This window comes from Nocardia sp. NPDC051990, from assembly GCF_040680755.1.
In the GTDB taxonomy this organism is placed as follows: Bacteria; Actinomycetota; Actinomycetes; order Mycobacteriales; family Mycobacteriaceae; genus Nocardia.
Genome location: NZ_JBFAXH010000017.1, coordinates 57,672 through 156,307 on the forward strand (window position 1 = coordinate 57,672; position 98,636 = coordinate 156,307).

Here is a 98,636-nt window from a genome sequence, read left to right on the forward strand (position 1 = left end):
GATCTGATGCGAATCGGCACAACCGCGATCGCGGTGCTTGCCGGATTTGCGCTGATCGCCTCCGCCGCACCGGCATTGGCGGTGGATCCGCCGCAGGTAATCGTGGGCACGCCCGCGGATGATCCGCCCGGCCCCGAGTTGCCGACGAAACAGGACAAGGGCTGCTTGGCAACCGGTGTACTGAAGGACAGCGATCTGGCGCGCACGCCGCCGCCGGAGCTGGCGCTGGATCTACCGAAAGCCCGTGCGCTGAGCCGGGGTGCCGGGGTGACCGTCGCGGTGCTCGACACCGGTGTCACGCCCAATGACCGCCTGCCCGGTCTGGTCGGCGGCGGTGACTATGTCACGACAGGTGGCGACGGTCTGTCCGATTGCGATGCGCATGGCACCCTGATCGCCGGAATCATCGGCGCCGCATCCGATCCCACTGACGGATTCACCGGGGTCGCTCCAGACGCCAAGATCATATCCATTCGCTATCGCTCCGGCGCCTTCAGTGCCGAGCGGCCGAATAATGATGCGGCGCAAAACCTCTCGGTGGATATCCGGACACTGTCGCGGGCGATCGTGCATGCGGCGAATCTGGGTGCCGGCGTGATCACGGTGGCGCTGCCGGTCTGTGTTCCGGTGGGGCTCGCGGTGGATCAGTCGATACTGTCGGTGGCGATCGGCTACGCGGTGCACGTGCGGGGCGCGCTGATCGTCGCGGGTGCCGGCAATGCCAACGCCGGCTGTGATCAGAATCCGGATATCGATCCGACCCGGCCGAGCGACCCGAGGAACTGGCGTGATGTCAAGACCGTGTCCGCACCGGGCTGGTTCGGGGCGGACGTGCTGACGGTAGGTTTCACGACCGCCAGCGGCGCCACCATGTCCGATTCGTTGACGGGGCCGTGGGTTTCGATCGGCGCGCCGGGTACCGCGATCGAATCGCTCGGTCCCGGTGGCAGTGGCCTGATCAATGGTGTCGGTGAACCCGGCAAACTGGTGCCGGTCGGCGGCGCGTCGTTCGCGGCGGCCTATGTCAGCGGGGTTGCGGCCTTGCTGCGCTCCCGGTTCCCCAACGAAACCCCTGCTGAGATCATGGCGCGCCTGACCGCCAGCGCGCACGCACCCGCGCGGGGCATCGATAATCTGATCGGCGCGGGCGTCATCGATCCGCTCACCGCGCTCGGCTATCGCACCGCGCCCAAGCCGCCGATCGGACTGTACCGGTGGTCGGAACTGGTGCTGCCGGATCCACCGCGCGCCAAGGATGGTCGTCCGCCGTTCGCGGCCGCCGTCGTCATCGTCGCCGCGGTGCTGCTCGGGCTCGGTGCCACCTTTGCGAGCTCCGCGATCCGGAGGCGGCGGTGAGCCTTCCGAGTGTTCGGGTGGGCGGTGTCGAACGTGGTCCGTTCGCCGTCGCCGTGATCGGCGGCAGCCTGGTGGTTACCGGGCTGTGGGCGCACACCCCGATCTGGGCCAGCGCGGCGGTGGTCACCGTGCTGCTGGTGACGGTGGCGGTCAAGGTGAACGGGCGCACGACCAGCAGATGGCTGCTCGACTGGGCCGATTACCGATTCGGGCGGGCCGCCAGAGCCGAAGCGCTCGCCGGTCCGGCGGAGGTAACCGATATCGGGGTTGCCGCGGGAGTCTGCGGCATTCGTGCCGAGGGCACCGTGCTCACGGCGATGATCCAGCTCGCCCCCAACCTCGACCTGCCGACGGTCATCGCGGAAAAATCCGTCTACACCGAGGACACCGTCCCCGTCGACACCCTGCTCGATCTGCTCGATCAGTTCGGTCTGGCGGTCGATATCGATATCGTGACCACCGGTCAGCGGGTTCGTCCGACCGGCAACTACAGCATGCTCTACGACCAGCTGATCGGCTCTCATCCGGTCGTCGGCCATCGCCTCACCTGGTTGGTCGTCCGGCTGGATATGGAGCGGAACCTGGATCTGCTGCAGCGGCGTGGACTGGTCGCGATGGTCGCACCGAGAGCGTTGGCCACCGCGGCGCACCGCATCGCGGGCCGATTGCGGGAACGCGGTATCGCCGCGCACGCATTGCCCGCGGCGGCAATGCTGGAGGCCACCAGGGTGTTGCACGCCGGCGTCGAACTCGGCGATCTGCGTGAGACCTGGACCTGTATGGAGTCCTCGGCGCCGGGTCGCTGCGTGACCAGTTTCCTGATCGACTGGACGCGGCTCGACGGCGCGGGCTTGGATGATTGCTGGGCGTGGAACCGCGGCCGGACCACGCTGGTGGTCAGCCTCACCGATGTCATGGCCGGGCCGCGCGCGCTCGCGCGGTATGTCGGCCCGCCGGTCACGACCGAGCCACCGGACTATCTGCGTCGGTTGACCGGCAGGCAGGCCATCGCATTGCTGGCCACGATGCCGACCGGGACGTCGATCCGTGCCGTGCCCGTCGATGAATCGGGCCGTGATATCGCCTCCGATGAGCTACTGCCAGAACTCACGATCGCGATCGGCCCCAATGGCCAGATTCTCGGTTCCATCAGCGGTCAGCCGCGACATACCCTGGCGCTACCGCTGTTCGACCCGGCTCGCTACAACCCGCGTCGGCGCACCATCGATGTGCACGCCGACCTGCCGGTGGCACAGCAGATCGTGTTGCGCGCCATGGTGGTCGGCGCCAATGTCGAGGTCCATTCGGTGCGCCCGCACCGTTGGTGGCAGCTGGTCGCCGCGGTCGGTGATCCGGAGTCGTTGCGCCTGGCTCCGGAGGCCGGTGCCGCGAATGCCGCTGCGGGGCAAGCCAGTTCGGGACCGCCACCGTCCTCGGCGACGATCACGGTGTTCGACAATCTGCCGCCGCAGGTATCGACCGCGCACACCACGGTCACCATCAGCGAGCCCGGTGGGCCACGGCGGCGGTCGGTCGATCTGGCGATCAACCAGGTCAGCGCGACCGCGGTGGATGTCAGTATTCCGATGCGGACCGTGCGTGTCGATTTGATCGAGCCGCGCGGTGAAACCCGCTATTTCGATTCCGCCGCCGAACAACCCGCGATCACCGCGGGTGCCAATGGCACCACGCCAGGGCCGGATGTTCGGGGCATGAGCTGATCGGAGACAGGTAGTGTCTATCAGCGTGGTTGTGGACTCCCAGCCGAATGACGGCGAATTTGCGCAGGAGGATAGTGGGGAGGCACTGACACCGAGGCAGGCCGCGGTAGCGATCTTCTCGAGTCGGCTGTCGGAATTGATCGCGGAATCGGTGGTATCTACCGAGGACGGGTCGACGCGGTCGCTGACGCTCTATTCGCTTGCCCAGCATCTGGAGCAGGCGTACCCGGATGTCCCGGTCTCGCAGTCGGGTCTGTACCGGCTCATTCATGGGGACGCGGTACCCCGGCTCGATCTGATCATCGCCTTGGCGCGGGTATTCGACGTGCCGCCGGAACATTTCGTCACCGAGCAGAAGAAACGCTGATCGCGTTATTCCCTTCAGTGGGAATACGCCTGGCCGTGGTGCGGGCCGGTCTGGATACGATCCCGACCATGGCTGCCGAGGACCCGGGAGATGTATTTCTCCGGCATCGAGGCGCGGTCCTGGATGCGCTGCTCTCGGATCCCTCATTCGGAGAAAACGATCCGGCCACCGGGTCTGTGCTGAGCGGACCCCTGGTCGGCGATCCGGAACTCGGGGAACCGGATTTCGGCGGTGATCCGTTCTCCGGTGCGATGTCGGCCGGTTCGGCCCAGGGTGCTCTGCCCGAAACCGATCCGCCGCCGCGGCGATCCTCCGATGGACCCAAGGCCAGTGAGCGGATCATCGCGCTGCTGAACGGTCAGCAGTCCGATGCCGCACCGACAATGGACTTTTCAGCGGACTACTCCGATGTCTCGGCAAAGCAGCCGCCGCCCGAGGAATCCACGCGGTCCGCGTCCGGGGCGTCGAAGACGCGTGGACCCGATACCGCGGAGCAGATCGCCCAGCTGGCGAAGAAGCTGAAGAATCCCAAGATCGCGTTGGCGGTCTGCGGCGTCTTGGCCGTGCTGCTCATCATCGCGCTGGTTTCCACCGGTGGGAAGGACGATTCGCAGACGCCGGATCGCATCGCGGTTATCACGCCATCGGCGACCGCGGCGGCCCCGACGTCGAAATCGGAACCGGCTCCCTCCGGAACGATCGCCCCGAAATCCGCCACCGCCAACTGCCCGCCGGGCAGTACACCGGGCATGGATGCCTTCGGTGGCCAGCAGGGCAAGGCCTGGTCATGCGTGCGCGCATACAAAGTCGACGGGCAGGTACTGACCATCGATCTCGGCAAGATCTATCAGATAGATTCGATCGGCATCGTCCCCGGCTGGGACAGCATCGGCAGCGACGGTGTGGACCAGTGGACGAAATACCGGACAGCCAGCCGGGTCTCGTACAAATTCAATGACACGAACAAATCGGGCTACACCCAGCAGACCCTGGATCAGCGCACCCTGGTCGTTACCAAGTTCGAGGTTCCCGTGCAGGCGTCCAAGATCGTACTGACAATTCAGGAATCGAAAGGCGATCCGACGATCAATACGACCGCGATTTCCTCCATCGTGATCACCGGGCATTGAGGCCGCTGTCATGTCAGTAGCCGAGTTGGTCTGCCAGTACTGCTCACACCGCAATAGCGGTAATCCGGCGCAATGCGGGCATTGCGGTGCGCCGCTGCCCGCGGTCCATCGACCATCGGGTCCGGCCGGGCATGCGGGGCCGGCGGAGCGCGTCGTGGCGGGAGTCGAGCGGGCCGCTTCGGCCACCGAGAGTGTGGTGGCGGGTGCGGAGCATGCGGTGGGCGGTGTGGAAAAGCTTGTCGCCGGACAGTATCCGCGCTGGCAGTGGGTAGCCTCGATCGCGGGCATCGCGATCATGGTCCTCGTCCTCGGCGTCACGGTCGTTCGTTCGTGTTCGACGTCGCTGGCCTCGATGCCCGATCGGGGGGTCGAGCAGGCATTGCCCGGCCAGTTGCGCGCGGCCGTCTCCTGTCAGCGGGTCGATTCCACGGCTGAGAACTGTGTCATCCCGGCGGCCGACCCGCTGCTCTCGGGCGGGATCACCGGTGGTAAAGATCTGACCCTCTCGGTGGCATTGGATCCGCCCGAGCGCCGGGCCGATGCCGTGCGCAACTGGCGGACAGCGGGCGGAACCGTCTTGGCCGATGGTGTCGTCTTCGTCGCGATCAGTCCGACGGCAACCCTGCGGTACGCGAATACCCTTGTCGGACTTCGGTTCGAGACGGGTGCCTTCATCGGGCGTGCGGCGGCCCAGACCTTCATGGCGCGAGCCGGTCTAACTCCGTGACCGACCGGACTCCGGCCGGTCAGCGTGCTTGACCAGTGCTGATTTCCTGTACAAAGTGTTACGTACTCAACGTGCCGCTATACAACGGCACATCAAAACATGTAATGTATGGGAATTCTACGGTTACGGGCACAGATCTCGGGAAGGCACGAGTCGATGGTGGCAACGACCCAGCAGACGATTTCATTCAAACGGTTCCGCGATGATCCGACCGACTTGGAGGCGGCCTACTTCCGTTGGATCCAGCCGGGCGCCACCGCACCGACGATCACCGATCGGGCCGAACAGATCTTCCGACACCACTTGGAACTGGCGGCCATTCGGTTGCCGGGTGCGGCGATCACCCGGGTCTACCGTCCTGATGACGGCAGCGGACTCGGCGCGGCCATCCAGATCGTCAATGACGATATGCCGCTGCTGGTCGATTCGGTGACCACCGCGCTGCGCCGCCTCGGCGCCGCGGTGACCGAGGTCGTCCATCCGGTCTTCGATATCATGCGGGACCGACGCGGGCGGCTGCGGGCCATCGCCCCCAAGGAGCCCGACACCGTACCGGCGAAGGGCAGTCACACCGTCGCCGAATCGTGGATCCATGTGCAGCTGGCGCCGGGCGTCGGTGCGGCACTGCTGGATCGGATCGATCGCGAACTGCCCGCGTTGTTGCAGGTGCTGCGTAAGGTCGTCGACGATACGCTCGGCATGGCGAACGCGATGGTGGCGCTGGCTGGTCGGCTCGACCATATCGCGCAGCGGTCCGACGATCCGGAAGTGCCCGAATGCGCGAAGTTGTTGCGTTGGTTGGCCGATGGGCACTTCACGGTGCTCGGCTACGGGTACTACCGCAGTGGCCGCAGCGATGCCGGAACCGAACCGCAGCAGGTGCCGGGCACCGGCCTCGGCGTGCTCTGGAACGGCTCGAACGTCGACCTCGATGTCCCGGTGCTCGGCGGCGCCCGACCGGTCCTGCGGCTGGCCAACGGATCGGTGGATTCGCTGATCCCAGGATCGGGTGAGTTGTACTTCGTCAGCGTGGCCGATTACGGCAGTGGCACTACCGGCGTCGGCGCGGTGCAGGGCGAGCACGTCTTCGTCGGCACCTTCACCGTCACCGGCCTGCACGAGAACATCCTGGATATCCCGGTCATCTCCCGCCGCGTGCACCAGGTCATCGAATGGGCCGGCTTCGAACTGAATTCGTTCTCCGGGCAGGCGATGCTGGAGATGATGCAGTCCTTCCCACGGGTGGAGCTGTTCTCCACCGATGCCCGACGGCTGTTCGAAACCGTCTCCGCGGTCATGAATTTGGGGCTGCGCAGGCAGGTTCGGCTGTTCATCCGCCGCGACGGACGCAGCGGTGCGGTCTACTGCCTGGTCTACCTGCCCCGCGATCGGTACTCGACCGAGGTCCGGATGCGCATGGAGGAGATCCTGCGCGCCGAATTCGACGGTGAGCAGGTCGCGTACTCGGCGAGGGCGAGCGAATCCGAGCTGGCCGTAATGTATTTCACGGTGCATCGCGGTCCGGACGCGGAGCCGGCCGATATCTCCGAAACCAATCGCGAGCGCATCCAGGAGCTGCTCTTCGCGACAACCCGGAGTTGGGCGGACCGTTTGGTCGCCGCCGCGACCGGCGTGCCCGCGGTCTCGTCGAAGGTCGCCAACACCTACGCGAGCGCCTTCCCGGTCGGATACCAGCAGGAGTACGAGCCCGAGCGCGCGCTGGTCGATCTGCAGCGGCTGGATCGTCTCGCCGACGGCGCCATCGATACGAATCTGTATCGGAACGCCGAAGCTCCGTCGGGGGAGTGGCGTTTCACGCTCTATGTCGCGGGTGAGGGCGTTTCGCTGAGCCGAGTGCTCCCGGTGCTGCAAAGTCTCGGGGTGGAAGTGGTCGACGAACGGCCGCACCGCATCACGCTGCCGGACGACACTCAGAAGTGGATCTACGATTTCGGGCTGCGTGTCCCGGCGGCACTGCTGCGGACCGCGCTCGATGCCGACCTCGAGGCCGATCTCACCCGTTCGGCCGACGAGTCGCCGGTCGAAGGTGGTGTGCGGCAGCACTTCCCGGACGCTTTCGCGGCCATGTGGAACGGCAGCGCCGAGGTTGACGCGCTGAACGAACTGGTATTGCGCGCCGGACTGCACTGGCGCCAGATCTCGATACTGCGCGCCTACGGAAAATATCTGCAGCAGGCCGGATTCGCCTACACCCTGGGCAATATCGCCCGGGTGCTGCTGGCCCAGCCGACCATGGCCCGGTTGTTCACCGAATTGTTCGACGCCTACTTCGATCCCGAGGGGGTCGGGGCGGTGGCATCGGCGCGGGCCGCTGGCATCGCCGAGCGGTTGCAGGCCGAGATCGATGCGGTCGTGAGCCTCGACGCCGATCGCATCCTGCGCGCGGTACTCGGCCTGATCACCGCGACGTTGCGCACCAACTACTATCGCCGCGACAGCGACGGCAACGGGCCGGAGTACCTGTCGTTCAAGTTCGATCCGCATGCCATCGCCGAATTGCCGAGGCCACGGCCACAATTCGAGATCTTCGTCTATTCGCCGCGGGTCGAGGGTGTGCATCTGCGCTTCGGTCCGGTGGCGCGTGGCGGGTTGCGCTGGTCGGACCGGTTGGAGGATTTCCGCACCGAGGTCCTGGGTCTGGTGAAAGCGCAGGCGGTGAAGAACGCGGTCATCGTGCCGGTGGGCGCCAAGGGCGGTTTCGTGGTGAAGCAGCCGCCGACGGTCACCGGTGATCCGGCCGCGGATCGGCAGGCGCAGCTGACCGAGGGCATCGCCTGCTACCGCACCTTCATCTCCGGTCTGCTGGATGTGACGGATAACGTCGATCACGGCTCCGGCGAGGTGCTGCCACCGGAGCGGGTGGTGCGCCGCGACGGTGACGACACCTACCTGGTGGTCGCCGCCGACAAGGGCACCGCCACCTTCTCCGATATCGCCAATGATGTTGCGCGCCAGTATGGTTTCTGGCTGGGCGATGCCTTCGCCTCGGGTGGTTCGATCGGCTACGACCACAAGGCGATGGGCATTACCGCCCGGGGGGCCTGGGAGAGCGTCAAACGGCATTTCGCCGAGCGGGATATCGACACCCAGACCACCGACTTCACCGTCGCCGGTGTCGGCGATATGAGCGGCGACGTGTTCGGCAACGGCATGCTGTTGTCGGAGCACATCCGCCTGGTGGCGGCCTTTGATCACCGGCACATCTTCCTGGATCCGAATCCCGATGCGGCGACCTCGTTCCAAGAGCGGCAGCGAATGTTCGCACTGCCGCGCTCGTCCTGGGCCGACTACGACAAGTCGCTGATCAGCGCGGGCGGCGGTGTCTACGATCGGTCCGCCAAGGCTGTTCCGGTCAGTCCGCAAGTGCGTGCGGCACTGGACTTGGATCCGAGTGTGACCACCCTGTCCCCGCCGGAGATGATCCGGGCGATTCTGCTCGCACCGGTCGATCTGTTGTGGAACGGCGGTATCGGCACCTACATCAAGGCCTCCACCGAGACCAACGCCGATGCCGGTGACAAGTCCAACGATACGGTGCGTGTCGATGCGAACCAGTTGCGCGCCAAGGTTATCGGCGAGGGCGGCAACCTGGGTGTGACCGCGCTCGGCCGCGTCGAATACAGCGCCAACGGCGGCCGGATGAACACCGACGCCCTGGACAACTCGGCCGGTGTCGACTGCTCCGACCACGAGGTCAATATCAAGGTGCTGCTCGACGCGGTCATCTCCGGCGGCGAACTCGACGCCGCCGACCGCACCGAACTGCTCGCCGCGATGACCGACGAAGTCGCCGAACTCGTACTGCGCGATAATATTTCGCAGAATTTCCGGATGGGACTCTCGCGCGCGCAAGCAGTGCCGATGTCAGGTGTGCACCGCCGTTTGATCGCCGATCTCGAGTTCCGGCGCGGGGTCGATCGGCGGCTCGAGGCGCTGCCCTCGGATGCCGAGCTGACCAGGCGGGCCGCGGCCGGACGCGGGCTGACCTCGCCGGAACTGGCTAATCTGCTTGCGCACGTGAAGCTTTCGCTCAAGGACGACCTGCTGTCGGGAGATCTGCCGGACAATCCGGTCTTCGAGTCGGCGCTGCTGTCGTACTTCCCCGGGCCGCTGCGCGAACGGTTCAGCGACGCGATCAGCAAGCATCCGTTGCGCCGCCAGATCGTGGCCACCATGGTGGTCAACGATGTGGTGGACCATGGTGGCATCACCTACGCGTTCCGCCTGGCAGAGGAAGCGGGGGCGAGCACCGACGATGCGGTGCGTGCCTACACCGTCGCGGTGGAGATCTTCGATCTGCACACGCTGTGGCAGCGCATTCGGACCACGCCGATGCCGTCGGCGGCGCGTGATGAACTCGAGCGGGAGACCAGGCGCACCCTCGATCGGGTGTCCCGCTGGTTGCTGAGCAGTCGCCCGCAACCGATTGCCATCGGCGCCGATATCGCCCGCTACCGAGACGGCGTGCACAAGCTCGCGGCGCACATGCAGCCGGCCCGGCTCCCCGCGGCCCACGCCGAGGATCTGGCCACGCATGCGCGGTCCGCCGTCGAGCGGGGTGCGCCGGCGGAATTGGCGCAGGAGGTGTTCCGCCTGATCCACATGTTCCCGCTGTTGGACATTGTCGACGTGGCCGATATCGCCGAGCGGGATGTGCAGGAGGTCGCCGAGCTCTACTACGCGCTCGACGATCACTTCCAGATCGAACGGCTGCTGACCGCGGTGAGCAACCTCGCGCGCGACGACCGGTGGCGCACACTGGCCCGGCTCGCGGTCCGCGACGATCTCTACGATTCGCTGCGCTCGCTCACCCTGGACGTGCTGACCGGATCCGAACCGGATGAGAGCACCGCGGACAAGATCGCCGAATGGGAGTCGGTCAACCGCCCCCGCCTGGCACGTGCCGGCGCCTCACTCGGCGAGATCTTCGCCGCGGGCACCCACGACCTCGCGACCCTCTCGGTGGCCGCCCGCCAGGTGCGCAGCATGGTCAGCAGCGGGGAATCCGCCGCGGCAGCGCCTGTTTCGAGCTAGCCATCCGCACGCCCGTGGTCTCGGCGAAAGTCCGCCGAGACCACGGGGATGCACAAAGGGTTTGGCGAATGTTCCCGTCATCCTCGCGAACATCGGGACCCATACCTCCGCGGTGGGTCCCGATGTTCGCCGGGATGGCGGAAAACCGCTCGAGAACTCGACATCGATTGCGCGAGGGGCTATCCGAGCCCTCGACAACTCGGTAGAGCCGCTTTACCGGTAGATGATGTCCCTGCCGCCGGCGGCGATAACCAGGATCACCAGCCGATTGTTCTCTATCCGATAGATGGCACGACAGTCACCGCAGCGGAGCCGATAGAAACCGGCGTATTCGCCTGCCATCGGCCTGACCGCGTTGCTCGGGGCGTAAGGATCATCACCCAATTGGGCGAGCTTCTGAAATAGCCGGATGGCATCGGTTTTGGGAATGTTGCGGATGTCCTGTTGTGCTTCCGGGGTGAGCTCGAATCTGAACGCCAGCCGGTCATGGGTTCGGCCGACAATCTCTTTCGTTATATTCTGTGTGTCACTGTCGAATCGTCTGGAGCTTCCCTGTGTCTATGCCTCCGCCGCTGTCTTCCTATGGCGGCTGCCCGATCGCGCCCAGTTCGGTTATCGATGGTGATGGACCGCGAGTAGCTTTATATACCAAGGAATTCGCCGCGAATCCCCAGCGCGTCTACCAGGAGCTGAGAGCCCGCTACGGATCGCTGGCCCCAGTGGAGATCGCGCCGGGTGTTCCGGCCACCCTTGTGGTCGCCTACGAGACCGCGAAGCGAATCCTGCACGACCCCGAGCACTTTCCGGCTGACCCTCGGACCTGGCAGGCGAACGTGCCGCTCGACTGTCCCGTCCTGCCGATGTTGCAGTGGCGGCCGAATGCGCAGCGCAATACCGGAGCTGTACATGCTCGGCTGCGCTCGGCCAACACCTTCGCTATCAATGGAATCGACCTGCACGCCGCACAGGTGTTGGCCGAGAAGATCGCGGTGCGGCTGATCAACACCTTCTGCGCCGTCGGACGCGCCGACCTGCTCGCGCAGTTCGTGCACCCCCTCGTCTCCGAGGTTCTCAACACCCTGGTCGGCTGCTCGCCCGATATCGGGGCACGCGTCGCGCAGGGCATGGCCGCCATATTCGACACCTCCGCCGACGCCGAAGATGGCAACGCGATATTGGAATCGGCGCTGTATGAGCAAACCATGCACAAGATCGCTGAGCCTGGCAACGACATCACCACTCGAATGATCGCGCATAGCGCGAAACTGACCGAGGAGGAGGTGATTCACCAACTGGTCGTCATATACGGGGCGGGGATCGAACCGACAGTCAACCTCATAGTGAATACGTTGCGACTGATGATGACCAACGACCGGTTCGGCGGGGGGATGGTCAGCGGTAGTCTGTCGACCGGGGACGCGCTGGAGGAGTTGCTGTTCACTGATCCGCCGCTGGCGAACTTCTGCTTCAGTTATCCGCGGCAGCCGATCTTCATCGATGGTGTGTGGTTACCGGCGCATCAGCCTGTGCTGATCAGCATGTCCGCGTGCAATAACGATCCCGCAGTGCATTCCGGAGACTTCATTGCCAATCGGTCCCACCTTGCCTGGGGTACCGGCCCGCATGCCTGCCCGGCGAAGGATCTATCCTCCACCATCGCTCGCGCGGCGATAGATCAACTGCTCGATGCGCTACCTGAGATGGAGTTGGCAGTTCCCGTCGAGGATTTGCAGTGGCGACCCGGGCCCTACCATCGCTCCTTGGCGAGCTTGCCCGTTGCATTCGAACCGACTCCGCCGATGGCTGTGTGAAGTATGTCAGCGGGTTCAGTCCGGTGTGAAGTTCACGGACGGTCACATGGTCGGCCATATCTGTGGTGTACCCGACCTGGTCCACGGTCGATGATGACGTAATCCGCGCTCTCGTCGATCCGTGGGGTCCGGGTGTGTTCTGCTGCGCGCGCACGGAATCGTGAGGATATGCCGTGCGCGGGAGCATTTTGCGGCTATGTGCGGTCCTGTTCGACTTCGAGTTGGGGTTGGGTGGTGCGGGCGATCCAGGCGGTGAAGTGGGCGGCGAGGTTGGTGGGGGTGGTCGGCTGGATGGTGTGGTGTTGGTCGTGGAGTTCGGTGTAGCGGCCGTCATCGGTGATGTCGTGCCATTGGACGGCGGCGCGGGGTTTGTTCGGTTTGTCGACGGGGCCGGTGTAGAGCAGGGCGGATCCGCCGCCGTCGGCGGGACGGTGCAGGAGCCGCTGATAGCGCTCGTGCGGGGTGTCGTTGTCGGAGTGACAGCTGGTCTGTGGTTGGGTGCCGGGCTTGCAGGGCGGAAGGCAACCGGCGAGTTGTGCGGGGAGGTGGTCGGTGGGGAACAGGCGGCAGCGGATCGGGCCGTTGGTGTCGCCGAAGGTGGCTTGGGTCAGCGACATCGCGTGCTGGTCGGTGCGTGCGCCGACGATGCGGTACACGCGGACGCCGCCGTTGGGGTTTTCGTGTCGGGTTGTGCCGCCGAAGATTTGGATGCGGATCGGCGATGAGCTCAGGGTGTGCAGGGCGAGGTGGATTTCTTCGAGTTCATCGGGGGAGTAGCGCTCGCGCACGGTGACCCGGTGGGCGTCGAAGTCGTCGCGGTAGGCGAAGCGACTGGTGAAGCGGAGCGGATCGGGGAACCGGTCGTTCGCGGGGCTGAACCACAACGCTGCGAAATCATCGGGCTCCCAAGTCCATTCGGCCATCATGATATTCCGATCGATTGTGCGGGGTTTGGGTGTGCGAGCGGTTGCCGAGCCGAGTCGGATGATTGTCCCCGCGGACGCCGGGAGCGACCTTGGACTCGGCTCGGCGGACCGTCGCTGGACTGCTGTTTCTGCTGCTAACAGGCCAGCCATGCGTCGATCTGGTCCAGGCTGCCGCCGTAGACTCGATCGTCGTTTTCGGCCGACAGTTTCCAGCCGTATGGCCGATCTTCGTCGCGCGCTAGCCGGTCTCCGGCACGCTCGGCCCGATCTCGGACCGAGCGCACTTGCGCGGCAAGAGAATCCGGCTCGTGTGACATGGGTCGTCCGCGCCTTTCGCGCTGGTTCACCAGGGTTTGCCCCAGAGTCGGTGTCGGCGTGTCGAATCGGGGTGGATGCGTCCGGCCGCGACCAGCGCATCGAATGCGGCATGCTTGCGGTCGCAGTCGTGCTCGCAATGCAGTTGCATCGCGACATGGGCGTCGGCGAGAGTGAATGGCTGCTCGGGTGGGCCACAGGTCCACGCCTTCGGCCATTCGACCGGGCGTAAGCGACAGCTGCGGGTGGTGGGCCGGTCGCGGCGTGGCTGGTTGATCGGCCACACACACGCAATGCCGACCATCGCGCACCCACCGCCCCCGATGACCGCGAGGATGCTGTGCACTATGTGCCACGGCCCCACAGCCGTTCACTTCTCGATGCCGTTGCCGCGGGAGGTCGGCGGTAGCGCCAGTGCGGCGAGCCCGTCGAGCACTTGTTGCAGCGTGCGGAGTTCGGGTATGCCCTCGGGCAGGGAGCGGTCGATGGTATCGACAGGAAAGTCGATGTCGCGCAGTCGGGCACGTTCGCGCGGGCTCGACTGCGGTGGTGCGATCCGGCCGTGCCGCACGAGCGTGTAATACGCGACCCGCTTCCACGCACACCGCTCGATCCGGCACGCACGGTGTCGACGCATCTGCGCATGCGCCAACTCGACCTCGGCGAAATCGCAGATATTCGGCGGATTGAGCAGCGCGTCTTCGTACATCACGCCGCCCCCGTCCCGATGCCGGGCACGCGCCGCGTTGAGCGCACCCAAGTACCTTGCGGGCAAACGGTTTCCAGATCGAACCCCGCGTCACAGATCAACGCGGGCTGACTGTCCACATGCCCGAGATCGAAGACGACAATCACCCAGACCTCGAGCCCGGTCGCGATCCTGAGCGCGTACCCGATCGGCTCACCAACGTCGACTGGTGGCCGCACTGTGTATATGTACTGGTAGCCGAGCGTATTCGCATGCCGCTGCACGTCGAGGGCGTGGCGCGCGGCGTGCAGGCCGGATACGTCGTTACGCACGAAGCCAATGGCTTTCGGCTTATCGCCCGCAGTGATCGTCTGCGGTGGCTCGATGGATTGTGTGGGTTTCATGGTTCCCCCAGAACCTGGTCAGTGTGGTGGAGTATGCGCGTCCGGAGCATTGCCATATGCCGATGTTCTCTTGCCGTCTCGTGTCGGCTCCGGCGTCGGGCGCGCTCTCACCACACCATCGGGCCCACGGCGCCGAAGGCTTCAATTGAAATTTCACAGGAAATTCCGCGAAACGCCAGGACGGATTACAGGTTTCGAAGCTAATGTTACAAACTGAAACGCCACAGGACAGGAGTTAGGTATGGCAGAAACGGACGAACCGCTGTCCCTCCCGAAGCGCCAGCTCGGTCACTACCTCCGGCAGGCTCGCGAAGATTTGGGCATGAGCCTCGCCGAGGCTGCCAAGCACATCAGCCGTTCGGCTCCGACCCTGATGCGGATCGAGAAGGGCCTCACCAAGAAGCTCCAGCCGTTGGAGGTCGACGCGCTTTGTCAGCTCTACGGGTTCGATCAGGACAAGACCGATGCGATGAAGGGGCTTGCCCAGCAAGCCAATACGAAAAACTGGTGGAACGAGTTCGGCGATCTGATACCGGCCAATTTCGATATCTACGTCGGGTTGGAGACTGCGGCCCAGGAGATCGTCACATACCAATCCGACCTTATCCCCGGCCTCGTACAGACGTCCGACTACGCCCGCGTGCTTATGCGGAGTGCGCTTCCGCTCGATGCGACAGAGGAGATCGAGCGTCGGGTTCAGCTGAAGATGCGGCGACAACAACTAATCGCCCGCAAGGTCAACCCGGTTACCTTCGAGCTCGTCATCCATGAGGGCGCGATTCGCCGCGTAGTCGGGAGTGGCAAGGTGATGGCAGCCCAACTGCGCCATCTTGCCGATATGAGCACCCGCCCCAATGTCACGGTTCGGGTGCTTCCGTTCACGGCTGGTATCCCGCTGGGCGATCCAGTCGGGCCATTCGTCATCTTGCGGTTCGGCCAGGGCGCACGCACTGTCGTGTACGCCGAGACATTCACAGGTGATCTTTACCTCGAGAAATCCGCTAGTCTGCGGCGGTACGCTGGTGCTTACGAGGCCATTCAGCGAGCTGCGCTGGATGAGAACAGAAGCAGGAGCCTGCTCCGGCAGGTGGCGAAGGAGCATTTAGGTTGAGCATTGATCTATCCGGTGCCAGGTGGTTCAAGAGCAGTCGGAGCACGGCGACCAAGGAGTGTGTTGAGGTAGCGTTCCTCGACCAGAGCATGGTCGGTATTCGCGACTCCAAGAATCCGACCGGCTCGGCGTTGGTCTTCACGCCCGCCGAGTGGGATGCCTTCACCGCGGGCGTCACGGCAGGAGAGTTCGAACGCCACGCCTGAGCTCGGCGCAATCCCGAGCGCCACAGCGGCCCTATCCCGACATTGCCGCCGAGAGTGGTCGAATGGCGGTCGTCGGGCCGATGCTGAGGCACTATTAGACTACCGTCGGTGGCGGGAGGGGTCTTCCATCTCAACCCCGTCGAAACCCGATCTCGCACAGGGCTTCTGATTTTCGGACCGGCGTGCCATGCGGAGAGTCGATGTGTGACCCGTGTCGAAGGCGTGCGCGAACCCGGAACTTATAGTCCTGGCCAGGAAAAGATCTTGGCTTGGGCAGGTGCCTGCTGCGGCAGATTCGCTTCCAGGTCTTGGTATTTCGCCGCCTGTTCGGTATCGACACTCGTGATGCGTTCGCGGACGGTGCGGAAAAGCGTTTGGAAGTCTTCGATGACCTTGTAATGCGACTCCATCACTGCATAGACGCTGTTGTCCGAGTTCGTGGAGTTATCCAACGTCCTGGATTTGTTCCGCCAGCGTCTGACCATCGTCTTGGCGGAGATCAGATCCCGGTCGCTCTGCGGGGTGAAGCTCTCGCCGAGCCCCCATTTATCCTGCTGCGAGATCTCGGTCATTGTGCGTTGTATCTTCAGGATGACGTCCTTGAAGTATTCGCAGTCGCGGTCGATGTAGACGAACTTCTCGAGATCCATCCGAATCGTCAACCGGCCCTCACGTGCCTCGGTGATCAGATTCGCCAGCGGGCTCGCCGAAGTCGTGTCGTCGTCAGGCATGTCGATCCCTCCGAGTTCAGTTCGTGAGGCGGTGATCAGGCGGAGGCGGGCATACTCGGAACAACCTTGTCCGCCAAGCTGCGAGCCAAGTCGCACGAGTCAAGGCTTCCCGTGCTGGTCGACTTCGGGTTGTTCAGGTTGAACTCAAGACTGCCGCCCTTCATCTCCACGTCCACCGTGCATGCCTCTTTGATGAACGGGCCGTCGAACTGGCGTGTCGAGATCGCCCGCCTGCCGTTGATGGTGAACTCGGTGGCCTCGGGAAAGTTGCGGCTGCGAATGAGATCGATGGTCAGATTCGTGGTACGAATGCTGACCGAGTAGCTGCTGGATCGCACCCAGGCGCAGCCGCGCCACTTAACTCCGCCGCCCGCATCGCCATTGGCTGGATCTTTACCGTGCAGCCTCTCCGAATCCAGCACGTCTTGCGGAACGTCCTTACATGGCTCATAGGTGCGCGGAACATCGGCAGCCAGCGACGGTTGCGCGCTCGCGGAGGTGGAGGCCGGTTTCGCGTCTCCGCCAGTCGATGACCCACACCCCGACAGCAGGACAACCGCACCAACCGCCAACCCAGCGCCGAGTAGTGTATTCCCCCTGCTGATCATGCGTTCCACTCCTGATCACCGGCTCTATCGATGGTATCGATCAGGGCTGGCCCGGCTCTCGCCCCCTGTTCAGTTAGTTCGACCGTACCGGCCGGTTGATCCGCCTACAAGCCGCGGCTGTCGCGGGTTCGACACCGACATTCGAGGTCGGCGGCATTCATTCGCGTGAGCGATGGGGGACGCCAGCTTCGGGCCAGACGTTCTCGGTCGTGCCGAAGCAGATTCGTGAGGCGGCAAGTACGTCTACGAATTGACCGAATCACTGTGCATGGCATTGGATTCCGCGGCCACAGACTGGATGCGGCGGTGGCCGACGGCAGTTGGACCGGTGGCTTGGCAGCGGAGTTCGCCGATGGCTGGAGCGATGCCCGGGACGGTGGCCAGTTCACCCGCGTACCGGCAGCGATACAGCATCTCCCGCCGCGAGATGTTGTATTCAGCGCCGGTCAGCTTGTCGTTCGCCAGAACCTGGTTGTGGGACCACCGCGTTGCCAGTCGTGGGACCACCAACGGCAGGTGATCCACCGAGAGAACGTGTTACAGATCTGAAATGCGGATCCGTCATGGCGACGGCAGCCGAAGGTCCGGAAATGCCGATGAGCGTGCTATCCGGCGTGGTCGCAGATGATCCGGGGGCCGGTGCGGGTGTGCCGTGAGGACCGAGTTGTCGCCCGGTCGCACGCAACGATGAAGGAACCGATTCGGTCAGCCTCGCCGGGGCAGCGGCCGCTGCGCGGTTGACTCAACAGCACGCGCCCGCGTTCCGGGGTGAGGCTGTACGCCAGCACCGGGTCGGCGAGCAACGCGACCGGGGCGATGTGATCTGGCGTACGGGGCTGCCAATGCGCCATCGCGGCCTCGAGCGCATGCCACAGCGTCGCCGGGTCGGAGTGGTGTTGCGCGAGCGCCTTTCGTACCGCGGCGTCGAATGCTTGGTTGCCGTAGGAGAGCTGGTAGCCGGGCCGCTCTACCCGGGCCCGGTGCCCGTCGATGGCACGTTTGATCTCGCCCCCGGGGTCGTCGACGATCTGGGCAACGTCGAGCGCGGAGGCATACCAGGGTTCTTTGTATGCGTGTTGCAGGAACATGCATGGCACGAACTCGTCGGTGAACAGTGGACCGGTGAAGAATCCCTCCGGAACGGGTGCCAGCGGTAGCACACGCGAAAGGATCCGGGAGGCATCGTAGGGGGAAGAGGTGCTGAGGAACATCTGGAGCTGGGTTTGTAAGACCGTGGCGCGTGACTGGCCGAAATGCTGGGCTTTCTCCAGGGCCGCCATGGCTGTGTCGATGTCCCCGGAAAGGGCTTCGCCTCGTGCCTGTTCGGCCACCAGATCCCAGTTGTCACGGGTTTTGCCCGCCGGCTGACGTATTTGATGAAGGCTTTGGTACTCCGATTCCATGAGGGCGGTGAACGAGGGATACCGCTGCGGGAACTCCCCCCAGGAAAACACGCTGTAGGCGGCCCATTCGCCGTTCTCGTCGCGGTCGGCCGGGTCGAGGAACAGGACTCCGACGTCGGCGTGCAGCGAGATCAGTAGTCCGCGGCTGAACGGGTTACCCGGCGCGTCGACTGGTGGCTCGGTGATCAGGTCGGCCCAGGACTCCCAGGCCGGTTCGAGGTCACGCAGCCATCCCAGATTGGTGGTGTCACGCATCTTCCGCACGAATTCCCCGGCATGGCGCCATCCATCGATGGTCAGCAGGAAGCTGCGATAGGAGGGTGGCAACCGCAGGCCGAGGCGCTGCTCGACCGCGGCGACGTCGGCCTCGGTGGCCGGGGCGTACCCGAGCCAGCGCTGCTGCACCACCTCGGGATCCAACTCATCAGGATCTCTGCTGGCGATCCATTCCTCGCTCCACAGCTCCAACCACGGTCTCCAGTTCATTCCATGAACGCTACGAGAGTGAACCGGCCAGCGATCAAAGTGGCGTAGTGGTCAGCAAGGGATATCTTGTTGCGAGTTATCCGATTCGGGAGCTATGGTCTCCGCTGTCCTCGCCTAAGGCGCACTGGCTCCGGATGAATGCGCCCGTAGTTCGGAGAGGGTAGCTGCCTGTTCAAGTCAGGCCGAGTCCGAAGGGGGTCCGCATGCGAATGCGGACCCCCTTAAGCCTCAATCATCGTCGTCTGTGATGACCGCTCCGTGCCTGCCCACCAAACGTCCTGTCATGCCGCGGAGCGCGCGATCCGAATGCATGGTGGCCGCCGCCCGCTGATTGGTCGGCCACCAACGCCTACGGAACATCCGAGAGTGCCGATTACCGCCCTCGCCGCCCGGAAGTTGCCGTGATTGGGTTCCGCATCAGCTACAGCACGCTTACGTGGTTTCCGTAACGACCGTTCAGGGCGTCCGTCGCGGCTTTGGCGATAATCTGGCGGTCGTCTTGCGAGCATCGAAGCAGAAACGCCCGCACGCGAGACCCGGACCAACCTGCTGCTGCGACCGCCGGCCAGTACGGCAGGTACTTATGGTTGAGATCGCGGAAATTGGCCTCGGCGTAGTCGAGGACGTCGTCGACCGCGGTGTCGGGGAAGTTCAGTCGCAGCATCGCGACCGCGCGCAGCGCACCGTCAGCGAGAAGTTCGACATCTTGTTGCAGGCACCACACGGCAGGAGCCGGGTCATTGTCGACCTCACGACCCAAACGGACAATGGCGTCGCCAAGGGCGACGTTGACGCTGGTCGCCGAGCGAGGTTGCAGTGCCAGTCTTTTCAACAGTTCGACATCCCCGCGGCTGCCAGTCATTCCCAGAGCCATGATCAGTTGGTACTGCGTCTCCCAGGTGCGTTTGTCCAGCACTTCGCGTTCGAGCGCGGTGCGGACCTGTGCCGCTGTTGTCGGGTCTGCGAGCGCGCGCAGCCGTTTTGCGCCGCGTCGCCGCCGCGCCGAGAGCGAGTCGGTCAGTAGCGTCAATGCCTCGTTGCGTGCCAGCGTCATCCAGTTCGGCCTAACCGTGTTTCGTAGTTGTCGATCCGTCGTGGATGGTTTCACACCCCTACGACAGGGGCCGCTCCTCTTCCTCCGCGAACATCCGCACATGCCGCATACCGCGCTGATCGAACCGGTCGGAGCGGGGCAGGCGACCTGCAGGTGGCTGTATCGATTCGAGGCCGACCGAACGCACCGCGCCATGACGATGACCATGCAGCGGCCCTTGCTCGGAGACCGACTCGGCTACTCTGCGGAATTTTAGGTGCTCGATTGTGTAATGAGCCATCACCCAGGCATTTCGAGGTCGTCGGCAGTCGTCTCGTCGAGAGAACCACGTCCGGGATCCCGGCCGCCGGCTGGCCCGGACCTGTGGGTTCGGGCTGAAACCTGGGATCGGTAGGTGGCGCGCGCGGCATCTACTTGCCCCATGACATCTTCTCAACCTCCCACGAACCAACCGCAGCCCTCCGGTTTGGACAAAAAGACCAGCGCGATCCTGTCGTACGCGCTGGGGTGGCCCACCGGAATCATCTTCCTAATTCGTGGGAAAGAAAGATCCCGATGTGAAATTCCATGCCTCGCAATCGATCGTCTTCTTCGGGGCGGTCTCGGTGGTCAATATTGTTCTGAGCATCGTCGGCTCGCTCCTGGGAGTCCTGGGGATCATCTTCAGCCTCGCCGGACTCGCAGTCGCGGTCTTCGCGGTCGTCGTCTGGATCATGGCCATGGTCCAGACGAACAACACCGGCGGTGCCCGCGCGGAGCTTCCCATCGTCGGAAAATTCACTGCCCCATATGCCGATCAGTTGGCCAACTCGATCAAGTAGCGGCATATTCGAAGTCCCCAGCTGGATTCGTCATCGATGATGCTGTCGGCACCCCTGCCTGCGGGCCAGATGCGACAGTCCGAAGATCAACGGCCCGAGGCTATCTCGGGCCGTTGGCGTCCGCGTGGAACGTCCGAGAATGCCGAGTTACGCGCCTCCAGCCACGGAGCCACCGCAAAACCCGTTGGCGGACGACTGCGACCACTGCTACCGTTTCGGAGGCCGTGCCAGAGAACGAGGAGGTGGTATCCGTGAACGCAGTATCGACATGGGTGCTCCCTCCGGGGTCACGGTCGGGCGATAGGTCGTCCGGGAGCGCCGTTCAACAGCACTCCCGAAAGGCACTACCGTGCAATTCATTACCGAACAGCGTCCCGACGATGGGATCCTCGAGCGCGAATTCACCCTCGGCGAGATCCCCGGCATCCTGTGGACGCCCGGATCCGCATCCACACCGGTGCCGCTGATCCTGGTCAGCCCCCCTCCCCTCGGGCTGCGCAAGGCGTACCCGCGACTGCTGGCCAGGGCCCAACACGCCGTGGCGGAGGGCTACGCCGTGGCCACCATCGAGCTCCCCTGGAGCGGTGACCGGCCCCGTTCGGCCGCCGCCGAGCAGGCCCGCGCCGACCTGCACCGGGCGCTGGCGGCTGGCGAGCCGGTCGACGACGAGATCGTCGACCGGCTCATCCTTCCGCTGGTCGACAAGGCGGTCCCGGAATGGCGGGCCACCCTGGACGCCCTCCTCGCGCTGCCCGAGATCGGCGGCCCGGTCGGCTACTCGGGCGGGGTGATCTCCATCGGCACCCGGCTGGCGGTGGTCGAGCCGCGCATCGCGGCCGCCGTTCTGTTCGCCGGTAGTTTCGTGCCCCGCGCAATACTCGAAGAGGCCCGGCAGGTCACCATTCCGCTGCATGTCCTGCTGCAGTGGGACGACGAAGGAAACGACCGGCAGATGGCCCTGGACCTGTTCGACGCCTTCGGCTCCAAGGAGAAGACGTTGCACGCCAATATGGGCGGGCACACCGGCGTCCCGCAGCACGCCGGGGAGGAGGCGAACCGGTTCTTCACCCGGCACCTGAAGTGAGGCCGGGCCGTCAGGCCAGCTGCAGACCATAGAGCCGTCGGCCAGGAAGCCGCTATCGAGGACAGGTCCCGGCCCTCCTCGATAGCGGTGGCCGCCCTCGACGCACTGTCATGCCGCGGGGCGAGCGTCCGGGCAGTGAAGCGCACTGTTCGCCGATGCGAGTGCATCGCGGCGGATACCGACGGGCTACAACCGATTTGGTGTCGGCTACGGTCGACGTGGGACGATCTGTAGCGGTCGGTACCATGCCGACTGGAGGCAACGCCCTACCTGGCTGTGTGCGTCCCCGTCCCTCGGAAGGAACATCGATGGCTGACGTCCCACCCCCACCGTCCTTCACCAGCGCCGCTGAGGGCGCTGTCGTCGGCCAGCGACCCACCATCGCTGGCACCGGTGTTCCCGGTGCCACAGTGACGGTGCGGAACATCTCGCTGTTGGGCCTCGGCACCAGCGTCGGTACACCCGCGCACGGTATTACGTCCAATCGCCGCACGTCGAGACAACTGGTGATGCTGACCGCGGTCGCCGCTGCGATGGCCCTCGCCCCGGCACTGACCGGGCCGGCATTTGCCGCCCCTGGCCAACCCGCCGCGCCCATCACTACCGCACCGCAGCTCACCGCGGCGCCCGCACTGACGACCTCATCGAAGCCGGCAGACCCATTCGGCTCCGACGACAAATACGACACCTTCGGTTACGACCGCTCGGGTTATGACCGCTGGGGTTATGACCACTGGGGTTATGACCGCTGGGGTTACGACGACAAGGGCTATACCGAGAAGGGCTGCGCACGCAAGGGCGAAGACCGCCCAAACGCCGACCACGCCGCCTGCGAACAGCGCCGCCAGCAGCGCTCGACCGGCAGCAGCGGTTCCTGACTTCAGCATCGGGGTCGTGACCTCCGGCCGACGTTCCCGCCGCGGACCTGCTGGACGCCGCCGACCTCAGACCGGTTCCGCGCCGCTGGGACTGGCCCACTCCGGACCCGTCGCCGTTGCCGACGCACGGTTCGAGCGGACACGCTGCCGATCCAGCCGCTGGAGTAAAGCAACTCGCGCAGATCCGTTCGGGTCAAACTACCGCAGGTTCCGGGGGCCCGAGCAGATCCCACCGGTTTCCGGAAATATCGAGGAATACAGCAACCTGACCATACGGCTCAGTGCGCGGGTGGGTGACGAACGTGACTCCGGCGCAGACCATCCGGCGATACGCGGCCGCGAAGTCGGCGACTCGGAGAAAGAATCCAACTCGCCCGGCGACCTGATCTCCGATGGCGCCGCGCTGGATGTCTCCGTCTGCTTGTGCGAGCAAGATCCCGGTGGTCGCAGAGGGTGGGCGAACGACGACCCACCGTTTGGGACGTCCGTCGTTCGTGAGCGATGGCGAGTCCTCGATCAGGTTGAACCCGAGTCTCTCGACGAAGAACTCGATGGCGGAATCGTATTCCTGGACAATGATTGTTATCAGCTCCAGATGCACTTCGTGAGCCTACGGCGTTCCCAACCTGAACGTCCGCACATGCCGCATATCGGTCGTTCGGCAACGCAGCGTTAGCCAATCGGCAGCGCGATAACCTGTTCCACTTCCGTACCGCCGTCGGTGGTCCCACGACTGGCAACGTGCAGTCAGCTGTCGGCTCGGGTGCCGCAGTCTCCGCAGAACTTCGCGCCCGCGGTCAGTTCGGTTCCGCAGCCGCCGCAGTGACGTGGACGCACGGCAAGAGGTTCACCGCAGTTCGTGCAGAACCGGCCGCCCGCCGGATTGGTGGTGCGGCATCCGGTGCATACCGGCTGTGCGGTCGCGGCGGAGCGTTGCTGCCATGGATTACTCGGTGCCTGCTGTTGGATGGCGTTCAAACCCAGTGCGGCGCCGAGGAATCCGTCACCGCCGCCATGGCCGTGGGCAAAGCCATGGCCCGCGCCGAGCGCCAATTCGCCTGCGGCGTAACGCTGAAAGTCGCCGGCCAGTCGAATGTAGGTGACATCCTTGGCCAGTCGTTTGATGCGGTCCGCATCCTCGGGTGCCAGGGTGATGTCGAAGTTGCCCAGGCGCGGGATGCGCAGGCCGTATTCATAGAGCGTCAGATTGGTCTGGCGCACCACGGCCGCCTCGATCGGCTCCAACTGGCCGGACAGGCCGAGCACCGGCCAGTCGCCACGGGAAATTCCCTGTGTGACAGCGACTTTCATCGATTTGAGCAGCAGGTCCGAGGACCAGGACTCCACCGTCGCCGGGACGCTCAGGTCGGTGGTGCCGGCCAGTGAGGTGACCAGCTCGGCCGGATCCCGCACCGATAGCGCGAATTCCCCGAAGACCCGCAGTGTCACGACCTGTTCGCTAACCGGATCGGCGATATCGGCCAGACGGCCACCGAACTTGATACCGGGGAACTCGCGGGTGGAGACGAAATACAGTTCGGCGCGGTAGAAGTTGTTGCCGGTCAACGTATCCACAAGCGCGCCGAGGACCGGCAACTCGTCGGCATCGATCCGATGCCGACCGGGACCCATCGCCGCCACGACCTGCCCGGACTTGACGAACAGGGCGATCTCGTCGGCATTGACGATGGCACGGCTGTAGCGACGGATGTTGACATCCGGCCACTTGTAGATCAGTTGATTCTTGCGGTCCTCGGGGACCGCGATGAACTCCCGTTCGAACCATGCCATGCTTGCGCTCCATCAGCCGTAAACGTATCCAGCGTACCGATGTTCAACGGCACGATCAACTAACGCCGAGGTCACGGCGGGTAGAGCGACTCTGCAACGGTTTCTTGCCATTCAACTCTTGACTCACCATTGAACGTGCCGTTGAATAGCGTTACATCAAGCAGCGATATGATCGCCGTCACGTGAAAGGCATCACTATGACAACCGTTCAACCCTCCGCGGAGGTGTCGGCGCCCGCGAATGCGCTGCACGCCGAGGATGCGGGCTATCACAAGGCGTTGCGCCCGCGCCAGCTGCAGATGATCGCGATCGGCGGTGCGATCGGTACCGGACTGTTCCTTGGTGCGGGTGGTCGGTTGCACACTGCCGGGCCCGGACTGTTCCTGGTCTACGCCGTCTGCGGAATCTTCGTATTCTTCATCCTGCGGGCGCTGGGCGAGCTGGTGCTGCATCGTCCGTCCTCCGGCTCGTTCGTCTCCTATGCGCGTGAGTTCTACGGCGAGAAACTGGCTTTCGCGGTCGGGTGGATGTACTTCTTCCACTGGTGCATGACCGGCATCGTAGATATCACCGCGATCGCCACCTATGTCCATTTCTGGGGAGCCACCGAAGCGATACCGCAGTGGTTGATCGCGCTGGTGGCACTGGCCATCGTGGTCAGCATCAACCTGATCTCGGTGAAATGGTTTGGTGAGCTGGAGTTCTGGGCCGCGCTGATCAAGGTCATCGCGCTCGTCGCCTTCCTGATCATCGGCACCATCTTCCTTGCGGGCCGGTTCAAGATCGACGGTGAGACCACCGGTTTCAGTGTGATCCACGATAACGGCGGCCTGTTCCCGACCGGTCTGCTGCCACTGGTCACCGTCACCACCGGTGTCGTATTCGCCTACGCCGCAGTGGAATTGATCGGCACGGCGGCCGGTGAGGCGGAGAACCCGGAAAAGATCATGCCGCGGGCCATCAATTCGGTCATCGCCCGCATCGCGCTGTTCTACGTCGGTTCGCTGGTGCTGCTCGGACTGCTGCTGCCCTACGTCGCCTTCAAGGCCGGTGAGAGCCCGTTCGTCACCTTCTTCTCCAAGCTCGGTGTCGGCGGTGCCGGCTCGGTCATGAACCTTGTGGTGCTGACCGCGGCCTTCTCCAGCCTCAACGCGGGTCTCTACTCGACCGGCCGCATTCTTCGCTCGATGTCGATGAACGGCAGTGCTCCCAAGATCGCCTCGCGGATGTCCAGCGGTGGCGTGCCGTATGTCGGCATCCTCGCCACCGGTGCGATCGCGCTGGTCGGTGTCGGGCTCAATGCGATGGTGCCGGACAAGGCCTTCGAGATCGTGCTCAACATGTCGGCTCTGGGCACCATCGCGGCCTGGGGCGCGATCGTGGTCTGCCAACTGCAGCTGTTCCGTTGGTCGAACAAGGGTCTGGTGGAGCGTCCTTCGTTCCGGCTGCCCGGTGCGCCCTACACCAGCTACGCCACGCTGGTGTTCCTGGTCGCGGTGATCGTGCTGATGGCATGCAGCCACGAAATCGAGCAGCGCGGTGCTGTGATCGCCATGTTCGTGGTCGTGGTTCCGGCCTTCGTCGGCGGCTGGTTCCTGGCCCGCAAGCGGGTGCTGCAGGTCGCTCAGGAACGCGAGGGCATCACCGGTCAGTTCCCGGTGCTGGCCGAGCGGCCGCAGCGCAACGGTGATGCGGTCGTCGTTCTCGACAAGCCCGACGAGAACTAGATCGATTCGATCTCCGCCCCGGACAACATGTCCGGGGCGGAGCTATTCCCATAGGGGGGAATACGGCATGCGCGCGGCGGCGGTCGGCGGAAGAGAATGGGTGCCCTATTCACCGGGCTCGAAAGGTTCCCATGCCGGAACAACCCAGCGCCTCCGAGAATCCGCTGCCGCACCCGTGGGCGAATCGGCGGATGCGCGGAACCGAGGTTCCGCGACGGACGCCGCACCCCTGGGCCACCCGCGGCATGAAACACGAACCGTCGCAACGCCGCCAGCATCCATGGTCCGGGCCGAGCACCGTGGAGCGTGCTCCGGGGCAACGGGTCTTTCTGCCTCCAGCGCCCGGCGACACCATGCCGGTGAGTGATCCGGCGACGGGCGCCGAGGAAACTCTCGAACTCGACGAGCCGGACTCCGGCCGTAGCGGTCGCTCCCGGCCGAGCGTGCGGCGGCTCGGCGCGGGCCTGGTGCCGATGCCGAGGGTGGCGCCGGTCGATCCGCGTGCCGCCATTCTCGACAATCCGGAAGTGCCCGAGCTCAAACGGTTCTGCTGGAAATGTCAGGAACCGGTCGGCCGTCGCACCGCCACCGAGCCGGGTGCGGTGGCCGGCGAATGCGGCCGCTGTGGCTCGCCGTTCAACTTTCGTCCCACCTTGCAGCGCGGCGAACTCGTCGCCGATCAATACGAGGTGCAGGGCTCGCTCGCGCCCGGCGGACTCGGTTGGATTTATCTCGCGATCGACCGCAATGTCAGCGATCGCTGGGTCGCGCTGAAGGGTTTGCAGAACCCGCTGGACTTCGAGGCGCATGTGGTCGCACTCGCCGAACGGCAATTCCTGTCCGAGGTGGCCCACCCCGGCGTTGTCAAGATTTACAACTTCGTCAAACATCGTTCTGCCCGCGATATTCCGGACGGCTTCATCGTCATGGAATACGTCGGCGGACAATCGCTGAAGAAGATGCTCGATCTGCGGGGCAAGGAACGCATACCGGTCGTCGAGGCCATCGCTTACATCATGGAAATCCTGCCGGCGTTGGACTATCTACATTCCTTCGGATTGGCATACAACGATCTGAAACCCGACAACATCATGGTCAGCGAGCACGAGGTCAAACTGATCGATTTGGGTGCGGTCGCCGCCATGGACTCCTACGGCAGCATTTACGGCACGCCCGGCTATCAGGCGCCGGAGATCACCGAAACCGGGCCGACCGTGGTTTCGGATATCTATACCGTCGGCCGGACCCTGGCGGCCCTGGCCCTGGATCTGCCGCGGGACCGCGACGGGCACTTTCTAGGCGGCATACCCGAACCGGACGAGGATCCGCTGCTGGCGCGCTATCCGTGCCTGTACCGCCTGCTGCTGCGTGCCACCGATCCGGAGCCGGAGCGCCGCTTCCCGTCCGCGTATTCGATGTACTGTCAGCTCGCCGGTGCGCTGCGCATGGTGCTCGCGATCGATACCGGCCTGGAACATCCGCAGCCTTCGGTCGAATTGAGCTCCATGCGAGACGATTTCGGCATCGATACGCTCATCGGCCAGACCGACGGCATGGTCGACGGCATGGCCCGCATGCCCGTGCTCGAAGCGCGCGATGTCGTCGCGGCCCTGCCGACGCCGTTGATCGATAGCGAGGATCCCAGTGCCGAACTGCTGTCCTCCCTGTTGCACGGCGAACCGCGGCACGCGCTGGACGCGCTGCGCCGGGCGCACGAACGCATCCGGGCCGGCACGATCGTCGCCCCGGAATCCTTCGACCTGGAGGGGCCGCTGACCGCGGTCCGTGCCTACCTGGACCTCGGGGAAACCGTTCCGGCCTGCCAGTTGCTCGCCGATCTGCGCGTCGACTACAGCGCGGACTGGCGCATCGAATGGTATGTCGGCGTCGCCGCGCTCCTCGACGGCCATTACGACCGGGCCTGGCAGCATTTCGAGACCGTGCACGGGATGCTGCCCGGAGAGATCGGACCGGAACTCGCCCTGGCCGCCACCGCGGAACTAGTGCTGCAACATCTGGACGATCCGGCCGAGTCGGATCGTTGGCACCGGGCCGCGGCCGATCACTACCGCGCGGTCTGGCGGACCAACCACGGCGTGGTGAGCGCGGCCTTCGGCTTGGCCCGTCGGCTCGCCGCCGATGGCGAATTGCTCGAGGCCGTCACCGTGCTCGAACAGGTACCCGCCGCCTCCCGCCATCACAGCGTGGCGCACACGACGGGCTGTCTGCTGCTGGTCTCGCGGCCGATCGCCGATATCACCGAGGCGGATATCTGTACCGCGGCCGAGCGCCTCGAGGCGCTGCCCGACGACGCGCGAACGCTGCAATTGCAGGTCATCGTGGTCGGGGCGGCCTTGGAGTGGCTGCGGGTCGGCGGGCGGCCGCGGAATCCGAACCGGACGATCCTCGGCTTCCCGGTCACCTCGGCGGGACTGCGACAGGGACTCGAAACCAGTCTGCGCGCCCTGGCCAGAACCGCGCCGGATCGCTGGCACCGCTATCGGCTGGTCGATCTGGCGAATTCCGTTCGGCCACGCACCCGTTGGTAGATCCGTGGCGCTCGCGGACGGCAGTCGGCGAAGCTGGCGGGGGTGAACTCAGCGCAGCTGCTGCACCACGAAGGCGACGATGGTTCCGGTGCCCGCCAGCAGCCACAGCCAGTTGCCGGTGGCGACCGCCAGCACGACCGCGACGATCGAGATCACCGCGGCGATCGTCCGCAGTCGCTGCAGCGCATTGCCGGTGGGTGCGGGTGGTGCGGAGGGCGTTGTGCCGGGCAGGTCGGCGAATAATTCCGCCAATTGTCCTTTGGTGGTCGCCGCCGCCGCAACGGCGCTGCGTTCATCGAACTCGGTCAGGCTCAATCGTCCGGTACCGAGATGGTGCGACAGTTGTTCCAGCGCGCGCTCCCGTTCCGTCACGGTAATTCGAGAAGCCTGCGCCTCGGTCATATCGGAAGGATAAGCCCCGTCGCCGGTGTTTCGGCCGAACGAATTGCCAACGGCGGGAATAGTTGCGGGTGTCATCGGGGGTTGACGCAGGTCGCGAACGATAGGTGCCCAACATCACTGACGTATGCTTACCTACGAGTAAAGTTTTCTTTGTGGTTTCCTAGACATATGGCAGGGGACGTGGAGTACACGATCGATGAGCTGGCGCGCGAGGCTGGTACGACCGTGCGCAGCCTGCGGGTTTACGCCGAGCGCGGCATCCTGCCCCCGCCGCAGGTCAAGGGCCGCACCGGTTTCTACGGAGCGGATCATCTCAATCGGGTGCAGACGATCAGCCGTCTGCTGGACCGGGGGATAAAGCTGAACGGAATCAGGGAACTGCTGGAGGCCTGGGATCGCGGTGATGATCTCGGCGACATCCTCGGCGTAGTGGAGCCCGGTGCGCCGCAGCCAACCGCGCCGCCCGCTGGCGACACGATCGCGGCGACCGAACTCGAGCAGCGCTATCGCGAGGTGCCGCACGGTTTGGCCCGCGTGGTCTCGGCCGGTCTGTACGAACCGGTGGACGCCGCGACCTACCGCATCGCCGATCCACAGTTGATCCGGATCTTCGATCAGTTGCAGGGCGCCGGCATCCCGGTCGATGCGCTGCTCGGCGAATTGGAGCGGCTGCGTTCGGACTGCGACCGGATCGCTCGCCGCTTCATCGATCTGTTCCATCGTTCGGCGTGGGAGCCGTATCAGAACTCCGAGCGCACACCCGCGGATAAGGCGGTACTCGCCGACCGGGTGGCCGAGACTCGAATCCGTCCAGGGCAGGCGACCGCCGAGCTCGTGAACCGCTTTGTCGCGAAGTATCTCGAACAGGACAGCGACCTCACCGAGGCACTGCCCGACGCCTGACGCGTCGTTCGGCCCCTGCCGACACGTGCACTCTTCTTGCGCACTGCCCGACGCCTGACGCGTCCGGCTCGCCGACACATGCACACTCTTCTTGCCTGGCTTACGGCCGATCTTTCGGTGCCGCACGCCCCTGGCCAGGTCTTTCTCATTCATCGTTCCCATGGCTGGCGATACTTAGAACAACGTGCCGTTAAATAGCGTTACATTAGGCAGCGGGAACAGCACCTCCCTCGGCCCGTATCGACGTCGGCCGACGGGCGAGACAATGATGAAGGAGACGTCGATGACCAACGTCAGCCAACTGCGCGACACACCCGGACCTACGAAATGTTCCGACCAGGCGCGTAATGCCAAGGGACGAAACAAGATCCGAGCACTGTCCTTGCTTGCGGCAATCGCGGCGAGCATCGGCGTATTCGGTGTCGGCACCGAGACGCCCGCGGCCAATGCCGATATCGGCGTGCGCTGCCTGTGGGCTGGTGAAGCCGTGCCGCAGGGCGTGGTCATCTCCGCGGGCGGCTGGACATACCGGTGCCAGTCCGATTTCTTCGGCTTCGCACGCTGGTCCCGTGAGGGCTACGCCTCCGGTCGCAGCAGCGTGTACAACCCGGGTACCAACGGCAATCCCGCCGGCAAGTTCAGTCCGGGTGCGCAGCAGCCGGGCACCGACTACATGGACTACTGCGTCGGCAGTCAGCTGATCGAGGGGCGCGACGATATGTACGAGGCCGTTGCGGACGGCCGCGGCGGGCTGTATTGGCGTGCGGCTGGGCCGATTTCGGACTGGACCTTCGATATGAGCGCGAACCGGCCGGGGCCGTCGTGGCGGTCCTCGAGCCTGTGTATCGACGGTAACCTGACCTGAGTCACAAACCGCGAATCTTACTACCGCTGAAGCCCTTTCGGGCGGCGGTGCCATTCGGCACACGCCGCTCGGGAGGGCATTGGTATGCGTACACGTCTATTGGACACAATCAATTGGCCACTAGCGGAGTGCAATTGGCTACCAGGTGCAGTTGTGCTCCAGGTGGCGAACGCCGAAGCGATCCCATCGGGTACAGCGCACAAACGACTGCGACCGCCGCTCCTCTCGGAGCGACGGTCGCAGTCGTAATATGAAGAGCCGCAAGGGGAGTGGGTCAGCGGCCGCCGTCGGAAGGCACCCAGACCCAGCGTCCGCTGTCGCCGCCGCTCTCGTACGTGCCCCGGCTCGAGTTGTTGCCGGAGGCGGCGTGATCCTGATCGGCGACACGGCGACTGCCCGAGTTGCCGTTGCTGTACCCGCCGCCTCGTGCCCCGCCGCCGTTGCTGTTGCTGTGGTTACCGGGCGCCGCGATGGTCGACTGAATCGCCATGGCGGCGGGTGTGATCACGAGTGCGCCGGCGACCACACCAGCTATGACGACCTTCTTCGACTTGAGGTTCATGGTTACCGATATCTCCTTCGTCCCGCTGAGCCCGGACTTGGTCGGTAAGTGGGTGTGCCGGGGATTGCAGGTTGTCTGAGGTCTATTGTGCCGCTATTTGACGGCACAATCAATAGTGAACCGTTAGGAACCTCTGCAATTTTTCGGCGGTCTTCCCCTCCCGGGTCAGGGCTGGGAGTTCCGCGCACGGGGATGTGGATGGCATGTGCTGCGGCGTTCGGTGAAGCGCTGTTCGAATGCGGCGATGCATGCTGCCGGTATCGTGGGCGATGTCGACAGCTTGGGAACGCCGGTTCTGCCACGTAGGGAGAGTAGTGGTCGCCGCACCGGGACACTCCCCATCAATGGGGATGTGTTCAGTACTCGAGTTCGACCCAGGGGATGGCGATGGGAAACGGGAAGTCGATGGCGATGCCATCCCGGTTCTCATGGGTCCACTCGCCGACGATGCAGTCGATTCAAGCCATCCTCAACGTCGACCACGCTCAGGGCTGGCGCAGACCTTCCTTACCCGTGCGGCCAGCGCGGAATGCGCCAGCGACCGTGAGCGCGGACCATGCCAGCGCAGCATCGGCTCGCGCTGCCGGTTGTCGTCGGCCGACATATGGATCATCTGCTGTGTCCCGATCCCGTCGAGCGGGTCGACACGGCAATTCTTGTACCAGCCGAACGGAATCAGATGTACCTGCTCACCGCGCTCCTCGAGCCGCTCGGTGATCTCGGTCAGTACGTCGAGTGCCTCGGCGAATTCGGCGAGCACATCGAATCCCGCTGGGGTGCTGGCTCTTTCGTCGGGGCGAGGCAGACACGCGAAGCCCTCGACGACGATCGGTCCGGCGTCGGATTCGGTGACGATGCGCCGGACCAGCTGCACGGCGGTGCCCGCCAGGGCCCGGTCGCCGCGGTCCACCCCGATCGTCACCAGCAGGCAGTCGTGGAAGGATCTGCGTGCCCCGATCACCGACGGTTCGATATATATGGCGCACGGGCTCGCCGTCGTCACGGTGTATTCCACCGTGCGACAACGATTACTGACGATGCGCATCGGCTCCCCCTGGTCCCTTCATCCGGTCGCCTCGACGGCTCCGGCGGCATCGAGGTCGAGTACGGCCGTCGCGGTGCGCTCGATGATGCCGAGGCAGACCTCATCGGGCTGATATTTGGGTTGAATGGCGCTGCGGCCGATGGTCGAGAGCCAAATGAAGTACGGGTACAGCGCCTGCTGGCGGTAGGCCAGCCAGGCCGTATCGAAGTCGGGTGCGGGTGCTCCGCAGGCGGCCAGTCGTTCCAGGTACCCGCTCAGCAACTCGCGTTCCCAGGCTCGGCGGTCGGCCACAGCCAGACCGGATGCGACCACATATGCGAAGTCGTAGGCCCAGCTGCCGCGCAGCACGACCTGCCAGTCGGTGAAACCCATCCGGCCCGCGGCGGTGACGTAGGTATTGCCGATATGGCTGTCGCCGTGCAGGAAGGTCTGCGGTCCAGTGCTGGCGATCTCGAGCGAGCGCTCCAGAGCGCGATACAGCCGGTCATGTTGCGCCGGTAGTACGTTCGGAATTACCGAGGCCGCGCGCCGAACCCCGACCCGCGACCGCGTTGGCATGCCGATCAACCGGTCGAGATTGGCGAAATGTGCCCGCGGCGCCTTGAGCCACCGGTGCAGCCGGAGTTCTTCGTCGTCCCAGTAGCGGGCGTGCCAGGTTGCCATAGTGCTCAGCAGATCTTCGATCTGCTCGCGTCCGATCGGAGTGCCCGGCGTGCAGAAGCTGGCGCCCTTGGTGCTGACGATGTCCTCGAGCAACGAGATCGAACGCCCCGAGCGGCTGTCGACCGCGCTGTGATAGCCGCGCGGTGCCTCGATTTCGAGGTCGGGCCGCACATGTTTGAAGAAGCCGGGTTCGCCGTGCAGGATGCCGGCCAGGTCGAGGGTCAGCCGCTGGGTGAAACCCGCTGTCGTCTTCGCGAACAGGTTTTCCGGTAGACCCGCGACCCGGCCTATCTCGTTGTAGCGAACGGTGATTTTCCACCGTGTCGAGGTACCGCTGCTGTTGCCGCCGATATCGAACCCCTCGACGGCCGCGCCCGGATGGTCGTAGCACAGCACCGCGGTCAGCCAATCGGTGGTCAATTCTCGACCTGTCACCGGCACATCGGCCGCACGCAGGGCCTGTGGACGGGTGACCGCTTCCCGCGCGAGATGACTACCGATGCGAGTGATTCCGCGTATCACCGCGAGTGCGGGGTGTCGGGTAAGTGCCTCGGACTGCAACGGTTCTCCTCTGCTCGGCGGCCGATCAGACCTGCTGTATCCGGTCGGTTCGCCGGTCGCGAGCCGCCGTTAACGGACCCTATGGCAGCCGCGAAGCGGGAACATCCGTCATAGCGGGGAGGAATATCCGCATCGGGCGGTGCGATATCGCGCTGGCCGGGCGATGTGCATGCTGCACGAGGCCGTGCGGAGGGCATAGGATCTTCTGCGTGCCGGGTCGCCTTACCTCCGTATTCGTCGGTCGCGATGCCGAGGTCGAGCGTGTGGTGTCGTTGGGTCGACGCGCCGCTGCGGGGGTGGGGCAGGTGCTGCTCATCGAGGGCGAGCCGGGTATCGGCAAGACCGCGCTGCTCGATACCGCCGCTGCCGGATACCCGGCCGACGGTCTGACCGTGCGCCGTGGTGCCGCGAAGGAGTTGCAACGGCAGGTGCCGTTCGCGGCGGTGTGCTCCTGGCTGGACAGCGATCGCGGATCCGATCCGGTGCGCGCGCTGCTGCGCAGTGGAGAACGAGCCGGTGACGGTGCGGCGACGCACGAGTTCGCGATCACCGAGGCGATCCTCGATCTGGTCGATACCTGGTGTGCCGCTGGGCCGGTCGCATTGATCGTCGACGATGTGCACTGGGCGGACCGGCAGAGTTTGGCGGTGCTGAACCGGCTCTGTGGGCTGGTCGGCGATTTGCCGCTGCTGCTGGTGCTTGCGGCGCGTCCGCTGCCGAGGGATACCGGATTCGTCGCGTTGACGGCCGAACTCGTGGAACGGGGTGCGCCGATGATTCGGCTCGGTGCGCTGCCCGAACCGGCTGCGGCGGAACTGGTTCGGCATATGGTCGGTGCGGCACCGGGGCCGGGCCTGATGCGGCAGGTGGTCGGTGCGGGCGGAAATCCGCTCTACATCACGGAATTGGTGGCCTCGCTCTTACGCGACGAGGCGATCACCGTGATCGCCGATACCGCGGATCCGACCGAAATGGTCGATGGCCCCTCGGCATCGTTGGCGGGGGCGATCGCACAGCGGCTGGAATTCCTGTCCCGGTCCGCGCGGCAAGTACTGCCGATGGCCGCCGCACTCGGACCGACCGTGTACGTCGCGGAACTGGCCGCGGTACTGGACAGTCCGATCCTGGAAGTCTGGAAAGTCGTCACCGAGGCGACCGACGGTGGACTGCTCACCCATGCCGATTCCGAACTGATCTTCCGGCACGACCTGATCCGTCAGGTCCTCGCCGAGCAGCTGCCCGATTCACTGCGCGCCGGATTGCTGCGCCGGGCCGGGCAGATCCTGCTGGCCACCGACGCGCCGATCGAGCGGATCGCGTACTACCTACTGGCAGGGGAGAACGAGCTGGACAAGCCGGCCCTCGACTGGTTGGTCCCGGTGGCCGACAAGTTGATCGTGCGCGTGCCCGAGATCGCGGTACAGCTGTTGCAGCGTGCGGCGGGTACCACGGACCTCGGCATGCGTCCGGTCCTGCTGCGACTGCACGCCCAAGCGCTGCTGTGGAACGGTCGCGCGGCCGAGGCCGAAGCCCTCGTGCGCACGGCGCTGCTGAACCGACCGGGGGACGATATCGAACTGCGTTGGTTACTGATGCAGGCCTGCCATGCGCGCGGCGATCTGCGCGAAGTCGTCGCCGTTGCCGAAAAGGCCCTGGCCACAGCGAATCTCACGGATGCGGACGCGGGTCGATTCCACGGGATGAGTGGTTTGAACAATTTCTTGCTCGGCCGGTTCGACGCTGCGGAGGCGGCGGGTGCGCGGGCGCTGGCGATCGGGGATGCCACCGAGAATCCGCTGGTGACCGGATACGGACTGTTGACCGTGGGGGCCGTGCGATACACCCATGGCTACCTCGACGAGGCACTCGAACTGAGCAACCGCATCATCGCCGTCTTCGACAGCGGATTCGGTTCCGACCAGTTCGATCCCTATATTCTCTACGCACACTGCTTGATCGAGCTCGATCGGCTCGCCGACGCGGAAGCGGTGCTGCACAAGGCGATCGGACACAATCGCCGGATCCACGGTGTCTATCTCGGTGCCAACGTGGTCGCCAAGGCGCGGCTCTATCTATTGAACGGACGCTGGGACGATGCGATCGTCGAATGCGCGTCGGGCCTGTCGGTGCCCGACGCCTTCGGCTACAGCCCGTTCCTGCGCAGCCTGTCGGCACTGATCGGCATCCACCGCGGCACCTTCCTGCCCGATCCGGACGACATCCCCGCACTGAACAATCAGCTGGGCAGCAGTGGATACGGCCAGTTCTTGCCGTGGATCAAGGCCCTGATGCTCGAGACCCACGGCGATCCGCGCGGCGCACTGGATCTCCTCGTCGACGCGCACCAGCGCCTCACCGACGGTTTGACCGCGCCCACGCTGTATTACATCTTCCCGGATATCGCCCGCCTCGCCGCCGATGTCGGTGACGAGCAGGCGGCGCGTTCGGTGGTCGCGGCTTCGGCTGAGCTGGCCCGTCGCCAACCCACGGCATCCAGGACCGGTACCGCGCTGCTGTGCCGCGGCGTCGCCGAACGCGACCCCGCGATCTTGCGCATGGCCGCCGCCGATTTCCGGAAGGCGGGGCGACCGTTCTATGAAGCGCAGGCCCATGAGAACGCCGCCTTATTGTTCGCCGCGGACGGGAGCGCTGCCGATGCCCGCGGCGCCCTGGATGCCGCGGTCGAGCTCTACACCGGCCTCGGCGCTTCCTGGGATACCGCCCGCGCGGTCGCGCGCATGCGTCCGTACGGAATTCGCCGCGGTGTTCGCGGACCCCGCAATCGGCCCAAGTCTGGACGGGCCGCCTTGACAGATACCGAACGCAAGGTGGCCGCCTTGGTCGCCGATGGCTTTTCGAATTCCGATATCGCGGCGCAGATGTTCTTGTCGCGCAGGACAATTCAGTCACACGTGTCCAACATCCTAGCGAAGCTCGGCATCGGATCGCGGCGCGAGATCGCGGCGGCTTTATCCGGGAAGTAGTGCGCGCTAGATCCGGTTGATCGTCGCGAGCCAGGCCGGTGCGCCGTCGTCGTGGAATCGCGTCTCGATCCGGTCCGCTTCGATGGTGGCGATACGCCAGCCGCCGCCATCGAATGCCGTGTAGAGCTCGTTCCGGCTGACAGGGTGCGGGCCGGTATCGGGCCCCTCGTCACTGAAGCACAACACATACAGCGTGCCGCCGTGCTCGGTCACCGAGGCCAGACTCGCCACATATGCCGGTCGCTCGTCCGCGTCGAAGCTGTGGAACAGCCCAGAATCCAGCACTGTCTCGAACTTGCGACTCAACAGCTCCAGCTGCAACGCATCGGCCGCAATGAACGCTACGTCGGTGCCACGCTCGGCGGCCTTTGCCCGTGCGCGCGCCAACGCCGTCTCGGCCACATCCACGCCGAGCACCGAAAATCCCAGCGCCGCAACGTGCAGTGCATTCTCCCCGCCCCCGCACCCCGCATCGAGCACCGCCCCCGCGAACCCGCCCGCAGCTCCCAGCCGCACTATCGCCTGCTGCGGCCTGCCTACATCCCAGGGCGCGGGCCCATCCTGATACGACGCATCCCAAGACAGCCCGGTCATCCGCTCATGACTGGTCGGCTGCCGCCCCTCTAACGAATCCCCTGACAGTGTCATACCCCACATCCTCCCATCCCGGCGCATAGCTTGGTCCCAGGTCGGGGAACGGTGATGGCCGCGATCTCCGGGATTGTGGTCGGCGTGGGGACGGCGGGCACCGGAAGCCGTCGCCTGATCGCGTACAGCCGAGCCACCAGCTCGGCCACCCACGCCGGCTTCACCAGGTAGTCGTCGGCGCCACTGCGCAAGGCCCGCACCACCGATGACCAAGGTCATCATGCCCTCGACCCGAATATCAGGCTCGAAGTTGTGTCACCCACCGGTCAGTATTCGAGTTCGGTCCAGGGGATGGCGATGGGGAACGGGAAGTCGATGGCAATGCCGTCGGGGTTCTCGTGGGTCCATTCGCCGACGATGATGTAGTTGGCCGAGCGCAGCGGATGGACACCGGGCGGCAGCTGGGCGTGTCCGATCTCGAGAACGTAAGCGCGAACCATTGCGATAGCGCTGACTTCGCGGTCCAAGATGACTTCCCAATACCACGGAATACCAGCGCTTGCGTAGCGGCCCTTCTTCGCCTCGATATCAGTCTGCGTGTTGGACGGAGACAGGACCTCGCCGACCAGCAGAACATCGCTTGCACGGACGTCCTGATAAGGCATTTCGAGGCAACGGTAAACGAGGAAGTCCGGGGTCACGAAGTCCGACTTTCCGCTGGTCCCCAGGAAGACGTTGGTCTCGAAGTTGACGCGCCAGCAATGCTGTGTCTGCTCCGACATTGCCTTCCGTGCGTGATACTCGATCGAGTTCGTCAATCGACGCGTGAACTGCTGATGCTCACCGGGGCCCCGGCGCACCCACACCACCCGGCCGTTCCACAGCTCGATCTGCCCGGCGATCTCCTCGGGGAGACGTTCCAGTTCCTCCCAGGTCATGTACTCGGGGAGGTCCGGACGCTCGATACGCGGAAGGGACATGCCGCAATAGTAGTGAAGGCATCCCATTCGGTCGGGGCGAAGGCCAGGGCTGGGCTGCAGTCCGGTCATCAACGGCGTTCTCGGGAGCCGTCGATTCATGGTGCGCGCGCCTGTCGGCTAAGTAGAGGTGGTGCGTGGCTTCGGGCCGATGTTTCGCACAGTGTGTGGGCGGCGTGGGTTGTCGAAGTCCTCATAGAGCTCGATGACCGTGTCCGGGAATCGATGCAGGAATGCGGCAATGATCATGTTGTGGACTTTGTCGAATTGCGGGTGATCGATCTGCGCATTCTTGTGGTATATGAAAGCGCGGGTAAATACGCCGTCTTTCTGGCTATAGGCCATATAGCATGAAACCGCTACCCCCTCTGCCTCGAATTCGATCTCCCTGGGATAACCAAACGTTTCCCGCAGTTTATGGTGGGACATCCCCCGAGCCTCGACTGCGCGTAGCACCAGGGAATCCGGTCCGCTCGCCGCAAGAATTCCCGGCACATATCCGGACACGATTTCTCGAGATATTCCGCCCCGGGAAAACTTGATTTCTTCGACAACCATGGTGCCGGATATCTCTGGCTCCGAATCCGGTTGGTCCGCAGCGGTTCTCGAATTGCTGTCGTCGTCGCTGCCGGGAGCTGCTGCGGCTGCTGGCTTTTCGGCATCGTCGCCGGGATTGCCCTGCATCGATTGTGCGACTGGGCGATCCGCGTCCGGGACATCGATTGTCTCGGGGAGCCGCGCTGGCGCGGCGGAATCCGCCTCAGGCGCTGTGGGTGTGTGTGTTGGCGAGGACCCGATCAGGTTATCGACGAATGGCACAGCGATCGTGACGTTGTGCGGGGCGCGCCGCTGGACGGCGTCCCTGACATCGTGGATGAATGCCTGCGTCTCGGGGTGTCCCCGGCCGTGTAGGTAACGGCCGAAATCGTGCTCTCCGGCCAGCAGGTCTCCTACGGTCGATATGAATTGTCGGACTGCTCGATCCTCGCTCGACAATGCATCGGCGCTTCGGTCCGTCCGCGCTCGGAGGGCCCGGTGGAGTAGATCGGGTGCGGAATCGGATGGTGCCGCAAGCATTTCCGCCGCGATCGTCGCGAACCACTGCCCGATCCGTTCCTCGGCTGATGTCGCGTCGTCGAAACTCGCCTGTATCTCGCGGGCCGTGCCGAGCAGGTAGGGCTCGACAACGATGTTCAGGAAGTTCTCGTCGAACGTCCGGGAGGCGAGATGGTCTGCATAGAGAGTATCGGCGGCATATCGTGTGAACAGGTATAGCGGTGATTGTCGCCCGAGCGAACGGCACTGCGGGAAATGCGGTCCGAACACTCCACCGCGCGGGATCTGGTTCCAGTCCGCATACTGGGTGGACGTCAGCAGGGGCGGCGCCAGCCATTCGTGTTCCGCGGGAATCAGCGGTCTGGCCGCCACCAACATGAGGTAGGCGTATTGCGGGATCTCGTCGAGGGACAGGTCGCGGGCAATCCGGGCGATGACGTTCGACAATCCATCCGCCGTCATGGTCTGAAACTTCCAGACAGGGAAAAGCACTCCGGGCAGCTTCTGCCGATCCTGCACGATCATCAGTGCGCCCGGCTCCGAATTCGGCAGGCCGAGTTGCGCCGCTGCCTCCAGGGAGGCCGCAGTGAGCGCGCCGAGCGCGCTGAACCGAGCGCTCCGTTCTGCCAACCAGGAGAGCTCCCAGGCTCGCTGTTCCGGACTCTCGATCCAGGCCCGGCCCAGCAGCTCGCCAGGCGCGGGCCCCGGCAGATACTCGAGGTAGTCGAAGCCGTGGCGGAGCAACTCCGCTCTGAGCGCGGCAGAATCCGGTCGGTTGCCCAGGACTCCTTGCCCGGTTTCGTCCGGGGCGCTGGTGCCACTCGCGGTCGGCCCGTCGGTAGATGATCCGGGGTTCGGTTCATCCGGAATAGTCTGAGGGGGGTCGCTGACCGGGGGCGGTGTGGCGGCGTCAGGGGTTTCGGGTTGCGTGTCGGCAGCCGGCGGTTCGAGGTTCCAGAATCGGTTGTCCTCGCCGTTGTTCTGGTGGTGGAATCCGAGGAGTTGGTTATTGAGGTTTCGCCGTTTGTTCGCCGCGCCGCCGTGCGGGGTTTGGGGGAAGTGCGGGTCGACGGGGTTGGGGTCGATGTGGTGGAAGAGTTCGATCCCAGGAGGCAATGGGTTGGACGGCAGTCCACCAGCGGGGCGGCGGTCGGTCGTGCCTTCCGCGCCGGGGTTGTCTGGTTGGGTTCGGGTCTCGTCGGTTGCGTCGTCCTGATGCTGAGGTGCCGCGGTCCCGCCGAGGATGCGCTCGCGCAGCTGCTCTGCCGGTGGCAGCGCGATCCCCAGCCGTTTCGCTACTTCGCCGAGCGGGTGTCCGTCGACGAAATGGAGCATTGCGAGCTCCAATGGGCCGGAGCGTTGTCGGTTACTGGGCGCGGGCTGGTTGTCGATGGCCGCCTCGAGATCTGCCATGGCGGCTTGATGTTCTGCCAGGACGGTTTCGGCGATGGCGAGTAGTCGTTGTGCGGTGTCATGGGTTTCGGCGAGTGGTTGTTCATGGGCGGCGCGGGCGTAGACCTTTATTGCGAGGTCTCGTGCGATTCGTGGGTTGCCGAGCTCGGCCATGAGTCGGTGGTAGACCTGGCTGTCTTCCACAGGGGATGCGGGCTCGTCGGCAACGTCCGCAGGACCGGCGTTTCGCGCTACGTCATCGCGTTCCGCGATCGAGCGCCGTGCGATGTCCTGATCGTGGTGCGGATCCGGCGCGCTGTTCGGCGATTCGAATGACGGACCGGTTTGGTCGGGTGTGGTTGCATCGGCATTATTCGAGGTCCACCAGATCAGGTCTCGCACGCGGCCCGATCCGGTTGCTGGGGGGCGGTGTGCGGCGCGCTCGGCCTCTGCGGCGCGGCCGGCGGATACCAGGGCGATGTTGTTCAACGAGGTGGTCGGTACCCGAGTCGAGAGATCGGCGAAGGAGTAGTAGCCGCCATGGATCTCTTTGACGTTGAAGGAACGTCGCGGCTGCGCGCCGGTGAGTCGGACCGCGCCCCATCGTCGGCCCGCGGGGTCGGCCCCGTGGCTGAAGCCGAAATACCGCTCGTCCGATTCCTCCCCGATGTCGCCGCCGACCTTCGACACTGGATCGCGGTCGTCGGCCACTACGTACACATTTTCGGCACCGATACCGAATTCTTCGGCATGTTCCATTGGTAAGCCTGGTGAGCCGGTGATGACGATCTGGTCGATATGATCGGCGAGTTGGCCGTTCTGCCCCGCGAAGCCGAGTGTGGTGGAGCCGTAACTGTGGGCGGCCACCGTGCGCAATCGCTGTGGTGCGGCGCCGGTTAGTTCGGTCCATGCCTCGCGGGTCGCGTTGTAGGCCGCGATATCCGCGGCCACGATATGTGCGCCTTGTTCGGCGAACTCCGATGACCACAATTCCTCGAGCGAGTTCGGATGGTGGTAGCCGATATCGATAATGGTCACCGCGGTGACATCCGGTGCGTGCCGCGCCGATACTTCGAACTGGGCGATACCGGATTTCGCGCGGAGCGGCAGTTTCTGCAAGGTGGTTCCGACGCCGCCGATATTTCGGGTGACCTGCTCACCTTCGTCCGCGTCACCGATGGCCACCGTGCATCGGCCGTCGCCGTCGTATGCGGTCGCGTCGTAAGCGATCAGTTGTATTACGGGAGAACCGATATCGCGCACTTCCCGCTCGATGGCCGCGAGTTGTTGGCGAGTTCGAACCAGATTGGTGAGGTGCCGGGTCTCGGCGGGGGTCAGCACGCGGCTGCGCCCCACCTGCCGCAGCTGCGCCAGGAAGCCTTTCGGGTCATCGGGTTTGCGTTTCAGGAATTCCCCGATGTCGAGAATGATGGAACGCCGGTTCGCGACGTCGCGTTCGGCATACAAGACACCGTCGGTATTACCGATGACGTGCGGATGCACCGCGATCATCGCGGCGCGCTCGACATCGCTGAGCGCATGCCACCCGCGTGCGACTTGTTTTGCGCGCGTGGCCGATTGCTCGGGATCTACCAAGGCGGTGAGCGACGCCAGTGAGGCACCCGGCTCCAGATAGTCCAGCAGTTTGGCCAACGCGCCCTCGGCCAAGCGGATCTGTTCATCCGTGGCTTCAAGCTCGACCGGCGCGGAGCGGGTTTCGCGCTCCTGGATCTCTTGTTCGATCGCGTCGAGGTCTTCCTCGGTCGGCGCGGTCGCGGGTGACTGATCGGTGGATCCGAAAACGTTGCCGACGATGCGGGTCCACGCGGCCCGTGCGCGGTCAGCGGCTGGGCGGTGAGTCGGCGTCTCCGGTTCGGCTGTTTTCCCGGAGAGTTCCGTTGTGCTTGTCTCGGTTTCGGGTGAGGCCGGGGCAGTGCTCGGTTGCGCGCGGTGCAGTTGTTTCGGCTTGTCCCATGGCACGCGGTCACCCGGGATCTCGTCGTTGTCGATATGGCCGAGAAGTTGGTCCGGCAGGCGTCTGGCGCGGGTCGGCCCAGCGGCGCGGTGGCGCTCTGGGGCGAAGGGGTTGTGTCCGGGGTGCTGGAAGGGCATCTCGGCGGGGGGCTCGTCGATTGTGGTTCCGCCGGTCGGGGGTGCGGGATCGGGCAGTGCGGGGGCCTCGCTGGTTGGATCGACCGAGGTTTGTGTATCGGCGGCACTCTCCGGATGTCCGGTCGCCTCGAGCCACTTCTGATAACTCCGAACCGGCGCGAGCCATTCCACTGCGTAATCGGTGGAATCGCTGGCCGTAATAATTCCCAAGTTGTTTCCGGTAAGAATTGTCGACCGCAGGTGTAACGAGTACGAGTACTGGTCGAGATAACCGGAGTAACGATCATGTTCCGGCCAGGCGATTGCGCTACTGCTGCGCCTCGGATCGTCGGCCTGCAAATTGAAGAATACCCGCAATATTTCGTTTTCGGGAAGATCTCCGTACTGTTCGAGTACCGCTTCGTATCGGGCGCGCTGCTGGTCCGACATCAATTCGGTGCGCAAATTGAAAGGTGCCCATGCGGGGTCGGTCGTGCTGTTTGTAAGCACAATGACGTCGGAGTAGTTTTGACGGTCTCTCCACTCTGTCAGTGTCATTGGCCGTGTCGGTTCGAATGAAGGGTCGATGACCATTGTGACCAACTGGCCGTCTGTGTCGAGCATATCGATTGTGGCGGCTACGTGGTTTCCAAAAGAATCGTAAAAAGGATTGTGATACTCACCCGGCGCTGGAAGTGTCCACTCGTCGGTGGCCATCTGCTCGTCGGTGGTCTTCGCACTGACGACGATAACTTCTACCGGACCGATGTTCCGTCCGGCAAAGCGTGCTCCTTCGAATTCGACCATGCGGTCTTCGAGGTTTGAAATTCCGACCCCTGCCCTGAGGCGGTCTGAAAAGGAAGCCGTGATCTGTCTGTCCTTCTTCATGACTTCACCGGTGCGATATGCCAACTCCAGTCCGTCCGCCGAAAGATCCGGCACGAATGATCGTGCGATCCCCAAGGCATTCCGATCCACTCCGATTCTCAGCAATTCAGCGAGGATGGCTTCCGCCTTCTTGGTGCATGCCGTATTGATGTCGAACGGTAGGGGGAGTTGGGCGGCATGAACGGTCAGCGACCGCACTTCATCCGGACCGTAAGGCGCATGCGAAACCGGCTCCGCACCGGCCGGTGTCGGTGTGGCCGTTGTCGCATCGGTGCTATCGTCCGTGCCCATAGATGCATCGAGGTGCTCGGAATCGGCTCTGCGGTAGTCCAATTGGCCGATCAGATCCCCGCCGCGAGTAACCCCCTGCGATGCTTCTGTCGAGATGTCCGTTGGCGCTGTTCGACGCAGCGCGAGCACTGTCTGCGCGAGCAATTCGGGAAAGCGAGGGTGATCCACCAGCGAGGTAAACGCTCGGCCGCGCATCATCATCGGATCCTGGAAATCCGACTGCGGCCGCAGACCTTTGGCGACCGCGTCGCGGAGATGCGTTACCAGCTGGGCAGCATTGTGCAATGGTTGGAGATCGGGCAGGCGAGCGGCGCTCGCCGCGAAGGTATCGCTCGCTATTCGGAGTAGTTCAAAAGCGGTTGCAGCTTCGCGAGTTCGGGTCAGGTAGTAGCTCGTAACGGTGACGACATTCGGCAGGAATGATGCCGCAGCTGCGGCGAAGGCCCGGTCTGATTCCGTTCGCGTCGGATCGAAGGCGTCCGATTCCGAACGCAGTGCGCCGATTGCGCGGGCGACGTCGGCGTCGAATCCGCGGACCAGTCCCGTCCGCAGGTAGCCGTCGATATACTCGGACCAATCCGTCCCATCGTGCTCTCGTACTTCTTCAAAGTGTTTTGCCAGCCCGTTGATTGCCTTGATTGCGGCGTTGGTGGGTCCGCGGTGCTCGTCTTCCGGCCTGGTTTTCCTGGGGAACCCTCCATCCTCGGACCAGGGCATCGTTTCGACAGCGGTAGTCATGTTGTCGACCATGCGTCCGAGGTGCGACGGAAGAGAGTCCAGGAAATTCAGTTCGCTTTCCGGCTTGCTGAATGGCTTGGGTATGTCCTCGGGTGCTTTCAAGCGCAGCGCGCCGGCGAGGTCGAATACCGCGTTCGCGGCGGCCGACAAGGCTCGAACAGCCGGCAGGCGAGTCTCGAGATCCCGGGCTAGGTCGAACAGCGTCGCGTAGTCGGGGATGTTTCCCTTACGGGTACTGGCCTGGATCCGGTGGCACTGTTCCCGTATCAGGACATTGAGCAATCGCGCTGCGGCTACCGCGGCTTCGACCGACGGTGGCGCACCGTGACGGAAGGCGTCGAGATGCGCGGTGAGTTCGGCGGTCGTGTCGGCGATCAGCTGCTGCGCGTCTTCGTCGGACAAGGTCGTGGCCCAGTCGTGCAGCGTGCGATAGGCGACGAGTGTGTCCGGGTTTCGCGGGCGAGGGGAGGCCGTCGATGCCGCGGCATCAGTCGACTGATTCGGTTCCGAGCGCGTCGCATCGGCTGCGGAAGGATTGCCGCTCCAGGGCGTGGACCCGCTGGACTTGCGGGGTTCGCTGCTCCACGGTGTTTTCCGCGCCGGACGTGCCGATTCCGTTGCGCCCGCCGCCACATCGGTATCGATCGGCAACGATTCGGCGGACACGGTGTGCTGAGGTGCGACCGCCTTCGTATCCGGTTGGTCCGCAGGAGTTCTCGGTTCGGCATCGGCGGTGTTCGTGCTTGCTTGGTTATTCGGTGTCTTGTCCGAAATGTCGGGTGATATCCGAACCTCGGTCGCGGGATGCTCGGGCTCGGCGCTGTCGGTCGCGGGTCGGGCACCATCGGGTCGTGGATCAGGCAGCGCACGTTCGGGATTCGCGCGCGCTTGGCTGTCCCCGGCCGCATTGCTCGCGTTTTCCGCTGGTTGGCGGCGTGTGCGCGGCTGCCTCGGTTCGTCCCGCCCGGGGCCGTCGCCACCGAAACGGTTGATTACCCAGGGGGTGCCTTCGTCTCTGTGCCCGCCCGCCGTATCGACCGCGCCGTCGACGAAGTCGATCCCTCTGCCTTCGACGCGAGGCGGCCTGGCGCCACGGCGGGGCATCGAATCCGGTTCATCCGCACCGGTTCTCGTGGGGATCGCGCCGGTCGGAGTACTGGCCTGTGGTGCCGGTTGTGCATCGGAATTCCGTGCTACGGATGGAGCGGATGCGGCCGGCCCCGGGGCGGTCGGGGTGAGGCCGCGTCGTTCGGCCTCGGCGTCGGCTTGCGCCTTGATACTGCGGTAGACGAGCGCCTCGCCCTCGGTCGGCGTCAGGGTGTCGACCTCAGCGGCCACCACCGACTCCGCTTCCGCCTCGATCGGATCGAGAGCCCCGTCCTTCTGGCGGATGCCGTATGAGCTGAATTGCTGCGCCATCCATGGCCGCAGCACTCGGTTTTCTCTGGAGCCGTAGGCTTTCTCGACGTAATCACCGACGACGTCATACGCACCCGGCGCATCGGTGGGCAGGAGCCTGCGGACCTGATGGGCCAATTCGTGGATGGCCAGGCAGAAGTACACGCGATCGAGATCATTGCGCAGCCGTCCGGAAGCCAATTGCACTACCGCATCGGCGTGTTTTTGTGCCGGTGCGGTCACCCACAATTCGGTAAATTCGATGGTGTTATCGAGCTGTCTGCCGAACTCGTCGATGTCCCCCGGGACGAAGCTGATCTCCTTTAAGTCCTCGAGTATCGGGAACCGGGCGAACATGTGCCGTATGGCCGCAATGAACTGACCGGCGATGTCTGCGGTGATGCCCGGGTTGTCGAGACCGATGAGATCGATGCCGAGGTCGGCTCGCACCGCCGCGACCATCGCCATCTTGGCCTGTTGTTCCGCCGGTGTCACCGGCTGGTATTCGGCCGCGAGTTTCTCTCGCTCACGGTACTTTTCGGTTCGCTGCTGTGGCGCGATCTCGGTCAATAGGTTGTGCAGGACCCGCCCCCCGACCGAGGCGCTGTTCGGGTCGTTCTCCACGGCTGCGAAGGCTCCGGCCACGGCTGTGGCGGAGTCGAGTTGTCCGTTGTCGTTGAGTCCATACTTGCGAAATTCGCTGTCCCGCCAGGCATATGCTTGTTTCGGAGACCACAGAGTCGGCCCCTCATGGCTGTGCTCATGGTGGTCGATAAGCATCGACTTGGCCTTCCGCGACGCGTAAAGCCAACTCGCGTTATCAAGTGCAAAGCCGAATTCACGTCGGACCAACCCGAGTATCGGCTGGTCGACCGCCCCTACGGCGAGGCCATCCTGCACCATCGCGGCCCAATTCGCCTCCGGGGAGGTGGCGAAGATGTCGGACACAGTAACCGACCGCGTGAACGGATACCTCGTATCGGTTCCCGCGACATGGTCGCTCATGGCGAACCGTCGCCCACCCGAGATGGGCCCGATCCCGATCTGGTGTAGTTGGACGTACGGGTACTTCGTCAACAGCTGGTGTATCGCTCGGGCGAAATCACGAACGACTTCCACTGCCACACCAGGTAAGTCGAATCCGAACATGCGGACCGCGTGTCTGCGCCACATCTCCGCGGCAACCTCCGTGCCCGATGCACAGGATGCGAACGGATCCGGTATGGAACGATCGATGGCACTCGCCGACACCACGAAATCGCGGACTGCGCGCGCGAAATGCCGATGCTGTTCGTGCAGTTCCTCGGGGTAGTCGGGATCGTCGAACGGCAGTCGCTGTTCCGGGGTGGCGGTACGCCAATGGTGTTGGAGCCGCCCGTTGTGGATTCTGCTGCTGAGGTGCTCGACGAATTCGTCACTCGAGATATCGGTGCCCGAACTCATCGCGTCGAGAACGACAGGCAGTGCGATCTCGGCCAGGTGCAGGTACTCCGACAGCACGTCGTCCGGTAGCGTGTGGAAATCCGTGGTGGCCAAGGGGACTCGATCGCTGCCGGCATGGGCGGCCTGCCAGGCCTGATCGGCGGTGGTATCGAGGACGGTGTCATATCCAGCGGTTGAACTGGGTTGCTCGGCAGCTCGAACGTTGTACAGCTGAGCGGCCAGCCCGACGACAAGCGAACGCGCGGAGTGCGCGAGTGCGTCACTGTTCGACTCGACGGGATCGAACCCTGCGGCTTCGGAATCGCTTGCAGTCGAACCGGTTCCATGCTCGTGAACAGGTTCGGGGTTGGAAGAGATGGTGCCTTCTGGATTCGGCAGCGCACGTTCGGGATTTGCGCGCGCATCGTTGTCCCCGGCGGTATTGCTCGCGTTTTCCGTTGGTTCGCGGCGTGTGCGCGGCTGCCTCGGTTCGTCCCGCACGGGGCCGTCGCCACCGAAACGGTTGAGTACCCAGGGGCCGGCGCCTTCGTCTCTGTGCCCGCCCGCCGTATCGACCGCGCCGTCGACGAAGTCGATCCCTCTGCCTTCGACGCGGGGTGGCCTGGCACCACGGCGGGGCATCGAATCCGGTTTATCCGCACCGGTTCCCGCGACGCTCGCGCCGGTCGGAGTACTGGGCGGGCGTGGTGTGGGAGGGTTGCTGGTCGACGCGGGCGGGGTATTGGCCGCGGTTAGCGTCGGTGTGTGCGGCGCCGGTTCTGGCTGTGCCGGATCGGTTGTGCTGACAGGGGCGGGCGGGCGGGCCGCCGGTGCCGAGTTGACGGGCGGGGTCTCGTAGGTGGTGCCGCTCTGTTCCGGCTCGTGCCGAACCGTCGATTCTGTCGGCTGCTCCTCCCCGGTAGCCCACGGGGGGTGCCCCGAATCGTCGTAGGAGGTGAACCAGCGGATCCCGGCCGCGTCCAGCAGGTCGAAGACCCGTGGGTTCGACGGAATGCGATGGAACACGAAATAGGTGACTTCGGGAGCCGTCATACCGTTGTGAATTTGCGCATGGACGAGGGCGTAGCGGCGGAACCGCCCCGCCGCATAATCGCGATTGATGCCTTCGAGACCGAAATAGCCGTACTCGCCGTGGCCACTCGGTGTGGCTCCGAAGGACTCGGGCTGCGGATCAGTGATCGGGCTTGGTGTGACGTCGGTCAGCGTCGGGCTGCCGACACACGCTGTCGTTCGGGCGGCCACTGACGGATGAGCTACGCCGTCGACGTCGCCATACTCGGCAACGGTAGTGAGCTCGGCCTCGCTGCGCCAGTCGACCCCACGTGGGCGAATGCGTGCGTGGATCGGTCGCAGTTCCGCTGGGCGATCTCGTGTGGATCCGTAGAGCTCCGCCTCGAGCTCCGCCCTTGCCTCTACCGCAACCTGCGCCAGCAGGCTCCGCCCGGAGACTTCGAATAGGTTTTTGAATCTGCCACTCGTGAGAACTTTCTCGAGATTCTCCGAGGTGAGGCGAATGACGATGTCGCCATCGAATGCTTTGTTTTTCAGTTCTTCGGTCATCAGCACATCGAGCTGTTCCGACGTGATCCCCAATTCCGCCGCGAGCGTTTCAGCACGGCGTGCATTGCGGACATAGCGCTCGGCATAAGCACGATCGCCGTCGTTGGTGATCAGCCCCTCTGCGGACGCTCGGAGGTCCCTGCTCGGAGCACCGTTTCGCTCCGCATCGAGAATCCGCTGGAACAACTCGATTGCCTCAGCGCTCGGCTTCTCCCGGAACTTTGGAGCCCCGGTGCTGGCCGATGGCTCGGCATCGGTCGCCGCCGCCGCTGCTGTTGTCTCTTCGGAGCTGTCTGCGGCTGCGGTGGTTTCACCGCTCGCGTGCTGATCGCGATCGCCCCGTTCCCGCCCCTCCGGGGTGTCGTAGTAGAACACGGCAGGGTCGAGCCCATCGGGTCCGAACACGCCTGAGGTTCGACGGCGAGGCGTCCGGACGTGCCCATCGAGTACGGCCGGATCGAGTCCGCTGGTGTAGGACTCCACCGGCCCGGGAGGGAGGCCGGGTCCCGGACGGCCGCCCCCGGGGGGCGATCCACTGCCACCCGCCGACGGCGGTCGAGGCTTGCGTCGCCGCTTGATACGTTCGATCCACCCCTGTGTGGCATTGGGGTCGTTCAGGTTCGCCGACCCGTCGAGGAGCATGCGGCCGATCCGTTTTCCGAGACGCGCCATATCGGAATCCGTCATACCTCGGAAGGCTCCACCGATCGCATCAGATGCGATCTCGACCCCGTTCGGCGCCGAAACTCGCCAGCCTCCGTCGCCGTCGGCTTCGAACGCGACCTTGAAGGTCCATGCGGGTGTCTTGATGAAGGCAGTACTGAACTGTGCCGATTCGAGGTCCCGCAGCCGATCGACTGTCGCGTCGGTAGGTAGCACGACCTGGCGGGTCTTCAGCCGATAGGCGACCTCCGCCGGATGCGGCGCCTTGAACGAATTCGGATCGGCCGCATAGGTTCTCGCGGCGGGCTTGACGAATTCGGGTGCCAACTCGCCATTGCCTGTGAAGCATTCCGGAGGAAGCTGACGCAGCCACTCGTCGAAACCGAGACCGTTGAGGAACTCCAGGCCTTGTTTCGCGAGCAGATCCGGACGCGTGCGGTACAGGATGTACTCGCGCAACATTTCGGCCGCCGCTTCACTGTCAGTCGGGCGACGGTGTGCCCCCTCCGCGACGTCGCGTGAGATCGGTTTGTACGGAGGTGTGCCGTCTCGATGCAGCACATAGACGATTTCGTATCTGTCGTCCGACAGGACGCCGGCGAGGTCCGGATGCTCCAATTTCAGCTCACTCACGGCATCCATGTGTTGCCCCGCCGCCGCCGCGACAAACAGCAGTACCGGGCCTGATGGCTGCGGTAACTCGGCCACCCGGGGGGTGCGTCGCACGCCGTCGGGATACGCGCGCAATATCTCATCAATCACATGGCGAGCCAGTTCGGTCGCTTCCTCCTCCGACAACTCCTGCGGCGACGGGCCGTCGACAGCCGGGTGTCCGTCTTTCGCGTCAACTGCGGCAAGTTCCGGCCACGGCCGATACGTGTGGAGGTTGTCGTGGGCGTATTGTGCTACATCCCGGGCGATCTCGGCTTTCTCGAGTCCGACGCGGTCTATGTACTTGCGGACCGCGGCAACCCCGGCCTGCCGAGCAGTGGCGTTGTCCTTGCCCGCCTTTTCGGCCTTCGTGTAGGCGTCGGCGAAGACGCGCTCCATGGGGCTGACCGGTACGAAGCGACCCGCGTCGCGCAGCATCCGGAACGCCTCGATCTCCGTCACATATCGGACGCTGGCCCGCTCCCGCAGCTCCGGAGTGTCTTTGCGCTGTGACGGTGCTGGCGGTGCTTCCGCGGTGACCAACGAAAGTCCATGTGCGGCAAGCCATTCATTGTGATGGAAGGTGGCGAAGTCTTGCCCGTCGATGCGTGGCCCGAACTCGGTGAACTGCGCGTACAGCGCCCGGCGCGCCGCCTGATATGCCGCGGCGTCGTACATCGCGGCGGTGACCTGAGGATTGTTCTCGTATGTCTTTCGCGCAACTTGGAGGGCCTGCTCGAAAGCATCGAAGTAGAGTTGCCAGAACGGGTTCGCTTCGTTCGGGTTGGGTTCGGCGTTGGATTGGCGCAGTCGCTCGAACTCGAAGGCCCGCGCATAGGCCTCGGCATGTCGATCCTGCATCACCCGGACGTACTCGTCGCTCGCCATGGCGAACAGATCGAGCGGATCTCCCGCCGCCGGGCGCGCCGCGATCAGCTGGGCCTCTATGGCCAGCTTCATCGCGTTGATCTGCGGCGGCAAGCCGTAGTAGAGGACAACAGTGTTCGATGCGGCGTGATAGCCAGCGGCAGGTCCCCACTCGATCGTTCTACCCGGCGCCCACGTCATGTGGGCTGCCCACTCGGTGCTGAACTGGATGCGCACACCATGGCGCTGCAATATGTTCAGCGTTTCGCGGCCGATGTCGTTGGTTTCCAATATCTGTTTCACCTGGTCGAGAGCGGACGCCGCCGCCTCGGTGAGGGCCGTCGATGTCCACGGTGCATCCGACGGCTGCGTTGCCTTCTCCGGTCGCCGCTGATCCGCGGGCCACTCCTCCTCCCGACGCGCCTCCTTATAGGAGGTGAACAGGTCACCCGACTCGGTGATATAGACCCGCACTCGGTTGGTCTGGACGTTCGGCAGCTCCGGGCCGGCGCGGCGGGCCGCGCGTATCTGTATGTTGCGGTCGGCGTGCGTTTCCAGCACGACGATGGAGTCGCCGAGGACGGCAACGTGGTCGGTGACCCAATGGCCGCCGGTGGCAACCACTTCGGCGTCCATCATGTCGTGACCGACGATCGTGGAGATCTCCCGAGCAACCCAGTAGAACTCTTCGTGGGCGCGCGAATGCTGTGCCGTCAGATCGGCCAGCACCGTCAATTCGAACGGTGACTCCGCCCACGGGTCGTTTGGTCGATCGGACTGTCGCCGCTCGAGTTCACCTTTTTGTAGCTGCTTGAGGTTATCCTTCCGAGACCAGGCCGGATTCAGGTAGGGCACCCGGTGGCCCAGCATCTGGTACGTGTGTTGTAGGCGCTCTAGCGCTCGGTCCCAATCGTCCTCGATCCGGTGCAGCGTGCGATGGGCTGCCGCGTGCGCACGCACCAGCCGATCCACCTGCCGCGCTGACTCGGGCGACGCCGGAATATAGTCGCTCAACCCACTTGGGGGTTGTGTTTGTTGCAGTCTGTCCCAATACCGACCGCTGCCTTCACGATCGCCGTCGAACTGTTCGCTCGACAATAGCTCCGCTATACCGGCGGCCCGCCCGATCCGCCGCAACTGCTGGCCGTCGAGATCCGAATCCTGTTGTCGCGCTTGTGTCACCGCGGCGTCGTAGGCGGCCAAGTACGCCGACTCGTGCTCGCGCACGACCATGTTCTCCAGCGATACCGGCGGCAGATCGTAACCCTGCGCGGCCAATTCGCGGTGGAACTCTGCTTGTTTACCCCTCGCCGCGGCTGCGGCCCGTCGCACCGACTCGACATACTCGGTGCGGTCGCTGTCCCGAACCCAGGCCGTCTGTGACTCGAACTGGCCCGCCTCCGCCGCCGCGACCAGCGCCGCTGCCTCGACGACCGCGCTCGCCGCCGCTAGCGTGCCGCCCTGCGTGTCGATGGTGCTGTGGGCCGTGCTGGCGTTCAACGAATTGTCGTAGTTCCCACACTGGACCGAAGCGCCGACAGTACGCAGCACAGCCATGGCCTCGCGCCCGGTCTCGGTGCGCCCCAACAATTCCTCGATGGGGCCTGCGGCCGGATCCGGCGGATGGCTCAACCAAGGTTCCGGGGTGCGTACTTCTGGTTCGGCACTCGCTTCCGGTTGGTGCGACACGCCCCCCGGCGGATCAGCTGCCGGATTCCCCTCGGCCGCAGAATGATTCGGTGTGTGCGGCTCTTCGCCGTCGGGGTTGTTGTTGCCAGGCTTGCCCAGGATTGGGTGCTGTCGTTGTTCTCGGACCGGGCCGTCGATGTCCGGCTTGGGTTTGGGATGGATGCGGCCGGTGGCGTCTTTGGTGAATTCGAGGCCGAAGGCGTCCTGGATTTCGCCGAAGGCTGCGCGCATTTCGGGTAGGGATTGTTCCCATTCGGTGCGGGTTCGGATCCGTGGTGTGCGGGTGGCGCGGGGTTCTGGGCCCGGTTCGCTGGTGGCGGGTTCGGGGATGAGGGTGTCGAAGATGAGGGTTTTGCCATCGATCTTGGTGACCAGGTAGCCGTGAGCGCTGGTGCCGTTGTCGATGACGACGACGATGGAGTCGATATCGTCGTCGTTTTCGACGGTGTCGATGACATCCGCAAGGGGGTCGGGGGTGGTTGCTGAAATCGGAAGTCTGGTGAGGTGTGCGTGGAGGCTGTCTTCGAGTTGATCCCAGGTGTTGGCGTTTTCGTGGGGGATGGTCGCGTCGTCGTAGCCGACGGCCCAGGTGGCGCGCACGGTTTGGACGAGGCATTTACGGATGTGTTCGGGTATCTCAACGGGCAGCTCCGTCAGCCGCGGCGAACCCGGCTCGAGCTCGGCCATGGAAAGCCCGCGTTCGGTAGCGATGGCGGTCAGATTCGCCGTGGCAGTGTCCAGCTCGGCCCGGCGCAGAGCCGGATCCGATTCGTCGACCGGCGCGTCGGGCTCGGGGGCCGGGTTGCCACGGCTGCCCAGGTTGGCATCCTGCGTGTTCGGTGCGCTGCCGGTATCCCGCATCTCGAAGTGAACGATGGCGCCCCCGGCACGCCCGGAGTTCATGACCCTATCCGCCACCGACTCCAGCACGCGCCTGTGTTCGGCCGTCAGCCACGGCTCACTGGACTGGTCGAGACCGTGCACCGCCGCCCGCAGCGTACCGTCGTCGAGCAGGCGCCACCACACCATGGCGTGACCGTTGGCCACTGCGTCCTGCAGCGACATCTCGAGCATCCGTACAGCGTGTGCCCGCCTGGCAGGATCCGACCACTCATGACGGTCCAGATATTCCTCGAGCGCGCGCTGCTCGGTGGAGGCGGCGTCGGCCGAGCCGAGATGGTGTGCCGTGTGATACTCCACCGCCAGATAAACCGGGATCAGGTCGTAATACTGCTGCTCCGCATCGAGATCGAAGTAACCCGACAACTGCTTGGTTTGTGCGGTCTCCTCGTTGCGCTCGAGCCACCTCTCATGAACCGTGTTCGCCGGATCGTGGAACCCGGATCGCGCGACTTTCTCAGAAGCCGGGAAGCCGTTCTCGTCCACCAGATCAATCAGGTCCATCGAGTCGAGACTGGCGATGTCGGTTCCCGTACGGACCGTGTCGGCCACGGCGTCGACAGCGATTTCTGCCGTCTCGGCGCTTTCGGCCTGCCGGTCCTCGGGCAAGTCGCTGCTGGCGTACTTGACAATGTTGACCTGCCAGCCACCGTCTGCCCAGCGCACATGTCCGGGGCCGTCGAAACGGTGACGCTCCCACCATGCCTCGTTCGCTAGTTTCTTCCAACTATCCACAACAGCACTCTTGCGGCGCTTGTCCCGCCAATCCTCGTGCATCCCGGCCCCCACGTATGCGATGGCGCGGCGCCGATACTTCTCGTCATCGGACTCCAACTCGGCACCCGGTTTGTTGAGCACCCAGTGCGCGTCGATCTTGCGCCTTTTGAACAAGCGGTGATCGACCGCGGGACGCAGCTCTTGGAATGCTGCCGAATTACCCTGCTTGGCCTGCTGCAACACCGGGTCTGCATTGGTCTCCATTGCGGGGCGATCCTCAGCCAGCTGTGGCGGCTCGGACGACTGCTCCGGCGGTCGGGTTGCGGTTGTACCTTGGTTGCTGGCGGAACGTTCGGCTTCGGGGATATCGGGGGCGGATTGGGGAGCCGGTGGTGTAGCGGAATGGTTCCCGTCGACATCGGCAGGCCCGGTCGTCCCGAAGTCGAACCAAATCGTCTTGCCCCCAGCGCGTTCCAGGTTGACGCCCCATGTCTTGGCAAGCTGACCCACCATCTCCCGGAAGAAGCGGCCATGGGTACCGGGCAATAACTCGCCCAAATCGAACGCATCGGCTTCCTCGGCGGTGAATGCGTCGGTATCGCTGTCTTGTTGTGGCCGTTGTGGCCGTGGCAAATGCTGGCTGTTGTCGCCGATCTCCACCCGCCCGTTTCGCCAAGCCCGTAACTGTGCATCCGAGTCGGGCACGTGTCGAGCAACGTTCTGCACTGCGTCCGAAACCACGGAGACCACATCATCGACCTGCTCGTCCGGCAAACCGGCTTGCCGCAGCAGGGTGCGGACCGCCCGCCGCGCTTCTGCGGCACCACGCTCGACGGCACCTGGGGCGAAGGTCAAGTTGACATCCGGATCGGGCATCGCCTGCGACGGATCGTGGTCCCCCGCCGCCTCGAAGAGCTTGAACCACACCGTCTTTCCCGCACCGTGCGGCAATTCGTAGCCCGACGCCTCTGTCTTCTCGATCATCGAGTCGATGGCAGGCCACCCAGGTTCGCCGCCCTGGGAGCGAGTAGGCATGTCGCTGTTGCCGTCTGCCACCTCGACCAACGCCCACCGATTGCCCGGTTCCCCATGAACCGACGCAGACACCCGCGGATCGCGATCTCTCTCGGGATCGAAATCAGGTCGGGTGAGGGCCTGCTGGACCAATGCCGCCGCGATGGCTGCGGCGGTATCGACCTGTTCGGCATGCGGCCAATTTCGCAGCGCGGTGCGAACGGCTCGGTCGGCTGCGGCCTGCGCTTTCGACCCGGCCAGCTGCTGGGGTTGGTCGGCATCGAGAATCGGTTCGGCCGGTTCGACCGCGCCGTCATTCGGCCGACTGTGGTGCTCCGGTAGCGCACTGGCGGCGGATGTGGGTTGTGCGGCGGGATCGTTGGAAAACGTCACATCGACGATGAGGTGTTCCCCGACGGGGCCGGTCAAGTGGTTGACGGTCACCTCGGTGAACCCCATGTCACCGGCCATCTTGCCGGTGAACGTCCGGCGTGCCGCATCCTCGGGGGAAAGCCACAGATCCTGTCTGTACGCGTTGAAGGTCTCGAAATTGTCGGAGAAACTGTCGTCCACCGACCATGGCTCACGGATCGCGCGCACGTGAGATCCGATCTTGGCCATCAAGTCTCGGAACATCTGTTGGCCCGAGGGGGTGCCCTCCGCGACACAGATCTGGAATCGGAGGACACCCTCCTGATTCACCCATCCGTGGACGCCGTCGTTCTCGCCGGCGCGGTAAGTGTTCGAGTACATGGCGATTGCGACATCAGCGTGGCGAGCCAGGTATTCAGCGGGTGTTTCGGACGCGCGAACGGGTTCCTGGGGGAAGTAACGGTCGCCCCACACCTCACGTGCCTCGGCGCGGGCCGATTGTGGCGCTCCTCGCGAGTTCGACACCTCGTTGGGATACAGCTTCGCCAAGGTCGACCATTCGTTTTCGTGCAACGGTCCGTCGATGGTGTGGGGCCGATCGAAGTCCAATGCCATAGCCGCGCGGGTCGGCCGGTCGGGAATACCGTCGGGAAAGTGCTCGGGGAACCTGTCGGAGTCGTTTCGGCCGAGCAGTCTGCCCAAAGCCTGTTCCGCCTCGACCCGATCCGCCGCCTCCACCGGCGAAAACACCAGTGCACGCGTCTGCTCCGTAGCACCCGACCCTGGTACGAATTCGTGAATCATGCCGTCGTCGGTATTCGGATCGCGCACCTCGACGACTCTGCGGCCGTCGTAGACGAGCGTTCTGGCGCGGTCCACACCATCGATACGGTCCAGCACCACCGCGGTCTGACCGGGGAGTCCATCCCGCATCAGCTGCTCGGCGATCTGGTCGGCCGAACCGAGGTCGCGCAACTGGGCGCTCGGTTTGTTGAGTGCCGCGTGTGCTTCCTTGGACAGCGCGCTCAGATCCCGCGGCGGTTCGGCTCGACCGCCGCCGCCTTCGCCGCCGTAGCCGCTCGCAGAACCGGTCAATGGCCCATCCGGTCGTTCGGCGCGCGGATCCGGTGTCATCGGACGCTCTTGCGGCGCAGGGTTTTCCGGGCCGAACCGGTTGAATATCCAGGGGGCTTCGCCTGAACGCCGTTGCCTGAACCGGCCGTCGATCGCGCCAGCGGGGTCGTGGAACTGCACCACCGGGCCGGGGGGTGGTTCGCCGAGCCTCAGATCGCCGCCAGTTCTCTTGCCCGACGCGGGGGGAGGCTCGACTGCAGTCGCTGATGATTCGGAAGTCTCTGTGGCCGAATCCTGCTCCGGTGGCGTCGGGTGCCCGCTGCCCGTCGCATCACCATCGAGGAAGGGCGTAAGTTCGTACTCGATCCACACCTTTTTGCCCGGCTGTCCGAGTGGCGCCAGATCGACGCCGTATGCTGCCGCCTCGTCCATGACGAGCCGGAAGCCGCGCCCGTGCTCGCCTGTGCTGCGGTGACGCATATCCGACTGGTCGGAGCTGTCGGGTTCCGGTATGGCGATGGGGCCGGATTCCCAATCCTCCTCATCGAATGCGGCCAGGAATCGGTCCTGTTCGGCCTGGTCGATCACAGGTGACGGCGCCACCTCGTCGGCCGCATCGCTCCGGCTTTCCTGCCGCATGGTCGGCAACCCTCGAGAGGTGTCGGCCACCCCGATTCGCACCCGGCCGTTGCGCACCTCGATCGTCAGATCGGCTCCGCCCTCGTCCGCGTGCAGCGCCGCGTTGCCGAGGAATTCCGATACCGCGACTGCCGCGGCGTCGATCTGCTGCGGAGCCAGTCGAGTATGGTGCTGGAGGAATTCGACGACCTGATGTCGCGCCGCCTGTATTTGCGATTCGATCTGCCCGCGCTCGAATGCCAATGTGAAAGCTGGCTTCTTTTGTGGTGCATCGGCTTGCCCGGCGGGCGGGGCGACGTCGAACCATCGCTTCCGCTTTCCGTTTGCATCCAGCTGGTAGCCCCAGCGCTGCGACAGGTCGAGCAGTTCGCTGACCTCACCCGACTCGGTCGGCTCTGCCTCCGCCGCATCACGGACCGGCGGTTCCTGACTCCGGTCGACCACTGCGATGCGCAATCTCGTCGCACTGCGCCTTACCGAGACGGTCGCCGCACCTTCCGCGGACCGCAACAGTGCGTCGAGCATTTCTTCGGCTGCCGCGATATCCGTTTCGTCGGTGAGCAATTCGCGAATCGCACTGGAAGCCGCAGCAGCGGGTCCAGCGGGGGCTGCGGTCGGAGTGGGCTCGGCGTCGGGAGCGGGGTCTGCGGGCTCAGCGGACCGAGCGGTTGGAGTGGGCTCAGCGGCCGGAGCGACGAACGGTTCGGCTCCCAGGAATCGTGCGGCGGCGTCGACGAGATGTCGGACCTCCAATGGCGCATCCACGCGTACAGCCAGTTGCCGCAGCTCGTGAAGCGGGTCGTCGCTGGGCGCCGCGCGCCACCCGGGAGCCAGCTCCTCCTGCCCCAGATACCCGGGCAGATCTGCTTCCAACTGGCGCGTGTCGCTGTCCAACCGTGCCAACTCTTCAGCGGTGGCCCCGTCGCTCATCGCGCGCTGGGCGCGGTACTCACGGTCCAACGCTCGGCCGAGCCAGCCGGGAAGTTGCCCGGCTTGGACCAGATCCCAGTCCTCGTCGCCGAGCAGACGCAACTCCATTTGCAGCTGATCGATGACCTGCTGCACTGCTCCCCGAAGCGCCAATACTTCCGGTTCTACCCCAAGCGCTCTGGCGAGATCCGCACGTGCACGGTCACTTTCGCTGCGCTCGCTTCGACGGTTGTCCGCGCCCGTCGACTGTTGCGAGCCGAAGCGCTGCTGTTGCGGGTCGACACCGATGGGTTGATCTGGTGCGGGGGTGCCGAGCTTTCGGCGTTTCGGCTGAGCGGCTGGTGGTGGGACAGGTACCGGTGGTGTCTGTGGCTGTGGTGGCTGGGGTCGTTCCGGCGGGTTTTTCGGCTTGCCGCGTCGGCGCTTGTTGGGGTCGTCGGCCGAAGCCATCGGGACGGGGCGTGCCGCTACCACTGGTTCCGGCAGTGGGCCGGCGAGGGTGATGGGTGGGGTGCCGCCGCGGGTGGGTTGGACGGTGGGGTCGGGGATGTATTGGGTGCTGTCGCGGTTGAGTTGCGGGGCGGCGGTGGGATCTGTTGGGGCGCCGGGGGTTTCCGGATTGGGCGGCGTGGCGTAACGGGCGGGTGGGGTGAGTTCGGTGGGGCGGTCGGCGGGTGTGGCGGGCAGGTGTGGTGCGGGGGTGTTCGCGTGGCGGGGTAGGGGTGGTTCGGAGTCGTGGACGCGCGGCTTCTGCTCGTCGTCTTCGGCGGGTGCCCCGGGGACGGCAGTGTCGGGGATGGGGACTTGTGGTCGATCGGTCAGGGGGATAGCGGGGCCGGTCTTCGGCACAGCTTGGGTTGACGGGCGCGGGATGACCGGGATGGCGTTGGGGGGTGGGCCGTCCGGTGCGTCGGGTTGTCCGGGGAATTTGTAGGTGGTGCCCGGTGGTTTGGTGTATTCGTCGGGTGCGTTGTTCGGATACTCGTCTATCTGTGGTTGTACGGGGACGTAGCTGGGCATCGGGGGTGTGACGATGGTGCCGATGCGGTCGGGGAATTCCTCCGGGTCGCTGTGGGTTTGGTCGTTGTCGGTGGGCTGCCCACCGGACATCGCGGGCGGTGGGGTCGGGGAGCCTGCAGTCGTATCGGGATTCGACGGTCCACTACCGCTCGGCGGCATGGCAGCGACCAGGGCTGCCGGTGGGATCGTCTGTGCTGCAAGGTCGTTCGTGTCCACGCCGTGGGGTGGTGCGGTGGCGTGGGAGTGCTGTGGCGAGTCGGCTTGTGCGCCTTGCGGTGCGACCGTGGGGCGGGGGGCGTTGGCCTGTGTGGCCGGTCGTTCGGCGATTGGAGTTGCCGCTGCGGCGGAGTCGTCGAAAACCAGCTCGGAGGGGGCGGACGGTAGTTCGCTGGGCTCGGGGCCGGTCCCGGGTGGGACGAGTGGTTCCGCCGCAAGTTCGGTCCCGGTGGTAGTGATGCCGAGGTCGGTGGTCGTGTCGGTATCGGGGGTGCTTGTTGTGAGCACCGATTCCGGTGTGGTGTGGGGTTGGCCTTCGGCGGGGATGGTTCCCGCGAGGCCCGGCTGCTGAGTATCGGGTCGGCGGCTGTGGAATTCGGTGGTGCCGGGGCGGTTGGTCGATGACGGGCTTGCCGGTGTGGTGATGGGATCGGTCGGCGCGGGTGCGTAGGTGCCCTGGGTGAGTTGTTCCAGGGCTTCGTCCCAAGCGCTCCAGCCGTAACTGGGTTCGGGTGCGTTTCCGGGGGCGGTTGTTGGTTGCGTGACGTCCGTGAGTAATTGGGCGCCGCTGTCGTCGTCGGGGCGGCCGAGTTCGTGGAAGATGGCGCGGCCGATCTCTTCGATCTCGGCGATGGTCTCTTCATGCGGCCGCAGTGCGTGCCCGTCGCGGGTGGTGCGTTGGTCGGCCGATTCGGGTTCCGCCGGGAGCAGGAGTCCATCGAGCCAGCTGTCGTCGAGTTCGGTGGTGGTTGCCGCGAGAGGGCGGACCTGTGTGTCCGTGGTTCGGGTGGGGAGGGTGGCCGTAGCCAGGCCGCCGCCCGTCAGCATCATCTCGGCGAGGTTGCGGCCGCGTTGTTCGGTATAGGTGAGAGCGGGCATGGTGAGTGCACCACTCCCGGAGGCGCTGGCGAAGGTGATGGCCAGGTCGCGTCCGGTTGTCCGTGCCGACTGTGTGGTGACCTTCGTGCGGGCCGGTGGTGTGGCTGGTCGGCTGGGCTTTGGCTTCGGTTGCGGGGTTGGCACCGGTATCGGCGCAGGCGGTTTCGGCGTCGGCTGTCGTGCTTCGGGTGGTGGCGTGTTGGGTTTGCGTTTGCGCTTTTTGGGCTCTGCTGAGGCCGAGGCCATGGGGACCGGGCGTGCCGGCACCACCGATTGCGGTAGGGGTCCGGCGAGGGTGGTGGCTGGGGTGCCGCCGCGGGTGGGTTGGATGGTGGGGTCGGGGATGTATTGGGTGCTGTCGCGGTGCAGTTGCGGGGTGACGGTGGGATCCGTTGGTGCGCCTGGTGTTTCGGGGTCCGGTGTGGTGGCGTAGTGGGAGGGGGGATTCAGTTCGGTGGGGCGGTCGGCGGGGGTGGCGGGTAGGTGTGGTGCGGGGGTGTTCGCGTGTCGGGGCAGGGGTGGTTCGGAGTCGTGGACGCGTGGTTTCTGTCGGTCGTCTTCGGCGGGTGCGCCGGGGACGGCGTGGTCCGGGATCGGGACCTGCGGTCGGTCGGTCAGAGGTATAGCTGGGCCGGTTTCCGGCACCGCGGGGGTGGTCGGGTGCGGGACGATCTGAATCGCGTTGGGCGGTGGGCCGTCCGGTGCGTCGGGTTGTCCGGGGAATTTGTAGGTGGTGCCCGGTGGTTTGGTGTATTCGTCGGGTGCGTTGTTCGGATACTCGTCTATCTGTGGTTGTACGGGGACGTAGCTGGGCATCGGGGGTGTGACGATGGTGCCGATGCGGTCGGGGAATTCCTCCGGATCGCTGTGGGTTTGGTCGTTGTCGGCGGGCTGCCCGCCCGACATTGCGGGCGGGGATGCCGAGTGTTCTGTGGTGGTATCGGGATTCGACGGCCCATGCCCAGCCAGTGCCGCGGCTCCGGCCAGCGCTGTGGGTGGGATCGCTTGGGCTGCAAGGTTGTTTGCGGGTGCGCCGGATGTCGGTGTGCCGGTGTGCGTCTGCTGTGGTGAGTTGGCTTGTGCGCCTTGCGGGTTGGCTTGATAGTGCGGTGAATTGGCTTGTGCGGCAGGTGGTGTGGGCTGGGGTTGGGGTGTGTTGCTTTGTCCGGCGTGTGGTGTGGCTTGGGGTTGGGGTGTGTTGCTTTGTCCGGCGTGTGGTGTGGCCTGGGGCTGGGGTGTGTTGCCTTGTCCGGCTTGCGGCGTGGCCTGGGGCTGGGGTGCGTTGGCTTGTCCGGCCTGCGGGCTGGCGTGGGGTGTGTTGGCCCCAGGTGGGGGAGCGGGTGTCGCCGGTGCGCCGCCGGGGCCAGGTGTCGCACCCGCATGCGCGGTTGGGCTCTTCGCCTCCGTCGGGGTGGGTGACGGCGGCGAGCCGGACCCGCTGCCGGGCACGGGTTCGGCCGATGTGGTGGCGGCAACGTGTGGCGTCGCCGTGGGGGAGTTACCGCCCGGTTTGACCGGTTCGTTGGGAACCAGCTCGTAGTCGAAGAAGTCGAGGTCGAGGAGGATCGCCTCGTCGGAGTCGGGCGGCAGCTCGCCCGGCCCGTGCCCGGACTTGGGCGAACCTGGGCCCGGACCGCCTCCGGTCGGCGAATCTCCGTGTGCGACAGGTGGTCCCGCCATGACACCCGGCCCATTGCCGCCTCCGGCGCCGCCCAGATCTTTGGCGGAAGCGACGTGGGTGTTGGTTTCCACATGGCTGTTCGCACTCATGGTCAGCACCGATCCAGGCGTGGCGTTGGGCTGGCCCTCGGCGGCGAGGACGGTTCCGGCCAGACCCATCTGCGGAGACTCGGGTTGGCCCCTGTGGAATTGGGCGGTGCCCGGACCTCCGGTCGACGACGAGCTTCCCGGCGTGGCCACGGACTCGGTCGGCGCGGTTCCGTAGCCTCCCTCGACGAGTAGTTCCAGGCCGCGATTCCAATCCCAGGAAGGCAAGCCGTGGCCGGATTCGGATTTGCTTCCGGGGGAGGTTGGCGACGCGGGTGGAGGCTGCTTCGTGCCCGGTGGTGATGGGTCGGTGTCGGAGTGCGGTGAGGTACCGCCCTCGTCGAGCTTGCGGAATTGCTCCTCGTATAGCTCGCCGATCTCGTCGATGGTCTCCTTGTGGTGCCGAGTTGCGCTACCGTCAGCGGTTTCACGGACCGGCAGGCCGTCGCGTGAGCCGTTGTCCCGGGATCCGCCGGTCTCGGGGATGGGCTCCTCGCGTGTCCGGGGTGGGTCGGCGCTGCCGTGCGGTCTGGCTGAGTCGGGCGTGGATCGGACCGGCAGGCCCTCGTGCCGGCCGTCGTCTCGAGATCCGCCGGTCTCGGGGATGGTTTCCTCGCGTGTCCGGGGTGGGTCGGCGCTGCCGTGCGGCCTGGCCGAGTCGGCCGCGGATCGGACCGGCAGGCCGTCGTTGTGACTGCCTCGGGTTCCGCCGGTCTCGGGGACGGTCGCCTCTGGGGGCCGGGCGGCGGTCATGCCCCGGGTGGCGCGCACCGCCGCGCCGAAACCGCTGACCGCGCCACTGGTGGCGCCCATCAGCATCATCTGGGCGAGATTCAGTTTGGTGTGGGTGAGTACGGACATGGTCACCGCACCGGCGGCCCCACCCGCGGCTCCGCCGGTGGCGCTGGCGAGCACGACGGCCACGGCGCGTCCTGTCCTGCGTCCCGCCTGTGTCGCGGCGTTGGCCCCGATGCGGGTGAGTGCGGGCAGCACGGCACGGGTGGCAAGGGAGCCTGCCAGGCCACCGGCGCCACCCGCGGCCGTCGCCACCCACACCTTGCCCCAATCCATGCGGGTGCGGCGCCCGGGTTTGCCGTGGCCCTGGACGATCTGGGCATATTGCGCACCGGCGACCACGCCGCCCATGGAGACCGCGCCCATGATGGTCGCGCGAATGGCGAGCGCCATGTGGGGGTATCGCCCCGCGAACGCGGCGATGCGTTGGAACATGAAGGTGAGGGTGTCGCGGCGCGCGGCGGTGGCGGCGACATCGGCGGCGATGCGGTCGCTGGCGGCTTTCATCGGTACGGCGGCATCGATGAGCAGGTTGGCGAGCAGGACCGCCCCGATCCCGATGACGATGTACTGCTCGAGTTCGATCGAATTGGCCGAGTCGTAGAGCAGGGTGGCCATGCCGTCGGCGAATTCGATTTGATTGCGCGTGTTGGCGATCTCGGTCTTCAGCTGTCGCTGGATCGCATCGGCGGCCTCGCCCTCGATTGCCGCAGGCACGTCGCGCGCGAGTCGTTCGAGGTGCTGCAGTGTGACTTTGAGACGTTCGGCCGAGCGTGCCCACGCGTCGGCCGCGGCGCGGATGTCACCGGGTTTACCGACCGGAAAGTGGCCGATCACCCAGCGCGTCAGCCAGTCCGGGAAGTGCGGTGGGATAGTGACACTCACCGGGGCCCCGACCGACCTCTTGCCCCCTCCACCAGCAACCGATACAGCACCCGCGCCGGACCACACGCGTCCTCGCCACGCAACTCCACCTCGGCGAATGCCGCGACCAACGCCGCGTGCGGCTGGAACCGACCGTTGACGATGCTGTTGCCGCCCAACTGGTCTCGCCACCGCCGGTAGCCGCCGACGATGCGGGCCAGGGTGTCTCCGGCGTCCCACGGGCCGCTGATGCGCCGATACTCGGTGATCAGGGACCGCTGCGCCAGCCGACGGACGGGCGGACCCGCCTGCGCGGCCAAGATCCGGCCGAGGTCGGCGACGATCGTCGAATACATCGGCCGCTCCTCGGATCCGGCTACAGAGTTCCCGGATTGTATTGCGGCGTAGACTTTTTCGCTGAACTGGGCCGGATTCGCGACGACGGCGCGGTCGAGCAGGATCCACGGTCCGGTGCTCGCCGATTCCGACTCGTCATCGCTTCGATTCCCGGTTACCTGGGAGATCCGGTCGCCGAGTTGGGTGATCTCGATCCCGCCGAGGTCGACGAACGGATATTTGCCGAGAATGTCGTCGATGGCCGCGGCCAGTTGGGCGACCATCTCCGGTCCGATACCCGAGGTGTCGAAGCCGACGATCCGCAGTTCGTGCCGATCGGCGAGTTCCCTGGCCGCCGCCAGTGCCGCCGCATCGGTCGGTACTCGGATATCCGCCGCCGCGGCCGATTCGCGCTTCTTCTTGCGGGGCTTGTCGTCTCGCTTCGGCTTGGTGGGCTGCGCCGGGCCCACGCCGGTCGGCGAGGGCGCGAAGACCTGTCCCGGTGGGCGAACGCCGGTACGGGCACCCGACCAGGGGGTGCCCGACGGTATCGAAGGAAACGCCGTCCCCGGCGTTCGCGACCACGGTGTGCCCGTAGGTTTCTCGGCCACCGCGGGATCACCGGTCCGGGCCGGCGTCGCCGCGGCGGGCGATGTCGCGCCTGGCACGGCTGGGATCGAATCAGCCGCGACCGGCTGTGACGCGGCGTTTTCATTGCCCGCGGCCGAGTTTTCCGCGGTGGGCTGCTGCGCGGCGCCCGGTGGGATCGGCGGTGTGCTCGAATCCGGGTATACGGGCTGCGGACCGGCGGACATGGGTGTGCTGATCGGGTTGTAGCCGGTGGGCCCCGATTGCGGGTAGGCGCTCGGGGTGACGTTCGGCTGGTAGGTGCTCGGGGTAGCGTTCGGCTGGGCGGATGTGTTGGGGGTCGAACCGCGCGGCTGTGTCGGCGTCGCGTTCGGGTTGTTCGAGTCCGATCCGGAACCGGTTGTGGGCGAACTGGTTCGGGGTGTGTTGGTACGGGGCCACGCCGAATCCGGCACGACGGACACCGGCTGTTTCGAGCCGGTGTTGCGGATCTGTCGGCTGCCTTCCTGGTCCTGGTCGTGCAGTGCGTCGCCGACCTCGCCGACGCCCTTGCTCAACCCACGCAGATTGTCGACCAGATTCTGGTTCCCCTCGAGTCCCTTCTTCGCCTGTGGCTCATAGGTGTCGCCGACCATTCGCCCCGGCTCGTCGTCACCCCATGGCTTGCCCTCGCGGGCCAGGGCGTTCTTCAGCTCGGCCAGATCTTGGTGCGCGGATTCGGCGACTGCGGCGAGTTCGGTGATGAAGGCATGGAGACGGTCCGGATCGATATGCAACGAATGGCCCATACCCGGTCACCCTTCAACCCTCACCAGCGAAACCGAGGAGGCGATTGCCTGGCGAAGAATCTTACTGCGAACCTACCTATGCCCATCGTTGGGAATAGGTAGGACGCTATTCCTCGCGCCGTTCGACTGCGCTGGGCTCGCGCAGGCTCGGTGCGCCGAGCACCAGATCGGGCAGGTCGGGCATGGCGTGGATGGCCGCGGCGATCGGGGCCAGCATTTGCGTGGTCTGTTCCCGCACGCGACGGGCGGCCTCGCGCCCGGCCTCGGTGACCGATCGGCCCAGCTGTGCGGCGGTACTATGCGCGGCGTCCGCGGTGAACCGCACGTCGATGAGGACGCCGGACCTGTCGACCGTCACCTCCACCAGACCGTCCGCCGAGGTGGCGGTGGCCCGTGCGATGTCCAACTTCCGCTCGACCTCAGCCCGGCTGGCGTGTTGCTCGGCGAGTGCGTCGAGAATGTCTTCGACCTGATTGCGGATCCCGAAGTTGGCCGAGCGCAATCCTTCTTGCTCCCAACGGTCCATGACTACCTTCCTTCGGTCCGGATCAGCCGTGGCGTTCGGCGTATCGGCGTTCGAAGTCGGCGATGTAGCTCGGCGGATCGATGGACGACGAAGACTGCTCCAGCAGACCGTCATCGCCGAGATAGAAGATCGCCCGATCGGTCGCGACCATCCCGGCGGGCACCGGCACATGCACCATCCAGCCGACGCTGAACCGTTTGGCGACCAACTGGTCGAGCGGATATCCCGTGGTGTCCAGTACGCGCCCGGTGATGTAATCGCGCACCCGGGAGATCGCCTCCTCGGCGGGCATCGGTTCCGGCGTCGGCCGTGCCAATCCGGCCAGCGAGTATTGGTAGAGCGCGCCGTCGATGTCGAACCGGTCGTCCGCGCCGAACACCTCGACCAGTTCCTGCCGCGTGACCCGGCCGACCTCGGCCGCGGCCAGCAGCGCGGCAATCGCTTCGCGCGCACTTGGATTCGGCTCCGCGCCGAGCAGACCAGCGACGATCCCCAGCACCGTTTCCCTGGTCCAGACCCCGGGCACCGCGACGGCACAATCCTCCGCCGACGGTGAAGCCCCGCGATACCAGCGCCCGGCTTCCCACCAGTAGCAGAACGACAGCAGACCCGATGCGGCGCGCGGGTCGAGCACCGGATCGGCCACCCAATCCGGTGCGCCGGCATAGAGATCCGGCATCGGCTCGCCGCCGTTGTAGACCGCGTCCAGGGTGGGGGCATTCCACACCCCGCCCGAGAGCACCGCGCGCCCGGTCGGGAGCGCATGCAGCGTCGACCCGTCCAACGCCGCGCCTTCGAACACCCCCGTCCACGGCTCCATGCGCGGACCGTGCTCGGACCGGGCGGCGACGAACGCGGCGGCGATCGTCGCCCAGCGTGCCCACATGTGCGGGAACGGGGGAAATTCGTACTCCGCCAGCCTCGCCCACACCTGGCGGGATCGATCGCCACGCGCTTGGGCGGCGGCCTGTTGCGGAGTGCGCCGCTGGCGGTCGTCGTGGCCGATGTAGGCGCCCAACCACACCGGTATCTCGGCGCGCGGATACGCCTCGAGGTCGGCGCGGTACGCCTCAGGAGCGAACAGCTGCCCAGGTGGGAACGGCTGCTCGCCGTAGTCGTAATCGATGTCGATCGCGCCGGAGTCGGCCAGTACGACCAGCATCCGCCACCACGGTCCGCCATTGGTTCGGGCGGCGAGCGCCCGTAGCTCACGGACCAGGGCGAGGACCGACTCCGGTGGCGATAGCGGAACCACCTGGTCGCCGACGGAGTACGCGAGCTGCCCGACCTCACCCGCCACCGTGACCGCGAATACCGCGTCCGCCTGCTGCCAGCCCGTCGGTGCGAGCGCTTTCAGCGCATCGACCAGCCGCTGCTCGGCGGCTGGTTCGCGTGGTTCGTCCGCCAAACAGTCCTCCTCAGTCGAGCGCGGGGCACCTCGAGCCGGTGCCCCATTGTCGAGCCTTCCCAGAGCTGGGACGGCACTCGAGTCAGTCGGCCGAAACCTCGCTGCGATCGCCGCTCCACAGCGTGTGGTACTTGCCCGGCGCATCGATGCGCTCGTAGGTGTGCGCGCCGAAAAAGTCGCGCTGGCCCTGGGTGAGTGCGGCGGGCAGGCGTTCGGCGCGCAGAGCGTCGTAATACGAGAGCGAGGATGCGAACGCGGGCACCGGAATGCCGAGCAGGGTGGCGGTGGCGACCACGCGGCGCCAGCTGTCGATGGCCGTCTCGATCGCCTCGCGGAAGTATGGCGCGAGGATCAGGCTCGGCAGTTCCGGATTCTGTTCGTAGGCCTCCTTGATGCGGTTCAGGAACCGGGCCCGGATGATGCAGCCGCCGCGCCAGATGGTGGCGAGATCGCCGGGACGCAGGTCCCAGTTGTATTCGGCGCTGCCGGCGGCGATCTGATCGAAGCCCTGGGCGTATGCAACGATCTTCGACGCATAGAGCGCCTGGCGAATGTCCTCGGTGAATTGGGCAATGTCGGTGGGCTTTTCGCCGAGCTTGCCGGCGGCGAGACCAACCGCGGCCCGACGCTGCGCACGCGAACCCGACAGTGCCCGCGCGAAGACGGCCTCGGCGATACCGGTGACCGGGATGCCCAGATCGAGTGCGGACTTCACGGTCCAGCGCCCGGTGCCCTTCTGCTCGGCCGCGTCGACGATGACATCCACCAGCGGCTGACCCGTCTTCGCGTCGACCTGCGCGAGCACCTCGGCGGTGATCTCGACGAGGTAGCTCTCCAGTTCGCCGGAGTTCCACCGCGTGAACACATCGGCGATCTGCTCGGCGCCGAGGCCGAGCGCATCGCGGAACAGGTGGTAGGCCTCGCCGATCAACTGCATATCAGCGTATTCGATGCCGTTGTGCACCATCTTGACGAAGTGTCCGGAGCCGTCGGGGCCGATATGCGTGCAGCACGGTGTGCCGTCCACCTGCGCCGCAATGGATTCCAGCAGCGGTCCGAGGGATTCGTAGGACTCCTTGGGGCCGCCCGGCATGATCGCCGGACCGTTGAGCGCGCCCTCCTCACCACCGGAGATGCCCGCGCCGACGAAGTTCAACCCGCGCGCCTTCATGGCGGCCTCGCGGCGAATGGTGTCGGTGTAGAGCGCGTTGCCGCCGTCGATGATGATGTCGCCGGGCTCCATCGCATCGGCGAGTTCCTCGATGACGGCATCCGTCGGATCGCCCGCCTTGACCATGATCAGCACCCGGCGCGGCTTCTCCAGCGCCGCGACGAACTCCTCGATCGTTTCGGTGCGCACGAAGTTGCCGTCGCCACCGTGTTCGGCAAGCAGTGCGTCGGTCTTGGCGATACTGCGGTTGTGCAGTGCCACCGTGTAGCCGTGCTTGGCGAAGTTCCGGGCGATATTGCTACCCATGACCGCCAGGCCGGTAACCCCGATCTGTGCGGATGCTGTCGCGGACGCCATGTATCAGCTCTCTCCGTTCGGTGTCGTCACCTACCGCAAGCAGCCTACAGTCGTCGAGTACTGCACCTGCGAGCACGGCTGTCGGTCAGTGGTCGTCGCGTGACGGGCATTCCTGTAAGCGAAGCGAATGGTCGTTGGCATCGCGCGTCGAGCAGGCGTCCGGCTCCGATCGCGATTCGGCGTCAGTGTCCGGTCCAGGTGCGGACGGCGAACAGTTCCGGGAAGTAGGTGTGCTCTAGTGCGCGTTGCAGGAATGCGGCGCCGCTGGATCCGCCTGTCCCGCTTCGCCTTCCGATGACGCGCAGCACCGTGCGCAGGTGCCGGAACCGCCACAGCTGGAAGTTCTCCTCCAGGTCGACCAGCTCCTCGAATGTCTCGTATACCGACCAATGTTCTTCTGGCGCTCGGTAAATCGACTGCACCAGGGCGAGCAATTCGGCGTCGAGCGTGTGCGCCACGGTGACATCCCGTTCCAGCGTCGAGCGCGGCACAGCGAGCCCGGTGCGGGCCAGGTGATGCCAGAATGCGTCGTAGAGGGTCGGTTCGCGATAGAGCGTGGCCAGCACTTCGTGCGCCGAGGGATCGGATTCGAACACCCGAAGTACGGCCGCGTTCTTATTGCCGAGAATGAATTCGATGGCGCGGTACTGGTAGGACTGGAACCCGGAGGAGTTCCCCAGAAAATCGCGGAACTGCGCGTACTCGGTGGGCGTCAGCGTGGCGAGCACGGACCACTGCTCGGTCAGCGTCTGCTGGATATGTTTCACCCGCGCGATGCATTTGAGCGCGACGCCGAGCTCGTCGGCATCGAAAGCCGCACGTGCGGCCCGTAATTCGTGCAGCACCAGCTTCAGCCACAGCTCGGTGGTCTGGTGCTGAATGATGAACAGCAGCTCATCATGCTGCTCGGGTCGGCTGACCGGATGCTGCGCGCTCAGCAAGGTGTCGAGATCGAGGTACGCGCCGTAACTCATGCGAGAGCTGAAATCGGTGACGATATTGCGGTCGAGTTCGTCGCGTCGGCTGGTCATCACCGTTCTCCTGTGGCCCCCCGACTCACCGTATTACGTGAATGTGATGCTCGCTAGGGTTGTGTCATATGCCGATCGGGCGCGACGGCATTCGTGGTGCCGAGGCTGGCCAGCAGACGCAGGTTGTCATGGGATTCGCTACCGGGTTCGGCGGACAGGACGACAAGTTCGGTGCCGGTTTCCTCCGGCAAGGCGAAGTTTTCCTGGTGCAGGTCCAGGGTGCCGACCAGGGGATGGATGAAGGCCTTGCGGCCATGAGTTCGGCAGCGGACGTCGGCGCGCGCCCACAGCTTGCGGAAACGGTTGCTGTGCACGGCGAGTTCACCGATCAGGGCCGACAGTTTCGGATCGTCGGGATACTTGCCCGCCGCGAGGCGCAGGTGGCCGACGATATCGCGGGTGCAGACCTCCCATTCGGCGTAGAGCGAGTGCGCGCCGCCATCGTCCAAGAAGATGTGGCGGGCGATATTGAGGCCCTTCATCGGGCTGTGTCCGTAGAGCAGTTCCGCGAGCGGGTTGCCCGCCCCGGAATGGATCGCGCCGAGATCGGCTAGGGCCATGCCGATTTCGCTCGCGAAGCCGCGCTCCTAGTTGTCGAAGCGCGGCGAAGGCGCGGTGTGCGCCCTGATCGACTTTTGCGCCCTCGAAACCGTGTGTGAATCGACGGCCTGCTTCAGCTGGGGGTACTCGGTTGGGCGAATTCCTTTGCGCTTCAGTGGAATCGGATGGACTGGATGCCGCAGCCACCCAGGTAGCTCCGGGTGCGCTTGGCGATCGGGAACGGAACACCGGGCGCGCATGGGTACAGGTCCTGTTCGACGATCGCGAAGATGTCCACATTCAGATCTTGGATCCGCGCCAGCAGCGGCGGCATTTCCGGAATGCCGTGCGGCGGTTCGATCATCGCGCCGAGCTTGACGGCCTCGCCGAACGGCAGGTCCTCGGCCTCCACCTTCGCGATCACCGCCGGGTCCACCTGCTTGAGGTGCAGGTATCCGATACGATCCGGATGTGCCTGGATGATGGCGAGATTGTCACCGCCGCAATAGGCGATATGGCCGGTATCCAGGCAGAGGTTGACGTAGTCAGGGTCGGTGTCGGACAGGAACCGAAAGACTTCGTCCTGGGTGCCGACGTGGCTGTCCGCATGCGGGTGGTACTGCAGCCGCACACCGTATTCCTCGAATATGGCCTTGCCGAGCCGATCGACTTCGCTGGTCTTCTGCCGCCACGCGTCGCTGCTCAACGCGCGGTCCTCCAGCACCGCGCCGGTCGACGGATCGCGCCACATCTCCGGGATCACCACCACGTGGCGGCCCCCGACGGCGGCGGTCAGCGCCGCGACATCGGCGACCTGGTCCCAGACGGCGTTCCAGGAGTCGGGCCGATGCAGGTGTTCGAAAACCGTGCCCGCCGATAACGACAGCCCGCGGGCCCCCAGTGCGTCGCGCAACTCGTCGGGGTCGGTCGGCAGAAATCCATAGGGCCCCAGTTCGATCCACTGGTATCCGGCGGCGGCTACCTCATCGAGGAACTGGGTGGCACTGACCTGATCGGGGTCGTTCGGGAACCATACGCCCCAGGAGTCGGGTGCGGACCCGACCCGGATGACCGATGCATGCGCACCCGTTGCCTCGCCATCGCCCCTCATCGAATCGCTGCGCGATGCTGTGCTCATTCCAGATCCCTTTCGGTGTGGGTCGGTCGGGTGAACGGACGCCGGAGCTGTGTGGTCGATCGGACTCACCGTCGAGTCTCCTTCGCGCTCAGGGGAAGTCGCGGATCGATCGCCATATCCGCCCAGGTGCCGCGCACCCACGTCTGCGCCGGGTCGTCGCTGATCCGCCAGGCCCGCTCCGGTCCGGGGCCGGCCATGATGTTCAGGTAGTACATGTGATAGCCGGGGGCGGCGATGGATGGTCCGTGGTAACCGTGCGGCACCAGCACCACATCGCCGTCGCGGACCTCCTCGAGCACATCGATCGGCCGCTCGGGGGTCCCGTACACGCGGTGGTAGCCGAAGCCGGGCGAATCGTTGGCGCCACGGGTGAATTCGAAGTAGTAGATCTCCTCGAGCGGAGTCTCGGTATCGGAGAGCTCATCGTGTTTGTGCGCTGGATACGACGACCAGTTGCCGCTGGGCGTGATCACCTCGCACGCGATGATCGAATCGGCTTCGAATGTGTCCGCGGTCGCGAAATTGTGCACTTGGCGGCTGCAGTTGCCCGCACCGCGCAATTCGACGTCCACATCGGCGACGGGCACATAGCGGAACGGCAGATGCCGCTGCGCGCGGGCGCCACCGAGTGCGAATCGTCCACCGCCGGTACTGGTTACGGTGTAGGAGCTGTCCCGCCCGATATAGGCGAAATCGGTCGGACCGTCGAAAACACTTTCGCGCCCGGCCAATTCGCACGACTTCCCAGCACTGGCCACGGTGCACGAACCGGATAGCGGCACCACCACGATCTCGTCGGATCGACTGTGGGTGCGATGCGACTGACCCGGCTCGAGCTCGATGACGTGCAGGCTGGCGTGATCCCAGCCGGCCGCCTCCTGGGTGAGCGCCACCGTGTACGGCGCACGATAGGTGCGGGCGGCGGGCACGTAATGCTTGGTATGCATCGCGATCACCGCACCAGCGATACGGCCGTATCGACCGCGCCCGTGACATCGTCATCGGACGGATACAGCAGCGCGCGACCCACGATCAAGCCCCGAACACCGGGCAGCGCAAGGGCTTTCGCCCAGCGCGCGTAGGTTTCGTCCGGGCCGGTCTGTGGATCGCCGCCGAGCAACAGGATGGGCAGGGTGGTGGCGTCCATGACACGCTCCATTTCCGCGACGACAGGCAGCTTCAACCAGGTATAGGCCGAGGTGGAGCCCAATCCTTGAGCCAGATGCACGCTCTTGATGACCGCATCCGGTGACAGATCGTTGACCACCTTGGTTCCCGGCCCGTCGGGCCGGTGCGATATGAACGGTTCGAGCATCGCGGCCAAACCGAGCGCGGCGAGTTCATCGATGGCGGTGGCGCTCGCGGTCATCATCGACAGGGTGCCCGGATCGCTGAGATCGAACCGGTTGAGCATCTTGGCGCCGTTGAGTCCGGCCGCGGCGGTCGCCTGCGCGGTATATCCGGTCATCCGGTCGTCGAGCTCGAAATCCGCGCCCGCGATACCACCGCGGTTCATGGAGCTGAAGACGACCTTGTCTTCGAGTGCGCCGAGCAGCAGTAGATCCTCGATGATGTCCGCGGTGCCGAGTACCCCGTCCACACCGGGGCGGGCCAATGCCGTGACCAGCCGGTCCAGCAGTTCCTTGCGGCTGTTCATGGCGTAGGGGTTGCCGGAGGCCGACAGCGCGCCGCGCGCCGGATGGTCGGCGGCGATGATCATCAACCGGCCGTCACCGCGCACCAGCCCGCGACGGGCCCGCGTGGCGAAGGCCCTGGCGATCGCGCCGGGATCGGCCGCACGCAATTCGGTCAGCTCGGCATAGGACCGAACTACCGCGGTCGGGGGTGCCAGCGTGGCTTCGGGTCCGCCCGTCAACGAATCGCCGCGCGCGGCTACCTTCATTTCTGGGCCTTTCCGGTCAGTGCCAGCGCGACGAGATCGTCGATTTCGCTGCTGGTCGGCATGGCAGTGGAGCATTCGAGTCGTCCGGCCACAATGGCCCCGGCGGCGTTGGCGCGGCGCAGGATGGTCTCCAGATCCCAGCCGGCCAGCAGGCCGTGACACAGGCTGCCGCCGAAGGCGTCACCCGCGCCGAGGCCATTGACCACCTCGACGGTGGCCGGTGGCACCACCACCGATTCGTGGCGGGTCTTGCCGAGCACACCATCCGGGCCCTGTTTGATGATGGCCAGTTCGACACCCAGATCCAGCAGCGCATCGGCGGCGCGCTGCGGATCGGTCTCGCCGACGGCGACGCGACACTCCTCGCGATTGCCGACCGCCACCGTCACCTGGGGCAGAGCGGCGCGCACCTGTGCGCGGGCCTGGTCCTCGTTGGCCCAGAACATCGGCCGGTAGTCCAGATCCAGTACGGTCAGCGGTCGCCGTTCCCGGATCGACCAGGCATCTAAATGTGCTGTGCGAGAAGGCTCTTGGGACAAACCGGTGACAGTCGACCAGTAGACGCCCGCACCGCGGATGATGTCGGGATCCACCTGGTCGCCGGTGATCTGCAGGTCCGGTGCACTGGGTTCACGGTAGAAGTACAGCGGAAAATCGTCCGGCGGGAAGATCTCGCAGAAGGTCACCGGTGTCGGCAGCCGATCGCTGGTCTGCACGAAGGCATCCGATACGCCGAGCCGGACCAGTTCGCGCCGCACGTACCGGCCGAACGGATCAGCGCCGACGCCGGACCACAGCGCCGTGCGCCGACCCAGCCGCGCCGCCGCAACGGCGACATTGGCGGCGCTGCCACCGAGGAACTTGCCGAAGGTATCGACATCTTCCAGCCCAACTCCGGATTGGAGCGGATAGATGTCGACGCCGACCCGACCGGTCGACACGACCTCGAATTGAGCGTTCACAGGCTGACTCCAGATTGGACCTAGGGGCGGGCATTGCCGCATACCCAGACTGTGCGCCCGTCACACCCTCTTGTCAAGACTTTGTCAGGACATACTGACCTACTGACATATGTAAGCGGGACCGCACACAGTGATTTACAGTGGAGGAAACGGCGCTCACTTGCGCCCGCTCGCCCCCAGGAGCCCCACGATGCCAGCGCCATTGGATGTCGCGATCGACCGCACCAGCCCGGTTCCGCTGTATTTCCAACTGGCGCAAGGCATCGAGAAGGCGATCCTGGAAGGTCGCCTTGCCCAGGGGGATCGCCTCGAGAACGAGCTCGACCTGGCCAAACGGCTCAATCTGTCGCGGCCGACCGCGCGGCAGGCGATCCAGGCGCTGGTCGATAAGGGGCTGCTATCGCGCAGGCGCGGGGTGGGCACCCAAGTGGTACAGAATCAGGTGCATCGCCCCGTCGAATTGACCAGTCTGTACGACGATCTGCTCACCGCGGGCCAGGAACCGACCACCGAATTGCTCGACTATCAGCTCGGCGCTCCGGATCCCGATATCGCCAAGGAACTCGGTGTGTCCGAGGACGCCCGCTTCGTGACCTTCCGCAGGCTGCGCCGGGCCGGAAGTGAGCCGCTGGCCGTCATGACCAATTACGTGCCCGCCGAATTCGCGCCCGCACCCGACCAGCTCGAACTGCACGGATTCTATGAATGCCTGCGGGCCAAGGGAATTCACATCGCCCTCGCGCGGCAGCGGATCGGTGCGCGCAGTGCCACCCGGGCCGAGGCGCAGCTGCTCGACGAGCGCACGAACGCGCCGCTGCTGACCATGCAGCGGGTCGCCTTCGATGATTCCGGGCGTCCGATCGAAATGGGCAGGCATGTGTACCGCGCCTCGCGGCATTTCTTCGATACCACGGTGCTGAGTCGCTGATCTGCCGAAACAGCGGATCTGTCCAGCCAGTGTTGGCAGGCTGATTTGTCCGAACATATGGACATTATCTGTCAGGCCATTTGCTTCGGCCGCACCGCTGTGAGAGCTGTATGACAATGGAGACGCGAGGACTGACGCGGACCGGCGCGCCAGTGCGGGCCGCATGGGGCAGGCCCCGACACGACCTTCGGAAACATAATTCCCAGCGGTGGAAAGTCGACCTGCTGGTATCGACGCATAAACTCTGCGAATATGACGACGGCAATGGATGCTTCGTGGCGGAACTGGCTACAGGAGAATCTCGCACGGGGTTGTTCTGTCGAATCGGTAGTCGAATCGATGATCCGGGGTGGTTTCGACAAGGATGCGGCCTCGGCGGCGGTGCGCGCTTTTCTGGCGGGTGAGATTCCGGACTTTTCGCGCTACGAGTACGATACGTGTCCCGTTTCGCCCGATCGAATTATTCACGCTCACGACCGCGCGATCTACTCGGTGTTGCGGGTGGAACAGCCGCAGCTGATTCTGTTCGGCAATGTGCTCTCCGCCGAGGAATGTGATCAGGTGATCGAGCTGGCCGAAGGTAAATTGCAGCGGTCCACGATCGTCGACCCCGATACCGGGCGTCCGGAGATAATCAGGAATCGCTCCAGCGAAAGCACGTATTTTCAATTGTCCGAGACCCCATTGATCGATCGACTCGATCGGCGGATCTCCGCCCTGATGAACTGGCCATTGGAAAACGGTGAGGGGCTGCAAATTCTTCGGTACGGGGTCGGAGGCGAGTACCGTCCTCATTTCGATTATTTTCCGCCGGACCAACCCGGCAATGCCGCTCATATCGCTCGCGGCGGCCAGCGGACGGCGACTCTCGTGGTCTACCTCAATGACGTCGAAGGCGGCGGTGACACCCTCTTTCCTGAGGCAGGTATTTCGATTTTCCCGCGCAAAGGCCATGCAGTCTATTTCCGATACTTCAATAACCTCGGACAGCTCGACCCGGCGACAAAGCACGCCGGAGCGCCGGTCCTCGCCGGCGAAAAATGGATCATGACCAAGTGGATGCGCCGCTACCGCTACGCTGGTTGAGGTGCGGCTCGCGGGGAACGGCATCGTGCGCAAGGATTTCCCCGTATCCGCCGCTCGAGTTGGTCGATGGCGGTTTCGCCGAGCCAACGTCCGGCGTGCGCACGATGTCTGGCGTGTTGTGCTGGCCCTCCCACCATGACGGTCCGAACCGCGCCGGTTGTGGGAGTGGCGAATGCTTTGGGCCGCTGTCGGTCTCGCCGCCAGCGGCGCCGAAGCTTTTCTCGGACCGCGGCTGGCGAATTACGCGTTGCTGGTGCAGACCACTTCGCTGATTCCGGTCTGCGACATGTCCGCGGAACCGACATTGGCCAGCATCGCCGACGGGTAGTACTCGGCGAGGCTGGCGTAGGCGCCGCGCAGCGCGGTCGCCCGGTCGCGGCCCGCGCCGGTGCCCACCGCGGTGGTGGTGCCTACCGCATCGTCGCTGTAGACGAGCGCGCCGCAGCCGTCCGACCAGGTCACCATGACGACGCAGTCGGAGGCACCGTCCCCACCGCAGTTGGCCAAGGCCTCGTCTATCGCCTCATCAGGGCTTGCCGCATCGACGCCGGTGCCGTAGGTCCAGTTCTCGGCACTGAACGCGATCGCACCGTGGAGACCGGCCGCATTCGCCGGACCGGCACCGATCGCCGCCCCGGCCGCAAGACCCACCGCCGCGACCGCGACGACGGCCTTACTCATGAACTTCATCAAACTTTCCTCTGTGAACACGTGGAGATACAAACCCGACGAATCATCGCCGATCACTGTCTGATTCGCTCGATCAACCTGGAGGATCACATTCCCCGCCGCTAGCTATCGTCATGAACCGCCGACCGTCCCATTGCCCGTCACCCTTGGTGTTGCTACTGCCTCAGTCGGGTAGGCGGTGGCGGTTGCTGGTCGAACCGTCGGCGAGCAGCGGATTCGTGCCGGTTGTCGAATAGTGCCGAGCGGCTATTGACACGGATCGACACCTGGGCCTATACATTAGGGGAGGCTTACCTCTTTAGATGAGGCTAACCTGGTGAACTGTCCCGCTCACGCAATGAGGCATCGTGTACGTCTGTATCTGCAACGCCGTCTCCGAATCGGACGTGCACAGTTGTGTCGCCGCAGGCGCCAGCTCGACCGCGCAGGTCAAAAAGGCGTGCGGTTGGAAGCCTGGCTGCGGCAGCTGCACCCGGCGCCTTTCCGAGCTCGTCGGGCAAGCCTGCTCGGCCATCGTCCAGGATGTCGAGGTGCCCGCGGCATAGCCCGACACGATAGGACGTCCTTACCGATTTGCTGGTTGTGAGCTGTGACACGATCACAGCCATGGATGGCGATAAGGAAATCACCTCGCTGCTCAACGAGCAGTTGACAGCCGAACTCACGGCTATCAATCAGTACTTCTTGCACGCCAAGATGCAGGAGAACTGGGGTTTCACCAAGCTGGCCAAGCACACCCGCTACGAGTCCTTCGATGAGATGAAGCATGCGGAGGTGCTCACCGATCGCATCCTCTTCCTGGAGGGGCTGCCCAACTATCAGAAGCTCAATCCACTGCGCATCGGCCAGACCGTCCCCGAACAGTTGCGGGGCGACCTGCAGATCGAGATGGAGGCGGTGGACCGGTTGCGCGGCGGCATCGAGCTGATGCGCTCGCGCGGTGATGTCACCTCCGCGCGCATCTTCGAGGCCATTCTCGAGGACGAGGAAAAGCACGTCGACTACCTGGAGACCGAACTCGAACTGCTCGAGAAGCTCGGCGAGCAACTGTACCTGCAGCGTTATACCGATACCCCGGAAGGCGACTGACACCGTCACTGGTTCCGGTTCGTCGATGGTGGCGCCCGGAACCGGTGACTGTCCGGATTGTCGGCGGTGCGCGCGCTCAGCGGATCGGCTGCGTGACGGCGTCGTGTTCGTCGTTGACCAGATGGAATGCGATCGCGAGATCATCGATTACCGCTTGCCAGGCGGCCTGACTGCCCTCGCCGCGAGGATCGCGGGCCAGCGCGAGCAAGGTGGTGGCGGCGTCGACGGCCTGAACCGCGGCGGCCAGAAGCGCGGGCACGGGAGTCGGGGCATTGCGGGCGGCCAGGGTGGCGATGTGGTGACGCAGCCATCGTGCGTCGAACTGGGCCTGTGCCGACACGTCGCCTACGGCGTCTTGCTCCGCTGTCGCGGCCATCGACCAGTGGCCCATGCCCAGTGGGGCCTGGACCACCAAGTCCCGCAGCTCACTGCTGATCAAACCGTGTAGCCGACCCGCTAGCTCGGCGCGTTCGACGGGCGGCTCGGCCGACCGGTCGGAACCGGTGTTCTGCGCGTCGGCCTGTAATACCGCCAGCACTGCTCGCAATTGCGCAGCTGTTGCCACCTACGCCCCTCTCCGTCGTTCATTCCGAGCTACCGTTGCGCGACAACACTTCGTGGAACCGAAACGATCGATCCGAAACCCTCCCGGCACCCTCCGCTGCACGGCCGTTCGGGTCGAACGTCCGCCACCCGACGTCAGTGCAGACACGACGATACAGAAGCAGACAATATCGAGCTACCGACAAGCCGCGGCCAGGAATCGCCGCAGACCCCGCGGCGGGCATGTCCCCGAGGTGGAGCGATCGGCAACCGGGCGAAATCGATTGCGCAAAAACATCACTGGTGTCTTCTGTCGTGCGGCCGGCCTGTCACGTTAATATCGGGTCGATTGCTTTCACACCAATGCGGCGCGTCCGCCCGACCGAAGGTTGGTGAGTCCGCCGATGTCGGTATCGATGTTCGATGAGGCGCTTCCGCGTGGCGAGCGCGATGGTGTCGGTCTCCGAGTCGGTGCGATCATCGACCGAGGCGGGGAAGTATTGCTCTTGGAAGCCCACAGCACCGGGCCGCTCCCGCTGACCCGCAAGCTTCCGGGCGCCACGGTGGAGCCGGGCGAATCGGTCTCCGTCGCGCTGATTCGCGGCGTCCGCGAAGAGACCGGGCTGACCGTCACCAGAATCGGCCACCACATCGGCGACTTCGACTACCTGTCGCCGGCCGGAAAGCCGGTGCGGCGCTTACATTTCGCCGTGGAAGTAGAAGCCACCAGCCCCGTCGTCCTGTCCGCCCACGCAAATTACCTGTGGGCACCGCTGGACGGAGAACTGCTCGTGACGCCATCCATCCGCGGCATTCTCGACGCCTACCGGGACCTCCGTACCCACTGAGCGACCCCGCCCACGGCACAGCCTGTATATTTCGTGCGCCCTTGTCGTGGCCGGCACCGCCCACCCTGGGGTAGATGCTCCATTGCGGCCAGGGCTGAGTCCCGCAAGTAAACCCGATGGCGCGGGTCGGCGACGTCCCTTCGGTCTTCCCGACGATGGGACATTGCGAATATCGCTGGCACGCAGGCGACTCGAATCGAAGAGCGGATGGTCGGTGAATGCGTATGCGCCCCTGGTGATTCCTACCACCTGGATGTACTGACGATGATCGGGCTCGGACGCCGCGAGCCGAACCCGGAATCGCCGATCGGCGTGCGAGATTCGCGCGACTTGATCGAGCACTCGGTCGACATGATCGGGACTTCCGAGCCGACAATCGTTGCCACACAAGTCAGTTGGGTGCGCAGTTCTCGGGCAAGCGGGGAAACCGGTATGTACCGGGCATCGTCTGTGCCGGGACCGACCGCTGCACAGATGTCGACCACACGTCGGCGACTGGACTGTGATCCCGGCGTCGCCGCAGCGAGGATTCGGTCGCGCTGCCGCGACGGGTGACCGTTCAGCGTCTGTTGCCGACGTGCTCGGCAACCCGCCGCAGCGGCGATCGAGGGACTCGAGCGGTTAGTTGTGCGCGACGTCGATCAGTCGTTGGTGCAGCCAGGTCAGGGGGGTGGCGCCGCCGGGGCCGATCGCGTAGTGCGGGTAGCTCTGGTGGATCCCGGACTTCAGGAAATCGTCGATCTGCTGTTTGCGTTGTTCGTAGGCCGAGCTATTGAGCTGGTCGTTGAGCAGGCCGAGACCGCCCGCGGCGAGGGCGTCGGCGATGAGGTTGCCCGCCTGCTGCTGATACATACCGAACTGGCCGGGGTCGGGGTTGGAGATCTGGGCGAAGAAACCGGCGATGCGAGCGGCGAAGTCACCGTCGGGGGTTGCGCAGTACAGATCTCCTACCGCACAGAAGGTGTAGGTCTTCGGGGTGAGCCAGCCGAAACCGCCCAGGCGTGGACCACCGGCACCGGCGCCCGCGACGGGCGGGCCGATCAGGTTGTCGGTGGGGGAGCGGCGGGGGTCGGAGATCAGCCCGACCAATGCCACTCGGTCCGGCGATACGACACCGACCCCGGTGCCGATCTCGGCGGCGAGATCACCTGCGGCGTCCGCGCCCTGGCTGTAGCCCACCAGCGCGAAGCGGGTTGCGCCACAGCGCTGGGCCATCGCGCTGACCATGCCACGGGCATTGTCGAGGGCTTCTCGTTTGGAGCGGCCGTACACGTCGCCTTCCCAAGGGAACGCGGTCGCCGCATAGGCGACGTAGTCGGTCTGGACGTCGCCCGGTAAGCCGTTGGCGACGGCGGCGAGCATCCCCTCGCCCGGCTCGGACTTCGATGTTTCCCAGGTGCCGGGAACCGCCACGACATACATGTCGGGGCACTGCTGCGGGGCTGCTTGGGCGGTCGACGCCGCGCCGACCGGAAGGGCAGCGCTCACCAGCGCGGCCGCGCAGGCGGCGGTGTTCTTCCATCGAGAAAACATCGTCTACTCCCAGGTTGTCACGGCTGAGCGCGTTGTCCGATCGGCGAAGGTTACTTCGGCAGTGTAGACGGCATGTCAGGATAGCGCTGGGGTAGCTATTGAATGAGTCCAGAATCCGTTGTGCAGACGTGGAAGTCGCTGAGCAGTTGCTCTTCATACAGCAGTGACGTCCGCTTATGTTGGCGGACAACAGCGCAAGGGCGTCGAACCGGCGTAGCAGCTCTGCTCCTGTGGCCGCTCCCGGCACCGGCGGGCCAGTCCCGGATAGCCCCCGGGCTATCTGGTCGCCGAGCATCCCGAGATCGCGGAACCGGACCTCGATCCCTTCATCGCCTCGGGTACCGGCACAATTCCGGTGGATGTCCGGATCGTTATCGCACCCGAGGAGTAGATCGTGAGTGAGCCCGTCCTCATCGAGCGCACCGGCGACGTCGTCGTCTGGACCCTCAACAACCCCGATGCCCGCAACCCGATATCCGACGCCGAGACGGTGGACGCGCTCGAGCGAGCGGTGTCGGTTGTCAACGCCGATCCCTCGGTGCGGGTCGCGATCCTGACCGGTGCCGGTACCGCCTTCTCCTCGGGCGGCAATATCAAGCACATGCGCGACCGGACCGGCATGTTCGGCGGCGCACCCGCCGAGTTGCGGCAGGGTTACCGGCACGGAATCCAGCGCATTCCGAAAGCCCTCTATCACTGTGAAATTCCGACCATCGCCGCGGTCAACGGTCCGGCCATCGGCGCGGGCTGCGATCTGGCCCTCATGTGCGATATGCGTATCGCTGCCGACACTGCGACATTCGCCGAAAGCTTCGCCAAGGTCGGCATCATCCCCGGTGACGGCGGCGCCTGGCTGCTGCCGCGCGCCGTCGGCATGGCTCGCGCCAGCCAGATGGCGTTCACCGGTGAGCCGATCGACGCGGCCACGGCGCTGGCCTGGGGGCTGGTCTCGGCGGTCGTCGAACCCGACGCACTGCTCGACGCGGCCAACGCGCTGGCCGCCCGGGTCGCCGCCAATCCGCCACACGCGCTGCGCATGACCAAAAAGCTGCTTCGGGAGGGCCAATGGCAGAGCCTGGAAAGTCTGCTCGAACTATCCGCCGCCCTGCAGGCCATCGCCCACCAGACCGACGACCACCACGAAGCGGTCTCCGCCATGCTCGAACGTCGGGCACCGAAGTTCACGGGCAGGTAGCAGCGGGGTTATGTGGTGAGCTACCGATGCGACCTCGGACTCCTCGACAGCGGAAAGCTTTTCGTGGTCAGCCTTCGGATTTCATCGGGTGAACGCAAGGTAGCCGTCGTTTCTGAGCGCAACAGCCGGGTGAGCGCGCGCCCACCCGGCCGTTCTCGCCTGGCTCAACAGCGCTTGTGCGCAGTGATCGCGGATCAGCTGCCAGGCGACTGCACTTAATTCCGCGGGAACCACAGAGCCTTCACCGATTTCGGCCCGAACCTCATGATCAGCGCTTCGTTTCGATCGAGACAGGGTAGAGGCGGGTGAGGCAGAATAGGCAGCGAACACCCGGAGAGCGCGTCGGCTAGATCCGCTTGACCGACTCTCTTTGATGAGGCCATGTTGTCAGCGCCGATCGGGAGCACAAGGGGCCTGATCCTGCCACGTGGACCGAACCTGACCGGCGCTCTAGGCAGCCGAAACCGCGCCGCCGTTCGCGAGCGACCGCAGGGTCAAGAATGACCACGAATATCGAAGAACACAGCGCGCCCCCCAGTGAGAAGGCTGTACGCGGGTATCCCGTCACCACCTGTCAGTGCGGTGACGATGCCGGGCAACTCCACGTTCGAAGGACATCCCCGCCGAAGCAAAGGAGCAAGCATGTCTACCATCCACTTCAAGGAGACGATGAACTCGACGCCCGAGCAGTTTGTCGCGGCGCTGACCGACTTCGGGCCTGGCCGCTCACAGCTGTTCGGCAACAGCACCGACGAATATCTCGAGGTGCACTCCCGTGGCAGCGGTGCGGCCGATGTCACGGAGGGCTCGCGCGGCATCTGGGAGCGCCTGCACTACGACTGGTCAGACCCCAACCGCGTGGTCATGGCGACCACCGACTCCAACGTATGGGGCGGCCATTCAGGCCACACGTACACCTTCACGCCCCACTCCGACGGGACGACCGATGTGGATGTTGTCATCGTGCGCGAGGGCAAGAACCTGAAGGGCCGGGTGCTCGGCGTGGTGGTCGGGACAGTCGGCAGGCGCGTCTTGAGACACGCGTTCGAAAAGACCGTCGAGGCCGTCGAAGCTCGCAACCGCGGGGTGGGAACAGCGGAACGCTCATGACCGGACCTCGAGCCGCACGTCGCAGACCGTTGTTCCAGCGCCGAAGATCAGAGCACCTGCACCATGGTCTTGCCAATGCGCTGGTGGTCGAAGCACCTGGTGTCAGGACTCTGCGCTTTGCGTTGCACCCCAACCCATTCCGGCCTGTCGGCCGGTCGTGGATCGAAGAATGCCGGACCAGCGCGAAGGGCGTGACCGACTCCAACAACCATCGCAGCGCGTGGTACCCGTCGGACAGGTCATATACCAATACGCAGGGCAGGTTTCAGGTGGTTGCCTGGGAGGCGACGACGCGATTTCTCCCGTAACCGTCGAACGCTACAAGTACCCGGTACGAACCCAGGCCGATGCACACTCATGCGCTGTACAGGGCTGCGACTTCTGGGGCGAAGTCGCGGAGCACGATATTGCGCTTGAGTTTCAGCGATGGCGTGACATATCCGTTCGCCTCGGTGAGATCGGTGTGCAGTATTTGGAATTTGCGGACGGCCTCGGCGTGGGAGACGGCCCGGTTGCCGTCGTCGATGGCGGCCTGGATTGTGGCGAGCAGGTCCGGGTCGGCGGTGAGATCGGCGACGGTGGCTTCGACGGGTTTGCCGTGCAATCGCTTCCAGGTGGGAAAGTGGTCCACGTCCACGGTCACCAGGGCGCTGACGAACGGTTTGCCGTCGCCGACGACGATCACCTCACTGATGATGGCGTGGGCGCGGATGCGGTCTTCGAGCACCGCGGGGGCGACGTTCTTGCCTGCGGCGGTGACTATGATTTCCTTCTTGCGTCCGATGATGGTGAGGAAGCCGTCGTCGTCGAGGGCGCCGAGGTCGCCGGTGGCGAACCAGCCGTCCCGGAACGCGTCGGCGGTGGCGCCAGGGTTGTTCCAATACCCGGTGAACACGTTCGGTCCCCGCAGCAGGATCTCGCCGTCCTCGTCGATGCGGATCGAGGACCCCGGCAGCGGTTGGCCGACTGTGCCGATCTTCGGCCGGTCATCCGGATTGAACGTGGCAGCCCCGCAGGTCTCGGTCAGGCCATAACCCTCCAGCACGGTGAACCCGACGCCACGGTAGAAGTGGCCGAGCCGTGCACCGAGCGGGGCGCCGCCGGACAAGGCGTGCGTGGCGCGGCCCCCGAGCGCGGCGCGCAGACGGCGGTAGACCACACGATCGAACAGCGCGTGCCGGATCCGCAACGGCAGCGAGAGCCGGCCGTTGTCCAGCGCGCGGCTGTAAGAGATGGCCGTCGTGGCCGCCAGATCGAAGATTCGGCCGCGCCCGGCGAGTTGGGCTTGCGCGCGGGCGGTGTTGTAGACCTTCTCGAAGACGCGGGGGACGCCGAGGATCAGCGTCGGACGGAACGCACCGAGTTCGGCGGTAATGTTCGTGACGTCGCTGACATGGGCGATGCAGACCGGAGCGAACGCCGCCGCGACCTCGGCGATCCGGCCGAGCACGTGCGCCAGCGGCAGGAACAGCAACACCGACGACTCACCGGTGCGAAACAGCGTCGGTACCCGGGCAATGATATTGCCCAATTCGGCCAGGAAGTTGCCATGGGTCAGCTGACAGCCTTTCGGCCGTCCGGTGGTGCCGGACGTGTACACGATCGTCGCCAGCGCATCGGCTGCCACAGCAGCCCGACGATCGGCCACGGCGGTGTCGTCGATCCCTGCACCGTCACGCATCAAGGTGGCGATGGCGTCCGCGTCGATCTGCCAGACGTGCATCAGCTTCGGCAGCTGGTCGCGCAGGCCGGTGACCACAGCCGTGTGGTGGTCGGTCTCGGTGAATATCGCGACTGCCCCGGAATCCGAGACGACCCACTGCACTTGTTCGGCGGAGGAGGTTTCGTATACCGGTACTGTGACCGCGCCAGCACACCAGATCGCGAAGTCCAGCAGCGTCCACTCATAGCGGGTGTGGGATAGGACGGCCACCCGGTCGCCGGTCTGAATCCCGTTGGCAATCAGGCCCTTCGCCGTCGCCCACACCTCGGTGCGGAACTGGACGGCGGTCAGATCCCGCCAACGGCCGTCTACCTTGCGGCTGACCACCGCGACGTCCGGATACCGCTCGGCGTTGCGTTCGACCAAGTCGATGAGATTCCCGTCGGGCGGGACGCGATACAGAGCCGGCGCGCTGAATTCCTGCATGGTCACTCCTCGTCAGCGACGCCGCCGGCGGGCGTGTGCGCTCGACCTGGGAAAGCGGCGCATATTTCAGTGTGACCTGCATTACATGTGCGGGCGATGGCCCTTGACAATCCTCGACGAGGACCTAAGTCCTCTCTTGCTCCGGGGTGGCTGGGGGCGCGGAGCCGATCGTCACAGGTGAACGCTCACCCGGGCGATGCCGTCTTGGCGATGAGCTGTGACCGGGAAGTCGGCATCGATGATCAACCGCATCATCTTCGAATTCGTCGGCATAACATCGGCCACGAACCGATCGATGCCGCGCTCACGCGCCAGCGCCGCCAACCGGTGCAACAAGGCGGTGCCGATACCCCGCTCCTGTTCCTCTAGCATCACGACGAGAGCGACTTCCGCAGTTCGAGTGCCCTCCAGCGCAACGAAATTTGCGACGCCCACGAGTCGATCATCGACAAACGCACCCACCGCACCGTGTGCGGGATCATCCTGGGAGATGGCGGTGGCGACCTTGTGCAGATCCCTCGGCGCAGGTGCGAAGAATCGGTAGATGCTGTCCTGCTCATCCATTCCGGCATGCAGGTCCCGAATCGCGTCGGCATCGCCGGGACCGAGGCGGCGGATGGTGATGGTAGGGGCTCCGCTCGGCATCGTCGGCTTCCTCTCGAGGGGCACTCCTGAATCAGGGTCGCTGTCGTACGGAGATCAGCACAGAGCCGAAAGACCCGGGTATAAGGCCCTTTGGTCGAACCTCAGGTCGACGCTCGTAGGGTGCAATGGCCCTTTCCGTTGGTTTCGCGTAGTAAAGGCTGGCGTCGGCGGCATCGAGTTCTGATGCACCGCAATTCGGCGAATCGCCGTCGGCGCTGCCACCATTCGGCTCACGCGTACTCACCCTCAGGTTCTGTCGGATGCGGTGTAGTCCTTCACAGCGATCGAATCGTGCAGGCGCACGCCCTTGGCATTGAGTCTGGCGGCTGCGCGACTGACGGGTGCGGGCAATACGTTGATCAGGCGTACGGCGTTGACCATTGCCCATAGTTCCAAGCGGCTGGCGGGGACGAGCATCTTTGCGGAGGCAACGGCGAAGCTGCGGCTGCGGCGAACGTATTCGCCGATCTCGGTCTCGTATGCGGCGAAAGCGGCAGCGTAGTCGCCGACGTGCGCGGCGAGTTCGCCCGCCAAAATGTAGGCGCCCACCACGGCCATGCTGCTGCTGCCGCCGACAGCCGGGCCCGGGCAGTATGCGGCGTCACCGACCAGAGTGACGCGCCCGCGTGACCACGTGTCCAATCGCAGTTGTGTGATGGAGTCGAAGTAGAACGACGGGGTGCGGTCCAGTTCGGCCAGTAGCTGGGGCACCTCCCAGCTCATATCGCCGAAGTGGTTGCGCAGCAACCGTTTCTGCTGTTCGGTGTCGCGATAGTGGTAGTCGAGTGGCTTGGGCGGGCGGAGAAAGAACCCGGCACGCGCATCGTTCATGTGGGCGGCGCTGTAGATGCCCGCTATGCGGCCGACTTCGACGAACATCTCCATCACATTATCGAGTTCGAGGTAGTTGGGAACGGAGAATATCGCCAGGTAAGAGCCCAGCCACGTAGTCAAGTCGGACTCCGCGCCGAAAGTTAGTGTGCGAACGTTCGAGTGCAGCCCATCGGCCCCGACAATGATGTCGAAGCGCTGTGCCGGGCTGTGCTCGAAGGTGACCTCGCCGTCGTCGCCGATGGCGGAGATCGAGTCGGCGAAGATGTAGTCGACATCGGAAGATGTTGTGTTGTAGAGGATCTCGCTCAGGTCGTCGCGCATGATCTCGACGTGGTTGTCGGATACGGCGGTGAACATCTTGCGCAGATCGAGTGTTACCGGCTTGTGTTCGGGTCGATGAATCACGAGAGCGTCGGTGCCGGTGGCTTTCGCCCGGACCTCTTCGGCGACTCCTATCCGCTCCACGATCTGCATGGCGGGCCGGAACAGATCCACGGCGTGACCGCCGCCGGTCTTGCGCGGTGTCGGTGTGCGTTCGACGACGGTGACGTCGAAGCCACTGCGGACGAGCCAGTAGGCGAGCACGGGTCCGGCGATGCTGGCCCCGGAAATCAGTATGCGCATCGGTGCACCTCGGTGATCGAGAACATCGGTCTCGGTTACGGTCCACCGTCGATCCTGCTCCTCCTCAACCATCTCGTCGGGCGGATCGGCACCCGCGTCTCGTACTTGTAGAGATCGTCTCGGATGCGGCGCGAGGCGTAGGGGCAGCCGACGAATTGCCGAGGGCGATGCGGGCGTCTTGGTCGGTAGCGAGCCAGTCGTCGAGGAACAGCAGCATCTCGGCAAGTTCGGTGCCGTCAAAGTTGCTGTCCGGCATCGGATACCGGGGTGTCGAGCGGGCGGAGGTGGTCAGGATTGTTTGTTATCGCCAGTGGAGGTCACCGATCGCTGTGGCTTCCGATCCTCCGTCGGCGAAGACGATCTGGCCGGTCACGAACCGGTTGTCGGCGCTTGCCAGCCAGCAGATGAGTTCAGCGACCCATTCCGGTCGTCCGGGAAACCCGCCGAACGGCTGCGGCGCTGCGGTCTCGACGGTGTTACGAAGGTCGTCGTCGGCGAGAATGTAGGCCGCCGCGGGCGTGTCGACAACGCCTGATGCGACGACGTTGAGCGCGATTCCGCAGCCGGCCCATTCCGATGTCGAAGCAACCCTGCGCACCCAGCGGTTCAATGCTCGCTTGGCGACACCATAGCCGGCGGTCATGCCGCCGAGGGAGGGGTCGGCTTGCAGGTAGGCGACAGCGGAAGCCTCGTCGCCGTCCAAGCACGCCTGCATGAGGCGCTCATCGGCCGGTGCAAGCGAGGATGTCGAGGATACGGCCACGGCCCGGGGTGCAGGGCTTTGCGTCAGCAATGGTCGAAGCCCTTGCAGCGTCGCGACGGCTCCGAAGTAGTTCGTTTCCAGCATGCCGGTTTTGCCGCCACCGGCGACGGCGAGTACTGCATCGATCGGCCCGTAGGCGCCGACCTGGTCGATCAGCGATTGTCGACCGTCGATGGTAGACAGGTCGGCGTGAATGTCGGCGTCGTGGAGATCGCACCCGATGACCTTGGCGTCGCGTTCACGTAGCAGCTCCGCTGTCGCCGCGCCGATTCCGGACGCAGAGCCGGTGACGACATATGTTCGTCCAGCGAACCCATTGTTCGGCGCCATTGTGCTCCCTCCCGTAGCCAATTCGCCCCAACACGGCGGCCGTGCCGGCACCGACCGTTGCCGGAAACATCGGTTCCATACTCGCATGTCGCTATTGCACGGAGCCCTTGTGTGCGTTGACGCTCTGCTCGACCCGGTCACCCAGGTTGGTATCGACGTTGCGCAGGTATGCGAAGGCGCGGTTCAGCACCGGCTCGGTCACACCGGCCAGGAGGTGGCTCACGATGTTGTCGACGAGGCGATCGCGGGCGGTGTCGTCCATCACCGTCCGTACCAACGTGCGCGCCTGGACCCAGTCGTCGTCTTCGCGGTGTCGGACGTAGGCGGTGCGCATGATCTCGCCATCGGCGTACCAGCTGGCCGGCTGGTAGTGCTCGCTGTCGGCGCGCGGACCGCCCTTTGAGTTGGGTGCGTAGACCGGGTCGGTGCGGTTCTGGATCCGCATCACCCCGTCTTTGCTATAGGTGTGCACCGGCACGACCGGCGCGTTCACCGGGATTTGCTCGTAGTTCACGCCCAGCCGGGCTCGGTGCGCGTCAGCGTAGGAGAACAGGCGTGCCAGCAGCATGCGGTCCGGGCTCGGCCCGATACCGGGCACCAGATTGTTGGGCTGGAAGGCGAGTTGCTCGATCTGCGTGTGATTGTCGACCGGGTTGCGGTCCAGGGTCATCCGTCCGACCTCGACGAGCGGGTAGTCGCCGTGCGGCCACACCTTGGTCAGGTCGAACGGGTTGAACCGATAGCCGGCGGCGTCGTCGAACGGCATGATCTGCACAGACAGCGTCCAACTCGGGTGCTCGCCACGCTCGATCGCCTCGAACAGATCACGGGTGTGATAGTCGGTGTCGGTTCCGGCGAGGAGGTCGGCTTCGGTCTGGGGGAAGAACTGGATGCCCTGATCGGTCTTGAAGTGATACTTCACCCAGAACCGATCGCCCGTGGCGTTGATCCACATGTACGCGTGGGAGCTGTAGCCGTTCATGTGGCGCCACGTGCGCGGGATGCCGCGGTCGCCCATCAGCCAGATCACTTGGTGCGCGGTTTCCGGCAGCAGCGTCCAGAAGTCCCACTGCATATCGTTGTCGCGCAGGTTGTTGTCGGCGCGGCGCTTCTGGGAGCGGATGAACTGTTGGAAGTGCAGCGGGTCCTTGACGAAGAAGATCGGTGTGGCGTTGCCGACCATGTCGTAGTTGCCTTCGCTGGTGTAGAACTTCAGCGCGAACCCACGCAGGTCCCGCACTGTGTCGGGGTACCCACGCTCGCCGGCCACCTGCGAAAATCTGGCCACTAATCGGGTCGAGGTGCCCGGCTGGAACACCGCGGCCTTGGTATAGGCGCTGACGTCACGGGTGACCTCGAATCGGCCGAATGCGCCGCTGCCCTTGGCATGTGGCTGACGCTCGACGATTCGCTCCCGGTTGAATTGAGCCATTTGCTCGATCAGATAGGCGTCATGCAGCAGAATCGGGCCGCCAGGACCGATGGTCAGCGAATACTCATCACTTTCGACCGGAATGCCCGAATCTGTTGTCAATTTGGACTGTGAGGTGGTCATGTCCTGCCTCTCATTTGTGCAGAAACCTCCGAAAGTGCCCGATCGCGGCGGCACGCCCATAGCCCGCAGATCACCCCACCGTCGCGGCATCCATTCGGATAACGCACCGTCACGCCCCGGATCGCCGCGCACGGCCACGGCTGCAAGCGCCGAATTCGCCGCCGCATCCTCAACTACCCTGCGGGAAGAATCGTACTCTTTCTCGCCGTGTGACCAGGCACGATGGCGCTACGAATGGTCCTCGGCCGCATTGGGCTGCGTCTGCCGCGCCCGGCCGTGATAACGGTCGGCCAATGTCAGCACCAGCACCAGCACCAGCCCGGCCACCGACACGAGGTTGTCGGTATCGAACCTCGCCGAGTCCGTGGTGAACGTGTGGAACAATCGCACTTTCGTTATTTCGACATACCCCTGCACCGCATATCACGTCGGTGGATCGAGGCTTAGCAAACACACGGTCCAGCATGACCAGGTACCTCGAGGTCGAAAGGAAACCAAAGCATGGCCGCTGTCGCTGACCTTGCCCTGGGGCTGGCGCCCATTGCTGGTGGAATGGCTCTCGGCGCGGCGGCGGGATATCTGAAGGGTCCCGATGTTCGCAAGGCGATCAAGCAGGATATGGAACTGCTGGACCATATACCTCTGGAGGACGTGGCGCGGCGAGCCGAACTCCAACGGAGCATCAATAGCCGCATCGACGACCTGGTCGCCACCGTCCACCGATACCGGCCGCTGCGCATAGCGGCCGCCTCCTATCGCGGCGGCTGGCGCGACATCTTGCTGTTTATCAGCGCGATTCTGTTCACGGGAGTCTGGTGGAGCGTCGATCATCACAAGAGCAGCTGGCTACCGCTGTTCGTTGTTCTCATTGTGATTTCGGTATGGGCGGCCGCCTATGCGTTCAGCGGTCTCTTCAGAGTCTTACTGAGTTTTCGGCAATGGAAGGACTGATCCGCAGCACCGCGCCAGCCGAAGGTGTGCTTGCCGCCGCCACCGCCGTCGAACACAAAGGGGAGCGCCCGTTGTCGGTGGCGGCCGTGCTGTTGAGCGCGGCGCGGGAGAAGCTGATGGTGGTTTCTTTTATCAGGTCGTCTTTGTTGAAGCCGAGGATCCAGTTCACCAGATTCGACACCGCGGCCAGCAGCGGCTACGAGTCAGACGAACAACTCCTGGGGACGGTGATTTGCGCGCGTCGCGCGCCATGCTGAGCCAGCGTATCCGTCAGGCCGATGGCGAATTCCAACAATGATGCGTGGCTACTGGGAGCCTGCCTCTAGCGCGCGGCGCAGCACGGAATCGTCGTACATTGTGACACCGTCACACACCCGTCCGTCGCGGAAGCGGAAGCGATCGAGCCCCTTGAAACGAACCGGCTGACCGCCGACCGTGCCCGTGGCAACGAACTCTATGAACACGGTGTCGTCTTCGGCCAGGAAATCGACCACCTCGACCTTCAGCCCGGGGATGAGTTTCGTCATCGCGCGGATGTGTTCTTGGTACGCGCTGATGCCGACGATCTCGGCCGGCTGGCCGACCCAGGTGCTACGCAGGTCCTCGGTACCGATCTGCGGAACGAGATCCGGGTCCGGAGCCGCCCAGAACGCTTCATAACCGGGGATGAACCCGCCACCGATGGTGGGGCGCACCGCCGCCAGCCGGATTCCGGTCTGTTCACAGAACGTCGCGACATCGAAGTAGCCCACGTCGGATATGAGCAGGCCGTCGTCGCGGAAAGTGCATACAAAGGTGACCGGGATATCGACGACCCGACCCACGTGTGCGCCCAGCCCGAGGAAGTCCGCGGCGATCGTGCCGCCGAACCGTCCCCATGCGACCGCGGTGTTCTCGCCGTAGGCAATTCCTTCGAATTCGCCGTGATAGTTGGGAAGCGCGGTGAACAGCGCCTGGTAGAAGCCTTTCAGCGGCTCGTGGCCCTGGACCGGTTCACCGAATCCGACGCTCTGGTAAACGCCATCGGGCGCATAGGCCGCGGCGACGGCATCCGCGTCATGTGCATTCTTCGCCGCGGCGTACGCCGCTGTCGCGGCGACAAGTTCACTGTGATTCATGCCGACACCTCATGCGTTCGGGGCATCCAGGTTCGACTGGTAAGCCACGTCGATCCGAAAAGACGGCAGCGTCGACAACCACGGCCAGCCTCCTTCTTCATTGTCGGTCAGTGATGACAAACACGCTCCCAGGCAAAGATCGTGCTGTCTATTACCTGATATGTAATATCTGCGACCCACCGCACCGGCGGCCCGCATTGCCCCGGGCCGTTCCACACCCTCCGATCTCGCCTCCGACGAGTCCGCTTCTGTGGAGAAGCGACGCATGCGGCGAGAATGCGTACCGAGCGGTGTGTCTCATCGAAGTAATGGCCGTGATGACTGGTTGAGCCCGATCTGCCATGAGTACCATGTCGTCATGGCGCCCATCGCACCGCAGCAAACAGTGGGCCGGCTCATTCGCGAGTGGCGTATGCACCACCATCTGAGCCAAGAGGAGCTGGCCCTCCGGTCGGAGCTGTCGCAGCGACACCTGAGCTTCCTGGAAAACGGGCGGTCGCAGCCGAGCCGCCGCACCATCGTCCGGCTGGCCACCGCACTCGATCTTCCGCTGCGTCATCGCAATGACCTGCTCTTGGCCGCCGGGTACGCGCCGATGTACGCCGAACGCACGATCGACGATCCGCAACTGGCCTCGATTCGAGAAACGCTCGAACTCATACTCAACGGACATGAGCCCTATCCGGCGTTCGTCATCAACCGGAACTACGATGTGATCGCCGCCAACCGCAGCGTCGAGGTGTTCGTCGAAGATCTCCCGCCCCATCTGCTGTCTCCGCGGCTGAATGTGGTGCGCGCCTGTCTACATCCGGAAGGGCTGGCGCCGCGTTTGCTCAACTTCGAAACGGTCCACGCCAATCTTCTTGCCCGCCTGCATCGCGATCTCGCTGCCACCGGCAGCACTTCGGCCCGCGAACTTATAGCGGAGATAGGCCGGTACCCGGGGCCGGGTCCCTCGCACGATCCGCTCAGTGGTCCACTCGATATCGCTACCTCGCTGCGCCTGCGAACCAGCCGCGGAGAATTGGCGTTCCACGCCACGATCGCCACCTTCAGCACCGCATTCGACATCACGGTGGCGGAGTTTGCGATCGAATCGTTCTTTCCGGCTGACGCGGCGACAGCGGCAGCGCTCCGTGCCACGATCGGTCCGACGAGCCAACCGTCGCCGCCCCTGGCGGTCATGGCGTCGCAGGGTGACCGCCGGCCATTGGTATAGGTGATTCCACGGTTTTCGCGTGTCCGCCGTGCGGTTGGTGGCCGCGCTACCGCGGCTGATGCCGCAACGGTCCGCCGCGCTCGGCGCGAAGCGCATCGCGACCAACGACGACTTCGCTGGAGCGGGTAGATAGAGAGACCATTCCCCAGCCGCTGCGCTGTTGTTGTGAAATCGGCTGTGCGGATCGACTTCTCAGGTCGAGGGGTGGCACGGCGCAACCGTGCCCCTCGATTCACTTCGACACACAAACCTAGATGTAGGCGCAGGTCTGCTGACGCAAGCACGAAGGTATGGTGAGCAGTCCTGGTCCGGTGAGTGGACCGCCTGGGTGTTTGGAGGCGTTCGACGATGCAATCGGTACTGGGCAAGGCGCGGTTGCTGCTCGAAGCCTTCGATGCGGATTCGGGGGCGTTGTCGCTCACCGAGCTGGCCCAGCGAAGCGGAGTCGCCAAGGCCACGACGTATCGGCTGGCGAGCGGTCTGGTCGAGTGGGGTGTCCTCGAGCGCATCGGCACGAAGTACAGCCTCGGCATGCGACTGTTCGAGTTGGGGCAGTTGGTGCCCGCGCGACGAGTGCTCCGGGACGCAGTGCTGCCGTACCTGCAGGAACTCCATGCTGCGACGACCGCGACGGTTCATTTCGCGATCCGCGATGGCCTCGACGTGCTCTACATCGACAAGATCTCCGGGCACGGCGCGGTCGAGATACCGTCACGTGTCGCGGGGCGGCTGCCGCTGTATGCGACGGCGACGGGCAAGGCGATTCTCGCGTTCTCTGCTGCGGATGTTGTCGAGCAGGTGGTCGGTAACGGGCTTGCCTCGATCACTCGACGAACGGTCGCCTCGGCGGCGCATCTGTACCGCCAACTCGACACCGTCCGGCAGAACATGCTGGCGGTGGAGGCCGAGGAATTGCTGCTCGGCGTGGTCAGTGCGGCGGTACCGGTGTTCGACCACCATTCGGTGCTGGTGGGAGCGGTCGGACTGTCCACCTCTACCGACCGGATGAACCTCGGCAGGGTGTCCGGTCCGCTGAAGTCCGCGGGTCTCGGGATCAACCGGACACTGAGCTCTCTCGGGAGTTCGGCGTAAGGCACGTTGCCTGGGAACGCCGTCTGCCGACCATCGCAGTGCGAAGAACCCAAGCGTCGCCGACGCCGTCATCGCAACTGCCACGGCAAGGCTGGTGTTCCCGAGCGCGCCGACTGCGGGTGCGACCACGGCCGCCGCTTCGAATTGCGCGAAGCCGACCATCGCGGCGGCTGTTCCCTGGTCTTGCATCACGAACGACGAACCGGCGATGTATGCCCACAGGACGGCCCTCCCCAGGCCGCACACCAGCACCAGGACGACGAAATCGAGATCGCGGCTCAGCGTGAGGTACCTGCTCACGACCCTGGATATTCCTCGGCCGGCGCGGGCGGAGGGAGAAAGGGTCTCCGGCATCGGATACCCGCCAAGCAGCATCATCGCCATGCCGAGCCCAGCCAGAAGAAGGAATACCCCCTCTGGTGCATCGGCGCGACAAGTTCCGGGCCCATAAGTCGACCGTGGCCCAGGTGTACGACAGCTCGGTACGGGTCGTGGTCAATGCCGACGTCGCGGAAGTTCGCGGTAACGGCTGGATCGCCGAAGTGGACATCGTCGACAAGCTCGACAAGTCCACGACCACACTTCCCGCCCAATCGGTTATCGCGGCACTGGGTTTCACCGCGGATCTTCCTGAGCGCACGTCTCACAGCAGCCCCTTGGTGCGGTGCGGTGCGGTGCGTCGTGATCGAGAACGGCACAGTCGCGCTCATCGAACGCGAAGCAGCGGCGGTGGCAGCGGTGGTGCGAGACTTTCTGGCATCCATCGAGGTCGAGCAGTCGAATATAAACCCTGCGGAACGGGTCCGCTGATCGGACCATGTGACGTGCCTCTCGTCGCGCCGGTCCCGTAGCGTCGCAACATCTGGCGAGCGCACCGCTGCTCATCACATGTGGAGCGATCGATCCCACTGCTCGCCCGACCCACCAGGAGGCACCCCTTGACGACAGCTACCCGAGGATCCGGTGGACTCGGACCGGTAGTACCCATCAACTCGGCCGGTCAGCAGGCGGGCGGGGACATGTCCTCCGTGCTGGGCAAGGCCCGCCTGATTCTCGATGCCTTCGATAGCGAGCGCAGCGACCTGTCACTGACGGAACTCGCCCGCCGTACCGGCGTCGCGAAGGCGTCGGTGCACCGGCTGGCCGGGGAGCTGGTGGAGTGGGGCCTGCTCGAACGAGCCGGAACGAAGTATCGGCTCGGGCTGCGACTGTTCGAGCTCGGTCAGCTGGTGCCCAGGCAGCGAATCCTGCGCGACGCGGCACTGCCATACATGGAGGATCTCCTGCTGGCCACGCAGGAGACGGTGCACTTCGCGGTTCGCGACGGTATCGACGTGCTCTACATCGAGAAGATCATCGGGCATCGCGGACTCAACCAGCAGTCGCGCGTCGCAGGCAGATTGCCGCTCTACTGCACGGCCACCGGCAAGATGATCTTGGCGTTTTCGCCCCAGTCCGTGTTCGACGAGGTCGTCGAGCAGGGGTTCACAGCACTCACCAACCGCACCACGATGTCCGTCAGCGTCCTCCGGCAGCAACTCGAGCGGATGCGCAAGGATCAGCTCGCGGTCGAGGTCGAGGAGACCCGACTCGGCTACATGAGCGTTGCCGTCCCGGTGTTCAGTGGCCCTCGGGTGCTGGCGGGCGCGCTATCGGTCACGGCGCCCACTGCCCGGCTCAATGTCAGTCGGATCACCGGCGCTCTCCGAACTGCCGGCGTCGGAATCACCCGAACCCTGCATGCGATGCGATGCACCCATTCGCCGGGCAATGTCGCTGGCCGCGATGGCGTGTGTAGCGCGGCGATGTGTTCCTTCAACGTGTGCGGACGATAGCCCCGGCCCGAGAGGTCATCGATCTCGCGTCGGCCGGAACCCCTGCCGCTCGGCATCCCAGGTGTCCGGCCGAACACCGCGGGAGCGCAGTTCCTGCTTCCGTACCTTTCCCGTCTCGGTGAGCGGGAGCTCCGCCACCTGGTGCGAAGTAGGCCAGGTTCTGCTCGGCGAAGCGCAACAGATCGGCGGGATCGAGGGTGATTCCATTCCGGGGCACGATCGCCGCCATGACCTCGTCCTCGGCGAGGGTGGATGGCACCGGGAACACCGCCACCTGCGCGACGCCAGGGTGCTGGGACAGTACCGACTCCACTTCGGTCGCCGAGATGTTCTCACCGCGGCGGCGGATCACGTCCTTGATGCGATCCACGAATCGGAACCAGCCGTCGGATCCGCGGATCACCCGGTCTCCGGTGCAGCCAAGAGCCCTGCGGTGGGGTCGGGTCACCCAGATATCCTTCGGCGAATCCGCCGCGACATATGCTGCGGACCACCGCCCCGGTGGTGCCCGAAGTGAACAGCACCGTGGCGATATCGAGGCCGTCGACCGGTGCCGGGTCGCGTAGCAGATCCGTGTTCGCCGGATCGACGTGCCGGAAGAACGCTCAGGAATTCCGTGATCAACGCGGGGTCGAAGGCGTTGGCCGGCGGACGGTCGATAGCGATCGTCGCGATTCCCTCCGACACGGTTGGCTGGAGGAACGCGGCGGTGAGTTCGGGTTGCTCGGGCATCAAGTACGTACCTCGATGTGCAGAAGTGACGGTCGAACAGGTTCGTTGACGAGTCAGTATCGATCCATTGGCTGATCTCGGACACGAATGAGGTTCGGTGAGCAAACCACCTGCGAAATCCGGTGGGTGTCCGCGCGTGACGGGTCAGCTGAGCGGACCGAATGACTTGACACGTCACTATTGCCTAAGGCACCGTGCCACTATTCGCCGCACGGTAGTGGCGCGGGACACAAACCTGACGGAGGCACGATCGATGACCCAGCCCATCGACGGGAGCGTTCGGACAGATGGCAGCGGTTGCGGCACGGTTGCCGACCGGGCGTGCGGCCACCTGCCACGAAGTTCGCGACGACGCATGACCGCACCGCACGCGCTCCCACGATTCAGTGGGACCGATCAGGTCTTGCACCAGGCCTGACCGGCACACCGTCCAGTAAGAGACCCGTCGGCGCGATCTGTGCCCGGCATGCGGCGTCCTCGGCGCGCCCGACCTTCATGAGACAGCCGAGAGGAAAGAAATAAAGATGAGGAAAATCGTTACGGTGGCCGCGGGTTTGGTGGCCGCGGTTGGTATCGCGTCTGGTTCGGCGGGCGCGCAGCCTGGTG

70 protein-coding genes and 1 pseudogene (1 of these 71 only partly in view) are annotated in these 98,636 nt (G+C 64.9%); 30 read left to right on the forward strand and 41 right to left on the reverse strand.

Annotation, left to right across the window (positions count from 1 at the left end):
• The 7 genes from eccD to AB0L63_RS25725 all read left to right on the forward strand — a co-directional run.
• Positions 1-7 carry the end of a type VII secretion integral membrane protein EccD gene (gene eccD, locus AB0L63_RS25695; RefSeq protein WP_364505475.1) on the forward strand. The gene continues 1,526 nt to the left of window position 1, outside the view, so the window shows 7 of its 1,533 coding nt (coding positions 1,527-1,533); the start codon falls outside the window, past its left edge; its stop codon occupies positions 5-7.
• Entirely contained in the window at positions 7-1,356 is a 1,350-nt protein-coding gene (mycP, locus tag AB0L63_RS25700; RefSeq protein WP_364505477.1) for a type VII secretion-associated serine protease mycosin, read from the forward strand. The genes eccD and mycP overlap by 1 nt, the downstream gene beginning before the upstream one ends.
• Positions 1,353-3,077 carry a type VII secretion protein EccE gene (gene eccE, locus AB0L63_RS25705; RefSeq protein WP_364505479.1) on the forward strand — a complete coding sequence of 575 codons (1,725 nt, stop codon included), beginning with the start codon at positions 1,353-1,355 and terminating at the stop codon, positions 3,075-3,077. The genes mycP and eccE overlap by 4 nt, the downstream gene beginning before the upstream one ends.
• A 13-nt stretch (positions 3,078-3,090) precedes the next feature.
• On the forward strand, positions 3,091-3,444 hold the full coding sequence (locus AB0L63_RS25710) for a helix-turn-helix transcriptional regulator (protein ID WP_364505481.1): 354 nt from the start codon (positions 3,091-3,093) through the stop codon (positions 3,442-3,444).
• Positions 3,445-3,512: 68 nt separating this feature from the next.
• Positions 3,513-4,574: a discoidin domain-containing protein gene (locus AB0L63_RS25715; RefSeq protein WP_364505483.1), complete on the forward strand. Its 1,062-nt coding sequence runs from the start codon at positions 3,513-3,515 to the stop codon at positions 4,572-4,574.
• Positions 4,575-4,584: 10 nt separating this feature from the next.
• Complete coding sequence (locus tag AB0L63_RS25720) at positions 4,585-5,301, forward strand: hypothetical protein (protein ID WP_364505485.1); 717 nt, start codon at positions 4,585-4,587, stop codon at positions 5,299-5,301.
• 156 nt (positions 5,302-5,457) lie between these two features.
• Complete coding sequence (locus AB0L63_RS25725; RefSeq protein ID WP_364505487.1) at positions 5,458-10,356, forward strand: NAD-glutamate dehydrogenase; 4,899 nt, start codon at positions 5,458-5,460, stop codon at positions 10,354-10,356.
• A 213-nt stretch (positions 10,357-10,569) separates the two neighbouring features.
• On the opposite strand, the gene AB0L63_RS25730 is transcribed toward AB0L63_RS25725, so the two are convergent.
• The gene (locus AB0L63_RS25730; protein ID WP_364505607.1) at positions 10,570-10,872 is read right to left on the reverse strand and encodes a type II toxin-antitoxin system RelE/ParE family toxin; all 303 of its coding nucleotides are present in this window, start codon (positions 10,870-10,872) and stop codon (positions 10,570-10,572) included.
• A 44-nt stretch (positions 10,873-10,916) separates the two neighbouring features.
• Between AB0L63_RS25730 and AB0L63_RS25735 the strand changes: the two genes are divergently transcribed.
• Positions 10,917-12,167, forward strand: a complete 1,251-nt coding sequence (locus tag AB0L63_RS25735; RefSeq protein WP_364505609.1) for a cytochrome P450 — start codon at positions 10,917-10,919, stop codon at positions 12,165-12,167.
• Between the two features lie 194 nt (positions 12,168-12,361).
• Here AB0L63_RS25735 and AB0L63_RS25740 read toward each other — a convergent pair whose 3' ends face one another.
• The 4 genes from AB0L63_RS25740 to AB0L63_RS25755 all read right to left on the reverse strand — a co-directional run bounded on the left by AB0L63_RS25740 (position 12,362) and on the right by AB0L63_RS25755 (position 14,500).
• Positions 12,362-13,090, reverse strand: coding sequence for an ESX secretion-associated protein EspG (locus tag AB0L63_RS25740; protein WP_364505489.1), 729 nt, complete (start codon positions 13,088-13,090; stop codon positions 12,362-12,364).
• A gap of 346 nt (positions 13,091-13,436) precedes the next feature.
• Positions 13,437-13,772, reverse strand: coding sequence for a hypothetical protein (locus AB0L63_RS25745; protein ID WP_364505491.1), 336 nt, complete (start codon positions 13,770-13,772; stop codon positions 13,437-13,439).
• Positions 13,773-13,778: 6 nt separating this feature from the next.
• Positions 13,779-14,120 (reverse strand): hypothetical protein, encoded by a 342-nt coding sequence (locus AB0L63_RS25750; protein ID WP_364505493.1) that lies wholly within the window; start codon positions 14,118-14,120, stop codon positions 13,779-13,781.
• Positions 14,117-14,500, reverse strand: coding sequence for a hypothetical protein (locus AB0L63_RS25755; protein ID WP_364505495.1), 384 nt, complete (start codon positions 14,498-14,500; stop codon positions 14,117-14,119). Before AB0L63_RS25755 ends, AB0L63_RS25750 begins: the two co-directional genes overlap by 4 nt.
• A gap of 241 nt (positions 14,501-14,741) precedes the next feature.
• Between AB0L63_RS25755 and AB0L63_RS25760 the strand changes: the two genes are divergently transcribed.
• Together AB0L63_RS25760 and AB0L63_RS25765 are read left to right on the forward strand one after the other, a co-directional pair.
• Positions 14,742-15,611, forward strand: coding sequence for a helix-turn-helix transcriptional regulator (locus AB0L63_RS25760; RefSeq protein ID WP_364505497.1), 870 nt, complete (start codon positions 14,742-14,744; stop codon positions 15,609-15,611).
• On the forward strand, positions 15,608-15,817 hold the full coding sequence (locus tag AB0L63_RS25765) for a DUF397 domain-containing protein (protein ID WP_364505499.1): 210 nt from the start codon (positions 15,608-15,610) through the stop codon (positions 15,815-15,817). Before AB0L63_RS25760 ends, AB0L63_RS25765 begins: the two co-directional genes overlap by 4 nt.
• Positions 15,818-16,056: 239 nt before the next feature.
• On the opposite strand, the gene AB0L63_RS25770 is transcribed toward AB0L63_RS25765, so the two are convergent.
• The 5 genes from AB0L63_RS25770 to AB0L63_RS25790 form a co-directional block, all read right to left on the reverse strand.
• Positions 16,057-16,548, reverse strand: coding sequence for a hypothetical protein (locus AB0L63_RS25770; RefSeq protein ID WP_364505501.1), 492 nt, complete (start codon positions 16,546-16,548; stop codon positions 16,057-16,059).
• Positions 16,549-16,583: 35 nt separating this feature from the next.
• Positions 16,584-17,156 carry a DUF3558 domain-containing protein gene (locus AB0L63_RS25775; protein WP_364505611.1) on the reverse strand — a complete coding sequence of 191 codons (573 nt, stop codon included), beginning with the start codon at positions 17,154-17,156 and terminating at the stop codon, positions 16,584-16,586.
• A gap of 243 nt (positions 17,157-17,399) precedes the next feature.
• Positions 17,400-17,681 carry a hypothetical protein gene (locus AB0L63_RS25780; RefSeq protein ID WP_364505503.1) on the reverse strand — a complete coding sequence of 94 codons (282 nt, stop codon included), beginning with the start codon at positions 17,679-17,681 and terminating at the stop codon, positions 17,400-17,402.
• Between the two features lie 80 nt (positions 17,682-17,761).
• Positions 17,762-19,045 (reverse strand): SMI1/KNR4 family protein, encoded by a 1,284-nt coding sequence (locus tag AB0L63_RS25785; protein WP_364505505.1) that lies wholly within the window; start codon positions 19,043-19,045, stop codon positions 17,762-17,764.
• Between the two features lie 421 nt (positions 19,046-19,466).
• Positions 19,467-20,099: a hypothetical protein gene (locus AB0L63_RS25790; protein WP_364505507.1), complete on the reverse strand. Its 633-nt coding sequence runs from the start codon at positions 20,097-20,099 to the stop codon at positions 19,467-19,469.
• 557 nt (positions 20,100-20,656) lie between these two features.
• Here AB0L63_RS25790 and AB0L63_RS25795 point away from each other — a divergent pair.
• The 3 genes from AB0L63_RS25795 to AB0L63_RS25805 all read left to right on the forward strand — a co-directional run bounded on the left by AB0L63_RS25795 (position 20,657) and on the right by AB0L63_RS25805 (position 22,882).
• On the forward strand, positions 20,657-20,920 hold the full coding sequence (locus AB0L63_RS25795; protein WP_364505509.1) for a hypothetical protein: 264 nt from the start codon (positions 20,657-20,659) through the stop codon (positions 20,918-20,920).
• A 349-nt stretch (positions 20,921-21,269) separates the two neighbouring features.
• Positions 21,270-22,004 (forward strand): alpha/beta hydrolase, encoded by a 735-nt coding sequence (locus AB0L63_RS25800; RefSeq protein ID WP_364505511.1) that lies wholly within the window; start codon positions 21,270-21,272, stop codon positions 22,002-22,004.
• Positions 22,005-22,312: 308 nt separating this feature from the next.
• Positions 22,313-22,882, forward strand: coding sequence for a hypothetical protein (locus tag AB0L63_RS25805; protein WP_364505513.1), 570 nt, complete (start codon positions 22,313-22,315; stop codon positions 22,880-22,882).
• 193 nt (positions 22,883-23,075) lie between these two features.
• On the opposite strand, the gene AB0L63_RS25810 is transcribed toward AB0L63_RS25805, so the two are convergent.
• Both AB0L63_RS25810 and AB0L63_RS25815 read right to left on the reverse strand, forming a co-directional pair.
• The gene (locus tag AB0L63_RS25810; protein ID WP_364505515.1) at positions 23,076-23,483 is read right to left on the reverse strand and encodes a VOC family protein; all 408 of its coding nucleotides are present in this window, start codon (positions 23,481-23,483) and stop codon (positions 23,076-23,078) included.
• Between the two features lie 146 nt (positions 23,484-23,629).
• A complete protein-coding gene (locus AB0L63_RS25815; RefSeq protein WP_364505517.1) occupies positions 23,630-24,673 on the reverse strand; it encodes an SPFH domain-containing protein in 1,044 nt (347 codons plus the stop codon).
• Positions 24,674-24,870: 197 nt separating this feature from the next.
• Here AB0L63_RS25815 and AB0L63_RS25820 point away from each other — a divergent pair, with 197 nt between their 5' ends.
• On the forward strand, positions 24,871-26,400 hold the full coding sequence (locus AB0L63_RS25820) for an amino acid permease (protein WP_364505519.1): 1,530 nt from the start codon (positions 24,871-24,873) through the stop codon (positions 26,398-26,400).
• Between the two features lie 131 nt (positions 26,401-26,531).
• Positions 26,532-28,949, forward strand: a complete 2,418-nt coding sequence (locus AB0L63_RS25825; protein WP_364505521.1) for a tetratricopeptide repeat protein — start codon at positions 26,532-26,534, stop codon at positions 28,947-28,949.
• Between the two features lie 48 nt (positions 28,950-28,997).
• Here the strand turns inward: AB0L63_RS25825 and AB0L63_RS25830 are convergent, their stop codons facing one another.
• Positions 28,998-29,351 carry a DUF1707 domain-containing protein gene (locus AB0L63_RS25830; RefSeq protein ID WP_364505523.1) on the reverse strand — a complete coding sequence of 118 codons (354 nt, stop codon included), beginning with the start codon at positions 29,349-29,351 and terminating at the stop codon, positions 28,998-29,000.
• 168 nt (positions 29,352-29,519) lie between these two features.
• Between AB0L63_RS25830 and AB0L63_RS25835 the strand changes: the two genes are divergently transcribed.
• Together AB0L63_RS25835 and AB0L63_RS25840 are read left to right on the forward strand one after the other, a co-directional pair.
• Entirely contained in the window at positions 29,520-30,254 is a 735-nt protein-coding gene (locus tag AB0L63_RS25835) for a MerR family transcriptional regulator (RefSeq protein WP_364505525.1), read from the forward strand.
• Positions 30,255-30,537: 283 nt separating this feature from the next.
• Positions 30,538-31,119, forward strand: a complete 582-nt coding sequence (locus tag AB0L63_RS25840) for a hypothetical protein (RefSeq protein WP_364505527.1) — start codon at positions 30,538-30,540, stop codon at positions 31,117-31,119.
• A 274-nt stretch (positions 31,120-31,393) separates the two neighbouring features.
• On the opposite strand, the gene AB0L63_RS25845 is transcribed toward AB0L63_RS25840, so the two are convergent.
• From AB0L63_RS25845 to AB0L63_RS25855, 3 genes are all read right to left on the reverse strand, one after another.
• Positions 31,394-31,681 carry a hypothetical protein gene (locus AB0L63_RS25845; RefSeq protein ID WP_364505529.1) on the reverse strand — a complete coding sequence of 96 codons (288 nt, stop codon included), beginning with the start codon at positions 31,679-31,681 and terminating at the stop codon, positions 31,394-31,396.
• 469 nt (positions 31,682-32,150) lie between these two features.
• Complete coding sequence (locus AB0L63_RS25850) at positions 32,151-32,726, reverse strand: threonyl-tRNA synthetase editing domain-containing protein (RefSeq protein ID WP_364505531.1); 576 nt, start codon at positions 32,724-32,726, stop codon at positions 32,151-32,153.
• Between the two features lie 18 nt (positions 32,727-32,744).
• Positions 32,745-33,950, reverse strand: coding sequence for a phosphotransferase (locus AB0L63_RS25855; protein WP_364505533.1), 1,206 nt, complete (start codon positions 33,948-33,950; stop codon positions 32,745-32,747).
• Between the two features lie 209 nt (positions 33,951-34,159).
• Between AB0L63_RS25855 and AB0L63_RS25860 the strand changes: the two genes are divergently transcribed.
• Positions 34,160-36,934 carry an AAA family ATPase gene (locus tag AB0L63_RS25860; RefSeq protein WP_364505535.1) on the forward strand — a complete coding sequence of 925 codons (2,775 nt, stop codon included), beginning with the start codon at positions 34,160-34,162 and terminating at the stop codon, positions 36,932-36,934.
• Positions 36,935-36,940: 6 nt separating this feature from the next.
• Here the strand turns inward: AB0L63_RS25860 and AB0L63_RS25865 are convergent, their stop codons facing one another.
• The 14 genes and pseudogenes from AB0L63_RS25865 to iolC form a co-directional block, all read right to left on the reverse strand.
• Positions 36,941-37,528, reverse strand: coding sequence for a class I SAM-dependent methyltransferase (locus tag AB0L63_RS25865; RefSeq protein ID WP_364505613.1), 588 nt, complete (start codon positions 37,526-37,528; stop codon positions 36,941-36,943).
• Positions 37,529-37,689: 161 nt separating this feature from the next.
• Positions 37,690-37,788: pseudogene (locus AB0L63_RS25870) on the reverse strand (DNA-binding response regulator); the annotation flags it as partial.
• A gap of 60 nt (positions 37,789-37,848) precedes the next feature.
• Positions 37,849-38,502, reverse strand: a complete 654-nt coding sequence (locus AB0L63_RS25875; RefSeq protein ID WP_364505537.1) for a Uma2 family endonuclease — start codon at positions 38,500-38,502, stop codon at positions 37,849-37,851.
• A 117-nt stretch (positions 38,503-38,619) separates the two neighbouring features.
• Positions 38,620-64,434 carry an alpha/beta hydrolase gene (locus tag AB0L63_RS25880; protein ID WP_364505539.1) on the reverse strand — a complete coding sequence of 8,605 codons (25,815 nt, stop codon included), beginning with the start codon at positions 64,432-64,434 and terminating at the stop codon, positions 38,620-38,622.
• Positions 64,431-66,125: a hypothetical protein gene (locus AB0L63_RS25885; RefSeq protein WP_364505541.1), complete on the reverse strand. Its 1,695-nt coding sequence runs from the start codon at positions 66,123-66,125 to the stop codon at positions 64,431-64,433. The genes AB0L63_RS25880 and AB0L63_RS25885 overlap by 4 nt, the downstream gene beginning before the upstream one ends.
• A gap of 106 nt (positions 66,126-66,231) precedes the next feature.
• Positions 66,232-66,651, reverse strand: coding sequence for a YbaB/EbfC family nucleoid-associated protein (locus AB0L63_RS25890; RefSeq protein ID WP_364505543.1), 420 nt, complete (start codon positions 66,649-66,651; stop codon positions 66,232-66,234).
• 22 nt (positions 66,652-66,673) lie between these two features.
• Positions 66,674-68,059, reverse strand: a complete 1,386-nt coding sequence (locus AB0L63_RS25895; RefSeq protein WP_364505545.1) for a hypothetical protein — start codon at positions 68,057-68,059, stop codon at positions 66,674-66,676.
• 82 nt (positions 68,060-68,141) lie between these two features.
• A complete protein-coding gene (gene gndA / locus AB0L63_RS25900) occupies positions 68,142-69,587 on the reverse strand; it encodes an NADP-dependent phosphogluconate dehydrogenase (RefSeq protein WP_364505547.1) in 1,446 nt (481 codons plus the stop codon).
• A gap of 182 nt (positions 69,588-69,769) precedes the next feature.
• Complete coding sequence (locus AB0L63_RS25905; protein WP_364505549.1) at positions 69,770-70,618, reverse strand: tryptophan 2,3-dioxygenase family protein; 849 nt, start codon at positions 70,616-70,618, stop codon at positions 69,770-69,772.
• Between the two features lie 53 nt (positions 70,619-70,671).
• Positions 70,672-71,178, reverse strand: a complete 507-nt coding sequence (locus AB0L63_RS25910) for a hypothetical protein (protein WP_364505551.1) — start codon at positions 71,176-71,178, stop codon at positions 70,672-70,674.
• A gap of 152 nt (positions 71,179-71,330) precedes the next feature.
• Positions 71,331-72,269, reverse strand: coding sequence for a sugar phosphate isomerase/epimerase (locus AB0L63_RS25915; RefSeq protein WP_364505615.1), 939 nt, complete (start codon positions 72,267-72,269; stop codon positions 71,331-71,333).
• 92 nt (positions 72,270-72,361) lie between these two features.
• Positions 72,362-73,243 (reverse strand): 5-deoxy-glucuronate isomerase, encoded by an 882-nt coding sequence (gene iolB, locus AB0L63_RS25920; RefSeq protein WP_364505553.1) that lies wholly within the window; start codon positions 73,241-73,243, stop codon positions 72,362-72,364.
• Between the two features lie 5 nt (positions 73,244-73,248).
• A complete protein-coding gene (locus AB0L63_RS25925) occupies positions 73,249-74,199 on the reverse strand; it encodes an aldolase (RefSeq protein ID WP_364505555.1) in 951 nt (316 codons plus the stop codon).
• On the reverse strand, positions 74,196-75,161 hold the full coding sequence (iolC, locus tag AB0L63_RS25930) for a 5-dehydro-2-deoxygluconokinase (RefSeq protein ID WP_364505557.1): 966 nt from the start codon (positions 75,159-75,161) through the stop codon (positions 74,196-74,198). The genes AB0L63_RS25925 and iolC overlap by 4 nt, the downstream gene beginning before the upstream one ends.
• 190 nt (positions 75,162-75,351) lie before the next feature.
• Between iolC and AB0L63_RS25935 the strand changes: the two genes are divergently transcribed.
• Together AB0L63_RS25935 and AB0L63_RS25940 are read left to right on the forward strand one after the other, a co-directional pair.
• The gene (locus tag AB0L63_RS25935; protein ID WP_364505559.1) at positions 75,352-76,089 is read left to right on the forward strand and encodes a GntR family transcriptional regulator; all 738 of its coding nucleotides are present in this window, start codon (positions 75,352-75,354) and stop codon (positions 76,087-76,089) included.
• 252 nt (positions 76,090-76,341) lie between these two features.
• A complete protein-coding gene (locus tag AB0L63_RS25940) occupies positions 76,342-77,175 on the forward strand; it encodes a 2OG-Fe(II) oxygenase (RefSeq protein ID WP_364505562.1) in 834 nt (277 codons plus the stop codon).
• Between the two features lie 240 nt (positions 77,176-77,415).
• Here the strand turns inward: AB0L63_RS25940 and AB0L63_RS25945 are convergent, their stop codons facing one another.
• Positions 77,416-77,865 carry a DUF4189 domain-containing protein gene (locus AB0L63_RS25945; protein WP_364505564.1) on the reverse strand — a complete coding sequence of 150 codons (450 nt, stop codon included), beginning with the start codon at positions 77,863-77,865 and terminating at the stop codon, positions 77,416-77,418.
• Between the two features lie 347 nt (positions 77,866-78,212).
• Here AB0L63_RS25945 and AB0L63_RS25950 point away from each other — a divergent pair, with 347 nt between their 5' ends.
• Positions 78,213-78,410: a (2Fe-2S)-binding protein gene (locus tag AB0L63_RS25950; RefSeq protein WP_364505566.1), complete on the forward strand. Its 198-nt coding sequence runs from the start codon at positions 78,213-78,215 to the stop codon at positions 78,408-78,410.
• A gap of 61 nt (positions 78,411-78,471) precedes the next feature.
• Positions 78,472-78,954, forward strand: coding sequence for a bacterioferritin (bfr, locus tag AB0L63_RS25955; RefSeq protein ID WP_364505568.1), 483 nt, complete (start codon positions 78,472-78,474; stop codon positions 78,952-78,954).
• Between the two features lie 76 nt (positions 78,955-79,030).
• On the opposite strand, the gene AB0L63_RS25960 is transcribed toward bfr, so the two are convergent.
• Positions 79,031-79,519: a hypothetical protein gene (locus AB0L63_RS25960; protein ID WP_364505571.1), complete on the reverse strand. Its 489-nt coding sequence runs from the start codon at positions 79,517-79,519 to the stop codon at positions 79,031-79,033.
• 382 nt (positions 79,520-79,901) lie between these two features.
• Here AB0L63_RS25960 and AB0L63_RS25965 point away from each other — a divergent pair, with 382 nt between their 5' ends.
• Complete coding sequence (locus tag AB0L63_RS25965; protein ID WP_364505573.1) at positions 79,902-80,345, forward strand: NUDIX domain-containing protein; 444 nt, start codon at positions 79,902-79,904, stop codon at positions 80,343-80,345.
• A 621-nt stretch (positions 80,346-80,966) separates the two neighbouring features.
• Here the strand turns inward: AB0L63_RS25965 and AB0L63_RS25970 are convergent.
• A complete protein-coding gene (locus AB0L63_RS25970; protein ID WP_364505575.1) occupies positions 80,967-81,878 on the reverse strand; it encodes a cutinase family protein in 912 nt (303 codons plus the stop codon).
• A gap of 394 nt (positions 81,879-82,272) precedes the next feature.
• Between AB0L63_RS25970 and AB0L63_RS25975 the strand changes: the two genes are divergently transcribed.
• Both AB0L63_RS25975 and AB0L63_RS25980 read left to right on the forward strand, forming a co-directional pair.
• A complete protein-coding gene (locus AB0L63_RS25975) occupies positions 82,273-83,073 on the forward strand; it encodes a crotonase/enoyl-CoA hydratase family protein (protein WP_364505577.1) in 801 nt (266 codons plus the stop codon).
• A 642-nt stretch (positions 83,074-83,715) separates the two neighbouring features.
• Positions 83,716-84,183, forward strand: a complete 468-nt coding sequence (locus tag AB0L63_RS25980) for a hypothetical protein (protein WP_364505579.1) — start codon at positions 83,716-83,718, stop codon at positions 84,181-84,183.
• 355 nt (positions 84,184-84,538) lie between these two features.
• Here AB0L63_RS25980 and AB0L63_RS25985 read toward each other — a convergent pair whose 3' ends face one another.
• From AB0L63_RS25985 to AB0L63_RS26010, 6 genes are all read right to left on the reverse strand, one after another.
• Positions 84,539-86,332, reverse strand: a complete 1,794-nt coding sequence (locus tag AB0L63_RS25985) for a long-chain fatty acid--CoA ligase (protein WP_364505581.1) — start codon at positions 86,330-86,332, stop codon at positions 84,539-84,541.
• Between the two features lie 171 nt (positions 86,333-86,503).
• Complete coding sequence (locus AB0L63_RS25990) at positions 86,504-86,977, reverse strand: GNAT family N-acetyltransferase (protein WP_364505583.1); 474 nt, start codon at positions 86,975-86,977, stop codon at positions 86,504-86,506.
• Positions 86,978-87,223: 246 nt separating this feature from the next.
• Complete coding sequence (locus AB0L63_RS25995) at positions 87,224-88,435, reverse strand: FAD-dependent monooxygenase (protein WP_364505585.1); 1,212 nt, start codon at positions 88,433-88,435, stop codon at positions 87,224-87,226.
• A 301-nt stretch (positions 88,436-88,736) separates the two neighbouring features.
• Positions 88,737-89,528 carry an SDR family oxidoreductase gene (locus AB0L63_RS26000; protein ID WP_364505587.1) on the reverse strand — a complete coding sequence of 264 codons (792 nt, stop codon included), beginning with the start codon at positions 89,526-89,528 and terminating at the stop codon, positions 88,737-88,739.
• A gap of 91 nt (positions 89,529-89,619) precedes the next feature.
• Positions 89,620-91,083 carry a catalase gene (locus AB0L63_RS26005; RefSeq protein ID WP_364505589.1) on the reverse strand — a complete coding sequence of 488 codons (1,464 nt, stop codon included), beginning with the start codon at positions 91,081-91,083 and terminating at the stop codon, positions 89,620-89,622.
• Between the two features lie 228 nt (positions 91,084-91,311).
• The gene (locus AB0L63_RS26010) at positions 91,312-91,467 is read right to left on the reverse strand and encodes a hypothetical protein (RefSeq protein ID WP_364505591.1); all 156 of its coding nucleotides are present in this window, start codon (positions 91,465-91,467) and stop codon (positions 91,312-91,314) included.
• A 117-nt stretch (positions 91,468-91,584) separates the two neighbouring features.
• Here AB0L63_RS26010 and AB0L63_RS26015 point away from each other — a divergent pair, with 117 nt between their 5' ends.
• Entirely contained in the window at positions 91,585-92,034 is a 450-nt protein-coding gene (locus tag AB0L63_RS26015; RefSeq protein ID WP_364505593.1) for a hypothetical protein, read from the forward strand.
• Positions 92,022-92,291 carry a hypothetical protein gene (locus AB0L63_RS26020; protein ID WP_364505595.1) on the forward strand — a complete coding sequence of 90 codons (270 nt, stop codon included), beginning with the start codon at positions 92,022-92,024 and terminating at the stop codon, positions 92,289-92,291. The genes AB0L63_RS26015 and AB0L63_RS26020 overlap by 13 nt, the downstream gene beginning before the upstream one ends.
• A 48-nt stretch (positions 92,292-92,339) precedes the next feature.
• On the opposite strand, the gene AB0L63_RS26025 is transcribed toward AB0L63_RS26020, so the two are convergent.
• The gene (locus AB0L63_RS26025; RefSeq protein WP_364505597.1) at positions 92,340-93,152 is read right to left on the reverse strand and encodes a nuclear transport factor 2 family protein; all 813 of its coding nucleotides are present in this window, start codon (positions 93,150-93,152) and stop codon (positions 92,340-92,342) included.
• Between the two features lie 358 nt (positions 93,153-93,510).
• Here AB0L63_RS26025 and AB0L63_RS26030 point away from each other — a divergent pair, with 358 nt between their 5' ends.
• From AB0L63_RS26030 to AB0L63_RS26040, 3 genes are all read left to right on the forward strand, one after another.
• Entirely contained in the window at positions 93,511-94,371 is an 861-nt protein-coding gene (locus tag AB0L63_RS26030) for a helix-turn-helix transcriptional regulator (protein ID WP_364505599.1), read from the forward strand.
• A gap of 348 nt (positions 94,372-94,719) precedes the next feature.
• Positions 94,720-95,463 carry an IclR family transcriptional regulator gene (locus tag AB0L63_RS26035; protein ID WP_364505601.1) on the forward strand — a complete coding sequence of 248 codons (744 nt, stop codon included), beginning with the start codon at positions 94,720-94,722 and terminating at the stop codon, positions 95,461-95,463.
• A 938-nt stretch (positions 95,464-96,401) separates the two neighbouring features.
• Positions 96,402-97,298 (forward strand): IclR family transcriptional regulator, encoded by an 897-nt coding sequence (locus AB0L63_RS26040; protein WP_364505603.1) that lies wholly within the window; start codon positions 96,402-96,404, stop codon positions 97,296-97,298.
• Here the strand turns inward: AB0L63_RS26040 and AB0L63_RS26045 are convergent.
• A complete protein-coding gene (locus tag AB0L63_RS26045) occupies positions 97,279-97,746 on the reverse strand; it encodes a hypothetical protein (protein ID WP_364505605.1) in 468 nt (155 codons plus the stop codon). The two genes, AB0L63_RS26040 and AB0L63_RS26045, sit on opposite strands and share 20 nt — an antisense overlap.
• Positions 97,747-98,636: the final 890 nt, after the last annotated feature.

Bases quoted from the DNA above. Each gene is read 5' to 3' on its own strand.
- mycP (WP_364505477.1), top strand. From the start codon at position 7: ATGCGAATCGGCACAACCGCGATCGCGGTGCTTGCCGGATTTGCGCTG.
- AB0L63_RS25715 (WP_364505483.1), top strand. From the start codon at position 3,513: ATGGCTGCCGAGGACCCGGGAGATGTATTTCTCCGGCATCGAGGCGCG.
- AB0L63_RS25720 (WP_364505485.1), top strand. From the start codon at position 4,585: ATGTCAGTAGCCGAGTTGGTCTGCCAGTACTGCTCACACCGCAATAGC.
- AB0L63_RS25725 (WP_364505487.1), top strand. From the start codon at position 5,458: ATGGTGGCAACGACCCAGCAGACGATTTCATTCAAACGGTTCCGCGAT.
- AB0L63_RS25735 (WP_364505609.1), top strand. From the start codon at position 10,917: ATGCCTCCGCCGCTGTCTTCCTATGGCGGCTGCCCGATCGCGCCCAGT.
- AB0L63_RS25740 (WP_364505489.1), bottom strand. From the start codon at position 13,090: ATGGCCGAATGGACTTGGGAGCCCGATGATTTCGCAGCGTTGTGGTTC.
- AB0L63_RS25755 (WP_364505495.1), bottom strand. From the start codon at position 14,500: ATGAAACCCACACAATCCATCGAGCCACCGCAGACGATCACTGCGGGC.
- AB0L63_RS25760 (WP_364505497.1), top strand. From the start codon at position 14,742: ATGGCAGAAACGGACGAACCGCTGTCCCTCCCGAAGCGCCAGCTCGGT.
- AB0L63_RS25770 (WP_364505501.1), bottom strand. From the start codon at position 16,548: ATGCCTGACGACGACACGACTTCGGCGAGCCCGCTGGCGAATCTGATC.
- AB0L63_RS25775 (WP_364505611.1), bottom strand. From the start codon at position 17,156: ATGATCAGCAGGGGGAATACACTACTCGGCGCTGGGTTGGCGGTTGGT.
- AB0L63_RS25785 (WP_364505505.1), bottom strand. From the start codon at position 19,045: ATGAACTGGAGACCGTGGTTGGAGCTGTGGAGCGAGGAATGGATCGCC.
- AB0L63_RS25790 (WP_364505507.1), bottom strand. From the start codon at position 20,099: ATGACGCTGGCACGCAACGAGGCATTGACGCTACTGACCGACTCGCTC.
- AB0L63_RS25805 (WP_364505513.1), top strand. From the start codon at position 22,313: ATGGCTGACGTCCCACCCCCACCGTCCTTCACCAGCGCCGCTGAGGGC.
- AB0L63_RS25815 (WP_364505517.1), bottom strand. From the start codon at position 24,673: ATGGCATGGTTCGAACGGGAGTTCATCGCGGTCCCCGAGGACCGCAAG.
- AB0L63_RS25820 (WP_364505519.1), top strand. From the start codon at position 24,871: ATGACAACCGTTCAACCCTCCGCGGAGGTGTCGGCGCCCGCGAATGCG.
- AB0L63_RS25825 (WP_364505521.1), top strand. From the start codon at position 26,532: ATGCCGGAACAACCCAGCGCCTCCGAGAATCCGCTGCCGCACCCGTGG.
- AB0L63_RS25830 (WP_364505523.1), bottom strand. From the start codon at position 29,351: ATGACCGAGGCGCAGGCTTCTCGAATTACCGTGACGGAACGGGAGCGC.
- AB0L63_RS25835 (WP_364505525.1), top strand. From the start codon at position 29,520: ATGGCAGGGGACGTGGAGTACACGATCGATGAGCTGGCGCGCGAGGCT.
- AB0L63_RS25840 (WP_364505527.1), top strand. From the start codon at position 30,538: ATGACCAACGTCAGCCAACTGCGCGACACACCCGGACCTACGAAATGT.
- AB0L63_RS25845 (WP_364505529.1), bottom strand. From the start codon at position 31,681: ATGAACCTCAAGTCGAAGAAGGTCGTCATAGCTGGTGTGGTCGCCGGC.
- AB0L63_RS25850 (WP_364505531.1), bottom strand. From the start codon at position 32,726: ATGCGCATCGTCAGTAATCGTTGTCGCACGGTGGAATACACCGTGACG.
- AB0L63_RS25865 (WP_364505613.1), bottom strand. From the start codon at position 37,528: ATGACCGGGCTGTCTTGGGATGCGTCGTATCAGGATGGGCCCGCGCCC.
- AB0L63_RS25875 (WP_364505537.1), bottom strand. From the start codon at position 38,502: ATGTCCCTTCCGCGTATCGAGCGTCCGGACCTCCCCGAGTACATGACC.
- AB0L63_RS25885 (WP_364505541.1), bottom strand. From the start codon at position 66,125: ATGGGCCATTCGTTGCATATCGATCCGGACCGTCTCCATGCCTTCATC.
- AB0L63_RS25890 (WP_364505543.1), bottom strand. From the start codon at position 66,651: ATGGACCGTTGGGAGCAAGAAGGATTGCGCTCGGCCAACTTCGGGATC.
- gndA (WP_364505547.1), bottom strand. From the start codon at position 69,587: ATGGCGTCCGCGACAGCATCCGCACAGATCGGGGTTACCGGCCTGGCG.
- AB0L63_RS25905 (WP_364505549.1), bottom strand. From the start codon at position 70,618: ATGACCAGCCGACGCGACGAACTCGACCGCAATATCGTCACCGATTTC.
- AB0L63_RS25910 (WP_364505551.1), bottom strand. From the start codon at position 71,178: ATGGCCCTAGCCGATCTCGGCGCGATCCATTCCGGGGCGGGCAACCCG.
- AB0L63_RS25915 (WP_364505615.1), bottom strand. From the start codon at position 72,269: ATGAGGGGCGATGGCGAGGCAACGGGTGCGCATGCATCGGTCATCCGG.
- iolB (WP_364505553.1), bottom strand. From the start codon at position 73,243: ATGCATACCAAGCATTACGTGCCCGCCGCCCGCACCTATCGTGCGCCG.
- AB0L63_RS25925 (WP_364505555.1), bottom strand. From the start codon at position 74,199: ATGAAGGTAGCCGCGCGCGGCGATTCGTTGACGGGCGGACCCGAAGCC.
- AB0L63_RS25935 (WP_364505559.1), top strand. From the start codon at position 75,352: ATGCCAGCGCCATTGGATGTCGCGATCGACCGCACCAGCCCGGTTCCG.
- AB0L63_RS25940 (WP_364505562.1), top strand. From the start codon at position 76,342: ATGACGACGGCAATGGATGCTTCGTGGCGGAACTGGCTACAGGAGAAT.
- AB0L63_RS25945 (WP_364505564.1), bottom strand. From the start codon at position 77,865: ATGAAGTTCATGAGTAAGGCCGTCGTCGCGGTCGCGGCGGTGGGTCTT.
- bfr (WP_364505568.1), top strand. From the start codon at position 78,472: ATGGATGGCGATAAGGAAATCACCTCGCTGCTCAACGAGCAGTTGACA.
- AB0L63_RS25965 (WP_364505573.1), top strand. From the start codon at position 79,902: ATGTCGGTATCGATGTTCGATGAGGCGCTTCCGCGTGGCGAGCGCGAT.
- AB0L63_RS25970 (WP_364505575.1), bottom strand. From the start codon at position 81,878: ATGTTTTCTCGATGGAAGAACACCGCCGCCTGCGCGGCCGCGCTGGTG.
- AB0L63_RS25980 (WP_364505579.1), top strand. From the start codon at position 83,716: ATGTCTACCATCCACTTCAAGGAGACGATGAACTCGACGCCCGAGCAG.
- AB0L63_RS25985 (WP_364505581.1), bottom strand. From the start codon at position 86,332: ATGCAGGAATTCAGCGCGCCGGCTCTGTATCGCGTCCCGCCCGACGGG.
- AB0L63_RS25990 (WP_364505583.1), bottom strand. From the start codon at position 86,977: ATGCCGAGCGGAGCCCCTACCATCACCATCCGCCGCCTCGGTCCCGGC.
- AB0L63_RS25995 (WP_364505585.1), bottom strand. From the start codon at position 88,435: ATGCGCATACTGATTTCCGGGGCCAGCATCGCCGGACCCGTGCTCGCC.
- AB0L63_RS26000 (WP_364505587.1), bottom strand. From the start codon at position 89,528: ATGGCGCCGAACAATGGGTTCGCTGGACGAACATATGTCGTCACCGGC.
- AB0L63_RS26005 (WP_364505589.1), bottom strand. From the start codon at position 91,083: ATGACCACCTCACAGTCCAAATTGACAACAGATTCGGGCATTCCGGTC.
- AB0L63_RS26015 (WP_364505593.1), top strand. From the start codon at position 91,585: ATGGCCGCTGTCGCTGACCTTGCCCTGGGGCTGGCGCCCATTGCTGGT.
- AB0L63_RS26020 (WP_364505595.1), top strand. From the start codon at position 92,022: ATGGAAGGACTGATCCGCAGCACCGCGCCAGCCGAAGGTGTGCTTGCC.
- AB0L63_RS26025 (WP_364505597.1), bottom strand. From the start codon at position 93,152: ATGAATCACAGTGAACTTGTCGCCGCGACAGCGGCGTACGCCGCGGCG.
- AB0L63_RS26030 (WP_364505599.1), top strand. From the start codon at position 93,511: ATGGCGCCCATCGCACCGCAGCAAACAGTGGGCCGGCTCATTCGCGAG.
- AB0L63_RS26035 (WP_364505601.1), top strand. From the start codon at position 94,720: ATGCAATCGGTACTGGGCAAGGCGCGGTTGCTGCTCGAAGCCTTCGAT.